Source organism: Streptomyces sp. NBC_01304 (assembly GCF_035975855.1).
GTDB lineage: Bacteria > Actinomycetota > Actinomycetes > Streptomycetales > Streptomycetaceae > Streptomyces.
This window is the reverse complement of record NZ_CP109055.1, coordinates 9,566,783-9,682,125: the sequence shown is the minus strand read 5'-3', so window position 1 is coordinate 9,682,125 and position 115,343 is coordinate 9,566,783. Positions and strand designations below refer to the sequence as shown.

The window sequence follows — 115,343 nt, the reverse complement described above, 5'->3', positions numbered from 1 at the left end:
CGGTTCGACCTGGCGGAGGGGCCGTTGCGGATCTTCGTGCAGCTGCTCTTCGGTGAAGTGGCCACCTATCTGCGGGCCGTCGACGGCAAGGAACGCGTCGCGGCACGCGACGAGGTGGCCGCGCGGATCGTGCGACACCGCCCTCGGGTGGTCGTCGCGCACTCCCTGGGGTCGGTCGTCGCCTACGAAGCGCTGCATGCCACGCCGGACGCCGGCGTCGAGCTGTTCCTGACCCTGGGGTCGCCGCTCGCCATGCCGGGCGTGGTGTTCGAGCGCCTCGACCCGGCTCCGGCCGGTGCGTCGCCGGCGGCCCGGGGAATCCGGCCCGCGGGCGCGGCACGCTGGGTGAACCTCGCCGACCCCGGCGATCCGGTGGCTGTCCCGCCCGGGCTCGCCAACGTCTTCGACGGCGTGCACCTCGACCACACGAGCGTGGTCGGCGCGCTGTTCGGTTTTCACCATGCCAAGAACTATCTGCGCAGCGCCGTGACCGCGGCCACGCTTTCCCCGTACCTGGACGCCCTGCCGCACCGGCACGGCAGGGGCGGAAAGGACGAAAGGGACGGCGAGGAAAGCACGACTCCTTAGCGGACTGCCGCCGACTCATCGGACTGCCCGCCGACGCCGCGCCGTCGCGCCTCGTCCACGCGCCGGCGGCGAGCCGGCTCTAGGGTGCCCCTGCCAGGGGGGATCACTTCCCCGAGGGAGAGCCGTGGAACAGCCTGCGCCGCAGGGCGTGTCCGGTCCGACAGTGCGGAGCACACCGCCGAGCGCCGGGGCCGTGGCCCTGCGTATCGCGCTGGCCTGTGCGGGCGCGCTGCCCGCCGTCGTCCTGCGTCTGACCGGTGCGGAACTGTCCGCCGGCGCCGCCGTGGCGGTGTTCGGGCTGGGGGTGCTGTGCTCGGCGCTCCTGCTGATGTGGGCCGCGGAGACGGCGCGCGCGGACATGGCGGGGGCACTCGCCCTGGCGCTGCTCGCGTTCATCGCGGTGCTGCCGGAGTACGCCGTCGACCTCTACTTCGCGTACGTCTCCGGCAGCCGCCCCGAGTACGCGGCGTATGCGGCGGCCAACATGACCGGCGCGAACCGGCTGCTCGTCGGCGTGGGCTGGCCGCTGGTGGCCCTGGCGACCTGGCTCGCGGTGCGCCGCGGGAAGTCGCCGGGCGGGCAGGCCGTCATCGCCCTCGAACCCCATCGGCGCATCGATGTGGCCTTCCTCGCCGTGGCCGCGGTGTTCGCCTTCGTGATGCCGCTGACCAGGGAGATCGGCTGGTACGTCGCGCTCCTGGTGATCCCCTGGTACGGCTACTACCTCTACCGCATCGGCCGGTGCGGCTCCACCGAGTTGGAGGACCTGGAGGGCGTGCCGGCCCGCCTCGCGGCGCTGCCCAAGGTGCGGCGACGTACCGCCACGGCGCTGCTCTTCGCCGGCGCCATTGCGGTGATCTTCAGTTGCGCGGAGCCGTTCGCCAACGGCCTTGTGGATGCGGGCAGTTCACTCGGCATCGACCGGTTCCTGCTGGTGCAGTGGCTGGCCCCGCTCGCCTCCGAGGCGCCCGAACTCATCGTCGCCGTCGTCTTCGCCTGGCGGCTGCGGGCCAGTGACGGTCTGGGCGCGCTGCTTTCCAGCAAGGTCAACCAGTGGACCCTCCTGGTGGGCTGCCTGCCGCTCGCGCACGCCCTGGGCGGTGGCGCCTCGTCGCTGCCACTGGTGACCCGTCAGGTCGACGAGGTCGCGCTGACCGCCGCGCAGACCGCCCTCGCCGTGGCCGTCCTGCTCGATCTGCGCTTCCGTCCGTGGCAGGCGGTGGGGCTGCTCGCGCTGTTCGCCGTGCAGTTCGCCCTGCCGGACGAGTCGGCCCGCCAGGTCCTGACGTACGTCTACCTCAGCCTTGCCGGCGTTCTCGTCATCACCCGGAGGCGACAACTCCCGTCCACGGCACGGGCGTTGGGCGGCCACATTCCGGGCGATCCGCACCATGCGGTCGGCTCCGGCTGAGCCCTGCCACCCCGCGACCACCCCCCGGTCTCCGCTCGATGACCGCTTGGTAGCCTGCGGTCGGATAGTTCCGATTTATACCCACTGGAGGCGCTGTGTTGCGCAATGGGCTGGAGCCCTGGCATGTGCTGATCGTCGCGCTCGTCGTCATCGTGCTGTTCGGCTCCAAGAAGCTGCCCGAGACGGCCCGCGCACTGGGCAAGTCCATGCGGATCTTCCGGAGCGAGGCCCGGGCCATGAAGCAGGAGTCGGGGACCGAACGCTGACCCTGGCTTCGATGCCCTGGCCGTACGGCCCTGTCGTCCGGTCAGGCCACGTCCACGACGAGGTGGTCCCAGGTGCCGCTCACGTCCATGTAGCCGGAGGTGAAGCAACCGACGACGGCCTCGGCGAGGTTGGTCGACAGCTCCCAGTCGGCCGTGGCGTGGACCTTGCTGCCGTCGTACAGGCCGTCGGTGACGACCCCTTCGAAGACGGCGCCCGTCGCGCCGAGCCGGGCCGTGCCGCGCACCTTGCTGACCGGCTTGGCGTCACCCCGCCCCGGGACGCTCCACCGGATGGAGCCCGTCAGTTCGGCGTTCGGGATGCCGAGGGCGGGCAGGCAGGAACCCTTCCCGTTGCCGGAGAAGGAGATTTCGGCGGCCGACACGCTCTGTCGAGGGTCGGTCGAGGTGCACCCCGTGGTGAGGCCTGAGCCGGTCCACGTCTGCTGCCTGTTGCCGAACATGAGGCCCGGCTTGAGGCTCATCCGCACCACACCTCCGTGGCACGAGACGCCCGGGTCGACCGGGACCGGGTCCGCGGCGTCGGCCGCGGGGGCGGCCGACAGACCGGCCAGCAATGCGGCGGCCAGCGTGCCGGCGGCCTTGCCGAGATGGGTGCGCACGGTGGCGGCTCCTGGTGTGGTGCATCGTGGCGGGCGGTGCGAGGGCGGCGTGCTGCCGGCCTCGTGATCAGTATTCGCAGCGATCCCCGCCTTGTCGCGCCGAGCCCAGCCACCCGCGGGACGGGAGCAGTTCATGTTCCGCCGCGGCTGCGCACATCCGATCCGGTGGCCCCGGGCGCGAGTTCGGGTCCCCGCCGTGCGGTGGACCCTCCGGGCCTGCTCAACGGCCATTGTCAGTGCCACGCGAGAGACTGACCGGTCAAGGACTCGAGGAGGAGATTTCGATGACGGATCTTGAGCGCACGGCCGCCCAGGCATATCTGCGCCTCCTGCAGTGCGCGCGTGCGGCCCTGGCCGACGCCACCCATCCCGAGGCCGCGCTGCCGCTGCTCGCGGTGCCGCTGGCAGAGGCCGACCGGGCGTTGCAGGCCGGCGGTTTCGCGGGCAACGAGTTGGCGCTCTTCCGCATGGTGGGCGAGTTGTGCGTGCCGGCGGACGTGGCGGCCTCGAATTGAGCGGCAGGCCGGCCTTCGTCCGGTGGGCGGCGGTCAGTCCCCGCTGTCGTCGGCGACCTCGGCGACCCAGCCGTAAGGAAGCTCGCCCCCGTCCACCGTGACCGCTTCGACCGTATGGGTCTCCGGGTCGATGTCGGCCTGCACGCCGTCCCCCTCGAAGCGGGGGAAGCCGCTCGCACCGAAGTCGCCCGTGGCGGCGACCGTGGCCGAGCGCAGGGCGCCGCCGTGGTCGGTGTGGCCGTCGGCGTCGGTGAGCTGGGGCTTCAGCAGGACCGTGTAACGGGCGGGCGTCGCGCTCGGACTCATGATCCGAGGCTAGTGCCGGGCGCACCGGGCCGCCTGTCGTCACCGGCCTGGCCGCGCCATGTTCCCGGCACCCGGTGCGCCCGGCCGCCTTTCCTCGCCGAGGCGGGCTTGGCACCGGATGCGCCCGGACCGCCCGTCGTCCGCGACCTGTCCACGACACGACGTGGCCGGCGCCCGGCGTGGCTGTACGCGCACGCGACCAGCACCGGCTCCGCCCAGCCGACCGCCATCCCCGACCCGGCCCGACCCCGCCACGTATCCAGCACCGGCCACGCCCGCCCCGCCCACCTGGCAGGACACCCCCACCCCCATCGGGCCACCATCAGTCGCCACCCCGCCCCACGTATGCCAGCGTCGAGTACACGGCGGAGTCGACTGAGCGGAGAGCCACATGCGCGGCACAGCACGGGATTTCGCCATAGACGTCGGCAGCGCGACCTTGCGGGTCCTTTCGGCCCACGCCGAGTCCGTGGTGCGGATACCGGCGATAGCCGCGGTCGACCCCGACGGCCGCATATGTGCCCGCGGTTCCCGCGCCCTGGCCGTGCAGGACCGCCGCCCCGACGGACTGCGCGTGGTCCGCCCCGTCGCCCACCGGGCGGTGGCCGACACCTCCGTCGCGGCCCAGCTGCTCCGCACCGCCCTGCGTGACGCCGCCCCGCACAGCCGCACCCAGACCGCGGGCGGCACGGTCTGCCTGCCGGACGACGCGGGCAGCGTGCAGGCGCAGGCCCTGCTCGATGTCTGTCACGGCGCCGGACTGCGCCACGTACGCCTGGTGCCGAAGTCCCTCGCCGCGGCCGCCGGAGCCGGCATACCCCTCGACGAACCCGCGGGTGCGCTCCTCGTGGACGTGGGCGCGGACCGGACCTCGGCGGCGATGCTCTCCTTCGGAGACGTGATCTCCACCCGCGGAACCGCGGTGGGCAGCGCGACCGTCGACACCGCCCTGATGCGCTTCCTGCGCCGCCGCCACGGGCTCGTGGTCTGCGCGGCGGAGGCCGAGCGGGCCAAGGTCCGGATCGGCGAGTCCCTGGCGACGACCGGCACCGTCCCCGTGCACGGCCAGGACCTGCAGCGGGGCCTCCCCGACACCCGGAACGTTCCGGCCGCCGAGCTCGCCCGCGTCGCTCGCGACACCTTCGAGGGCATCGCCCGGATCACCCTCTCCCTGCTGGCCGACAGCCCCGCGGAGCTGGTGGACGACGTGGTCGACCGGGGCCTGGTGCTGTGCGGCGAGGGCGCCCGGCTGTACGGCCTGGAGGACCACCTGAGGGAGCGGGTGAACATCCCGGTCCATGTGCCGGATCACCCCGGTGACCTGGGGGTACGCGGCGCCTGGCAGGTGGGGACGATCTGAGCTCGGCCGGCTCGTCTTGGAGGGAAGCCCCAAGCCCCGGCCGCATTTCTCGGAGGATTCGCCCGGTACCGCGAGCCTCGCGATCATGCTCAAATCCCTGTCAGCACCAAAGAACCTGCACCAAAGAACCAGTACCAAGTACTGAGCACCACCGCACAGCACCTACGGACCGGGATGCACGTCAGTCCCGGGGCGGCCCTTCCTTGAAGAACCGGGGCCGGACGGCGGGGGGCGCTTCCCACGAGGGGAGGAGCGCCGGACGCCGGGCGTACGGGATCTGTTCTCACACGGACCCACGTACCCGGAGGCACACCACCATGAGCAAGCACATCCTCGCGCAGAACCAGTACGGCAAGGCCGAGAACCGCATCGTCAAGGTCACCCGCAAGGGCAACGACGGCTCGTGGGCCGAGATCCGTGACCTGAACGTATCGGTGGCCCTGCGCGGCGAGTTCCGCGATGTGCACCTGACCGGTGACAACGCCAACTGCCTGCCGACCGACACCACCAAGAACACGGTGTACGCGTTCGCCAAGGAGCACAGCGTCGAGTCCCCCGAGCAGTTCGCGATCCTGCTCGCCAAGCACTTCGTGAACTCGCAGGACCCGATCCACGAGGCGCAGATCCGCGTCGAGGAGTTCGCCTGGGAGCGGATCTCGGTGCCGACGCGCAAGGAGCAGCACTCCTTCGTCCGCAAGGGCCAGGAAGTGCGCACCGCGCAGGTCACGTTCAGCGAGTACACCGGTCAGCTCCAGGTCATCTCCGGCCTGAAGGACCTCACCGTGATGAACTCGACGAACTCCGAGTTCCACGGCTACATCAAGGACAAGTACACGACGCTGCAGGAGGCGTACGACCGCATCCTGGCGACGAAGGTCACCTCGCGCTGGGCCTACTCGGGTGTGGCCGCGGCCGACGAGTCGACCGACTGGGACGCGCAGTACAACAAGGCCAAGCGCCACCAGCTGGAGGCGTTCTCCGAGACCTACAGCTACTCGCTGCAGCAGACGCTGCACGCGATGGCCGACCGGGTCCTCGACAACTGCCCGAAGGTCAACGAGGTCCGCCTCAACCTGCCCAACAAGCACCACTTCCTGGTGGACCTCGAGCCGTTCGGCCTGAAGAACGACAACGAGGTGTACTTCGCGGCGGACCGCCCGTACGGCCTGATCGAGGGCACGATCCACCGCGACGGGGTCACTCCCGTGATCGCGACCAGCGACTGGATCGTGGCCTGATCGCCCAGCCCGCAGACTGAACCCCGCTGCCCCGACTCCCCTCGGTGCGGCGGGGTTTCTGCTGTCCGCCGACGGGGTGCCGAGGCCGATTCTCCTGCTGACGGGTGCCGATGCCGCTTCTCCCGCTGACGGGTGCCGATGCCGATCCAGCTGCCGACGCGGCGGCGATCCATCAGTAGGGCGACCTGAAGTAGGGCGAGCCGGCCGGTTCCTGGCCCGTGGCCCGGTCCGGCCGCGGGGCGGCCGCGCTCGGCCGGTCCGAAGGCGCGCTCAAGTCGACCAGGGCGCGCAGCCGTTGGACGCCCCGCAGCACCTCGGTGCGATTGCCGGCCGTCTTCATCCAGGCGGGCAGCCGGTCCAGCATGCTCATCGCCGGCCAGCCGGTACGTTCGCGCAGACCGGCGGCGACGTACTCGTCGAGCACGTCGAGGTGGCGTGCGTTGTACGCCCACAGGACCTGGCCGCAGCACGGGACCTGCAGCCACAGCGGGAGACCGAAGAACGGCTCGTCGGGCCCGCCCAGGGTGATCCCGACCAGCGCATTGCCGCGCCGCTCGGCGGTCCACTCGCGCATCGCACCGCACCCCGCGCACACCAGTCGCCTCGGCCGGTACAGCAGCTCCGTGTCGTAGCGCAGCTCGGGGAGCCCGGGCCGGGGCACGACCGAGGCCCGGCCGCCGCAGCGCGGGCAGACCACGAGCAGCAGGTCCGCGTAGTGGGCGAGCCCGCGCCGGGAGTCCTGAAAGCGACCGTCGTGTCCCATGCGGCCTGAGCCTAGACGGCCTCCACCCGGGCCGGCACATGCTTGTGCCACGGCGTCCCCGCCACCGGATCGCGGTGGTGCAGCGACGTCAGCTCGTTCGGCGCCACCCCGACCACGCCGTGCTCCGGGTGGTCCACGCCGAGCCCGTTGGGCAGCGAGATGTGTCCGGAGCGCATGGTGTCCGTGACCTCGACCACCACCCGGGCGCTGCCCCGTTCGGTGACGACCCGCGCAAGGGATCCCGTGGCAAGTCCCAGTGGCGACGCGTCGTCCGGGCTCATCCGCAGCGCGCCCTCGGCGTCGCGGCGGCGCCAGGTCGGGTCGCGGTAGATGGTGTTGGCGGTGAAGGAGCGCCGCTCCCCCGCCGACAGGACCAGCGGGAAGTCCCCGGACTCGGGCCCGGCGGCCTCCGGTTCGCTCAACGATCGCAGCCAGTCGGTGAGTTCGGGAATCCCCACCGTGAAGCGCCCGTCGTCCCGTCGCACGTACGACCACACGTCGTCCCACTCGTCGACGGTGAAGGTCACTCCGGCCGGCGTCGCCAGGATCGCGTCGAACAGCTCGTCCCCGTCCGCGAACCCGGCCCGCCGCACCCCTTCCGGGTACGTCATGGCACACAGCTGGGCGAGGCCCCACACCGGCGCCGCCGCCCGCTGCCCGTCCGGCAGGGCCTGCCCCAGCGTCTCGTACAGCAGATACGGGGCGATCCCGAGCAGCCCCGGCTCGGCGCCGACCGCGTCGAAGAAGGCCTGCCCGAACGCCCCCCGCGAGGTGTGCGCGGCCGACGTGAGCCGCGTCTTCAGCGCCTCGTCCGCAGCCGAGAGCAGGCGCAGCAGCCGTGCGTAGATCTCCGGCTCGGGCAGCGTGCCCGGCAGTGGGTCGAGGACGGGTGGCCTCAACTGGAAGGAGTTTCGCGGAAATTCGGAGTTGAAGAAGGTCGCTTCCCACTTCTCGAACTGGCTGGCCGCGGGCAGCACGTAGTCCGCGTGCCGGGCCGTCTCGGTGAACGCCACATCGACCACGACCACCAGGTCGAGCGCGTCCAGTGCCTCGACGAAGGACTTCGAATCGGCCAGGGAGTGCGCCGGGTTGGCGCTCTCGATCCACATCGCGCGGAGCCGGTCGGGGTGCTCGGTGAGGATCTCCTCGGCGATGGAGTTGCAGGGCACCAGGCCCGCGATGATCTTCGCTCCGGTCACCGGCGTACGGCTCCCCCGCCCGCCCTTGCCCTTGCCTCCGGCCGAGGGCCCGGTGAGCGGGGCGAACGCCGAGTGCAGGTACATGGTGCCGGGGCGGCCGAAGTTGCCGGTCAGGATCCACAGCAGCTTGTTCAGATACGACACCAGGGTGCTGTGCGGGGCCTGTTGGGTGCCCAGGTCCTCGTACGTCGTCACCGACGCGGCCGTCCCGATCCGGCGCGCGGCGGCTCGGATCAGCTCCTCGTCGACGCCGCAGCGGGCCGCATAGTCGGCCACCGGGACCTCGCCGATCGCGCCGACGACGTCCTCCGTCCCGACGGTGTGCTCGTCGATGAAGGCCCGGTCGAGCAGCTTCTCCTCCACCAGGACGGCGAGCATCGCCGCCAGGCACCACGCGTCCGTCCCCGGCCTGACCTGCAGATGGATGTCGGCGAGCTCGGCGGTCTCGCTGCGCCGCGGATCGAGCACGATCATCGTGCGGGCCGGGTCCTTGGCGATCTCGCGCAGCGTCGGCCGGGCGCGCGGGAAGCTGTGGGACTGCCAGGGGTTCTTGCCGAGGAAGACGACGACTTCGGATTCCTCGAAGTCGCCCTTGGTGTGGGCGCCGTACAGCTTGCCGTCGACCCACATCTCGCCGGTCTTCTCCTGGGCGAGGGCGTTGGAGAAGTAGCGGGAGCCGAGCGTCGACTGCAGGGCGCGGGTGTGGAGCCCGCCGAGGTGATTGCCCTGCCCGCCACCGCCGTAGAAGAAGATCCGCTCCCCGCCGTGCAACTCCTTGACCGCGGTGAGGCGTTCGGCGATCTCCGTCAGTGCGGTGTCCCAGTCGATCTCCTCGTACGTGCCGTCGGCGCGCCTGCGCAGCGGGGAGGTGAGGCGGTGTCTGCCGTTCTGGTAGTGGTCGAGGCGCAGCGCCTTCTCGCAGGTGTAACCGGCGGACGCGGGATGGTTCTTGTCGCCGCGGATGCGGGCCAGGCGGCGGCCGTCCAGCTGGATCTCGATGCCGCAGTTGCACTCGCAGAGGATGCAGGCGGACGTACGCCACTGCGTGGAGGAGTTCACTGCGGAGGAATTCGCTGCTTCGGTCATCTGGGCACTCCCGGCCGAGTAAGTCCTGTAGAGCAACTTACTGGACGGTATCGGGGTGGGTCCCGTTGAACAACCCTCTATCGTGGACCGGGTGAAGCGAACTTCCCTTGCGCACTGGCCCTGTTCCATCGCCCGCACCATGGACCTGCTCGGCGACTGGTGGACTCCCCTGGTGCTGCGCGAGGCCTTCTACGGGGTGCGGCGCTTCGACGACTTCCAGCACTCGCTGGGCCTGGCCCGCAACACGCTGACGGTCCGGCTGCAGCGCCTGGTCGAGGAGGGACTGCTCGAGCGGGTGCCGTATCAGCAGCGGCCCGAGCGGTTCGAGTACGTCCTCACCGACAAGGGCCGGGACTTCTACCCCGTGCTGATGGCCCTCACGGCGTGGGGCGACCGCTGGCTGTCCGGTCCACAGGGGCCTCCGGTGACGCTGCGGCACGAGGAGTGCGGGCACACCACGAGTGCGGTGGTGGTGTGCGAGCACTGCGGAGAGCCGCTGAAGGCCGGTGCCGTACGCGGGGAAATGGGGCCGGGGTTCCCGGAGCGGCTGGCCCAACGCCCCGATGTGCGCGAGCGGTTCGGGGCGCGGCCGGACAGCGCCTGAGGTCAGCCGGCCGCGACGCCGAGCCCGTCGAGGACGACGGCTCCCGGAAGCTCCGCGAAGAGCTTGCCGGGCACGATCAGCTTGCCGCGCCGCCGGCCGCTGCCGATCAGGACGTACGGGGAGTCCACGACCGCGGCGTCCACAAGCAGCGGCCACTCGGCGGGCAGGCCGATCGGCGTGATGCCGCCGTACTCCATGCCGGTCTCGCCGGTCGCGAGGTCCATGGGGGCGAACGAGGCCTTGCGGGCGCCGAGTTGGCGACGTACCGCACCGTTGACGTCGACCCGGGTGCGGGAGAGCACCACGCATGCGGCGAGGCCGGTCTCGCCGCCGCGCTTGCCCGCGACGACCACGCAGTTCGCGGACTGGTCGAGCAGTTCGGGGCCGTAGTGCTCGACGAAGACGGCCGTGTCGGCGATCTCCGGATCGGTGTCGACGTACACGATCTGCTCGGCGGGTACGGTGCCGCGCCAGTGGCGGACCGCCTCGGCGACCGGAGGGGTCAGCAGGTCGAGGCAGTCGGGGGCGGGCCGGGCGTCGTCGAAGTTCCCAAGTGGTGCGCGCATGACGGCACGTTAACAACGCCCGCCGCCACGCCGCCCGGGTGTCTCAGCGGGCGAGCGGGGCGCCCGGGGGCGGACGGCTCAGCGGGCGGGCGGGATGGACACGGCCATCGTCATCTCGACCGGGTCCTTGCCGTCGTTGCGGTAGCCGTGCGGCACGTTCGCCTCGAAGGTCGCGGACGTACCGGCCGGCACCGCGTGGTCCACGCCGTCCACCGACAGCGTGAGTTCGCCCGCGGTGACATGGAGCAGCTCGACCGTGCCCGCCGGGTGGGCGTCGGACTGGCTGCCGTCGCCCGGCATCAGGCGCCAGTCCCACAGCTCGAAGGGGCCTCGCGTCTCGGTGCCGACCAGGAGCTTGGTGTAACTGCCCGCGTCCGTGGACCACATCCGGACGGCCTGCTCCTCGGGCACCAGCCTGACCTGGGAGCCCTGCTCGTAGTCGAGGAGCGTGGTGATGCTGACGCCCAGCGCGTCGGCGAGCTTGACCGTGGTGCCCACGCTGGGATTGGTGCGCGCCTGCTCGATCTGGATGATCATTCCCCGGCTGACGCCCGCACGGGCCGCGAGCGCGTCCAGGGTGAAGCCGCGTTCGCCGCGCCAGCGCTTCAGATTGCGCGCGAGCGACTGCGTGAGCTGATCGAGGTCAGACACATCCCGTCCATTCAGTCCAAGATTTTGGATGACACAGTCCACTGCACTGAACTACTGTGTGGTGAACCGGAGCGTACCGAAGCGTTCAACACACTGCACTTTACTGCGAGGTCTCCCGATGACAGCCATCTTCGCCCTGGCCACCAGTCTCCTTTGGGGGCTGGCCGACTTCGGCGGCGGGCTGCTGACGCGACGCATCCCGGCCCTCACGGTGGTCGTGGTCTCGCAGTGCGTCGCGGTCGTGGTGCTCGGCGGAGTCGTCGTGGCGACCGGCGGGTGGAGCGAGTGGGGACCGCAGTTGTGGTTCGCCGTTGCGGCCGGCGCGGTCGGTCCGGTGGCGATGCTCGCCTTCTACAAGGCCCTCGCACTCGGCCCGATGGGCGTCGTCTCGCCGCTCGGCTCGGTGGGTGTCGCGGTCCCCGTGGGCGTGGGGCTGATCCTGGGCGAGCGGCCCGGCCTGCTGCAGTACGGCGGCATCGCGGTGGCCGTGGTCGGCATCGTCCTCGCGGGCGGACCGCAGTTCCGCGGCGCCCCGGTGCAGCGCCAGGCCATCCTGCTCACGCTGCTCGCGGCATTCGGCTTCGGGGCGGTGATGGCGCTGATCGCCGAGGCGTCCACCAACCTGACCGGGCTCTTCCTCGCCCTGTTCATCCAGCGCGTGACCAACGTGGCGGCGGGCGGCGCGGCCCTGTTCGTCTCCGTGAAGCGGGGCGCGAGCGCCCTGCCCGAGGAGGGCGGCATGAAGGTGATCTGGGCCGCGCTGCCCGCACTCGCCTTCGTGGGCCTGGCCGATGTGGCGGCCAACGGCACCTACTCGATGGCCGCGCAGGCCGGTCCGGTCACCGTGGCCGCCGTGCTCTCCTCGCTCTACCCCGTGGTCACCGCACTGGCCGCGCTCGGCCTGCTGAAGGAGCGCCTGAAGGCGGTGCAGGCGGCGGGCGCGGGGCTCGCGCTGGTGGGCACGGTGCTGCTTGCGAGCGGCTGAGCGCGCGTCATCGCCGGGCGGGCGGGCGACGTAGGACCTGAGCCGGCAGCGTACGACCTGAGCGGTCAACGTACGACCTACTGGCCTGCCGCTGACCCGTCCAGGTCCTCCAACTCAGCCAGCGCGAGCAGCTCTTCGGGCGTGATGCCTTCCGGGATCGGCACCGGCGCCGGCGTACGCAGCGGCGGCTGCCAGCCCTGTTCCGCGTCCCAGGTGCGCACGACCCGGGCGGGCGCCCCGGCCACCACCGCGTGGTCGGGGATCTCGCCGCGGACCACCGCGCCCGCCGCGACCACGACATTGCGGCCGAGCCGGGCGCCCGGCAGGATCACCGCGTTCGTCCCGATCCAGCAGCCCGCGCCGATCTCCACCGGCTCCATGCGGGGCCACTGCTTGCCGACGGGCTGATGCGGATCGTCGTAACTGTGGTTCGTGGACGTCACGTAGACATAGGGGCCGAAGTAGCAGTCGTCCCCGATCGTCACCGTCGTATCGGCGATGACATGGCTGCCGCGGCCCAGCACCACGCCGTTGCCGATACGCAGGATCGGCTCGGGCCCGAGGTCCAGATCCGGCATCATCCCCGCGGTCAGCGTGACCTGTTCGGCCACGATGCAGTGCCGGCCCAGCTCGATCCAGGGCTCGCCGAAGACGGTGCCCTGCGGGAAGGCCAGCTTGGTTCCCGCGCCGATCGCGGCGAAGCGCAGCCGGCCGGGGCGGTCGGCCGTCACCGCACCCGCCCGCTGCACCCAGCGCCAGCCGGCCTGGACGGCACGCGTGACCGCACGGCCGCGCCAGGCGGCCAGAGAATCCCGCCGCGCGGCCAGAGATGAGAACGTGTTCCTGTCCTTCGGCACCTGCACACGGTACTCAGCGCGGCCCGCACCCAAGAGTGCGGCGACCTGTGATCTTCACCCCACCGCTCCCCCGGCCGCCTGCGTCGCTTACGGTTCCCTCAGGCGCGACGGAACTCGGAACTTGAGAAGCAGGAGCACGTCATGGCAGAGCAGGCGTTGATCGCGGGGGTCGGCGGCAAGGACCCCGAGGTGGACGGGGAGGCGTTCTGCGCGCCCACCTCCGTCGTGGTCGGCGACGTGACGCTGAAGCCGGGTGCCAGCCTCTGGTACCACGCGGTCCTGCGCGCCGACTGCGGTCCGATCGTGCTCGGCGCCGACAGCAACATCCAGGACAACTGCACCGTGCACGTCGACCCCGGCTACCCGGTGACGATCGGCGAGCGCGTCTCGGTCGGCCACAACGCGACGGTGCACGGCTGCACGGTCGAGGACGACTGCCTGATCGGCATGGGTGCCACGATCCTCAACGGCGCGGTGATCGGCGCCGGTTCACTGGTCGCGGCCCAGGCCCTCGTCCCGCAGGGCATGCAGGTGCCGCCGGGCTCCCTGGTCGCCGGTGTGCCCGCCAAGGTGCGCAGGCCGCTGACCGACGAGGAGCGTGAGGGCATCAAGCTCAACGCGCTGATGTACACCGAGCTGGCCAAGCAGCACCGCGCCGCCCACGAGGGCTGAGACCCCGCCTACTCGGCGGCCACGGGCGGCGGCAGCGTTTCCGCCGCCCGCGCCGCCGAATGCGCCTTCTTCGTGCGGCGCTTGACGTACAGCATCGAGGCCAGGCCGATCGCCACGGCGAGGGCGAGTCCGGCCCAGGAGAACTTCTTCAGCCAGGACTCCGCGACGACCCCGATGTAGTAGATGACGGCCGTGGTGCCGCCCGCCCACAACACCCCGCCGAAGACGTTGGCGACGGCGAACTTCCAGTACGGCATGCGCAGTACGCCCGCGAGCGGGCCCGCGAAGATCCGCAGCAGGGCGACGAACCGGCCGAAGAAGACGGCCCACATGCCCCACTTCTGGAAGGACCGCTCAGCGGTGGCGATGTGCGCCTCGCTGAAGTGTCTGGGGAACTTCTTGCCCAGCCAGGCGAGCAGCGGCCGGCCGCCCTTGCGGCCGATCGCATAGCCGATGGAGTCGCCGACGATGGCTCCCGTGGTGGCGCAGGCGCCCAGGATGAACGGGTCGATCTCGCCGTTCTGCGAGGCCAGCAGCGCGGCGCTGATGAGGATGATCTCGCCCGGCAGCGGAATGCCGAGGCTTTCCACTCCGATGACCACCCCCACCAGGATGTAGATGCTCACCGCGGGTACGGTCTCGAGCCACTCCTGGACGTGCAACGCCGGTCCTCCCTGTGCCTGTGCTTCTGCCCGGCGTGCGCTTCCCCCGGGTCCTGTCGTCACATTCCCGTCCGTCCTGTGAGTGGACGACGGAACAGGACCCCGCGCACGCCGGGCAGCCTACTGGATCACACGGTGTCGGCCGCGTCCCAGAGGTCGCACAGGTGCTCACGGTGCACGGAGGTGCTGATCACGCTGGATCCGGCGGAGGCGGTACGCAGCGACAGAACGCGTCCGCCGGGTCCGTCGGGCATGACCGGCCCGCCCTCGGCGCGCGGCGGTCCGCCCTGGATGAAGGAGCCCCAGTACTGCACCATCTGCCGGGCCAGGACCCGCTGCTCGGCGTTGAGCGGAGTCTCCAGGCCGAAGTGCTTGAAGAGGTACTGCACTTCGTTCACGTGCGTCGCGCCGAAGGCGAACTTCGTGCCCATGTTCCGCAGCGAGGCGAACGGCGGCGAGGTACGGTCCGCGAACTCATAGGCGTACACCTTGCCGCGCCCGGCCAGGGTGCGGTCGAGGCGCAGCGCGGGGCAGGCCATCAAGTGGTCGCCGATGGCGGTGCCGTACGCGAGGCTCGGCGAGGGATACGAGGCCAGCGGATAGCGGGCCAGCGCCTTGCCGCCCTGGACCGGCCCGAACTGCCGGGCCAGCGCCGCCGGATACTCCTGCGCGGTGAGGGGCTTGCCCTGGGCGTCGTACTCGCCGAAGGCGAAGAGAGTGCCTTCGTCCTGGTTGGCCCCGTTCATCACCGGTACCCCGGCCGCCGCGCCGCGCGCGAAGGCCCGCGCCGGCTGCTCGGGCAGGAAGTCGCCGCCGACCACGCCCGCCCAGCGGAATCCGGCCTGTGCGTCGAGGATCTCCTTCGCGGACTTGCCGCGCAGGCAGGCCAGGGAGGCCTTCGCGTCGCCGCCGGGCGCGGGGCAGCCCAGCTTCGCGGCGAAGGCGGCCCCGTCGGCGACTGCCTGCTTCTGCTCGCGGGCCGCGCAGTCGCCGTACGCGCCGCTCTGGATGATGCCCGCCCGGTGGAGGCCGCGTGCGGTGGGCGAGGCGAGCTGGGTGCAGACGGAGCCGCCACCCGCGGACTCGCCCGCGATGGTCACGCGCCCGGGGTCGCCGCCGAAGCGGCCGATGTTGGTACGCACCCAGCGCAGCGCCGCCTGCTGGTCGAGGAAGCCGTAGTTGCCGGAAACCCGGTCGGGCGCCTCGCCGTCGAGGCCCGCGGTGGCGAGGAAGCCCATCGCGCCGAGCCGGTAGTTGACGGTCACCACGACCGCGCCGGTCCGCCGCGCGAAGGTGTCCGGCACGATGTCCTCGCCGGCGCCCGCGACGAGCCCGCCGCCGTGCAGCCACACCATGACCGGGCGCCGCACGGCGCCGTGCCCGTCCGGGCTGTAGACGTTCAGGTCGAGGCAGTCCTCGGTGTGGCTGGGCTGTTCATAGCCGGGGTCCCAACTCCGGGTCTGCACGCACCGGTTGCCGAACCCGGTGGCGTCCCGTACGCCGTGCCAGTCCTTCGCGGGGCGGGGCGCCTTCCAGCGCGACTTCCCCACGGGCTGCTGGGCGTAGGGGATGCCGAGGAACTGTCGGCCCTCGGCGGTCGCCGCGCCGCGGACCAGGCCCGCGTCGGTCGCCACGACCGTCTGGCGGGGCGGCGACGCGGAACCGGCGGCCGCCGCGGGGGCCGGGGCCCCGGCGACGAGCAGCGTGGCCACCGCCAGCGTCGCCGGGCGCCCCCAGGAACGTAGGGCCGTACCGGATATGAGGGAACGTATCCGACCGCTCATGACCGGCCACCCACCTTCGCCTGGGCCGTCAGCCGCAGATCCGTCGACGAGGAGCCGATGCGCACCTCGCGGCGCCCGGTGCCGAGCACCCAGTCGTGCCGCTCGGCGTCCCACGAGGACAGCGAGCGCCTGGTGACATGCACGGTGACCCGGCGCCGCTCCCCCGCCCGCAGCTTGAGCCTGCGGTATCCGGCGAGGGCCGACTCCGGTTGATCGAGGGTGAGTTCGGGCGACGGTGCCAGATAGATCTGGGCGACCTCGATGCCGGTGCGGTGCCCGGTGTTGCGCACGGTGAAGCCGACCGCGAGCCCGTCCCGGGTGGCGTGCACCGTCGGGTCGGCGTACGCGAACGTCGTGTAGGACAAGCCGTGTCCGAACGGGAACAGCGGCTCCACGCCCTCGGCGGCGTACCAGCGGTATCCGACGTGGATGCCCTCCGAGTACTCCTCGCGACCGTCGACGCCGGGATAGCGCCCGGGGTTGCCGGCCGTCGGGTGGCCGGTGTCGTCGGACGGGAACGACTGGGTCAGGCGGCCCCCGGGATCGGCGTCGCCGAAGAGCACCGCGGCGGTCGCGGCGGCGCCCTCCTGGCCGGGGTAGTACATCTGCAGCACCGCGGCGGTCGCATCGAGCCAGGGCATCGAGGTCGCGGACGAGGTGTTGAGGACGACGGTGGTGCGGGGGTTGGCCGCGGTCACCGCCTCGATCAGGGCCTCCTGGTGGCCGGGCAGGGCGACGGTGGTGCGGTCCTGGCCCTCGGTCGCGTCCTCGTAGGCGAAGAGCACCACGCTGTGCGCGGCCCGGGCGTCCGCCACGGCCTCGGCGACGTCCGCGGCGCGGGTGGCCCCGGTGACCCGACGGAGGCGGAAGATCTGCCCCTCGCCGCCGCCCTTCGCGGTGATCTTGAGCGTGTGCTTCCCGGCGGGCAGCTCCAGTGTCTTGCGGCGCACCATGAGCCCGTCGGGTGCGGCGCTGACCAGGCCGCCGCTGAAGTACTCGCCGTATCCGGGCAGTTTGGGGAAGAGTTCCGCGCCGTCGAGCAGCACTTCGGGGCGCTCACCGGAGTAGTGGATGACGAACGTCCACTCGTCCTCCTTCCCGATGTCGATCGTGCCGTCGAAGGTCCACGTCTCGTTCTTGCCTACGCCGTGGCCCTCGGGGTCGAAGCCCCTGGGGCTGAAGGCGCCCTTGGGGATGGGCTTGCCGAACAGGTCCTCGCCGACCGCGTACGAGACGTCGGCGCCGCGGCCCGCCCGCTTGCGCAGCGCCTGGAGCGGGCTCTCGGCGCGGTCGGGGATGACGTGGGCGCTGCCGCCGCCGCTGACGAAGGGGACCTCGCCGGTGGGGCCGATCACGGCGATGCTGCGGGCGGCGCGGCCGGTCAGCGGCAGGGCTCCGCGCTCGTTGCGCAGCAGCGTGGCGCCGGCCTTCGCGATGTCGAGGGCGACCGCGGCGCCCGCCTCGGGGTTGCGGGAGGGACGGTCGGGGGCGCTGCCGTCGAGCAGGCCGAAGCGGTCCATGACGCTCAGGATGCGGCGCACCGAGCGGTCGACGTGGGCCTGCGGGACGCTGCCGTCCTCCACCGCCTTCTGCAGGGCCGGGCCGAAGTGGGAGTCGTCGGGCATCTCCATGTCGAGGCCCGCGGCGATCGCCTGCGCGGTGCTGTGCGCGGCGAACCAGTCGGTCATGACCCAGCCGTCGAAGCCCCAGCGATCCCGCAGGACGTCCGTGAGGAGCGGCTTGCTCTCGCAGGCGAAGGTGCCGTTGACCTTGTTGTACGCGCCCATGACCGAGCCCGCCCCGGCGGCGATGGCGGCCTCGAAGCCGCGTAGCTCGGTCTCGTGCATGGTCTGCTCGCCGACCCGCACGTCGATCGACATGCGGTCCTGCTCCTGATTGTTCATCGCGAAGTGCTTCACCGTCGCGATGAGCCCCTCGCCCTGGATGCCCCTGATCTCCTGGGAGACCAGGTCGGCGGTGAGCAGCGGGTCCTCGCTGAAGGTCTCGAAATTCCGCCCGGCGTACGGGGTGCGGATCAGGTTGCACATGGGCGAGAGCAGCACGTCCTGGCCGAGCGCCCGGCCTTCCCTGCCGATGACCTGGCCGTACGCACGGGCCAGCTCGGGGTCGAAGGCGGAGGCGAGCAGGACGGGTGCGGGCAGTGCGGTGGCGTGCTCCTGGACGCGGACGCCGGCCGGGCCGTCGGCGAGGCGCATGGGCGGGATGTTCAGGCGGGGGACGCCGGGGACGTAGCCGGCCTGGCCGAGGGCCTGGGGGTCCTGGGCGCCGTGCAGCAGGGAGATCTTCTCGACGAGGGAAAGCCTGGCGATGAGCGCCTCGACACGGCGGCCCGCCGCCGGGCCCTGGCCGTGGGCGTGCGCGGCCGCGTGCGAGGGGGTGGACAGGCCTGCGGTGGCCGCGGCGGCGACCGTGATGGCGCCGCCCATCAGACGCAGTGCGGATCTCCGGGACACGGGGTCGGACATGAGCCGTCATCACTCCTTCTAGGCGCGGGCACAGCGGCGTGCCGGCGTTCGGCCTTTGAACGCACTATGCGACAAGACCGACTTGACACACCGTTAGACACCACTTGTTGCGCCGGAAAGCTATGACCGGCATTGACTCGTGTCAACGAGTTGAACAAACAAGTTGAACGGGAAATGACAAATGCGCCGGTCGAGCCTTCAAGGCTCGACCGGCGCATGGGCCGTGGGCGGTGCTGTCGTCCGCGGTGGATCAGCTGTCGCGGTGGATCAGCCGTCGCGGTGGATCAGCTGTTGGGACGCAGGGTCCACACGACGGTCATCTCACCCGTCACGGCGCCGTCCTCGCGCTGGATGGCGATGGCGACGGGGAATTCGGGGCGCTCCCCCGCGTCGAGCTCGGCGACGACATCGGCGATCGGGCGGCCGAGCGTCGCGGTGGCGGTGACCGGCCCCATGGCGAGCTTCTTGTACGCGATGTCGGCGCGCACGGCCAGCGGCACGGCCCGCGACAGCTGCTCCCCGAAGGCGGCGAGCACGATCGCCCCGCTCGCGGACTCGCCCAGGGTGAACATGGCGCCGGCGTGCGGTCCGCCGACGTGGTTGTGGTAGTCCGCCTGGTCCGGCAGCCGTACGACGGCACGCTCGGGGGTGGTCTCGGCGAACTCGAGGTTCAGGGTCCGGGCCATCGGCACGGTGGCGGCGAGCATCTCGCCGATGGACATCTGGTCAGCGCTCATGACACCGGATGTTACCCATGAGTAATCACTCTTGGCCATCCCCGCCGGATTCCGATTCCCGCCACTTCGCCGGCGCCTCCCCGACGCCGCTTCGCCGCTTCGTCCGCGTTCGTACGCAGCTGGGGTGTCCGGGTGGTCACAATCGGGGGCGGCCGTGGCAGCCGATACCGGCCACCTCTATCGTTACTCGCCATGTGGCCAGGACAGCAGCCGCCCGGGGGCGAGCAGAACCCGCAGGACCCGAACCAGAACCCGTACCAGCAGCCGGGGTACCAGCAGCCCAACCCGTATCAACAGCCGGGCTATCAGCAGCAGCCGGGCTACCCGCAGCAGGCCGGCCAGCCGCCTCAGCAGCAGCCCGGCCAGGCACCGCAGTGGAACGTGCCCTCCATGCCCGGCACTCCCGCGCCCCCGCCCGCGCAGGGTGGCGGCGGCGGCCGAAAGAAGACCACGGTCATCGCCGTGGTGGCGGCGGTCGCGGTCGTCATCGCCGCGGGTGTCACCGGATATCTGGTGCTCGGCGGCGACAAGGACAAGAAGGACGACGAGGCAGGCGGGGGCGGCGGCAAGAAGCCCACCTCCTCGGCACCCAAGTCGCCGACCGCCGACCCGACCGAGGAAGAGAACTCGCGCGGCAACAGCCCCGACGTCAAGGCGGTCGTTCCCGGCTGGCAGGTCGTGGTCAACCCGCGCCGCGGCGTCGCGTACGACGTTCCGCCGGGCTGGGTGGTCGCCAACCCCGACGTGAACACGCAGTACAGCGATGACAAGGACCCCGAGAAGGTCCTCATCACGCACTCGGGCACCGCCAAGCTCAAGGACGATTGGTGCACGTACCACGACGACGAGGACGACGAGGAGATCACCACCCACCTCGCGCAGGCAGGCACCAAGGGCGCCAACGGCGCCAAGAACACCGGGGAAGCCGCCGAGAACGTGGTCGGCTGGTGGATCTACGCTCCGTACACGCAGCCGGACGACAAGAACATCGAGATCGGGAAGGCCAAGCCCTTCACGAGCTCCTCCGGTCTCAAAGGCAGTATTTCCTGGGCCAAGTCGACCAAGGTGAAGACGGACATGAAGTCCTGCACCACCAACGGCAAGGCAGTCTCCTTCGCCTTCAAGAACTCCGACAACGACTACACGGTCTGGAGCCTGTACGGCGTCGCGGGTGTTGAGGACGAGCTCGACAAGGCGACGATGGAGAAGATCCTCGGCAGCGTCCGGCTGTCCGGCAAACCGCAGGGCTCCTGACGGGCCGGGCCTGTTGCCGCGCCCCGGCCGGTAAACCGTTTGGCGCGGCCGAAGTGCAGCGGCGATAGTTCTCCGGTGACCGAAGCCCCCTCCCCCCGGCTCCGCCTGCCCTCCTGGGCAGGCCGCAACTACACCCTGCTGACCGCCGCCGCGGTCGTGACGAACCTGGGCAGCCACGGTGCGTTGATCGCGGCGGCGTTCGCGGTGCTCGAGTCGGGCGGCAGCGGCGGTGACGTCGGCCTGGTGGCCATGGCCCGCACGCTGCCCCTGGTGCTGTTCCTGCTGATCGGCGGGGCGGTCGCCGACCGGCTGCCGCGGCATCGGGTGATGGTCGCCGCCAATGCCGTCAACTTCCTTTCGCAGGGCGTCTTCGCGGTCCTTGTCCTGGCCGGCGATCCGCAGCTGTGGCAGATGATGCTGCTCACCGCCCTCGGCGGCGCCGGGCAGGCCTTCTTCAACCCGGCCGCCGAGGGCATGCTCCTGTCCAGCGTCAGCGGTGAACAGGCAAGCCGCGCCTTCGCGTTGTTCCGCATGGCCATGCAGGGTGCCGCCGTCGGCGGTGCCGCGCTCGGCGGGGCGATGATCGCGGCGATCGGGCCGGGCTGGGTGCTCGCGGTGGACGCGGCGGCCTTCGCGGTCGCCGGGGCACTGCGGGCCTTCCTCGTCGTGGCTCCCCTGACCAGGAGCGAGGCGGGCGGCGGCCTGCTCGCCGACCTGCGGGAGGGCTGGCGCGAGGTGATCGGGCGGGCCTGGCTCTGGTCGATCGTGCTGCAGTTCTCGGTCGTGGTCGCGGTCGTCGGGACCGCCGAGGCGGTGTACGGGCCGCTGGTGGCCCGCGATTCGCTGGGCGGCCCGGCCCCTTGGGGGCTTGCCCTCGGCGCCTTCGGCCTCGGCACGGTCGGGGGTGCGCTGCTGATGATGCGCTGGAAGCCGCGGCGGATGCTGCTCGTCGGCACGCTGTGCGTGTTCCCGCTCGCGCTGCCCTCGGCGGCGCTCGCGGTGCCTGCCCCGGTGGGTGTCCTGGTCGCGGTGATGTTCGTCAGCGGCGTCACCATCGAGGTGTTCGGGGTCGCCTGGATGACCGCGCTGCACCAGGAGATCCCGGAGGACAAGTTCTCCCGGGTCTCGGCCTACGACTGGTTCGGCTCGGTGTCCCTCGCACCGCTGGCCATGGCCCTCGCGGGCCCCGCCGAGACCGCGTTCGGGCGGAGCAGCGCCCTGTGGGGGTGCGCCGGGCTCGTCGTCCTGGTGACGGCGGCGGTGCTCCTCGTACCGGACGTGCGCAATCTGACCCGGCGCACGAAGGAAGTCACCAAGGCCGCCCCGTCCCCGGCGGCGCGACCAGCCGACGCGGTGCCGGCCGGTTCAGCCGATGCTGAAGGCGCCGTCGGGCGGCTCGGGTGAGGCCACCGCGTCCTCGTCCTGCACGGGCTTCGCGTCGCCGATGAGGCGGCGCAGCCCGGGTCCGTGCTCGACCCGCGCCGGGAAGGCGTCTGCGGCGCAGCGGCGGCTGAGCGCGGCGATGTCCGGCTCGTGGTGGGCGGCGACGAGCACCGCGTTGCCGAAGCGCCGGCCGCGCAGGACGGCGGGCTCCGCGATCAGCACCAGGTAGGGGAACACCGCCTGGAAGTTGGCCAGTTGGGACCGCAGGAACGCGAACGGCGCGCTGTCCGCGAGGTTCGCCGTATAGACCCCGCCCGGCCGCAGCACCCGCTCGGCCTCGCGCGCGTAGGTCAGCGAGGTCAGATGCGCGGGCACCCGAGAGCCGCCGAAGACATCGGCCACGATCGCGTCGGCGCTGTCGTCGGGCGCGGCCTCCAGCCAGCCGCGCGCGTCGGCGCCGTGCGTACGGATGTCGAGCGCGGGGTCGACCGGCAGCGTCTCGGCGATCAGCGCGAGCAGCCCCCGGTCGGCGTCGACGACGTCCTGCGCGGAGCCGGGCCGGGTGGCGGCGAGATAGCGGGGCAGGGTGAGCGCACCGCCGCCGAGATGGACCACGTCCAGCGCCCGCCCGTCGTCGGCCGCCGTGTCCAGGACATGGGCGAGGCGGCGCGCGTACTCGAATTCGAGGTACGTCGGATCGTCCAGGTCGACATACGACTGCGGCGCCCCGTCCACCGTGAGCAGCCAGGCCCGCGCCCGGTCCACGTCGGGCATCAGCTTGGCGGTGCCGTGGTCCACGGCGCGCGTCACGGGTATCGGTTCGTCCACCGCTCCATTGTGCCGCTCGTACGTTCTCGGGGAGCTCCCGGGGAATTCCCCGGGGGTGCAAAGCCAGGCTCTCAGCCCGTCCAGACCTTGCCGACCTCGTCCACGTGGGCCGGAGCCTGGGCGAGTCCGGCCCGCGCCGCGGGGGCGCGGCGGGCGGGGTCCAGGACGTTGCGGCCGAAGGCGCGGCGGGCCTCGCGGGTCGGGGTGATCAGGGTGACGCGGGCCCCGGCGGCGGCCAGGGCCGCCGCCTGCTTGGCGGGGGTGGGCAGCGGGCCGCCGCCCAGGGCCAGCGGGGCGACGATGACGACCTTGGCGTAGCCGGCGGCGAGGTCGGCGTTGGCGGAGGAGCGGATGCCGCCGTCGATCCAGCGGCGCCCGTCGATGGTGACGGGCGGCCAGACGCCGGCCACGGCGCAGCTGGCGGCGACGGCGTCGACCAGCTTGACGCCGCTGTCGCGGTCGATGGCCCTGAACGCGCCTGTCGCGGCGTCGACGACGGTGATCACGAGGTGCTGCTCCTCGGGCCAGTCGTGCGAGAGCAGCCGCTGGGCGAGAACCGCGAGCCGGGCCGACTCGGGTGCCGTCCGGGTGGCGAGGGCCATCCTGCCCAGGTGCCTGCCGTACGCCTCCGGGGTGCGCGAGCGCAGCGCGTTGAGGGCGTAGCGGGCGAACATCCCGGCGCCCATGGATGCCGCGATCTCGCCCTTGGGGGCGGCCAGTTGGCGCTCGTACAGCGCGTCGAGGCCGAGCCGGCCCGAGGTGATCTGGGCGCCGACGACCGCCCCGGCGGAGGTGCCGATCACGGTGTCGGCCGTGCTGAGGTCGAGGCCCTGGTCGGCCAGGCCGCGCAGGATCCCGATCTCCCAGCCGATGCCGGTGAGCCCGCCGCCTCCGAGAACAAGTGCCGTGTCGCCCATGTCCGCTCCTTCTGCGCGCCCGGTCTGCGTACGTGCTGCGTACGTGCTGCCGAGTATGCAGAGCGGGCGGCGGAACGGAACAGATGGCCTGCCCGTCCCCCGCTCTGGCCGACTGGCGGCCCGGAAGACCGCTGATGGGCCATCATTCTCCGGTAGGCCTTCATCTTTGTTGCCTTACCGGCCGAGGGGGGATGGGCGGCATGGCCGATGAACTGATCGATCCGGTGCTCACCGTGCACCGGTTGTCGCGTTACGGGCCGCCCCGCTTCCCGGCCGCCCGCGCGGACCGCGCCCTGGTCTTCGTCGACTCGCAGGGTGTTTACGACTCGTACATGCCTCCGGAGCGACCGTCGCGCGTGCGGGTCGCGGCGAATCGGTATGTCGCCGTGTACGAGGTGGATGTGGGCCGCCATCGGTTCACGGCGGACCTGCGGCTTCCGTCCGCCGACGGCGCCCTGGAGTTCGACGTCGCGGTCGAGGCGGGTTGGCAGGTGACGGATCCGGTCCGCTTCGTGGCGAGCGGGGAACGTGATGTGCCTGGGCTGCTCCTCCGAGAGTTCCGGTGCGCCGCGCTGCCGGTCACGCGGCGGTTTTCGGTCGATGACAGCGACCGAGTGGAGCGGCAACTGCTGCGTGAGCTCGCCGAGTTGGAGCGAATGGGCACTGACTACGGCCTCGAAGTGATCTGGCACCCGCGGCTCCGGACGGAGCGGGCGACGCCGGCCCGGGAGCGTGACGTGCGGCCCCTTTCCATGGAGGAGGAACGGGAGGTGCCTCCCCGACGGATGGAGGGGCAACGGGAGGTGCGGCGCGACAGCACGCGACGGGAGGCGCAGGACGCAGCGGACGAGCGGCTGCAGCAGGAGCGGATCGCCGCCTACGAACTGCTTCTCGACCAACTCGCGCAGGGCGACGACGCGGGCTCGTTCCTCAAGCACTCGAGGGACGACCGATACATCAGCATCGATGACCTGCTGGAGCGGGACACCGCACCCGACGCACAGCCCGAGCCCCGACGGCTCGTCGCCGAGCTCGCCGAACAGGCGCCACCCGGCCGCGAGGTGCCATTGCAGGTGCAGGTCACCCGCGGAGGCGGCGGCCCCGGCGTGGCGTTGCGCGGGTTCGCCCTGCCCGCTCAGGGGGCCCGGCTGCTGATCACGGTGCATGCCCCGGGACTCCTCGCACTGGGCGATCTGCAGCAGGAGTTGACCGTGAGCGCCGGCAAGGATTCGGACGTGCTGCGGTTCGGTCTGCGTACCACGAGGACGGGGTTGCACACCGTCACGGTGCGGGCGTTCCACGGTGGGTCGTTCCTCGGGGAGATCCGGGTCCAGATCTCCGTCGAGGCCGATGTGCCCGCGCGGGACGGGCCGCCGCGCGGTGCCGCCCTGGACTCGCTCGCCTTCGACCCCGGGGAGGCGACGCTGCAGGTACTCAAGGCTCAAGACGGCACGTACAGCTTCCAGTTGCTCAGCGAGACCAGCTACGCCCCGGAGTCCTTCCGTCTGCTGGCCGGCGACCCGGAGCGTGCCACGAAGAACATCTACCAGGAGCTGCGGGACACCGCTGCCGCCGCGGGCGGTGGCGCCGACGCGCGGCGGGTGCGGGAGCGGCTGCGCAACCTCGGGGTGTCGTTGTGGGGCGACGCGGTGCCCGACGCGGTCCGCCGGCAGTTCTGGGAGGAGGCCCACCGCATTCGCGCCCTCACGGTCCTCGGCGAACACGACGTGGTGCCGTGGGAGTTGCTCTATCCGCTGGACGGCGACCAGGAGGGCGAGGGGTTCCTCGCCGAATGGCTGCCCATCGTCCGCCGCGTCTTCGGCCAGGACCGGGTGCGCGAACTCGCCCTGTCGCGGGCCGCGTTCGTGGTGCCACCGGGGTCGCCGCCCGAGGCGGAGCAGGAAGTCGCCGCGCTGCGCGCCAAGTTCGGCTCCACGATGGCCGACGGCGGCACCCTCAGCCGCCGGTCCGAGGTCCAGGACCTGGTCAACAGCGGGCTGGCCGGGCTGCTGCACTTCGCCTGCCACAACTCCTTCACCGAAAGCGGGTCCCGCGTCGCCATGGCGGACGGCCGGTTCGACCCCATGGACCTCGCGTACGCCCGGCGGGCGGGTGCGCTGCGCGCCACGCGGCCCCTGGTGTTCTTCAACGCCTGCCGCAGTGCGGGCCAGATCAGTTGGTACTCGGCGAACCTGGGGTGGGCGCCGCAGTTCCTCAAGGCGGGCGCGGGCGCGTTCGTCGGCACGCTGTGGCCGGTGCGTTCGGACTCGGCCCTGCAGTTCGCCGATGCCTTCTACGACCACCTGGTCACCGAGCGGCTGCCGCTGGGCGAGGCCTCCATGAAGGCGCGCCAGGCCATCCGCGACCACGCCGGTGACCCGACCTGGCTGGCGTACGCGGTGTACGGAAGCCCGGCGGCGCGGGTCACGGCGGGCTAGGGCCTGTCCGGCGGATCTTCGCGGAAGAGCCCGCGGCGTCTGGTGCGTGCTCTCGGCGTGCGCCCGGATCGCCCTCGTACTGGACGTACTTGGGTGATTCGGGCGTGCGGCGAGCGGGGGCACCCCCGGCCGGAGGCTGGGGGCGCGTGCCAGGCGTCGTGGGCCCGCGAAGATCCGCCGGACAGGCCCTAGGGCCCTGCCGGGCCGCGGGCGGCACGTCACTCCTGGCGCATGACCTTGCCGATGGACGCGGCGACGTCGGGCAGGTCCCAGTAGGCGGAATGGGTCCACATGCCGGTGCTCGCCCGGTGGGCGACGGGGATGTCCACCGGGGTGGTGCCGTCGTGCAGTTGGAAGACCTTGGCGGCGGCGAACGCCAGCACGTCGAGGGGTTCCCAGAGATTGGTCCAGCGCCCGAGCGAGGCCGGCAGTTCCACCGGCGCGCTGCCGCCGTAGGGGCTCAGCTGCCCTCCCCTGGGATCGCACACGTGGAAGAAGGCGGCCTGGGAACCGAAGGTGACCAGGGACTCGGTCCACAGCGGGACGGTGGACGTGGCCATGTCGACGGCGATGACCCCGCCCAGGCTGTGCGCCACGATGCGTACCGGCCGCTCGGGACCGCGCCCGAGGCCGGGGTCCACCTCGTCGATGACTTGCCGGACCCGGGCGTGCACGGCATCTCGGTGGCGCTGGTAGACGAGCACGTCGCCGAGGAAGCGTGTGGTGCCGGGGCCGAATCGGCTGCGTACGGCGTGGTTGAGGCGTGCGCCCACCGCCTGCACGGCCGCGCCCGCCACTCGGTCCAGGTCGCGCAGCCGACGCCGCACCAGGGAGCGGAGGCGGCCCGGGTCGTCGGATGCCGGGCCGCGCAGCCCGTCGTACGGGTCGTCCGTGCCGGTCGCGGTCTCGTCCAGGAGCGCGTGGGCGAGGGAGCGCCCGGTCTCGCGCAGCAGGGCGGCGTCGTCGGTCCGGCACAGCCACTGGGTGCCGGACCATGCTTCCGCCAAGTAGTCGAGGATGTCCTCCGCGTCGAGCCGGGAGCCACCGCTGCCGCTGTCGCGCAGGCCCCCGCCGTCCTCGTCGTCGCCCTCCGCGTCGAGCTGTTCCCGCAGGGCGGCTTCGATCTGCGCCAACTGGCGTTGCCTGTCTACCGGTTCGGGGAAGAGGGACGTGGCGAACGGGTCGTCCAGGGAGACGGGGGCAGGCTCCCCGCCGTCGCGCAGGGTGTCCGCGTCGGCCCGGTACGAGGGCAGCGCGGCGTCGATGAACTGCTCCTGCGCGCCGAGGTCGCCCCAGTGGACGGGCACCATCTCGACCTCCGCCGCCGCGCTCAGCGCGGTGACGGCCGAGGCGAACTCCTCCCGGTCACGGTTGGCGACACCGTGGATGACGAAGACCGGATCCTTCACGTACTTCTCCTTCTACGTAGTGCTGTACGCGGTGCTGTCCGTGGTGGTGTGCGCGGTCGCGGCCGGGCTGCCGTACACGGCGTAGGCCAGCCAGGCCGGATCGCCGCCGTGCAGATCGCGCACCGCTTGCCGGGCCGCGAGCGAGGCCTGGCCGAGCGGCTGCCGGCCGGTGATCAACCGGTCGTAGAAGGCCTCGGCGAACTGCAGCGCGGACCGCGACCGCACGGGCCACAGCGTGCCGACGAAGGCACCGGCCCCTGCGGTCAGGAATTGGGGAGCCCAGCCCAGGCTCTCGCCGAACCAGTCGATCTCGCCGGCGCTTCGGCAGGCGTTGAAGAACACGAGCGGCCGATGGGCGCGCAGGCTGCGCAGTTGCGCGGCCGACGCCAGGTCGATCGGGTCGAACGGACCGTCGGCCATCGTGACGCACGAGCCGTTGCCGGTGAAGGCGTTGTGGCACGCGAAGTGGAGCAGACCGGCGTGCCCGCCCTCGATCAGCGCCGTCAGCGCGGCCCGCTCGGTGAGCACACCGGCGTCCGCCACCGCCGCACCCAACCGGGCCCGGAGCGCCTTCACTTCCTCGCCCGTGTCCTCGGGTGAGCCCGGGGGAACCACGAACGCGACGCCCGGCAGGCTGAGTTCGCGCACCCTGTCCTGCCCGAACACCCGACGCACCACAGGCAGCCATTCGGCCAGGAAGCCCTTGTCCTCGCGCCCTTCGTTCAAGGGGTAGAGCAGCTCCCAGGGGACGATGTCGTGCTCGCCGAGGACGGTGAAGGCCGTGACCCGGTCGGCCTCCTGCCAGAACTGCTGCTGCACGGCCTGTGGGACGGCGGAGGTCCACAGCTGCACCCCGTGATTGCGCAGGCGGTCCCGCAACCGCGCCGCGTCCCCGTCGCCTCCGCCCGCGGCGGCGGCCCTCGCCGCCTTCCGCAACTCGGCGTAGATCTGCTCGGTGGCCTGGCGGGGATCGCCGGCCCGGAAGTGAAAGGTCTCCGGCGCGTAGAACCTCTCGCTGATCAGCTGGAAGCTGAAGGTGCCCGCGGCCTCGTCCTTCAGCACCTGCAGCGTGATCTCGCCCGGGTCGAAGGCCATGGAGGGGAGCGCCGCGTGGCGCTGTGGCCCGTCGCGCGTGACGCTGTCGTGCCCCACCGAGATCTGACAGCGGACCTCCCCCAGGAACGTACCGCCGCGAAAGGCACGCACGGTCACCTGGTGCAGCCCCGGCCTCGGGGCCTTCAGCCGGAACCGCAGGACGTCCGAGTCCTGGCCCGGCAGGACCAGCAGCTCCTGCTGCAGCTCGTCGATGACCACCAGGCCAGGAGCGTGCAGGGTGATCGACACCCGCGCCCCGGCGCGCGGTACGTAGAAGGACCTCAGCTGCACGCCCCGGTCGTCGCCGCGGACGATCTGCACATGGAGGGGCACCTCGCGTCCGGGCGAGGTCTGCTCGGGCAGCTCGGCGACCAGCCGGCGCGGCTCGGTCGAACCGCCTTCGGTGCCCAAGTCCTCTTTGGGAGGGGCTGGTTGGGGCGGCTCGATGACCCAGTCGGCCGTCCGGGTCCGCCTCCAGGAGACGCCTTCGGCGTCGGCGTCGTCCGGGCTGTCCGCGTCGCTCACGTGGCCGGTTGCCCGTTCGGGGGTGCCGCCGGCGGAGGCGACTCGGTCCGGGGCGGCCGCGGGAACGATGCCCGTGTACCAGGCACGTGGCTCGTGGACCATGGCGAACTCGCCCGTGTGCTCCGGCTCTTCCTCCTCCGCCTCTTCCTCCTCCGCATCCGCATCCGCATCCGCCAAGTGACCGGCCGCTGCCTCCGCTTCAGGCAGGTGACGGGTGCGTTCGGCGGTGTCGGGCCGACGCTTCCGCCCGCGGTCGCCCGCCCCCGAAGTTGCCGCTGCGCCATCCCCGCGGCCCTCCTGCGCCTCCTTGATGACCGCGATCAGTTGGCTCTTCCGCAGCCGGGCGACGCCCCTGATCCCGAGCCCCGCCGCGACCTGCTGCAGCTCCGCCAGCGTCAAGCCCTCGATGCCGCCGGAGCGACGTCGCCGCCGGTTGTACGGAGGTACGTCGACGCCCTGGCCGTGCTGGACGCGCGCGATGTCCTCGGCCACCAGCGCCGCGAGGTCGAGGTACGCCTCGCGGGTCTTGGGCCGCATCATGTCGAGATCGACCTCGTCGCCGGCCGCGAGGTGCTCGTCGAACGGCACCACCTGCACGGCACGGCAGCGGGTCGCGAAGTGCGCCACGATGTCGTCGACCTTCAGCATCTTGCCGGTCTCGCGCACCCCGGAGATCACGGTGATCGACCGCTGTACGAGATCCGCGAAGCCGTGCGCCGACAGCTGGTCCAGCAGCGTCGACGCGGAGCTCGCGCCGTCCACGTACGGGGTCGCGATGATGATCAACTGGTCGGCCAGGTCGAGCACTCCGCGCATCGCGCTGTGGAGGAGACCGGCGCCGAAGCCGGTGAGGATGATCGGGTACTGGCGGCCGAGTACATCGAGCGCGCTGCGGTAGTCCTGGTCGTTGAAGGCCGTCGAGACCGCCGGGTCCACCTCATTGGCGATGACCTCGAGCCCGGACGGCGCCTTCGAGGTGAAGCGGCGCGTGTCCGCATAGCTCGTCACCTGAGGGATCGCCTGCACCAGGTCACGGAGGGTGGCACCGGTCTCGCGCCGCACCCGCCGCCCCAAGGTGCCGGCCTCCGGGTCGGCGTCGATCGCGAGGATCCTGTCCGGGCGCTCGGAGGCAAGTGTGGCGCCCAGCGCCAGGGTGGTCGTGGTGATGCCCACGCCGCCCTTGAGGCTGAGCACCGCGATGCGATGGCCGGACATCACCGGCGTACGGATCAGCTCCAGCTTCCGCTGGCGCTCGGCCGCCGCCTGCCCGGCACCGAGCCCGAAGCGCGACGAATCGCGGCTGCCCTCCCGCGTCGCGAGCCGGCTGCGCAGCAACCGGTCGGACGCGAGCTCGACACCGCCGTCCTGATGCGGCGGCCGTCCGGCCGGGGCGACGTAGAGGCCCGAATCACCCCAAGTACCCTCCTGCGATCGGGAGTTGGCCCCGCCACCGTCCCCCGATCCCGCCTCACCTTCGCCCCGGCCGACACCCAGCCCGGCGGCGACCGCCTCTCCCGTACGCCGGTGCGTCAGGTAGTCGACGACGGTCCGGTGAGTCCGGCTGCCTTCGACGGCGCGCACGCGCACCTCGGTCAACGACTCCCCGAAGAGGCGACGGAGGTCCGTCACCGGGACCTGTACGTCAGTGATGTCGACGATGTTCGTCCAGGCGAGCGAGGCATCGCCGGGCCAGGCCCCCGTGGGGTCCGGCGTGGGCTGCAGACGGGTGAAGATCTCGTTCAGGCCGAGCGTAGAGCCCAGCGTGACCAGGGCCCGCACACCCGGAGCGCGTACGGCACACAGGGCTTCGTACGCGGCGATCGAGCCGATGCCGTGGGCCACCACGACCTCGGTGTCGTCATCGATCTCGGCCAGGACCCGCTGCCGGGCGACCTCGCGCAGTTCGGCGCTCCGCAGAAGGCGGAGGCCCTGCTCGATCCGAAGATCGCCGAAGTGAGCCAAAGTGAAGTCGCCCAGCGGCAGTTCGGGCGCTCCAGCCGCCGCCAACCCCACCGACAGGGCGGCGTGCCAGCCCATCAACAGGACGTCCCCGCGCGGGAGATACGAAGGGTGCCCGTCCACGCCGACCACTCTTGCCATGTCGCTCCCCCGATGCGGCCCCACCAGCACCACCCACTCTACGAGCGGCACGACGGCCAAGGGCGTGAACGCCCGAGCCGCCGCTTCGTTGGGTGCCGGACCTGCGTACCCGCAGACCCGGCACCCACCAGGGCCGGACGGTTCAGCCGAGAACCTGTGTCACGGTCCCGGCACCGACCGTCCGCCCGCCCTCACGGATCGCGAAGCCGAGCCCCGCCTCCAGGGGCATGTCGCGGCCGAGCTCGACCGTCATGGTGACGGTGTCGCCGGGCCGGGCGACGGCGGCCTCGCCGAGGTCGACGTCACCGACGACGTCCGCGGTGCGGAGGTAGAACTGCGGCCGGTAGCCGGTGGTGATGGGCGTCGAGCGGCCGCCGTCCCGCGTCGGCAGGACGTACACCTGCGCCCTGAACCGACGCGCCGGCGCGATGCTGCCGGGCGCCGCCACGACGTGCCCGCGGCGCACCCCGTCACGGGGCACCCCGCGCAGGAGCAGCGCGACGTTGTCGCCGGCCTGGGCGCTGTCCATCGGCTTGCCGAAGGTCTCCAGGCCGGTGACGACGGTCTCGGTGTCCGCACCGAGCACCTCGACGCGGTCGCCGACCTTGACGACGCCGCGCTCGACGGCGCCCGAAACCACGGTCCCCCGGCCCGTGATCGTGAAGGTGTTCTCCACGGACAGCAGGAACGGCGCGTCCACATACCGCTCGGGCATGGGCACGTACGTGTCCACGGCGTCCAGCAACGCCTCGATGGAACTGGTCCAACGTGGGTCGCCGTCAAGGGCCTTGAGGCCGGACACCCTGACGACCGGTACGGTGTCGCCGCCGTAGCCGTGCGCGGAGAGCAGGTCGCGGACCTCCAGCTCGACGAGGTCGATGAGCTCGTCGTCCCCCGCGTCGGCCTTGTTGAGAGCGACGACGATGTGGTCGACGCCGACCTGGCGGGCGAGCAGGACGTGCTCGGCGGTCTGCGGCATGATCCCGTCGAGCGCGGAGACGACGAGGATCGCCCCGTCGAGCTGGGCTGCTCCGGTGACCATGTTCTTGATGTAGTCCGCGTGGCCGGGCATGTCGACGTGCGCGTAGTGGCGGGTGTCGGTCTCGTACTCGACGTGGCTGATGTTGATGGTGATGCCGCGCTGGGCCTCCTCGGGGGCCCGGTCGATGCGGTCGAACGGCACGAAGGTGCCGGTGCCGCGGTCGGCGAGGACCTTGGTGATGGCGGCGGTCAGGGTGGTCTTGCCGTGCAGGAAGAACCGCTTAACACACACCCCTCAAGGGACGTGGAAGCCGTCTGCCTGCACAGCTAGGGGTCACCCCGTGGACATTGAGCGCCCATACGACGGATGCGGAAAGTGCCTTGTCGGCGTGCGCCGCCTCTCCCGCAAGACTGACGCCACATCAAGCCCGGAACGCCAGAGGGACCACGTCCTTGCCGTCGTGGAGGCCGTGGGCGGGCACGTGATCGCATGGGCCGACGACTGGGAGGTATCCGGCGCCACGGACCCCATGACGCGCCCCAAGCTCGGTCCCTGGCTGCGGAACGAGATGGGCCCGTACAACGGGATCGCCGGTGCCGCCGTTGACCGCATTGGCCGCAACCTCGTGGACTGCTTGAACACCGGCTACATGATGCGGGATACCAACAAGCTATTGATCACGTACGGGCACGAAGGCCCTTGGGATCTAAACGACCCGAACGACGAAAATCAGTTCATTGCGCAGGCGTGGGGCGCACAAATGGAACTGCGCAGTATCCAGCGCCGGAATCGCGACCAGTCGCAAAAGGCCCGCAACACTGGACGCCCGCACGGGAAGCCGTCATACGGCTTTGAGTACGTCCGTTTGACGCCGAACGGCAAGGTTGACCATGTGCGCCATTCGCCCGAGTCGTACGCGCAAATCACGAACGTTGCACAGCGCATCGCCAAAAACCCCAAGCGAATTACGCCATGGTCCGAGGCCGCACGCCTCACGCGGGAAAAGGTACTGTCCCCCAACGACTACTTGCGCGTTCTGTACGGCAAGGAACCCAAGGGGTCACCGTGGCACGGTTCCACTCTCCGCAAGATGCTCCGCAGCAAGGCAGCGCTGGGCTATCTCATGCACGGCGAAGCGCCTGTTATGGGTGACGACGGAAAGCCGGTACGTCTACCGGGAGCTAACGGTGAGCCATTGGCGGGACTGTGGGACTACCCCATGCACCTTGCCTTGGTCGCGATACTTGACGACAACGCACAAGGTCCCTTGCCCGCTCCTCGCGCCCCGAAGGGTTCCCGTCTCCTATCCGGCCGCATCTTGTGTCCCGGCTGTGGGTATCGCATGCAAGTGAATGCGTCCGGAAGACCTAAAAACGGCGACAAGCGCAAGACCTATGCATGCGTTGCGCGTGTGCGAGGCTTCCCCGGCGCCGAGAACTGCCGACCTGCGCCCACAATTACGGCATCAATCCTGGACGCCTCCGTCACAGGGTGGTTCCTCGCAGAGTGGGGTGAGGCTCAAATCATGGAAACCGTCTACGACCCCGGTAACGGAATTCCTGAGCGAATCGCAGAGGTTAAGGCGGCGCAGGAGCGGCTACGCGCTGACCGTGAGGCAGGGCTCTACGACTCACCGGACGATGCCGAATGGTTCAGGTCTCGGTACGCGCAGATGACGGCCGAACTGTCTGCACTGCGCCAAGAGCCGATACGTGAACCCGGCATGACCAAGCGCCCTACCGGCCGCACCATTGAGGACGACTGGAACAAGGCCGCCGACGATGCAGCACGACGCGAAATCCTGGAAGAGTTCGGAATCATGGTCACGGTGTGGCCCGAGGGTTCGCCCCGCCGTTGGTACGCCGCATCCATTCAGGGGCCCGAAAGGGGAGACGGCACTTTCTAGCGCCACAAGGCGGCAAAGGTCGCGTAGGGCAGACCAGTGGGCCCCGTTCGGAGCGATCCGGGCGGGGCCCTTCGCTTACCCCCAGGAAGCCATAGGCGGGCGTGTGAGCGGCTCTCTGCCCCTCCGTGGGGCGCGAGCACCCGAAAGGCGGCAGACGGGCGCACAGAGGGGATCACGCCAGCGCACCCAATAGCCGGAACTGAGCACTCCGGTTTAGCCGGTAATCCATATCTTACGATGCGTCAGCAATGGAGCCTACGGCCGCCGACCACCACAGCGGGAGGGGTGCCAGCACTCTAGAACGAACCAACATCCCTCTAGCCCCTCTCTGACCAGGACTTATGTTGTGAGTGTTGATTTCAGATAGAGAAGTAGGTCAGCTATAGGCACTTAGAGGGGAAGCCAAACCCACTCCCAGGAACAGCACTTGACACACAGCGCCGCCCCTCCCTCGCTGTCAGGCCGCTTAACCCACTCACCTCGTAGGTAGTGGAGAACTCGCGCGCAATTCATCACCCAGGCGCGCCGATCACCCCTCAATGTTCAGGGGTGGTCGCTCCCGCCTCTTGCGGCGGCATCCGCAATTTCCCCTGAACTTCGGTGAGCTTGGGCCCGCATACGGTGCGGCGCACTTCTCACCAGGAGCCCCCTTGTCTGCTGCGGTCTATGCCGAGACCGAGCGAGCAAGGGGGCTTTTTCATGCCCTGATTGGAATTCTCATGTCCGCTGATCTCCTGAAGGCCGATGCGCGTCACGCCTTCGACCAGTACCGCACGGGCGCTGTTGCTGGCCCGTACACCGCCCTCGATTCTCACCGCCTATTTGCGGTTGAGCTGCTTTGTGATGACCTCGTGACGGCCGACGATGTACGCGAATCGGTTCACGGCCTTATCGCTGTGCTCAACATCGTGACCGATTACCGCAAGGCGCAGCCGACCGACACCGTTCTTTCTGAGGGGGTCTGACAATGGCGAACATTCTTGCCACTACTGATCTGGTAGCCCAGACTGCTGCTTCACTGCTCAAGGCTGAGCTAGTTCTAGGTCGTCTGGTCTTCCGCTCCGTCGAATCCGAGTTTGGTGGTGGCCGGGGTGAGTGGGTCCGTGTGCGAGTGCCGCGTGTGATTGAGGCTCAGCCTTTTACCGGATCGACTTCCGCTGTCACCAAGTCGCTTGATGAGCAGACGGTTCAGGTCAAGCTCACCACTCACGCAATGAACGGCGTTGAGCTGACCGCCAAGGACATGACGCTGAACGTCGAAAGTTTCTCGGCTCAGGTCCTGGCTCCACAGGTCGCCGGTGCGGCCAAGCTCATTGAGAAGACGATTGCCGGTGTGATTCAGCCGACTATCAATGCTGGCACACTGACGATTGATCCGGCGAATCCGCGTGATGCCGTGACCGAGGCAGGCGAAATTCTCGACACTCGGGAGGTTGACGCCAAGTCGCGTGTCCTGGTGGTGGACCCGAAGGTGAAGCGGGCTCTACTCATGGACCCGAACCTTTCGTCGGTTGATTCTGCTGGTTCGCCATCCGCGCTGCGTGACGCAATCGTGGGCCGCCTCCATGGCTTTGATGTCTACATGACCCCGTACATCACGGGCGCCGTCGCTATGACTCGGGAAGCATTCGCCGCTGCCATTGTCGCGCCGCGTAAGCCCGAATCGGCTCAGGGGGCGTCGGCAATGGACGACAACAACCAGGGTTATGCAATGACTTGGTGGATGGGCCTTGACGTTGAAAAGCGCCAGGAGCGCAGCATTGTTGAGGCGTTCGTAGGCGCAACGGCTCTGGATGCTCAGCGCGCGGTTGGCCTCAAGCTTGCGGCCCCGGCGGTGATGAAGACGGGGGCGAAGCGTGGATGAGACTGAGAACGCTTCGGAGGCGCCGCAGGAGCCCGCTGTGAGCCTCCCTGAGGCCCCGGAGGTGGAATCGGTCACCGAGATTGGTTCCGCCCCGGAGGCGGGCATTGAGGGCCCCTCGCTGGATTCCCTCCGGGCCGAGTTGGAGCAAGCCTCTACAGCGCTCCGTACTTCTGAGGATCTACGCCAGCAATTGAACACTCAGTTGGATGACGCCGAGGCCCGTGTAAAGGCCGCCGAGGTGGCGCTAGAACGTGAGCGCGTCGCCCGCCGATTCAGCCTGCCGGATGAACTGGCCGGGTTCCTGCGGGGCGAGACTGCGGAAGACCTTGCGGCGGAAGCCGAGACCCTTTCCAGGTTCGCCCCGGCGAATGGTGGCGTTCTCGGTGCAGGAGGGCTTGACCCGACTGACGGAGCCAAGGGCGGATTCGCTAGCAAGATTGCCGCACGGGTCCAGCGTGATAACCGGGACCGGTTCTCATGAGCCGTGAGACAGACGCTGCCTCACTGGCTTACCAAGAGGCCCAAGTGGAAGTGTCCGCGAGCCTGTTGGAAAGGGTCGCGTCCTGGTGGCGCGGCCTTACTCCGCAGCGTGCGGCCGAGGGTTCTTCCGCTGTGACGCGGGAGTTCCTCGCAATGGTCGATGACTACCGCTCCCGCTCGTACGCCGAAGGGGTCAAGTACCACGAACAGATACGGCAGTTGGCCACAGCCGACCCCGTTTCGGATGACCTTTGGGGAGGCCGGGACCGGGACGCCGAAGCGGCGCAGGCCAAAGCGTCGTACTACGTGCACACTGCACCAGTCCGAAAGGAACTCCAGCGCGGACGGCTCGACGATCCGGCATTCCTCGCTGACCTCAACGAGACGATGACCAAGGCCGGGCGCAACCTCGCATTGGACGCCGGGCGGCTCGCTGAGTCCGGGGGCCGTGACGCGCTGGCCGAGGCCCGAGAGAATGACCCGGATGTGATCGGCTGGTACCGCAAGACCGACGCCGACCCATGCGGATTCTGCGCGATGATCGCAAGCCGGGGTGCGGCCTATTCGGACTACATGGAACCGGATCAGTTCCACCGTGGATGCCACTGCCAGACGCTGCCCCTGTTCGAGGGGGTCGAGATGCCCGCCGAGGACGCAGCCAAGCGGGACGAGTACCTAGTGCGCTGGAATACGACGGACGGCAGTGGAGCCGATCAACTGAGGAACTTTCAGCGGGAGTTCAACGAGGAAAGGCGGCAGCGCCAGGAGGCCGCTGAAGCGGCGCAGTAATTGACGACCGTTCGCTGTAATCATGCTTGCATCTGTGCGCCTGTGCGTGGCCGCCTTGCATTCAATGGTGACTTTCAGCGCTGGAAGGGGTGGCCCGGTACCCCTTTTCGCTACCTTTCCAGACCGCAGGGTCCTGGCACCTGACTCCCGCTACGGGATATGGGGTCGTCCAAAGCCCCTTGGACCGCAGTTGAACACGGATCGTGACGCAATCCCGCTGGGCCACCTTCGGATTTCGGCGCTATTCCGGCCGGCCGCGAGGCTCACCCCAGGCGCCCCAAGGGTTTCGCCGCCTTCGATCCGGTGGCACGGACGACTGTACGATGCATGCGGGCGGCCGTGAGATTCTGCGCGCCGCATCCGCCAACCACCCCTGAACGTCAAGGGGTGCTCCAGACCCCCGATGGCCGCGCGGCTGTCGGGGGCTTCTTGCGTTCCTAGCTTCCGCTCGGGAGGGCTTTCAATCCCTGGTACGCCTCTCGGAGATCCGAGGCTTCCGGGAGTTGTCGAGTCTCAACGGCCTTGACAACTTCTAGCGCGCGCCAGTGATTCGAGGGGACAATGCGGCCGGACAGTATGGCCCGCTGCGCCGAGTTACATGCCTCGTCTATCCGGTCACCACCGAGCAAGGCCAACGCCAAATCAATATTGGCTGACGCGACCCGGCGCGGCCATTTCTCTACGTCGTCAGCGGGGGCAAGTCGCGCAATGACTTCCCGCGCGTATCCTTCCGCCGCCGGATCTCCGACCCAAGCCAGCGTTGTTGCCGTGTACGCCAGCGCCTTACTGGGGTCGTACTGGTAGTGGTGCTCCGTGCCTTTCCGTGGAACGAGCGAGGAAGACATGCGCTGCACACGTTCAATGGCTGCGTAGGTTCCGGGGCCTTCACCGAGGCGCGCGCTCGCCCTACCCTCTTGCGCTGTCGCCTGAATGGCAACCGAACTCCCGACCGGCGCTAGCTCCTGAGCAATCTTCGACAGCTCTAGCGCGCGGCCATACTCGCCATCCGTGAGGACACGCCAAGCGTCCGTCTCGTAACACCACGCCTCAATTTCGCGGTGCTCGGCATGTTGCGCGAGTACTGCCGCTGTCTGCAAACGGGCCGTAGCCGCGTGCTCCTGGTTCAGGTCGATATGCAGCGTGGCTCCCAATAGCTGGAACCATCCGCCGACCACGTAAAGGCGGCGCTGTTCCGCAAGCGTCATGCGCGCATCCATTAGATGCGAGACGTAAGCCGAGTGTTTGCGGACCCGTTCCAACAGTTCCTGTGGCGGGGAGACCGGGTATTTCATAGCCAATTCATCGAACGCCTGTTCTAGGCGATTCAATGTCTCCTTGCCCACGTCGCTTGCCGATACCCGCCGAGCCAGTTCGAGAGCATCGAATTCATCGTCACCACCCACAGGCGCAACAGCAAGCCAACGGCCGGGAGGTTGCGGCGGCGCGTATGCGTCGGGAACTAGCAGCGCGTCAAGTTCATTCGCCGTAACGGCCAACGCCTTAGCGATCTTTGGTCGCTGCCACGGTTGCGGACCGCTGCTTCCTTTCTCCCAACGCTGCACTGTTGAGCGGTCAACGCCAACCGCTTCCGCGAATTCCTCTTGATTGAACCCACACGCTTTCCGGCGCTCCGCCAACCTCCGCCGCCTGCTGGTCATCGTGGCCGGTCCTCCCTAGTGCGCATACGTCTTCCCTGGTCAGCGTAGCCAGTGCTGCCAGGGTGCGGCGGAACTGCGGCCTTTCTGCCGTGGTACTGGCCCAGTCGACGCGCTTCTGTAGGTCAACAGCCCACATCAGTAACGGACTTGATGAATCAAGCGGGATGGTGACCATGGCGAGGCAAACGGCGCAAGAGCGGCCCGTAGATCTTCCGCTCAGACTGGACGGCGACCCACAGCCGGTAGACGGCTGCACCCTGTGCGCCAACCTCGTAGATCAGCGGACGACGGCAAAGGCGAACGGCGACCGGTCCAAGATCTCGGACATCAACGTCAGGATGCGGCGCCACCTCAAGGACGCCCACTGATGACCACACCCGCAAGAGCCCCCAAGCGGCCCGCTGAGAGCCCGTTACCGGCCCCGAAGCTAGTCAGCCTCATAGACGGCCCAGACAGCCCGTACGCGGACTCTCCGGCCGGTTGGTGGGATGAGTACGGCGGGGCCATGGACCGGCGGTCAGGGGTGGTCTACATACCGCCGGGCGGCACAGGGCATGCGTGTCCGTTCCCGTGTGGTGAGTGCCAGATCAGGGGGCGTCAGTGATCACCCCGCTTGACCTCAAGACCCCGCGCCCTGGCCCGATCAACCCGAACACCTGTCATGTGTGCGCGGCGCTACGGGCCTTGGTCGTCAAGGCGGCACGGGAACTGAGCGCGGACGGAGTAAAGATCATGGTTCAGGCCATGCACGTTCACATGATCTACGGGCACCCCACCGACCGGCGCTCAGTGGGGCAACAGTGACGCGATTACGTGACCGCGTGTACGCGCTGGCCGGTCCTCTTCTGATCATCGCCATCAGCGCGTCATGCGGGTTCGTGATCGGCGTAGCCGTCGCAAGACCACACCCATAGACCCCCGCCTCTCAGCGGTGAAGGGCACGCGCAAAACCAACCCCACGTGAGCGCGTGACCCGCTGAGAGGCGGGCTCAACTGAACAGGGAGACACCGTGATTCGTGCACGCAAGGCATTACAGCTCGTGGCGATACCGGCGCTGACCCTCGCGCTACTCGGTGCGGAAGGCGGTTGCGGGTCGGAGGAGTCGACGCCGGACGGCGTGACGATCCGTGGCAACGTGCTCTTGGGACGCTGTAGCCATCGAATATCTGCGCCGTACGTCGATCAGCAAGACGGAAAGATCAGGGGCTATGCCGACGTGAAGTGCCGAGAGGCGGTCATACGGCACACGATGACCATAGGGATACAGCGGCGGAACGCGAACGGCGCATGGATCCAGCAAGGCAACATGACCTATCCGAACGCACCTGCGCTCAACGCCCTCAAGAAGGGCACGGTGGGGATCGCCTGTGTCCCGGGGGTGTACCGGACTACCCTCAAGGCGTTCGCTCAACTGGTGAAAGAGCCGGACGGCAAGGGCGACTCGGGAGAGTCCGAAAGCCCGTCCGTCACGGTCGCCGCTAAGGACTGTGGATGAACGACGAACCCCGCCCCGTTGGAACTCGCCCCGAGCCTGAGTTCGCCTTTGACCTTCACCCCACGCGACCAGCGACCCCCAGCGATCACGTGCGTCGATGGCGCGGGCGGGCCCTGGTCCTCACGGCCGTTACGGTCACCGGGTGGGTCGGGTGGCGCTGGCTCCGCGCAACGTAGAACCCTCACGAATGGCCCCGGTTCGGCGCTCCCTGCGCGCTGGCCGGGGCTGTTTGCTCTCCCCACTTGGTACGTGGCGCCTTAGGATGGGGTTAGCGGGTCTTGCCGTGGTCGACGTGCCCCATCGTGCCGATGTTGACGTGTGGCTTGGTGCGTACGTATGCCGTCTTGGGCATGGCAGTTCGTTCCTTCTGGAACTGGAAGCTGGTGGCCTTCCGCGCCGGGTGTCAGTCGGCTCGCGCGGAGGGCGGGGACCCCTGGGTCTGGCCGACCCTCCCCCTGCGGGGTCCGCCGGAGTGTCCGGGGAGAGTCAGCTTCGGACGCCGTCGAAGGCGTCGGGCAGCGCATCGGCTGCGGCATCGGCTGCGAGGAGACCGGCCGCGGGACCGGCAAGCAGATCAGCGGCCGGGAAGTCCGGGAAATCGGCAGCCTGAGCAGCGTCCGCGACTGCGGACGGAGCTGCGAGGAAGGCGTGCCGGAACATGCGACCGATCATCGCCGATCGGCCGGGGCGGGTCGAATGGTTTTTCCCCGCACGGGAGTTGACCGACGACTGTGAAGTGGTTCACACCGACGGACTGTCACGGTCTGCCGCTGCGAGGTGTCTCCATGGGAGAACAAGAGCGAACGTGGGAGCCGTTTGATGCCTGAGGATGCCGAGAGAGCCGAGGATGCCGAGGTCGCGGAGAACGCGGAGAACGCGGAGAACGCGGAGAACGCGGAGAACGCGGAGGGTGCCTTCACGGAGCACCGGCCCCTGCTGTTCACCATCGCGTACGAGATGCTGGGCAGCGCCGCCGACGCCGAGGACGTGCTGCAGGAGAGCTATCTGCGGTGGAGCGCGGTCGATCCGGCGAAGATCGGGCATCCGCGCGCCTACCTCGTCCGGGTGGTGACCCGGCAGGCCCTCAACCACCTGCGCGCCGTCCGGGCGAGGCGTGAGGACTACATCGGCACCTGGCTGCCCGAACCGATCCGCACCGCTCCCGAGGTGAGCGACGACGCGGTGCTGGCCGAGTCGGTGTCGGTGGCCATGATGCTGGTCCTGGAGACGCTGAGCCCGGCCGAGCGCGCGGTGTTCCTGCTGCACGACGTGTTCGGCTACACGCACGGCGAGATCGCCGCCTCGATCGGCAAGACCGAGATCACCGTCCGGCAGATCGCGCACCGCGCACGCGGGCACGTGCACGCGCGGCGTCGCCGCTTCGAGCCCGACTCCGCCGCCACCCGCGAGATCGTCCGGCGGTTCCTCCTCTCGACCTCGACCGGCGAGGTCCAGGCGCTGATGGACCTGCTGGCGCCGGACGTCGTGCAGATCTCCGACGGCGGCGGGAAGGTGTCCGCCGCCCGGCGTCCGATCACCGGGCAGGGCGACGTCGCCCGGTTCGTCCTCGGCGTGGCCCGCACCGGCATCACGCCGACGACGCGGATCGAGTACGCCACGTACAACGGCATGCCCGCGGCCCGCTGCCTCACGGACGGCGGCCTCGACTGGCTGCTCGCGTTCGAGATCCAGGAGGGGCGGATCACCGCCCTGTACGTCATGCGCAACCCGGACAAGCTGCACCGTGCCCACACCGTGCGCCCGCTCGACAGAGGAGCACACCCACGGGGCTCCCTCTAGTCGCGGGCGCCCTACGACTCCTCGGCCCCTACGTTCTTCAGCGCCTCGCGCACCGACAGCGGGGCCAACCGGTCCCGGTGGGCCGCGACGAAGGAACGTACCGCCTCCGCATCGGTCTTCGCGTACTCGCGCAGACACCAGCCGATGGCCTTGCGGAGGAAGAAGTCGGGGTGGTCGGCCCGGCGCAGGCAGTAGGCGAAGAGACGGTCGGTGTCGGTGGCCGACTTGTAACGGAGCTGGTGGAGGAGTGCGGTGCGGGCGACCCAGAGATCGTCGTCCTCGATCCAGGCATCCATGTCGGCCCTGAGCTTCGGGTCCGCCACGACCAGACCGCCCACGACGTGCGAGGCGAGCGCGTCGACCGTGTCCCACCAGGAGACCGTGGTGATCAGGTGCCGGGCGACCGGCAGGAAGCCGGAGGAGGAGCGCCGGACGTGGCGGCGCAGATAGTCGACGGCGAAGTAGTGGTACTCGCGCTCGGGCAGCTCCCAGCAGCGCAGGGCGATCGCCGTGCAGTCCGCCTCGTCGGGGCGGCCGGTGCCCTCCAGGACCCGTCGGGACAGGGCCCGCCGCTCGGGCGACATGATGCCGAGGAAGGGGGCGACGCCCTTGAGATAGGCCTGCACCTGCACGGCCCGCTCCGGGTCGGCGGCCGTGGGGTACAGCGCGACCAGGCGGTCGAGGACGGTGTCGGCGAGGGCGCTGGGCGGCACGGTGGGGTGCTTGGCGTTCACGCTCCGCACATTACGGCGCCGGGCGTCCGAGCCTCATGTCCCTGGTGCCCGAGCCTTCTGTCCCTGGCGCCTGAGGATCATGTTCCGGGTGCCCGAGGCTTCTGTCCCTGGTGCCCGAGCCCCATGTAACCGTCGGCCGACAACGGTCACGCGTGCGTCACACGTACGACCGCATTACGGCGATCACACACATACGTCGGCTAGTCTCCCCGGATGCTCGAGCAAGCCACCCGACCGGCCCCCGCCCCGGCCCCCGCACCCGCGGGGCTCGGCGTGCGCTGCGGCCGCGCGTTGCTCTCCCCCTGGTCAAGGCTCTCCCTCCTCGTGGTGCTCCTTGCCGGCGCCGGGACGGGCGTGCTGCTCTTCGAGCCGCAGCGGATACTCCAGGACGGCTGGCCCCCGCACATCAACGGCGCGGCGGCGGTCGTGGTCTTCGCGGTGGCGTACGGCCTGTGCACGGCGGCGTTCGTGCCGCGTCCCCTGCTGAATCTGGCCGCCGGCGCGCTGTTCGGTTCGCAGGCGGGGCTCGTGGGGTCGCTGGCCGGGACGGTGCTCGGGGCGGGGATCGCCTTCGGGCTCGGGCGGGTGCTCGGGCAGGACGCGCTGCGGCCGCTGCTGCGGGGGCGCTGGGTGCACGCGCTGGACGGGCAGCTGAGCCGGCACGGCTTCCGCTCGATGCTGGCGGCCCGGCTCTTTCCGGGCGTGCCGTTCGCCGCGGCCAATTACTGCGCGGCCGTCTCCCGCATGCGGTGGGTGCCGTTCCTGGTGGCGACGGGGCTCGGCTCGATTCCGAACACCGCGGCGTACGTCGTCGCCGGCAGCCGCGCCGCGACGCCCACCTCGCCCGCCTTCCTGATCGCGATGGGCTTCATCGCGGTGACGGGCCTGGCCGCGCTGGTGGTCGCCTGGCGCAAACGGGATCGGCTGCGCGGGCGGGTTCCGGGGGCGCCGGAGCGTTCCCGGTGCGGGCGTGACGGATGCTCCGGACATGACGGGTGCTCCGCGTGCTCCGGGCGGCAAGTAGCGTGACGGGCATCGCTGCCGTCCGCCGGCGGTAACGGGTACGCCCCCATCCGGTTCCCGCGGGTCCGTGGGGCGAGCCGGGGCCAGCTGGGGCGAGCCGGGGCGAGTCACGGTGCACGGGATTGCCCCAGGGGGCTTCACAGCGCTGATCGCCGCGGACGGTACGCTGCCCAGCGACGGCCACGGCCGAATGACCACTTCCGCGCTCCGTCGCCCCCGCCACGCGCGGACCGACGAACAATCAGATCCGGGACGGCACAAGCCCCATGAGCTGGTTCGAATCACTAATCCTCGGACTCGTCCAGGGGCTCACCGAGTTCCTCCCCATCTCCTCGAGCGCCCATCTGCGCCTGACAGCCGCGTTCGCCGGGTGGCACGACCCCGGTGCGGCGTTCACGGCGATCACTCAGATCGGCACCGAGACCGCCGTCCTGATCTACTTCCGCAAGGACATCGCACGCATCGTCTCGGCGTGGTTCCGCTCGCTCACGAACAAGGAGATGCGCGGCGACCACGATGCCCAGATGGGGTGGCTGGTGATCGTGGGCTCCATCCCGATCGGTGTCCTCGGCGTCACCTTCAAGGACCAGATCGAGGGCCCCTTCCGCGATCTGCGGCTGATCGCCACGACGCTCATCGTGATGGGCATCGTCCTCGGCGTCGCCGACCGCCTCGCCGCCCGGGACGAGACCGGTGGCCGCCACCGCGCGGTGAAGGACCGCAAGTCCCTGAAGGAACTGGGCGTCAAGGACGGCCTCATCTTCGGCCTCTGCCAGGCCATGGCGCTGATCCCCGGCGTCTCCCGCTCCGGCGCCACGATCTCCGGCGGCCTCCTCATGGGCTACACCCGCGAGTCCGCGGCCCGTTACTCCTTCCTGCTCGCGATTCCGGCCGTACTGGCGTCGGGCGTCTTCGAGTTGAAGGACGCGGGCGAGGGAGGTCATGTGTCGTGGGGGCCGACGATCTTCGCGACGATCATTGCGTTCGTGGTGGGGTACGCGGTCATCGCCTGGTTCATGAAGTTCATCACGACCAAGTCGTTCATGCCGTTCGTGTACTACCGGATCCTGCTCGGCATCGTGTTGTTCGTGCTGGTGGGGACGGATGCGCTGAGCCCGCATGCGGGGGAATCGGCGGGCTGAGGGCGGGCCACACAGGTAGCGCTATCTAGCATTTCCTAGCGCCTGATTGCAGCACCACGCCATGATCATCTCCCACTTGTCTCCCACTCATCTCCCACCGGGGAGGCGAGATACGCTCCCCTAGGGCGTGTGCGTCCGCAAAGCAAGGGATGATGCGAAGGGCCCGCACGGCAAGCTGACGCTGTTGGTTGATTCGGGCCCGGTTGCTTCGCCCCGTCGAGCTTCCTTCGGCTCGCCGGGGCGAAATGCTGCGAAGTGGCTGGTGCGGGTGCGGGCCCGTGGTGTGTCGGTGAGGTGGGCGTCGATGCGGGCGAGGTTGATGGCGGCGCCGGTGAGCTGGTGCTGAAGGCTGGTCTTCGCGAGACCCTTGTAGCGGGATCTGCGCAGGCCGCAGCGCCCGACGCCTTGGGAGATGGTGCCCTTGCACCACGTCCTGCGCCTCGTACTGGTCGCCGAGCATCACGTACAACTGCCCGGTCAGCCTGGCCGCCGTTTGCGCATAGAACTCCTCGGCGGTCAACAACAGCTCCCGGATTGCTTCGTTCACACAGGGCATACGCCCGGGAACTCGCATCCGGACGACACCGCACACAAGGAAACAGCGTGACCGTCATCACAGCGGCCGTATGCGGTCGGCGAACCGGCCTCGTCACCCTCGCGATCGTCCACGGCGACGCAATGGGGTCGGGCCACATGGGAGTTGTGGCCCGGCCCTGTTCGCAGACGATCGGATGTCACCTAACCCACGCCACGCCCGGAGCGCGCGTCCAGCTTGACGACGTACCTTGAGCGACTCTGTCGGGGATCTTGAGATTCCCGGGCGCGGTCGCGTGATCAGCGGGCATGCTCGGGGTGGTCCCGAAGAGTCGTGCAGTAGTCGAGGTGCCCGATGTCCGTCCGTCCCCGCTCCGGTGACCAGATCCCGTCCCTGACCGCGCGGGTCGCGCGGGCCAGCAACCCGAGCGGCACGACGGCGATGTGGGTGAGAGACCGGCTGGACGGGCTCTGGCACGACGAGGACTTCGAAGTCTGGTATCCCCGGGACGGCCGCCCCGGGTTGTCGCCCGCGCAGCTCGCCACCGTCTGCGTGCTACAGTTCGTGCTCAATCTGTCGGACCGGCAGGTTGCGGAGGCGGTGCGCTGCCGCATCGACTTCAAGTACGCGCTTGCCCTGGAGTTGGATGATCCAGGCTTCCACCACAGTGTGCTGTCCGACTTCCGCGATCGGCTCGGCGAGGGAGACCGGGCCGACCGTCTTCTCGACCTGGCAGTGCAATGGTTGAAGGAAGCGGGGCTGGTCAAGGCGCGCGGACGGCAGCGTACCGACTCCACTCATATCCTTTCCGCTGCCCGGGAGTTGACCCGGCTGGAACTGGTGACCGAGGCGGTGCGCGCCGTCCTGGAAGAGCTCGCCCGCACCGCTCCCGAGGTGCTCGACGAGGTGGTCACCGCCGAGTGGGGCGAACGCTATGGACGTCCCGTGCGGATGAGCAGTCAGCCCAGTCACCCCATCGCCCGCCTCACCCAGGTCGGCGCCGATGCACGCACTCTGCTCGAGCGCGTGCGTGCTCGCTTCCCCGGGCGTGACACGGGTCCGAGGGTGGAGGCGCTGCGCCAGATCATGGTGCAGCAGTTCCTCGTGGATGCCCGTGGCCGGTTGCGGCCGCGCACCCCGCGGGACGGCTTGGTGCCGCCGAGGGTGCGGATCGAATCGCCCTACGAGCTCAAGGCCCGCTGGGTGCGGCGCGGCAACACGCGCTGGACGGGCTATCTCGCGCATGTGACCGAGACCTGCGACGAGGCCGGCACCAACGTGATCACAGACGTAGCCACCGTGGTGTCCGCCGCCGACAGCCAGGCTCTGCCCGGCATCCACACCCGTCTCCAGCGCCGACGGAGCTTCCCGCCCAGCACCTGGTCGACGATGGATATCCCTCCGCCGTGCTCATCGCCCAGGCCGCCCGCGAGCATCAGATCGAGCTGGTCGGCCCAGTCAAGTCCGGTAATTCCTGGCAGCGTTCGAAGCAGACCGGTTTCGCCCGGGAGGACTTCGCCATCGACTTCGAAGCCGCCCGCTCTCGCTCCGTATGTCGTGGTCCGGTTTCGTCCCCGCCAATGCGCCCCTGCCCCGACCGGACTTCCTGCACCACCGGCAGCTCGGGCCGCACCGTCAACTTTCTCCCCCAATCCCTCCACGAGCTCCAGGTCCGAAACCGCACAGACCAGCAGGACCCCGTATCGCGACGCCTCTACGCCTCCCGGTCTGGCGTCGAGGGCACCGTGAGCGAATTCGTCAACGGCCACCGCATGCGCCGCTGCCGCTACCTCGGCCTGGCCAAGACTCAATGCCGGGAAGTTTGAGCCCGGGGCGAGTTGTCAACCGGTTCGGCGAAGTTGGTCTGGTGGGGCGGGGCTCCGCGTAGGACGGGAGTCGACCAAGACGCCGTTCTTCGAGGAGCCCCTGTGGTTCAGCCTGGCATGGCCGCGCGTGCGTGTATCGGTGGTGAAGCGGCTTTCGCCGCCGGGCATTTGGGAGAGTTGACGCAGATCATCTCGCCGTCACTGGTGGATGCGGTGCTCGAGAAGACCGGACGGGTGCAGTCCCGGGTGCGGAAGCTCCCCTCGCGGGTGGTGGTGTACTTCGTGCTGGCGATGGCGCTGTTCACCGAGTACGGATATCGGGGCGTGTGGGCCTGCCTGGTTGCCGGGGCGGGCCTGCCGGATGTCGATCCGTCGGCGGCTGCCCTGCGGCAGGCCCGGCGGCGGGTCGGCTCAGCGCCCCTGGCCGCGCTGTTCGACGAGGTCAAAGGAGCCGCCGCGGTTGGAGACACCCCGGGTTCATGGTGGAGAGATCTGCGGGTGGTGGCCTGGGACGGCACCGGCCTCCAAGTCCCCGACAGCCCCGAGAACCTCGCGTTCTGCGGGCGTGCCGCCGGGAAGTTCGGACTGGGCGGGTTCCCGCTGATGCGGCTGACCGCGCTGGTCGAATGCGGGACCCGGACCCTGATCGACGTGATTGTCGGCCCCTGGAAGCAGTCCGAGAAAGACCAGGCACTGTTGCTGTGCCGGGCGCTGGGCCCGGGCATGCTGCTGTTGGCCGACCGCGGCGCCAAGGGGGTCCCACTGGCCTGCGCCGCCGCCGCGACGGGCGCGCACTTATTGTGGCGGACCAGCACCGACCGACTGCCGCCCGTCCTGCATCTGCTGCCCGACGGCAGTTATCTGTCCATGGCCACCAGCCAGAACGAGCGAGCCCGCCTGGCCCGTTGGACCCGCCACCGCCGCGGCATCCCACCACAGGCTCAGGGCCTGGCGCTGCGGGTGATCGAGGCCACCGTCACCGTCCGCACCCCCGGCCGACATCGCCGCACCACCCATCTCCGGCTGATCACCACACTGCTTGACCACGAGCAATACCCCGCCGCCGAACTCGCTGAGCTCTATCACGAACGGTGGCAGGTGGAGATCGCGTACTTCGGTTTGAAGGTCACTCTCCGCGGCGCCGGACGCGTGCTGCGGTCGCAGACCCCCGACGGGGCGCGGCAGGAACTCTTCGGCCTGCTCATCGTCTACCAGGCCGCCCGGCTCATCGCCGCCCAAGCCGCCGACCGTGCCGGCACCGACCCCGACCGCATCTCGCTGACCGTCACTCTGCGAACGGTCCGCCTCACCGTCCTCACCGCAACCGGGACCACCGGTACCCCCGGCACGCCACCAACTCCCCGGATCCGACAGGCTATCCTCCACCCCCGCGAACTGGGGCCGGAACACCGCAGACTCCGCATCCTGCCCCGCCGCGTCAAACGCCCGATCTCCACCTTCGCCTACAACGCAACGCGAAAAGACCCGCCCATCCTCAACCCAGAGATCGTCATCACCATCGGCCTACCCGCCGATCTTCCACGTCGCCCTGTCTAACTTCCCGGCATTGGGCCAAGACTCATGTCCAGCACGTGTTGACCGCAATCGCGGTCAACATCGAACGCCTCAGCGCCCAGGAACCCGAAGCCTCCACCTACCGTCCGCGTCCACCAACGGCGTTCCAGCAGTACCTCGAAATCCACGGCCTGCCCCGGGCGCTCTGGTGGCGCCAGGGTAAGACCTTCGAGCCTCAACATCCCCGACAGAGTCGCTCACTGCGCCTCACCTCGTCACCTTGGTCCGGGCCGGTGCTCGCTTCGAGAACGGCCACCTCGTGGAAAGACCCGAGGGTTCTGCCGCAGCGTGACAAGAGGATGCACTTGTTCACGAGCTTTCAACGCGTTCACGCAACCAGGCGGCACACCCTCTATGGCTCACCGGGAAGCTGCTGATTCCCTTGAAGGCCAGCGTGCTGCAAAGCCAGTCACGTGCTCGCGGAAGCCGTCTTCGAGGAGTCCACATGCTTGCCGAAGTGTCCCTGCCTTTTTCCGGCAGCATCAGCAGCGACTGCGACGCCGCCCGGCAACGTAGCATCGCCTGGGGTCGCCGGCACGGCCTGATTGTCACCCCGGCTGACGAACGGCGATATCGTGCGGCTGATATTCCCGATCTTATGGCCCGCTGGCTTCCCCAGGCGCACGGCACTGCGCTCGACCTCGGCGTTGATGCGCTCACCTTTGCGGCACTTCTCGACGATCAGTTCGATGGCGCTTGCGTCGACGATCCTGCCGTGGCCACTCGTGCGCTCGCACCACTGCAGCAGGTCCTCGACTCGAACCATACGCCCAGGGACGCTAGTCCACTCGTCACAGCCTTTGCCGACGTCTGGCAGCGCCAAGCGGCTGGAAAACCTCACTATTGGCAGCAGCGTGCCGCTGTCCACTGGCGCTGGTTCTTCGAGGCATTCGTCGAAGAGTCCAGCATCCGCAGCGGCGCAATCCCCATGAGCATCGAGGAATACCTGGCCCTGCGCCGCAAATCCGGCGTCGTTGCCATGATGGTTGACCTGATCGAAGCGGCCTACGGGTTTGAAACCACGCCCCGTGTCCGGGACGTCCCTCTCATCCAGGACGTGCTCCGCATCGCGATGGACCTTGTCGACAGCATCAACGATCTCTTCTCCCTGGCGAAGGAAGAATCCCGCGGCGATGTCCACAACCTCGTCCTTGTCATCCAACGCGAGAACGGCCGCACGCGCGAGCAGGCCCTAACCGACGTTCGAGCAAACATCCAGCAGTGGTGCCAGGACTTCACTCAGGGCCAGGAACGCCTCGCCGCTGCCTGTGCCCATCTCTCGTCGAGCGAACAGTCTTGCACGCGCAGCCTCGTGAACGGCATGTGTGACGCCATCGGCGGTTTCCCCCACTGGAGCCGTCGTAGCGGCCGCTATAGCCAGCTCGTCCCTGTCGGCCAACCCGCCTACCGTGCATGCCTGTAGAACCAACTACCTGATCACACCGATCCACAACGCTTGACAGTTGCTCCGGCCACGTCAATCAGCATGGGTACGCGAGCTCCCTCTTCTCGGAGCGGACCCAGGCCGCCTCGGACCCGCTGGGTGCACGACGAACGTCCGCCCAGTGATAGAGGGTGCTGACCCGCATCTCCAGCAGTGTTCCAGCGTTCAATGAGTATGACAGATAGTCAATACGTAGCGGCACTGCCCCGTCGCCTCGAAGAGCACCGCGAGGCTGTGAAGAGAGCGCACGAGGCGTGGGAGCAGGCCCAGGAGTTGGCCTCGAGCATGCCCCGTCTCGTCCAAGCCTGCCTGGCGGCAGGGTCGTCCAGCGACGCGGTGGGCTAGAACACGGCGTTGCCCTCCATATTGCAGGTCTTGAGGTACTGCTTCCGGGCTTCCTCCGTGGGCAGCAGGCCGAATTGGTCCAGCCAGGCCATGTGTGCTGCCTTGACTTGGTTCACGACCGGGTTCTGCCGGTGTGGGAAGGGGATGTCCCACACCGGCCACACCACGGTGTCCAGCAACTTCCGGTCGATTTCTTCTCCTCGGAGGTTCTTCTGCTTGCCTGCCTTGAAAGGGTGGCGTGTACTCGGTGGGCAGCTCACCCCGTCCGTTTCACTGCGGCCTGTCCCCGGTCGCGCAGCGCTGCTACGACCGGCGGCGGGACCGGTGCCGTGTTCAGTGGACGTTAGGTCCGATCTTCCTCGGTTCGTGATCGCTCAATCGTAAATTTGGTGCTTCACCGATCTGATGAGGTGTCGGCCCGGCGATTAGCGGACCCGTCCCTCGTGATCATCGACACCCAGTCCGTCCGCGCGGCTGCCGGTGTCCCGAAGACCACGACGGGACTGGACGCCAACAAGAAGGTCTCGACCGCAAGCGGGGCTGGCCGTCGACGTGTTGGAGCTGATCGTCGGCGTCGTGGTGCTGGCCGCGTCCGCCCACGACAACGCCGTCGGCACAGCCCTGCTCGACCAGGCCGCCGAGCAGGGGTGCTCTTCGTGCTGGTGTTCCCGATCCGCCAGCCCGGCCCGACCGTGTTGACCTGTTCCTGCACCGGGGATCACGATCGCCCCCGTGAGGGGAACGGGTCTTCAGCAGAGGCCTGTCTGGTCTCTGGACTCTGCCACCTGTTCCGGTAGATGGAGCGGAACACGTGACGGCGCAGGAGCTTGGTGGGTGAGGTGGTAAGGCTGATGATGCCCCAGAGCGTGGCTGCGACCCTAGGGTCGGCTGCTGCGGCCTTGAGGACTGCCTCGAGGCAGGTGGCGATTGCACGTTTGGTCAGCCGATGCCCTGTGGGGACTTGGGGCAGAGTGGAGTCCGCGAGCATGGTGATGGCCCAGGGAATCCGTATGGCTTTGCCGGTGGCTCGGTAGTACCTTCGCGGCAGGTCTCCCGTCCCGTAGCGTAGGCAGTCGCGCAGCGCTAGGGCTTCCATGGCCGCCACGGTCATTCCGGTGCCGTAGATCGGGTTGAGGCTGCAGACCGCGTCGCCGATGGATAGCAGTCCGTCGGGCAGTCGACGGAGTTGGTGGTAGCGGCGCCGGATGACTGCCGGGTAGCCGAAGGTGGTGATGGGGCCGACTGGTTGGGCGTTTCGCAGTGCTTCCCAGACGTCGCCGGGCGCCAGTTCCTGTGTGCGGGCGAGGAATTCCTCGGGCGAGGTGGGCGGGTGATGGGCTGTGCCGTACCCGAAGAGGGAAAGCGCCCAGATGCCATTTTCCTGGGCAAAGAAGGCGAGGCCGCGGGGGCGTGCGATGGTGGCGCCGACGGCCACGCCGCGGTCGGTGCCCAGGCAGTCGGGAGGCAGTCGGTAGCGGCAGCTCGCATATCTGACGTCTACGCGCACACGGTCCTCGGTCGGCCTCGTGTAGCCGAGGGCCATCAGCCATGCGGCGCCCCGGCCCGAGCGGCCCAGTGCGTCCACCACGAGATCCGCCTCGATGCTGCGGGCGGTCGCGTCCGGGGCTGTGGATACCACCTGGACACCGTTGACCGTGCCACCGTGCGACAGCAGGCGGGTGGCTTCGTGCCGGTCGAGCAGCGTGACGTGAGGCAGGGCCGAGACCCTGGCGTGAAGACGGTTCTCCAGGAACGGGCGGCTTGCCATCACGAAGTGGGACCCGGTGGGCACTTGCCGAAGAAGATGGCCGAAGAAGATGACGCGCATCTGGGTCAGTGCCTGCGCGGGTGTGGCGCCGGCATCGGTCAGCTCGGTCAGGAGACCGGGGAAGAGTTCCTCGAAGACTTCCGCGCCGCGCAGGGCGAGCCCGTGCAGGTGGGTGCCTTGGGGCACGCCTTTGCGGGTATGGTCGCCCGCGGCAGGCGGGTCGCGTTCGATCACGGTGACGTGCTGGAAGTGATCGGCCAGGACTCGAGCAGCACACAGGCCCGCCACCCCCGCCCCCAGGACTACCGCGTGTTCCCTCTGCGGGCCGTGGTCAGCGCGGGCCGTCGCTGTGGATGACTTGTTCCTGGCGGGCTGTACGGAGGAAGGCATCCCTCTATCTCCTCGTTTCTCCTAGGTTTTGCTCCGAAAATGAGCTGATCGACGATGGGGTCAGAATCCAGCGAGGCCCCTTGGCTGGCATCTTCATCGCGCGCTAAGGAGGCGTCTTGGCATCGGGCGGCCAATGAGCAGCCAGCACCTTCACCACCTCCCTGCCAGCCCTCTGGGATTTCATGGAGGAACGGCAATGCTGCTCGTTACGAGCAGGCAATACCACGTGGTGTAGAGCAGGTACGTCCGGTGATCGCTAGCTGGGTCGCGGTATAGCAGGACGCGTGCCGCCGCGATCCAACTGACTGCGGCCAGCAAGCCCTCGTATGCTCTCAGGCTGAGTGAAATATCTGAAGTTCCGCCGAAGATCCAGTAGTGGACGGCCACCGGAAGGATGGACAAGCCGATCGCTGCGAAGATCCGAGTAGGCCACTGCCCAATAACCATGGGGAGAGTTCGCCGGTTATTCTCGAAATCGCCGGCGATGTCGCGCAAGTCTTGCACCGACATCACCAAGTTGAACAGGAAGATGATGGCTGCGATTACCCTCCATCCACTCTTGGTGAGCGGGCCAGAAATCTCCCACGCGGCTGCAAGCTGGGCGAAGGTAGCGATTGCGATGCAGAGGTTCTTTCCATACCAACGCCTCGCCCATCCCAGATGGTTATAGAGAACGGTCATGGCGGCCCACAGCGCCGTCCACTCGGGGATTCCCAGTAAGACACCTAGGGCCATATACAGAGCGAAAACGCACCACCAGCGCAGGAATGCGCCTCGCAAGGAGATTTTTCCTGTGACCAGAGGGCGGTGAGGTTTGTTCAGACTGTCTTCCGCGATCCCTGTAGTTTGATTGGAAATGCAGAACAGATAGAGGGCCAGCCAGAAATAGCCCAGCGCAGCACCTTCCGATTCCAGCAGATCTTTCCAATCCCCACCGAGACTGCGCCATGCCGCACTGGTGAAGAGCATGGGCGGCAGGAGCATGGAGGAGGCATCCCCGCCGATGAATCGCCAACTCAAACAGATTTCGAACCAGAGACGGCGAACGGGTCGGCGCCATTCGGGTACCACCGGATTGGGTGCTTCCACCGGCCCGGCGGGGCTTCGCGAGTTCGATGATACATGCACCGAATAGGTGTGCGCGTCTCTAAAATCACTCTGCGGCTCCGGTTGTTTACCTACTGACACACGTTTTTCGGTGGCAACTTCTCGCGGTGCCGAAGTATTCGCTTCCCGCGCCCGCGTCAAGAATCCCGCCAGAGGTCCGGTGAGCGGATTCGTCATTAGCGGCTCTTCCTGTTCTGGACGGGATTATCTTCCTCGGCCACCCCCACAGGTTCCTCCGGGATGATCCTGATGGCTTTTCCCTTGTAGGACATGCCGAGGTCGGCTTCGCGGGAGCGGCGGAGGTCCTTGGGAAGCGAGAAGGTGATGGACTCGTCGGCGGTCTTGACCGTCTCCACGTCCTCGTAGCCGCGGGCGGCCAGCCACTGAAGTACGCCGTCCGCCAGGACCTCGGGGACGGATGCGCCAGAGGTGACACCAACGGTGGAGACGTCCTCCAACCCGGCTTCGTCGATTTGGTCGGCGGTATCCACAAGGCGGGCGGCCGGGGCACCGGCACTATGCGCGACCTCGACGAGCCGGACCGAGTTCGAGGAGTTCTTGGAGCCGACCACGATGACCAGGTCGGACTCGGCGCCGATCTGCTTGACGGCGATCTGCCGGTTCTGGGTGGCGTAGCAGATGTCGTCGCTGGGCGGCGAGATGAGCTGCGGGAACTTCTCCTTGAGGGCGTTGACCGTCTCCATTGTCTCGTCGACGGAGAGGGTGGTCTGGGACAGCCAGACGACCTTCGACTCGTCCCTGACCTCGACATTGGCGACGTCACCCGGGCCGTCGACCAGGGTGATGTGGTCCGGCGCCTCACCCGACGTGTCGATGACTTCCTCGTGGCCCTCGTGGCCGATCAGCAGGATGTCGTAGTCCTCGTTTGCCTCGAGGGCGGCCTGGGCCATCGGGCCCACCGGCACCAGGAGGACGTCCAGAGGGCGGCCGGGGCTGCGGTGCAGGATATCGAGGCCGTCGATGCAGGCGACTGCTTCGATGTCGTTTCCGGCGGGGGCTTTGGGCAGGCGCAGCAGGGTGGGCCCGTCGTGTGTGTCCACCGCTGATCGCAGCAGGCTCCGGAGCCGGGCCGGATCGCGCGGGGCGGCGATCCGCAGGCCCGGCACCACGGGGAGCAGGGACAGGTCCCACATGCCGTGATGACACGGCCCGTCGGGGCCGGTGAGGCCCGCCCGGTCCAGGACAAAGGTCACTGGCAGCCGGTGCAGAGCCACGTCCATCAGGACTTGGTCGACGGCCCGGTTGAGGAAGGTGGCGTAGATCGCGACGACGGGGTGGAAGCCGCCCATCGCCAGGCCGGCCGCACTGATGACGGCATGCTGTTCGGCGATGCCGACGTCGAACACCCTCTCCGGGCATTTCTGGGACATGGGGTTGAGGCCGGCGGGCCGCAGCATCGCCGCTGTGATCGCGACGACGTCCTCGATCTCGGCCGCCACCTCCACCAAGGCTTGGCCGAATACGCTCGTCCAGGACTCCGCGCCGGAAGTGGTGACGACCGGGCGGCCTGTGGCGGTGTCGACGGTCCCCACGGCGTGCAGGCAGTCCGCCTCATCCTGCTCGGCCGGGGGGTAGCCCTTGCCCTTGACGGTCATCACATGCACCACCACAGGGCGGCCTATGGCGCGCGCCCGCCGCAGCACGGCTTCGAGTTCGCTGGTGTTGTGCCCGTCGACGGGCCCGAAGTAGGTGAAGCCAAGCTCGGTGAACAGGTTCTGGCACGCCTCAGCGCCCCCGCCCTGTATCAGGGCCGCGAGGTGATGGGCCAGGGCCCCGGCGGTGGGGGCGTAGGAGCGGCCGTTGTCGTTGAGCACCACGATCACCGGCTGCTTGGGCGCACCGCCGATGTTGGTCAGGGCTTCCCACGCCATGCCGCCGGTCATCGCGCCGTCGCCGATGACGGCGACCACCGCCCGCTCCCTCTGGTCGTTCAGGGCGCGTGCCTTGGCCAGGCCGTCGGCGTACGACAGGGCGGTGGAGGCATGCGAGTTCTCCACCAGGTCGTGCACCAACTCGCCCCGCGACGGGTAGCCGGACAGGCCACCTGCTTGCCGCAGCGTGTCGAAATCCTTACCGCGCCCGGTGATCAGCTTGTGTACGTACGCCTGATGGCCGGTATCGAAGACCAGCGCGTCACAGGGCGAGTCGAAGACCCGGTGCAGAGCCAGGGTCAGCTCCACCACGCCCAGATTCGGCCCCAGATGCCCGCCTGCCGCGCACGCCTTCTCAATCAGGAACTCCCTGATCTGCCCGGCCAGAGCAGGGAGTTCTCCGGCCGGTACATCCCGCAGCGCCTCCGGATCAGCCATATCGGCCAGATCGGCTAAGCGGGGCACGGTATCTGGTGGGGCAGTCATCGGGCTCTTCCTTCGCCGGGGTCCAGGGCAGGCGTGGCCGATTGCGAACCCAGCGCCCCCGCCCGTAGTTGCAGGCAGCCGGTCGCCGGGTACAACCAGTGCACCGCCCCGGCCCCGGACCGCACAGGGGGCCGGGGCAGTGAATGCGCTGCAACCGATGCAACATTGCGCGCTTGTGAAAAGCTGGCGGGGACGGTCCGGTTGACCGGAAACCGGGGAGGAGAACACCCGCCTGCGGGCCCTGCTGGCGGAGGCAGACTGGAGCGGCGCCCAACTCGCCGCAGCCCTGGGCAGGTGGCCGCTGAACACGGGCAGCAACTGGCATGCGACCGGTCGATGGTCTCGCGCTGGCTGTCGGGCACCACCCCGCGGCCACCGGTTCCGGCGCTGATGCTGGCAAACAACGTCACAGCCACTCACGACGACGTCCGAGGCTCGGGGACACGGTCCGCTGCGGCGGCGAAGGGCGTGCGCTGCTGGGGCGCCACTTGGTACGCCTCGGAGGAGAGGTAGCTGGTGATCCGGGCGGGCCCGCGCCGAGGATGCACCAGGCTGAAATACGGGATGAGACCGACGCCGTCGGACAGCCGCCGTGTCACCAGGGCCGTCAGTGCCCGGTCCAGGACGCCGTGGCGCATGCCGTAGTCCTGTAACATCTGCACAGCACGATTGCGAACTATCTGGTCGTCGGACAGATAGGCGCGCACCGGCACGTGGACGGTGTAAGCGCTGGGCAGGCGGCTATCGGCTGCCGTGTAGGAGTAGCAGGAAATGACGGGCAGTCGGTCGAACCGGTCCACGCCAGCGGCCTGGTAGCAAAAGGTAGCTATGGCCTCGGGGTGGGGGCCCGGCATGAGCCGCGCGGCATCGATAATATCGTCGAGTGTGGCGTTGGGGTGCCGTTGGTAGACCTTCACTCGCGGATCACCCCATTGGCCCACATCGAGCGCGAAGAAGAGGAAATCTTCCCCCTTGGTAGAGCCGAGTGCCGCATGCTGACGCGCCGTCGGGTAAGCCTCGCTGAACCCCAGCCGGGCCAGCGCATCCTCGACGACCTCGGCCGCTCGCATCGGCCCATGGGCCAAGGGGTTGAGGTAGACCTTAAATCCTGGATGGCCGCTAGGCCGCAGCTCCGCCGCACACCACAATGCGAAGGGCCCCTGCGCCGCTGGCGGAAGAAACAGATCGTTCAGAAGGTCCAACTGGTCCAGCCGTACCCCCCACGCACTGGTTGCCCGTTCCAGCGCACACAGCCCCGCCCGCCCACTGCCCGCCCAGGTAGTCGCCTGACAGCCGGGTTCCACCAGCACCCGCAACAACGGAGCCGCGTCCGGAGAAAACGAGAGCGAGAACTCCACAGGTGTGTGGTCGTCGGAGACGAACGAGCCTGAGGGAGCACCAGAAGATAGCGGCCGCCGGGCCGCCGGGCCCAGCAGTTCCTCCACCATGCGCCGATAGGTATGGCTGTGACCACCGACGTCGGCGATTTGCAGCAGGCGTCGAAGCTGCTGGGAGACATGCCCGCCCAACAGCGACGCATGGTGATTGGCTTGCTGCCTCATCACCGCCTCCCGACCGAAGCCGAGATGGGCGGATCACCGACGATCAGGGCCTCGATCACTGGCCAGACGGCGTCCATCCCCGCAGTCCGGCGCGGTGTGCAACAGCGATGTCGCACCGTCGGTCACTCCTCGTCCGTCATATCCAAGTGCTGCTGACCACCCGGCCCGGGGGGTAATGGGGGGCAGCCACCAGGGGCCTCGCTCGCCCGGTACGTTCCATCGGTGCGACATCGGCTTGTAGTTGCCTTCTCAGTGGCCAAGTGCTGGAGCATCGAGGCAGTATCGGAACAGCACGTCGTCTCGTTGCTGAAGAGCCTCAGCGATGCTCCGAACTGCGGCCGTTGCCCGTTCGGTTGAGGGGCCACCAGCGGGTTCCAGAAGGTTGTATGCCCCGTCAACCGGCCACGCTGAGAGATCGGGAGCACTGAGGAACGGCAGGGACAGCCCTTCGGCGTCTTGCACAGCACGTCCAAGTCCAGCGAGGGCATTGTTGAAGGCAATACTCAATGCGGAAGCCGCGGCAGCGGCCCAGAGCCGAACGTTGATGTCGTCTGCTGTGAAGTGCCGCGTCAGCGTGGCGTGTAGTGCCCTCACCGGCTCTGTACCTGGTTCCAGGAATAGGTAACGCAGGCAGTCCGTCGCGCTCCACTGCAAGTGACCGTCCATGTCGAGGTTCTGCCAGTCAGTGAACAGCGAGGCTGTCGACGGGCCGATAAGCCGAGCCAGCGTGCCGACCCTCCGCTGAGCATGATCCAACGGACGACGGAAGGGCAGCGTGTGGTCATACAGCGTACGCCGGGCGCAGACGTCGAGGGCAAGAGCCGGCATGAACCGACGCAACGCGGCGAAACTTGCGCTGTGGGCGGCTTCGCGCAGATGCAAGGTGAGCGCGGAACGTTCGGCCGACGCCACAAGCTCAGCGAGGGCTTGTGCGGTTGGACCGTGCGACGGGTGGAGCGTAGAACTCTGACACCACGGATGCGCTTTTGTCAGCGTGGCGGCCTTGGAGTCTTTCGGTGACGTGTCGTGGGCGGTCGAGATATCCGGTAGACCAGTCCGCTCAACAGCATCCTGCACCAGCCGCATCATCTCGTACCCCAGGTCATCGAGGATCCTGAAAGTTTCCGTGGCGGCGGTCGTGACTTGGGCGCGGCGCTGCTTGTCCAAGCGTAGTCCGGCAAACGCCTCTTCGTCACTGGTCATTGTGTGGCCGTTCTCCAGCGTCAAATGGTGGTCTCCCCAGAAGACGAGTTCCTTGCCTGTGCGTTTGCGGTACTCGAGGGCCAAGGGTGCCGTGTGCCGGAACAGCCCGTTACCAGATGCTTCGATGGCCTCGACCACAGCGAACCGCGCGGCTGGATCTTGACTGTGGATGACGAGTGAGGTGAGTTCGGCGATCGCTGCACGCAATTGGGCAAGGTCGGGGTGTGTGTAGAGGAAGTCCATCAGTCGCGGAGACGATCCGAAGTGCTGCTCCCATCCCAAGGTCGAAAAATCCTTCACGAACAGCTCGGAGTGAGTCATATCTTCCGCGGCATGCTGGTTGAGTACGGTGCGGTGCCGGTCCCCGGCCGCTTCATCGCCATAACTGATGTGGTAGCGATTCAGGTCGGAGAAGTGCATGACAAAGGGGGCGGAAAAGATACCGAGCCAGAGCTTCCTCTCAACGTCAGATTCGCTCTCCCTGAGCCATTTCAGCAGGGGGTTCTCCTCGAAAGAGCGCCCCATTGAATTCATCAGCATCAAGACGGACTTCATCTCAATCTCCCCGAGGTCGACAATTCCTCTGTCAACTATTTCTTAGCTACCGCGATCAGGCAGCCCGCCTCTATAAATGTGCGGAGGGGGTGGGAACGGGCTCATCCTCCGAGGAATACTCGTCGCCTCCTTCCCAGGGGTCCCGTGCGGGCGGTCCCGCAACGACTAGCTTCCCAACCTTGAGTAGCGGGGTACTTGACCAGTGCACCGCCACTCGAGCGCCCCGCACAGAGGGCCCAGGCGGGCAATGCCATGCACAGCATGCAACCTTGCGCCCTTGTGAACGCCCCGCGATGTCGGAGAGCGTGACGGGCAGGCGTGGCAAGCCGGAAGAGAGGGAGTGCGGCATCGTGGCACGGGCTCCGAACAGCGCATTGCGGCGGCTGATGGGCGAAGCCGCCCTGAGTGAGGTCCAACTGGCTGCGGCGGTGCGCAGGGTGGCCGCCGAGCACGGGCAGCAGCTGGTGTGCGGGCAGTCGTCGATCTCGCGCTGGCTGTCCGGCACCCGCCCCCGCCCACCCGCTCCCGCCTACCTGCTCGAAGCGCTCTCCCGGCGCCTCGGCAGACCGGTCACCCCCGCCGAGGCGGGGCTTTCAGGAGTTCCGGAGGGTGATATTCCGTTTCTGGCTACGGAGTTGGAGCGGTCCTGGGATGCTGATGCGGTGCGTACTCTCTCCGCTCTGGTGCGGGCCGAGTTCGATCCGGCCCGGCGCCGCTTGCTCACGACCGGCGTCTACAGCCTCGCCGCCCTCGCCTTGCCCGGCCTGCCCCCTCTGGCCGGGCAGCCCCGCCCTCGTGCTGATGAGACGGCCCCGATACCGGCCCGGATCGAGCAGATGGACGCGATGGCCCGCCGCTTCGCGGACGCGGCCCAGGCCCACGGCGGCGGCCACGTCCGCACCGCCCTGGCCGCCTACCTCACCCACCCCGTCACCGGATGGCTGCACAGCTCCGCCCCTGAACCCGTCCGCCGCCAACTGCTCGCCAGTACGGCCCGCCTGACCCTGCTGCTTGGCACGATGACCGCGGACGACGGCGCCGACGCGCTGGCCCAGCGCTACCACCACTGTGCGGCTCGCCTGGCCACCGATGCAGGTGATAGGGCCGTCTTCGCGATCACTCTGCGGTCGATGGCCACCCATGCAAGCGACCTGGGCCACCACACCCCTGCCGTCTGGCACCTGTCCGAACGGGCTGCCGAGGCCGCCCGCGGCGGCGCCCCACGCATCGCCCGCGCCTACGCCCAGGCCCACCTCGCGGTCGCCGCCGCCCGCCACGACCGGCACGCCGCACTGACCGCGTTGGCCACCGCCGAGCGTCTCCACGAACAGGCCGACAGCAGCCCCGGCCCGTTCACCGCGTACCCCCTGGCGGCCCTGCACTACCAGCGCGCCCAGACCCTCACCGCCCTCGGCGACCTGCCGGGCGCGATCGGCGCCTACACCGCCTCACTGCGCCTGCGCACCGGAGCCGAACGCCACGCGGTCACCCTCACCCACGCCCGCCTCGCCGAAACCCTCCTGGCCCGCGGCCACCTCGAGGCCGCCCTCACCCACTGGTCGGCCTTCCTCGACCACTACCCCCACCTCGATTCTGCCCGCGCCACCCGCCACCTGCACGCCCTGCGTCAACGTCTCGTCCCCCACTCCCGGCACAAGCCCGCCGCCGCCGTCCTGAACCGGGCCACGGCGCTGCGCTGAAGCGGCCACGACCGCCGCACGGTCGAACGGATCTTCCACGATCAAAAACATGCCCGATGAACTGGCGTCGGTCCCGCAGGCGCGACAGCACCACAGACATGTTCATGCGCACGCCGCAACCCGCGCGGTCTCGCTCCAGAAGCAACTCCGTTGGATTCTCGGCGAGAACTACTGGGACCCCTCGACGAGATCAGCTTCCGACGCGGTGGCCGGGGAAGGCTCTTGAGGGTCCGTCATGACCCCGGATCTTCGCACAACGCATGTCTCGGAACCCTCTCTTCGCCTGTTTGAGTGCGAACAAGTTCTGCGAGCGAATCAGCCCATTGGCGATCTTCGGCCGCCGGTAATTGATCTTGTTCGGGTAAAGGGTCGTTCGTTTGTGAGAATCACCGGAACTTCGCGACGCTGGTGCGCTCCGGCGCCAACTTGAGACGCAGGGTGAGACGACCTGGCTGACCTGTGCCGGGCGCACGACCAGATGGATACGTGTCTTCACGCGCTGATAGCTGCGCCCTTCTCAACGCGGTGCTGCTCGGCTGTCGTGGAGGGTATGCCTGAATCCAGCGCGGCACGCGCGACAGCTGAACCCACATCAGACGTAGGGGCCTACATGCAGCCGGTCGCGGTGATCGGCATGGGGCTCCGTTTTCCCCCGGCTCTCGATTCACCGGAGGGTCTCTGGGAGTTCCTCATGGCGGGCGAGCGCCATGTCGGTGTCGTTCCCCGCAAGCGTTGGGAGCCCTATGTCTCGTCCAGTCCTGAACTGGAGGCGCTGCTCCGCTCGGCGGTGCAGCGTGGATCGTTCCTGGAGGACATCGAGGGATTCGATGCGAACTTCTTCGGGATCTCGCCGCGCGAGGCGCATGTGATGGACCCGCAGCAGCGCCTTCTGCTGGAGGTGGTGTGGGAGGCACTGGAACGCGCGGGTGTGCCGCCGCGCAGCATCGCCGGCAGCGACGCGGGGGTGTTCATCGGGACTGCGGCCAGTGATTACGGGCGGCGCCTGCTGGAGGACCTGCCGAACGTCGAGGCGATGACGATCACCGGGAGCCACCACTACGCGATCCCCAATCGCGTTTCGCACCTGTACGACCTGCACGGGCCGAGCATGGCGGTGGACACCGCCTGCTCCTCCAGCCTGTCCGCGATCCATCTGGCGGTGCAGAGCCTGCGTACCGGCGATGTCCCTCTGGCGCTGGCCGGCGGTACGCATCTGATGACGGGGCCGGCCCCGTTGCTCGGGCTGACCGCGTCCGGGACGACCTCTCCCGACGGGGTGAGCAAGCCGTTCGATGCGCAGGCCGACGGATACGGCCGTGGGGAGGGTGTCGCCGTCGTGGTGCTCAAGCGCCTGGCCGATGCCGTCACGGCGGGCGACTCGGTGCTCGCCGTGATCGCGGGCAGCATCGTCGCCCAGGACGGCTGGACCAACGGCATTATGGCTCCCAGCAGCAGCGCCCAGGCCCGGATGCTGCGCAGGCTCTACCGAGGTGCCGGAGTTGATCCGGCGACGGTCGACTACCTGGAGGCGCACGGCACGGGCACTGCCGTCGGTGATCCGATCGAGGCGACTGCCCTTGCCGAGGTGATCGGCGCGGGACGGGAGGCCGGAAATCCCTGCCTGATCGGGTCGTTGAAGTCCAACATCGGTCACCTGGAGGGCAGTTCCGGTGTGGCCGGCCTGATCAAGGCGGTGCTCTGCCTGCGGGCGGGCCTGATTCCGGCGATGGAGTCCTTCTCCGGTCAGCTCAATCCGGCGGTCGACTGGGACGGCAGCGGTCTGCGAGTGGTGCACGAGGCCACCGAATGGCCGCAGCATGACGGGCCGCGACGTGCCGCGGTCTCCAGCTTCGGCGCGGGCGGCACCATCGGCCACGTACTCCTGGAAGAAGCCCCCGGACAGCACGTGCGGCCGCCGGAGGCGGGGCGGCCACAGTACGCCAGCACCGGTCAGGTGCCGTGGGTGTTCCCGCTCTCCTCGATGTCGGCGCAGGGCGTGCAGGCCAACGCTGTCCGTCTGGCTGACTGGCTCACGCGGACGCCCGATGCCGAACTCGGTGCGGTGGCGCACACCCTGGCCGTGCGCCGCTCGCATCTGCCCTGGCGTGCCGCGGCGGTGGCTGGCACACACGAGGAACTCGACCGACGGTTGCGGGCCATCGCAGCAGGTGAGGGATGCGGCCGTGCCTTGTCCCCGTCGGCACGACTGGTGTGGGTGTTCTCCGGCCAGGGCGCTCAATGGGCGGGCATGGGCCGTGAACTCGACGCCACCGAACCTGCCTTCGCTCAGGTCGTGGACGCGGTGACGCCGGTGTTCGTCGACGAGCTCGGCTTCGCCCCACGCGATGCGCTGGCGCAGCACACGCTGGAGGGCATCGACCGTATCCAGTCGCTGTCGTTCCTCATGCACGTGGCGCTCGCCGCCACGTGGCGTGCGCACGGCATCGAACCGGCCGCGGTCGTCGGCCACTCGCTGGGCGAGATCGCCGCCTCTGTGGCCGCGGGTGTCTTCAGTCTGGAGGACGGAGCACGCCTGGCCTGCCGCCGGGCCCGCCTCATGCGCGCCGCCGAAGGGCACGGCGCCATGGCTCTCGTCGGCGCCCCACCGGACGAGGTGGCACAGCGGCTGGCCGGGCGCGTTGATGTGACGATCGCGGTCTACGCCTCCGCCGAGTCCACCGTCATCAGCGGCGACACCGACGCGGTGAACGAGCTGTGCGCCACCTGGCAAGCCGAGGGACTGTTCGTCCGCCCGGTCAACAGCACCGTCGCCTCGCACAGCTCCCACATGGATCCGCTGCTGCCGGCGATCGCGGACGCGGCAGCAGACCTGACCGTCCACCCGCCGAAGATCCCCCTGTACAGCACGGCCCTTGACGATCCCCGCACGAGCGCCCCGCGGGAAGCCGCCTACTGGCAAGCCAACCTGCGCAACCCCGTCCACTTCACCGACGCGGTACGCGCCTCCGCCCAGGACGGACACCGCGTCTTCCTGGAGATCTCCAGCCACCCCATCGTCAGCCATTCCGTCCTGGAGATCCTCGGCGAGTTCGCGCCGCCCGAGGAGACCGCGGTGGTCTCCACCCTGCGACGCCAGGCCGGAGGACAGCACCAGATCCTCACCTCGCTCGCCGCCCTGCACTGCGCGGGCGCTCTGATCGACTGGGGCCATCCGCGCTATGAGGGCTCTCTCGTCGCGCAGCTGCCCACCACCACCTGGCAGCACCGGCCCTACTGGGCCGACACACCGATCCGTCGCGGAGGCCACGCCCCGGACACGCACAGCCTGCTCGGCACCGCGACACCCGTCGCCGGCTCCGCAACGCAGTGGCTGTGGCAAACCACCCTCGACGCGGACCGCCGCCCCTACCCGAACGAACACCGCGTCCACGGCGTCGATATCGTCCCCGCGGCCGTCCTCGTCAACAGCTTCCTCGCCGCAGCCCGGCACATCGGGCAACCCGCCGTCCTCAGCAGCATCGCGCTGCGCACCCCTCTGCCGGTCGCGCCCCGACGCGACGTGCAGATCGTGCTGCGCGACGACGGCCTGTCCCTGCTTTCGTGCCTGGCGCCCGAGAGCCCCGAGGACACGTCCGGGGCGACACACTCGAGTTGGCTCACGCACACGACCGCGCGGTTCGACGACGCCGACAGCTCCGACGGTTCCACCGCGACGGTCGCCGAGGACGGCGACGGCAGCTGTGACGAGGCCCTCGACGGTACTCAACTCCTGCAGCTGCTCAGCCCATTGGGCGTGGAGGGATTCGGTTTCCCCTGGGACGCCGGTGAGCTGCGCCGCGGACCTGATCGCGTGATGGCGCGCATGAGCGTGCCCCCGCAGAGCGCCGACGCCGCTACCGACTGGGCGCCTGCCCTGGACGCGGCCATGACCGTCACATCGCTGCTGCTATTGGGCGACAGCGCGCATCGCATGCCGACCCGGATCCAGCGGCTCGCGGTCCACGGGGAGCCGCCCACCGACTTCACGGTGCGAGCCCGCATCGACCATCAGGCCAGCACCATCGACATCCATGTCACCGACGCCGCCGGCCAGCCCGCGATCGAGGTCACCGGCCTGTACTTCGGCGTCCTCGAAGCCCACGGACCGGCCGCGCAGCACCCGGCCCAGCCAGAGCGCATCACGCACCGCCTCGCCTGGCGCCCCTGGCAGCAGCCCGACACCCCTACCGCAACCCAGAAGATCGTCGTGCTCGCCCCCGGCAACGGCCACCGGGGCAGCAGCCCTCTCACGGACAGCCTGCGGACCGCGCTCGACGCCCAGGACACGCCGTTCACGGTCGTAGCCGGCATCGACAAACTCCAGGCCCGCCCCGAACTCCTCACCCCCGACACCGCCGTGCTGCTGGTGCCGCAACCCGCCAGCGAGGACGCGGCCGACATCGCCGACCGCGTCGAAGCCAACACCTGGGCCCTGCTGGAGAGCGTGCGCCACCTGGCCGCCCTGCCGCCCCACCAGCAGCCACGGCTGTGGTGCGTCACCGGAAACGTACGTACCGGCTCCGGCGCGACGGCCCTCGCCCAGGCCCCGCTGTGGGGCGCGGGCCGCGCGGCCGCCGGCGAGCACCCTGAAGTGTGGGGCGGAATCCTCGATCTCAACCCGGACGACCCTCCGTTGGGCACCACCTTGCTCTCCGCGCTCGCGCACCCGTACGTGGAAGACGTCTTCGCGCTGGCACGGAACACAGCCGACGTTGCCCGGCTGGCGCCCCTGGAGGGGGGCACAGCCCCGTGGAACGCTTGCCGACCCGACGCCACCTACCTGATCACCGGCGGCCTCGGCGGGGTGGGCAGGGAAGCCGCCCGCTACCTCGCCCAGCGCGGAGCACGACGACTCATCCTGCTCAACCGCACCCCGATGCCGCCACGTTCCCAGTGGGACACCGCCGAGGACGAGGCAGTACGGCAACGGATCACCGCCGTACACGAACTCGAAGCCATGGGTGCCACCGTCCGCCTCCTCACCGCCCACATCGCCGACCGCCAGGCCACCGAACACGCCCTGGCCGACGCACTGAAGGACCTGCCCGCGATCCGCGGCGTCGTGCACCTCGCGGGTGTCAGCGAAAACCACCTCATCTCCCGGCTCAGCCGCTCCTCACTGCGCACCGTGCTGAAACCGAAAGTCGACGGGGCACTCACCCTCCACGAGCTGTTCCCTCCCGGCACCCTGGACTTCTTCGTCCTGTTCTCCTCCACCGGCCAACTGATCCGCAATACCGGCCAGGCCAGCTACGCCGCCGCCAACGCGTTCCTCGACACCTTCGCCGCCTACCGCAACGCAGGTGGGCACCACGACTGCCTCACCATGGCCTGGCCCGGCTGGCGGGGCCTGGGCCTCTACGCCACCGCGACCGGCATGTTCCAGCAGGAAATGGCCGCCAGCGGCACCGGAGACGTCAGCGCACAAGAAGCTTTCCGCTGCTGGGAACTGGCCGCCCAACACCAAGTGTCCTACGCCGCCGTACTGCCCCTGACCGGCAGCCCGACCGGCACCGCCCCACTGCCGCTGCTGTCAGAACTGGCCGCGGCCACAAGCCTCCAGCCGGACGCCGAAACAACCGACCCGGACAACCCCACCGACCTCAGCCAGCTCTCACCCGACGAACTCCATGTCTGGCTCACGGACACGGTCTGCCAGCACGTCTGCCGACCTCTCCAACTGGCACCCGAAGACATCGACCACCGACGCCCCCTGCTCGAAATGGGCCTGGACTCCGTGACAGCGCTCACGATCCGCACCCGCCTCGAACACAGCCTCGGCCTCAGACTCCCCGCCACCCTCCTGTGGAACCACCCCACCGTGACCGCACTCACCAGCCACTTCCAGGACCTCCTTCTCACTGCTCAGGACTGACCTACCAAGACCGCCTGGGTGCGGTGTCCCGCCCCAGGCGGTCCCTACGGCAACAGCACACAGCGACCGCAACCCTCGCCGCGAAACCCGGCCCGCCGCGCATCCCACAGAGCTGCATGGCGCCCGTGAGCGCGGCACCCGTTCTGGAGGTGACCATGACCAACCGGGCGATGATCCAACTTTCCGGCGGACCGCCGACCTTGTCCGACAGCCGCCCCACCCCGTGGTGCAGGACCAGACGCGCATGACGCTGCCGTGGAGGAACGGCTATGAACACTACGCGTTCGACGAGGCCGCCTCACACGCGTCAGGCAGGTCGGTCTACCGCTGGATCTATCACACCGACAGCGCCGAATAGCACCCTGCCCGGGGCAGTGCCGGCCAAGATGGCCACGACTGGAGGGCCGGGAGAACTGCCCCAGAATCTTCTCCTCGCGGTCCTCACTCCGGGGCAGGAGCCACGACCATGGACCGCGTCGTGAACTCCGCGCAGCGAGCGCCCGCCGTTCCCTTGCCTACGGGGCTGCATCTGTCCGGCAATCTCGCAGGCCGCGGCTCTGCTCCGCTCGCTCGGGCGCTCCTCCCGCCTGAGCTTCAGGGGACACGAGAGCGGCCCGACCGTGACGAGCTGACGACCGTGACGCTGCTCTTGGGCCTCGTCATGTGGCGCACCCCGGCGCGGCCCGTCGTGCCAGATCAGCGTGCACCTGGTTGATGTCACCACCAACTCCGCCGCCACCCTCACTCCCGACCAGGGCGGACGGCAGGTCCGCGAGGGCGGGCCGCTGCGGGTGTGGGAGCGCATCGAGCACGTCCTGGACGCCCATGACGCGGCCGGGTAGCCGGGGCTGTGGAACGCCAAGACCCTGCACCTGCTGCAGATGCTCGATCCGGTCGACGACACCTACCGCCGCCAGATGGGCAAGCAGCTGTCCGTCCAGGAGTCCCGCCAAACCCTGGCCCGCGACATCTGCCACGGCAAGAAGGGCACCATCCACCAGGCATACAGGCAGGGGATGGAAGATCAACTAGGGTCACTTAGTCACGTTTTGAACGCAGTTATCCTGTGGACGACGAAGTACATCGACGCCGCCGTCCCCCAGCTCCGCGCCGAGGGCCACGAGATCAAGGACGTGGCCCGCCTGTCCCCGCTCAAGCACAAGAACCTCAATGTCCTGGGTTCTCTCGCTGGTTTGACGGTGTTGCTGATCTTGCTCTCTAGGGTCCCCGAGGGGGTGTTGGAGAAGGCTCAGTTCGGGGCTCTTCGACTGGGGGCCAGAGAGATGGAGTGGACGTTGCCGAGGAGTTCATCTCGTTCTGCGGTGATGCGGTCGAGTTCGGTGGAGAGCTCGTTGACGATGTGTGCGTAGAACTCGGTCAGTGTCTGCCGTTCGGCATCGGCAGCCTTCAGGCGTGTGTTGTCTTCCTCCAGCTCGCTGATCTTCTTCTTCAGGGCCGCGACGGGGGGTGGGTCCTGGGCGAGGAGGCGGACTCGGGCCTGAAACTGCTCGGCGAGGTCGCGGTGCTTGTGGGTGAGGAGCCAGCGTTTGATGCCCGCCTCAGCGGCGAGTTGGACGATCGTGAGTTCGCCCGTGGACCGCAGTGGGGTGCCGTCGAGGAGCCGGTCGACGGCTGCTCGGATCGCGTCGCGCTCGCCGGTCTCGGCCGCCGTCACTGTGTGTCCGGACGAGTGCGGTCGTGGTCCGCAACGAGCGTGATGAGCCGGGCCAGCTCGTGCCGCTCGCGTTCCTGGCGGGGTGCGGGACTCAGTGGATCGTCCACGAGGTCTTCCAGCTCGACGATCTGGCCTTGGAGGACGGTGATGTCGCGGTCGGTGCGGGCGATGTTCTGGCAGCCTGGCTGGCAGTCGGTCAGATCTGGCGTCCGTCGGGAGCTTTCGGTGCCGCCCAGTCGGCACTTGGCCTTCGCCGGGTCGAAGACGCAGGTCATGCCCTTCCCTTCGTGGATCTGCAGTGCCGGATTGTCGAGGAGATCTCGGGCCTGGCGGGTGCTGGTCAGGACCCGTCCGGCGAATTGCCGGGATACTTGGTGGACGCGCTGGTTGTAGGCGGGGGCGGCGGGTCCGCTGACGTGTTCGCCCGCGCGGAGACGGGTCTCGGCGTCGGCGAGCTGTTCCAGGCGTAGTAGCCAGGTCTCGAAGGCGTGCTCGTCGGGGAACCCGGAAGCGTAGGTCCCGCTGTATCCGAGAGTTACTCCGACGTGGAGATGGCCGTACTGAATGGCGCCGGCGACCAGCCCGCGGGGCTTCCTGACGATGTGCCAGGCCAGGGTCCGTCTGAAGCGGACCGGGTAGTACTGACGGCCGCTGGGATCGGGCGGGACGCGTTCGTCCCGGCCGGTGAGCGTGCAGTAGTCGTCGATCCATGCCGTGAACCAGTCGGTGAGCCGGGTGTCGAAGAGCGTGGTGGGGAACAACAGATCCCGGTCGTGCAGCTGTTCCAGTACGGACACCGCGTCGGCGACCTGTCGCACCACCACCCACGGATCGGTGCGTTCCTCGCCTTCGGGCTTCTTCTGTCCGCTCGCGTCGACGGCGCCCTTCCACTTGCGGCCCGTCATCAGCCAGAGGTCGGCGGCGGGGTCGTGACGGATGCAGCCGCGCCGTAGGGAGAGCACTTCCCCGGGTCTGGCCCCCGAGAGGTAGGTGACGATGATCGCGCAGGCTGTGGCCAAGTGACGAATCAGATGTGGGGCCTCGGTGAAGGTGATTGGCCGAGGTCGCCAGGGTCGGCCGTCGAACTGGCCCTGGATCGGGGCACGCAGGTAGGCGGCGTCCGCGAGGGGCAGGCCGCTGACGGCCAGGGCTGTCTTGTTCGCGTTGCGGTTCAGCCAGTGGGTGGGGCAGTTCAGGATCCGGGCGAGGTGCTGACGGTCGAGGACCGGCTGTCCGTCGGGGCCGGGCTTGCCCGGCAGGGCCGTGCCCTCACGGGTCATGCGTCGCAGGAGTGAGTCCAGATCGGTGTGGAAGGCGTCGGGAGTGCGCGGGTCCTGGTGACCGCCGTGGCGGTGCCGGGCAGTGAAACTGCGGGGCACCAAGGCGACGTACTCATCGCGGGCGACGAGGATGTCGTCGGCGAAGTCGTGGACGAACCGCAGGGACCACAGCAGTAGTCGGTCGATGTTCGCCGACGGAATGCGCGGGGTGCGGTTCTCTCCGCCGCGTCGTTTCCGGCCGATCAGTTCATTGGCGTCCGCTCCTTGCCAGGGCGGAGACTCCGGGAGCCGGTCGCCGGGCGGCAGCACTTCACGCCACGCCCACAGCCGCCGGACGGCGATGATCCGTTCACCCAAGGTGTCGCGGGACAGACCGCTCTCCCGCAGATCGGTGAGGTAGGCGTCCAGGTCGGCATGGCTGACGCCGGCCAGCGCGGAGATGCCGTGGACATCCAGCCAGACCAGGAAGGAGGTCAGCGACGGAAACCCGCTCACGACGGTGCGGACGGACAAACGGGTGTTGGAGAACCGCCGCAGAGCCGGCGAGTCCAGGCAGTTCAGGAGCTGCCACACGTAGGTCTTGGCCGTCCGCCGCAGAGGCTCGCGGATCGCGGAGAAGTTCAGGCTGGTCGCCGAGATGTGTTCCTCGAACAGAGCAGGTGTCAGCTCCCAGCGGTCCTCGGCGAGCACCGACAGGATCGCCGTGTCCGTGCCGGGCCTGACTGGCCGATTCAGCAGGACCGGAGTCTCGGGGCGAAGATCCTCGGCGAGGGCCGGCAGCGCGCGTGCGTACTCGGCGGTCATGTGTGATCCAGCTCTCGGGCCAGGAACCGCTCGGCCAGGCGGCGGTTGGTGTCGGTCGCCGCAGCTCGGGCGCGGGTGACGGCGGCGTCCGGATGCCGGGAGATCAGCTCGGTCAGTTGCGTATGCGGGAGCGCGAACCGTTGTGCCCACCGCGCCGGCGGCATCTCAGCGCGATGAGCGTCCAGACCGTCGAGGACGACGATCTGCACCGTCAGATGCTGTGGCGTCGCGCGGGCGCATGGGCAGTCCAGGCAGCGCATGAACGAAGCCCGGCACGGTTGTCCCTGCGGCGCGTGCGGGCCGCCGCGATGGTCGACGCAGGCTCCGAGCACTGTGTCCAGGTCCCCGGCGAGCATCTGCTTCAGGACGGGGATATCCACGCCGTAGCGGGCGGCGACCTTCTCCGGATGCTCGCGGGCGAGCTCCAGATCGGCCGCGTCCAGCACGGGCATCAGCGCGCTGGCCTTGGCCCGTACGACCTGATCGTCGAGAACCCGCGCGACGAGCTGCTGATAGGCGGTGATGTTGCCGCGGTCCCGCCCCAAGTACTCGTTCGCCAGGACCTGGTCGGTGTGCGCGACGGCCTGCTGTCGCTGTTCGAGGACGGTCAGCCGCATCCGCGGCAGGCTGACCTCTCCGTCGCGCGGCAGCGCGGATGAGGACGGCGAGGAGGAGAGGCTGGCGCGGTTGCTCCACTGGGCGATCGCGGTGCCGAGCGTCCCCGCGCCGGGAAGCCGCCCGGCCTGGAACCCCTTGCGGCCGCGGACGGCCAGCAGTCTGTCGCTCCCGGTGATCCGCCGTGCTGGTTCTGTCAGTTCGCGTACCAACAGAAAGACGCCGAGCGGTGTGTGCAGTTCATCGCGGGTGCTGACGGCTTCCTCGGGCGCCCCGTCCTTCTCGCCGGTGCTGAGCCAGTCGGGCAGGTCGGCCAGGACGACCGGCATGTGGCTGCGGTGTCCCCGGCGGGGTTTGACCAACTCGACGATGGCGTTCGGGGTGCCTCCCGCGTCGCCGTCGGGGCGGTGCACCGCTGCCGGGGCGTCGATGATGGTGCCGCCGTTCTGTCCGGTCAAACCGACCAGCAGAACGACGAACGGCATGGCCTCGCGCCAGGTGAGATGGACCATGGCGATCAGATCGTTGATCTTCCAGTACTTGGCCAGATCGTGGGGCAGGTAGCGGTGGCCGTTGCGGCAGAGAAGCCGGGGAACATCCCCACTGGTCTCAACGCCGTCCAGGACCTCTCCGAGCTTCCAGCGTTCCGCTTCACGCTCGCCGTCGACGGCCCCGGACCGCCACTGGTCAAGAAGCTGGCGGTGCTCGCGGATGCGGGCCGCCGTGGCACGGGCCTCGCGGCGAGCCACGGCCATGATCTGCCGGAACTCCTCGGGTGTGTAGCTAAGCACCGTCGGGGTGCGTGTGAGCGATCACGAAATTGGTTCAGGCCGCGATTCCGTGATGACTACGGCACCTGGTGGTCCGATGCTTACGGCACACTCATGGCATGCTCGACAACACCCTTGTACTTGCGACTGGGGTCCTCACCGCAGTGACAGCACTATCGGCAAGCTGGGTGACCAGCCGGGGAGCGATACGGACCGCACGTGTCAAAGCCCAATCCGAAGCCCTCGAAGCGCGTCATGACCGACTCGGAGATTCACGGCGAGCTAGTTACGCGGTCCTCCTCAATTACGTCATCGACATGCGATGGCAGCTCATTGCTGCGATGAACTTCGTTGGGGCCGGCGATGCAGCCGCCGCAGACGCGATCATGCGCACCAGGAACAAGATGGTTGCTGAGCTGCATCGTCACGAGACAGCCGTCCTCCTGGAGGGCCCTCGAAGCCTCAATGCCGTGGCATCTGCTCTGACTCACGCAGCGGTACAGCTCATGCTGGACATGGAAAGAACACTGAACGGCCCTCAGCCATCCGACATGGAAACGCTGCTCGCGCCATCCATGGATCGGCTCAGTCACGCTACAGATCGCTTCATTCAGAGTGCCCAAGACGTCCTTGGCACTGCCTAACCGGAGCGCGATTGGGCTTGATCCGCTTTGACGGACATCCGAGATCAGGGGTTCCGCCCCGGGAGGATGAGGCCCGAATCCGCTGGCCTCCAGCAGCGACCGGCCCGCCGCCGGCGCATTTGTGCCGGCGTCTCAGCGGTGTCGAAGTCTTGCCGGAGGAATCTGGCGAAGGAGCGAATCAAGGGCAGGTCACGCCGCTCGGCCTGGTGATGGCGTATTTTGAAGATTGATTCTGACCGTGATTGCGTTAATTCGGGGTCATGATCGAAGCAGAATGCGGGTGCGCAGGAGGCGGAACGAGGCGCGGCCGTACATGGCCCGCTTGATCGTCTTGATGCGATTGACGTGGCCTTCGACGATGCCCGAGCTCCACGGGAGAGTGAGGCCAGCGGTGACGGCATCGAGGTCGAGGCACAGGCCCTGCGCGAAGGACAGGATGGGGCTCGGGGCGTCGTGTTCAGCCTGGCGTACCCACTCCAGTAGCTGGTGGCCGCGCCGGTGTTGGAGCAGGTCGTGGAAGGCGCGGGCGAGGTCGCAGGCCCGGGTGATGTCGGGGCATGCCAGCCGTACTTTCAGGAGTTGCTCCTCCTCACGGGGCTTCAGAGCGCCGCGAGGCAGCATGATCCATGTGGTGATCTTGCGTGGGCTGGGGACGGCTCCGCGGGCGGGTTCGACGGTCCCGGTCCTGAGGCCGGCCACGTAGCGGCGTACTGGCAGATCGCTGCCCTGGTAGCCGCGTTGGCGGATCTCCCGGAAGAGGTCGGTCGGGCTGGTCACGCCGTCGGTGAACCGTTCGGTCAGGTAGGCGGTGTACGGCTCCAGCACGCCTTTGGGGCGCCCGTGCCGGGCGGACGCCAGCAGCTCGTCGAGGTCGGTGTCGCGGAAGCGGCGGACGGTCTTGCGGTCCAGGTGCAGGCGGCGGGAGATCTCGGAGACGGAGCATCCTTGCCCGAGCAGACGGTGGATGTCGGAGTAACGGTCGACGGTGCGGACAGCGATCTTCGTGGGTGGCAGAGTCGGCGGAGGCAGGGGGTTGATGATCCGCCGGGGCTCTGCATCGCGGTCGGCTTCGGCTTGTTTGCGCAGGCAGGAGCGGTGCTGGTGACATGTCTTCTCGACCGCGGAGGAGAGGTTGTTGAGCAAGTGCCAGCGGTCGGCGATCTCCTGGGCATTTGGCGCTGCTTGGCGCACGGCGCTGGAGTAGGCGCTGGCCCGGTCCCTGCAGATGATCTCCGCGCCGGGGTGTTCGCGCAGCCAGGTGGTGAAAGTCGCCGCGTCCCGGTCGGGCAGGACGTCCACCACCCGGGCCGCCTCAATGTCGACCAGGACAGTGCCGTAACGCCAGCCCTTGCGGAAGGCGAACTCGTCGACTCCCAGCACCCGGGGCGCCTGTTCGGGCACCACCGGGGCCGTGAGCAGCCCCAGCAGGTGGGTACGGCCGGCGGGTAACTGGAGGACCCGGCACAGGCGTTCACCGGGACGGCCGCCCAGGAACGTTGCGATGGTCTCCATCCATCGCCGCAGGCCGACGCTGTTGCGACGGTACCGCTCGCTCAGATCCGGCACCTGCTCGACGAACGTCCGCCGCTGGCACGAGGCCCGCTCACAGAAGAACCGGCGCACGCTGAGCCAGATCGCCAACGTCCGCCCCACCACAGGGCGTTCAGCTACCCGGCGCACGTACCGAGAGTGAACACGACGCCCCCGCCAGCCGCAGTCCGGACAGACTGGCGGGGACCCGCACGACGACGCCTCGACAGCGACTCTCTCCGCGCTGACGTGCACCGCGGTGACACGCACATCGATCCCGGGAAACAGCACATCCTCGATCGCCACGGCCCCCATACCTGGGCAATCCCCACGAGAAACGTTCCCGCAGTCGCACGACGACCAGGGGATTCACGCAATCGCAGCCAGAACCAATTACGTGATCGTTCACAGTGCGGTCTCGGTTGATGCCACCACTGCGAAGGGCCGCGCAGAAGGCATCATCGACCCCGTCCATAGCCCGCAGTGCCCGTTTGACCCCGTTGACGCGCTGGGCGAGCGTGCGTTGCCCCGCATACGTATCCCGGTATCCCTCCAGATGAGCAGGGAGTAACTGGCCCGGGGCCGACGGCGGGACGGGCAGCGTGGACAGATACTCGGCGAAAGTCTTCAGCCCGTAGTAGCAGCCGGCCGCAGTGCCAAGGCTCTTGCAGGTCCCCGACGGACCGGTGCGACGGTCGAAGGCTGTGGCGAACGCGACCTGTATGTCCCGGGCCACAGGCAGGACCGTGAAGTCGAAGTCCTTGCTGCGGCGGCCGTCCTCGCTGGTGACCTGGACCGTGCAACGGCCCTCGTCCAATAGCAGCCGGACTGGCGCGCGGTAACCAGCCGTCGGCAGCGCGGCCGGACGTCCCCTCACCGGTGTCCTTCGCCCTCGGCCAGCGGATCCGCCGCGACCTTGGGATGCTGCCTCCAGACCTGATCCAGCAGGGCGGCGACCGGGACCCCGACCGTCTGTTCCAGCAGCAGCTCGACGTCCAGATACCGGAATGGCTCCAAGTACACGTCCATCGTCGTTGTGACGCTGCGATGACCGAGCATCGTCTGCACGAGCTGCCAGGTATCGCCGAACTGCACCCGGAAGTCCCGCAGTTCCTCGCCGTCCAGGTGGGCGAACCGGGCGTCGTAGAGCAGTTTGCCCACGGAATACCAGCGCAAGACGAAGGAGTGGCGCAGCCGGTGAGCCGAACATCCGAAGCCATCCAGCCCCATGGCCGCGATCCGGGCGTTGGCCTCGGTGAACGTGTGCTGCCAGCCGTGCGGGGCGCGCGGCAGGCCGTCCTCGTTCAACCACACCGCCAGCGGTTCCAGCCCGTACTCACCCTCGCGGAACAGCCGCTGCCGCATCTGCGGATCCAGGGTGTCCAGCGACACCGAGCTGACCGCCCCTGCTCTGTCGCGCATGCTCAGTCGCCGGCCGGCGTGGACTCGCACGACGACGAGCGTGCCGGGTACCTGGACATACCGGCCGTGTAGTTGAGCCCGGCGAACCGCCCTGGCCCGGGCCCCCTCGAGGTAGGACAGCACACCGATCAGGGCGGGCTTCGGCAGCCAATAGCGCCGTCCCAGGCCGCCCTTGGCGCAGGCGTCCGCCAACCACCGCGTGGTGAAGGCCCGGTCCGGGTCGTCGCCCGGCAGCTCGATGTCCAGCACACTGGCCCACTCGCTCAGCCGCAGCCCGGTCTCGAACAGTCCGTCGGCGAACGCGGCGTCCCGTTGTTCGCCCCGCCCCCGCCAACGCGGGTCTTCCAGCCCGTCCAAGCCGAACCCGCGCAGCCCGATGTCGCGCCAGCGCCGGTAGCCGGCCGGGGTGAACCACTTCACGTCCCGGCTGCGGATCCCCACCGGACCGGCCGCGATCTCCTCCACCGAACCGCGAGGTGCGGGCGCCCGCACCTCGCGCATCTCCACCGGGCTGACCGCCCCGTGGTGGCGTGCGGCCCAGTCGTAGAAGACGTTCAGCACCACCAGGTCGCTCTTGAATGTTCCGGCCGCGACCCGTCGTGGGTTCACCGGATCTGCCATCCGCCAGAACTTGAACGCCTCCACGTCGGCGGCTACCGCCTGCCGCCAAGAACGCCCGCGTACGGCCAGGAAGTTCAGCCACAACCCCAGCACGTACGCGTACTTGCGCCAGGTGTCACGGTCCCGTGCTGTCATTGGATACGACGAGAAGAACGCGTTCACCCGCACATCCGGCTTGCCGTCCGGACCCAGGAGGAACGGCTGGCCCGGCCGCCGGCCGTGCGCACGCAACAGCTCGGGCAGTCGCGCCGCGAACTTCCTCGCGAGTGGGTCAGAGAACTCCGGCCAGCGCCGTTCGGGATCGGAGAAGCACACCCGCCACCCCGCAGAAACACCCTCGGTGATCACCGCAGCAACGTAGCGTCAGGCCCCTACGCGATGTGCAACATCACATGCGACAACACCCGAACTGGGTAGAGAACCTGGGCCGGTTCGAGCTGGATATGAACAGCCGTCTCGACCTGGACCTTGCGGCCACCGTGCCCGGCCCGCGCAGTCCACAAGGCGAGTCAGCCGACGCCCCGAGCTGAGCTGACGAGGACACCGTCGACCTCGACGATGGCGAGTGACAGCCCCGGAAGCCAGATCGGCCCCGGCGCTGTCCCACGGGGGAGGGCAGCGCCGGGGGGCCGTGCGGTGGTCGTGGCCGTTTCAGCGCAACTGCATGGCCCGGGCTAGGACGTCTTGGGTGGGCCGGTGGCGGGTGTGGGGGGCGAGGTTGCGGCGCATGGCGGCGAGACGGCGGGCGGTGCGGGCGGAGCCGAGGTGGGGGTAATCGTCGAGGAAGGCCGACCAGTGGGCGAGGGCTTGGTCGAGGTGGCCGAGACGCAGGAGGGTTTCGGCGAGGGCCGCGTGGGTGAGGGTACGGGTCTGGCGTTCGGCTCCGGTACGCAGACGCAGTGAGAGGGTGTAGGCGCTGATTGCGCCGGTGAGGTCGCCGAGGGCGGTGAGTGTCTGGGCGCGCTGGTAGTGCAGGGCCGCCGGGGGGTATGCGGTGAACGGTCCGGGGGTTGTGTCGGCCTGTTCGTGGAGGCGTTCTGCCTGGGCGAGGACACTGAGGGCGGTGCGGGAGTCGTGGTGGGCGGCGGCCGTGGCGAGGTGGGCCAGAGTGTAGGCGCGGGTGATGGCCGGGGCGCAGCGGGCCACCTCGGCGGCACGTTGGGAGAGGTGCCAGACCGCGGGGGTGTGGTGGCCCAGGTCGCTGGCGTGGGCGGCCATGGACCGTAGGGCGATCGTGTAGGCGGCCGTGTCGCCGGCGTCGGCGGCCAGACGCGCGGCACAGCGGTGGTAGTGCTGGGCGAGGGCGTCGGCTCCGTCGTCGGCGGTTATGGTGCCCAGCAGCAGGGTGAGGCGGGCGGTCTGGGCGAGAAGTTGGCGGTGCACCGGCTCCGGGGCGGGGGTGTTCAGCCAGCCGGTGACGGGATGAGTGAGGTAGGCGGCCACGGTAGCGCGTACATGTCCGCCGCCATGGGCTTGGGCGGCCTGCGCGAAGCGGTGGGACATCGCCTCCATCTGCTCGACCCGGGCGGGTAACACCGTCGCCTCATCGCCGTCCGGACGCTCTCGGCCGGGCAGTCCGGCGGCATCGGGCAGGGCGAGGGCGGCGAGGCTGTAGACGCTGGCGGTCAGCAGGCGGCGCCGGGCCGGATCGAGATCGGCCTGGGCCAGGGTGGCAAGAGTACGCACCGCATCAGCGTCCCAGGACAGGTCAAGCCCTGGAGAGGAAACCGGAATATCTGACTCCGACAGGCCTGCTTCGGCTCCGGTGACGGGCCGGCCCAGGCGCCGGGAGAGTGCCTCGAGCAGAAATACCGGTGCGGGCGGGCGGGGGCGGGTGCCGGACAGCCACCGGGAGACAGTGGACTGTCCGCACGCCAACGGTTGCCCGTGCTCGGCCGCCACCACCCTGACCGCCGCGGCCAGTTGGGCCTCGCCCATCCCGGCCTCGTTCACCAGCTCGCGCAATGCCTTGTTCGAACGCTGTGTGACCATCTCGCACCCAGCCTTCCGGCCGACTCTACCCGGACCAGTAAGGCTCCTCGCCGCCGTGGGGCGTTCACAAGGGCGCAAGGTTGCAAGGTGTGCATGGCGTCGACCGCCCCAGTCCTCTGGGCGATGGCCCTCCTACGGCGGTGCACTGGTTTGGCACCCCCCCGCCGGGACCTGTCAGGCCCGGCCGGGGTGCGTGTGCCTAGGGCTGCCCCGGACCCCGGCGAGGGAGACCTCATGACGACTCCGTCCCTGCACGCTCAGACCGTCGACCTCGCGACCCTGCAATCCCGGGTCGACAGGGTGCTGCACGACTTCCTCGCGACCAAGACGCACGGCGCCGAAGACCGGTCCCTGCCCGTGGACGTACCCGTGGTGTTGCGGGACTTCCTGGCCGCAGGCGGAAAGAGGCTGCGTCCGCTGCTCTGTGTGCTGGGCTGGCATGCCGCCGGCGGGCAGGGCGACGACACGGCCGTGGTGCAGACGGCGGCGGCGCTGGAGATGTTCCACGCCTTCTGCCTCATCCACGACGACATCATGGACAACAGCGACACCCGCCGCGGCCGGCCCACCGTGCACCGCCAGGTCGCCCTCCGGCACGGCCACGACCATCTCGGCACCAGCGCGGCCATCTTGATCGGCGACATGGCACTGGCCTGGTCGGACGAACTCCTGCACAGCACAGGCCACCCATCCCACCGTCTGGCCGCCCTGCGCCGGGTCATCGACGTCATGCGCCAAGAGGTCATCTACGGCCAGTACTTGGACCTCATGACCCCGCTCGGGCCGATCACCGACCATGAAGCGGCCCTGCAAGTGATCCGCTTCAAAACCGCGAAATACACCGTTGAGCGTCCCCTGCACTGCGGAGCAACCCTCGCCGACGCCGGCCCGGACCTGCACACCGCCCTGTCGCGCTACGCACTCCCGCTCGGGGAGGCCTTTCAGCTGCGCGACGACCTCCTCGGCGTCTACGGCCGACCCGACGACACCGGCAAGCCCGTCCTGGACGACCTGCGCGAGGGCAAGCACACCGTCCTGCTCGCCCTGGCCGCCCAACGAGCGGACACCACCCAGAGAAAGCTCCTCGACACCTTGGTCGGCACCGAAGACCTGGACCACGACGGCGCCGCCCGCATACGCACGGTCCTGGACGCCACCGGCGCCCGCGCCACGGTCGAAGACATGATCGCCACCCGGTACGCCAGTGCCTTGGCCGCCCTCGACGCCGTCCCCTGCCCGCCACCGGCCACTGCCGCACTGCAGCACATCGCCGACCGACTCGTGGAGCGCACCTCATGACCCGCCGCCCCGCGCGGACGCCATGCAGGGATCGATCGCGCCATCACCACCGTCGAGAGGGCCCCTCAACTGCATGGGCCGAGAAAGCACCGTGACCATCTGTCAATCCTTCTGTGCAGAAAGAAGACGTAAAACGGCGCGACATTAGTTCCACTGAATACACCGGCGAAGAGCATCACTTGTGGAGGCGACGATGACCAGTACATCGGCCTGCGGAGCACATAGGGGATTACCGCCCGGCCCATCCCTCAATGCCGACACTTGGAAGGCAAGCGAACGTGACCTGATGGAGCACCTTCGGGAATTCTGCCGCACCTACGGCCCGGTGTTCACCGTCCATGCCGAAGGCAGGCGGCCACGCGTCTACGTTGCCGACCCTCAGGCCATACAAGACATATTCGTCCGCCATCAGGAAGACCTGGAGGGCCTTGGCCCCAGCATGTTCAAGGCCCTGGTGACCGATCGATCGGTCGCGTACCTGAATGGGCATGTCCATCGAAAGACCCGGCACCTGCTCGGCCATGCGCTCGAAGCCCACGACCCGAGTCTTCGGGCTCGTACCATCGCGCGCATTGTGGCCGACGAATCAGATCGTCTGGAACCGGGTGTCGAGAACCCGCTGGAGCACTTCACCAACCGAGTCACGCGTGGTGTGATCCTGGAAATCACTTTTGGCCGGCTGTCCAGTGACATTCATTTGAGGGTGCTCGACTCGCTCGACCGAGCCATGACCAGTCTGCACGAACAGCAGAACACGCCCTCGGCCTCCTGCCCCGAATCTGGCGAACGCTTGCCCGCCTCGTTCTCTGCGGCACTCGCGGATCTCGACCGGATCCTGCTCCTGGAAATAGTGCGGCGCAGGACTGACGAGACACGACAAGACTGTGTCGTCAGCCGCCTGCTCTCCTCGTCCACCGCCACCGGCAAGCTCACGGACCAGGACATCGCCCTGCACGTGAAAACGCTGCTGGTATCCGGGCATGAGACCACTTCGGCCGCCCTGGCCTGGGCCCTGCTTCACCTTTCCCTCAACCCGGTGGTGCTGGACGCTCTGCGACAAGAGATCACCGCTGAGCTCGCTCCCGAGGATCTCCTGCGGCTTCCCTACTTGAATGCTGTGTGTCTGGAAGTCCTCCGGCACAGCGCTCCCGTACCTAATGGCGGCGCGCGCGAGGTGGTGAGGGAATTTCATGCTCAGGGCTACTTGTTCCCGCCAGGGACTGAAATTGTGCCTGCCATTCATCTGACACATCAGAGGGAGCAGACCTTCGCGAACGCATGCGCCTTCGCCCCCAAGAGGTTCCAAGGGGTGCGCTACGGACACAGCGAATTCCTTCCGTTCGGTATCGGCCCCCGACACTGCTTGGGTGCCACCCTGGCCCTGCAGGAACTCCGTATCGCAGTCGCCGAAATCACCCGCCGGGCCGACCTTCATGTCGTACTGCCGCGCGGCGAGATCATGCCCATCTCCATGGGCCCGACCCAGCGTCTGCCGAAGGACATCGCGATCTACAGGTCACAGCCTTCAACGATCGCTCCACGACGCCGCACCACGGCACTCAACATCGGGAGTCAAGTCCATGAATGACAGCATGACGGACTTCGAGATGCCTGCCCTGTTCTGCCCCATCGAACTGGTACAACACCCTCAGGTCGACCTGATGGAGAAGGGTTTCATCGACTGGATGGACCGACTGTGTCTGGCGCCGACCGCCGAGCGCCGACAAGAGCTGATCGACATCAAGGCCTCCGTGTTCGCCGCCGCCATCACCCCATGGGCGCCCACCGAGCGGCAACAGTGGCTGACCAACTGGCTCTACTGGTACTGGGTTCCGGACCGATCCTCCGATGTCGGAGACAGCAGCCGGCGGACGGCGGACTTCACCCGCCTGTGCTTCGGGATCGACCGCGCGATCAGTTCACCTGGTTCCCTGCGCAATATGACCCCGACCCAGGCTGCCGCTGCCGAGGGATCTGCGGCATTCCAACGGCTCGGTACCACCGCACAGTTCCGTCGCTGGCGAGACGCTCAGCGAGGATTCCTTTTCGGCCTGATCCACCAGGTCGCCAACTCCGAACAAGGGTGCATGCCGGACGTCGACGAGTACCTGCTTCAACGGCAGATCACCGGTGCGACCCTTGCGACGGTCCCCATGCTGGAGATCGTAAGCGTCGAGGAAATCCCGCCCACCGTAATGGAATCCCCAAAGGTTCGGGCCCTGACCGAGATGTCGGCGATGCTCGTCGGCCTGGACAACGACATCTACTCCCACCCGATGGAACAGCAGCCTGAGGGAAACCAGCAGAACATCATCAACGTGCTCGCCTTCCACCAGGGCCTGACCAAATCCGCGGCGATCGCCGATGCGGTCGCACTGCGCGATCGCATCATGCTCCGCTTCCTGCAGCTCAGCGAAACAGTTTCGGCTCGCGAAGGACAGCCGCTGCAGCTGTACGTCACCGCGCTGCGGAACTATGTGCGTGCCAATCTTCATCTCGGCCAAAACCCGCGCTACCACCAGTACTTCGCTGACGGTCCTGAAACCCTCCGCATCACCGAAACCACCGAGACGCCCTCGGGGCCACTGCCGTACCCGAGCATCTCCTGGTGGTGGACCATGTGACGCCTTCGCGCCCGGACAAGTAGGACCTCGGGCTCGTTCGGACAGACCGGGCCGAGCCCGCCAGTGCGACCACGAATTACGCTGATACCTCCGAGGTGCAACCATGACCACAGCAGATTCCTACGACCACGAAGTGGCCGTTATTGGTGCGGGCCCGGGTGGCATTGCAGCCGGGGCGATGCTGCAGCAGGCAGGAATCCGGGACTTCGTCATCCTGGAGCGCGCCGATGAGATGGGCGGCAGCTGGCGGGACAACACCTACCCCGGGATCTGCGTGGACCTCCCGGCACTGGCCTATCAGTACTCCTTCGCCCGGAACGCCAGGTGGACCCGGCTCTATCCCGGAGGCGCCGAGGTCAGGTCCTACCACTTGGCCGTGGCCGAGCGGTTCGGTCTCCGCCGCCATGTGCGATTGAGTACCGATATCGCACGTGAGGTATGGGACGAGGAACGGCATCTGTGGAAGCTGCACACTGCAGACGGCCGGGTGATCACTGCCCGCTTTCTGATCAGCGCGGTAGGGGCATTCCTCAAACCGAGGGAGCACGTCGGCATACCTGACATGGACAAGTACCGAGGGAAAATCCAACGACCGGCGAGTTGGGACCACTCCTTCGACCACACCGGCCTGCGTGTCGCGGTGATCGGAACCGGCGCCAGCTCGGTGCAGATCACTCCCTCCATCGCCCCCGCCGTCCAGTGGCTGCAGGTCTACCAGCGCACCCCGGTCTGGTGCCTGCCCAAGTACAACCCCGAGCTGCCCCCGTGGTTCCGGAGAGCTCTCGCCATACCAGGGGTGGCTGCGGCTCTGCACGGCGGAACCGCTCTCATGGCCGGTGAAATACTCACCAGGCTTCTCAGCAGTGTGCCGCTTGAACGGGCCGGCCCCATTCTCCAGCGTGCCGACGACGCCGCTAAAAGGCGGTACGCCGCGTATGTGCGCCAGGTGGTCAATGACCCTGAGACAGCCCGGCAACTCGCCCCCTGGTACGGCCCCATGGCCAAGCGTCCGACCTTTTCCAGCACCTACCTGCAGGCCTTCAACCGGGACAACGTCCAACTGATCACCGAGCGGATCGAACGCTTCACTGAGAAGGGCCTGCTCACCGCCGATGGCACCGACCATCAACTCGACATGATCGTGCTGGCGACCGGCTACGAAATGTTCTCCGACCCTGAAAGCTATCGGCCGGGGACAATCACCGGTCGCAACGGCTTCGACCTGAGTACGTTCTACAACGAACACCGACTACAGGCATACGAAAGCACTGCCCTTCCCGGTCTGCCCAATCGCTGGATGCTGATCGGCCCCTACTCATGGACCATTGCTGGCTATCACGTCTTCATCGAGACCAATGCCAGGCACGCAGTCCGAGCCATCACAGCGGCCCGCCGCCGCAGAGCGACCGCCATGGAAGTACGCCAGAACGCCCACGACGCCTATGACGCAGAGCTGCGGAGGCGCGGCGAGGTGATCAACTACTACTACACCGTGCTGAACAAGGACGTGCGCACCTACTACGTCAACGCACACGGTGACACCCCCTTCTTCAGGCCTTCCAGCCTCATCGAAGCGCGCTGGCACGCCCGCCACTTTCCCCTTGACGACTACACCTACGGTCGATTGGGATCTCTGTCCTGATTTTGGAAGAGCCGAAATCGGGCGTTCACAAGAGCGCAAGGTTGCATGGCGTGCATGGCACTACTCACCTCGGCCCCTGGAAGGAAGAGCTGCGCAGCAGTGCACTGGTGATACCCCACCGCCCGGGCTACCGAGCCAGGCACTGGGGATCGCCAGCCCCGGACCCCGGCTAAGGAGATACCCCGATGGCCACACCAAGTTCCCTGATTGCCCCGGTGGCTTCCGCCGGACGGCCTGCAGCAGGTGCTCGTATCGCGGGCCTGGGCGTCTACCGGCCCAGCACCGTGATCTCCAATGAAGAGGCGGCCGTCGCCGCGCAGGTGGATGCCGACTGGATCGCGCAGCGGGTGGGCGTGCAGGAGCGCCGCTACGCCACTGCGGGCGAGAGCGTGCTGTCCATGGCCGTGGAGGCCGGCAGTAAAGCCCTCGCGGACGCGGGAGCGACCGCCGAGGACGTCGACGTGGTGATTCTGGCGACCTGTTCGATGCCGTCCTCGATGCCCAACGGGGCGGCCTCCGTCGCGGCGGGCATCGGCTGCCGGTCAGCGGCGGGCTTCGACGTGAACGCCGCGTGTTCCGGGTTCAGTCACGGCCTGGCGGTGGCCGACGCCCTGGTCCGGGCAGGTGTGGCAGGCGGGGTGCTGGTGGTGGGCTCGGAGCGGATGAGCGACTGGGTGGACGCGGGGGATCGCAACACGGGGCCGATCTTCGCCGACGGTGCTGCCGCCGCGCTCGTTCTGCCCAGCGACCAGCCCGCGATCTTTCCCGTGGCCTGGGGCAGCGACGGTGACCAGGCCCACCTGATCGCGATCTCCGCCGTAACCGGCCACATGGAAATGGCGGGCCGCAAAGTCTTCCGCTGGACCACCACATCCCTCAACTCCGTGATCGATGAGGCCTGCCGGCGCGCCGCCATGGCGCCCGCCGATCTGAAGGCCTTCGTGCCGCACCAGGCCAACCTGCGCATCATCGACGCCCTCGCCCAGCACATCGGCTCCCCCGGCCTTGTCACCGCAACTGATCTGACGGACGCCGGGAACACCTGCGGCGCCTCCGTCCCGCTGGCCTTCCACGCGCTACGCCAGTCAGGACGCGTACACAGCGGTGATCCGGTGCTCCTGTTCGGCTTCGGCGCCGGTCTGACCTACGCCGCCCAGGTCGTGCTGTGTCCCTGACCGGCGCGGATCCCCCGTTCAACACCGTTTATCAGCAGGTCACTTCGCAGATTCCTGGAGGAGTCATGAGTACGGACACGAGCACGCTCGCCTGTGTACTGCGCATCGTTGCCGTCGTTGCCGATCGGCCCGTCGAGGCCGTTCAGCCCGAGCAGCGGCTGTTGGAGGATCTGGGCCTGGACTCGCTGCAGATCACCGAAATCGCCCAGAAGATCGAGAACGAAGTGGGTCGCCCCATCGACGACGATCTCCTCAACGCGGACGGGGCCACCGTGGCACGGTGCGCCGAGATCGCTGCTGCGGCTTGATCCAGCCCGCAGAGCACGCGCCGCACGGTTGGCCTCGCGGCGCCCCTCCACGAGCAAGCAAGCAATCGAGTTGGACCTCGGGAAACACCCGACCTCGGAAAGGGAACGCGCCATGACCTGCGCCCCCTACTCCCCGCCCGCTGCCAGAGACTTTGCCGGTCTGCACACGTGTGCCGAAATCATCCGGGACATCTTCCTCGGTGTTCGCTGTGCCGCCAACGCTGCCAACGCTCGCGACGCTGCCGATGTCGCGGTCTCATGCAACGTGCCGTCGCACCCCCATGTTCCTTGCAAAGCGGCGTAGACATGATCCAGCAGCAGTCGGGAGCCTTCAGCGCTGTACAACTGCCTGGCTTCCCTGGGCCGTACGATCCGGGGCTACGCTCCGGAGCCGGGGGAGCTCACGGCAAGGCGATCCTGCTGGGCGAGCACGCTGTCGTCTACGGAGCGCCCGCCGTGGCCGTGCCCTTGCCCGCCTTGACCTGCACCGCCAATGTCACCCTCACCGGCGAACCCATCGCAGGTGAGGCCCGCCGCCACTACACGCCCTTCTCCATACCGGCGGACGGCGCCGCGTTCCCGGCAACCGGCGTGCTGCCGCCCGGCCTGTGCCTGCTGATCGACACCGCTCTGCGCCAGGCCCGCCGGCTCGACGTGCCCGGAGTGGACGTGCTGGTGGAGAGCAACATCCCTTTCGGCAGGGGCCTCGGTTCGAGCGCCGCCTGCGCCCGCGCGCTGATACACGCCCTCGACCATCTGCTGCAACTGCGCCTGACCGCCGCGGAGGTCTTCGACTACGTCCAGATCGCCGAGACCGCGGCGCACGGTCGCGCCTCCGGCATCGACTCCCTTGCCACCGGGAGCACCCGGCCTGTGCTGCTGTCGGACGGGTGCCCCAGCACGCCACCCGTCGGCACTCAGGCCTGGATCGTCGTGGCCGACAGCGGCAGCCCCGGCGACACGAAACAGGCTGTCGGCATGCTGCGTGCGATCTTCAACGAACACCCCCGGTGCCGCGAGGAGTTCCTGGCGCGGTCGACATCTCTGACCAACCAGGCGCTGCGTGCCCTTGAGCAAGGCCAGTTGGAGATGCTCGGCCGGCAGCTCACCGACTGCCACGCCTTGCTGGCGAAGCTCCAGCTGAGCACCGACGGCGTGGATGACCTGGTCGACGCGGCCCTGGCCCACGGTGCCCTTGGCGCCAAGATGACCGGTGGAGGTCTGGGCGGTTGCATCATCGCGCTCGCCGACACCGCAGCCGCGGCCGACGCCCTGGCCGCCAGGCTCGACGAGCGCGACGCGGTGCGGACCTGGACGGCCCGGATCGAGTCGGGGAGGCCCGGATGAGGGCCGCGGCTGCGGTGACGGCTGTCGCCCATCCGAACATCGCCTTGGTCAAGTACTGGGGGAAACGCGATGAGCGCCTCGTCGTGCCGCTGGCCGACAGTCTGTCCCTGACCCTCGACGCGTTCCCCACCACGACAAGCGTCCAGTTGCGCCCAGACGGTTCGCGGGACGTGGTCGTCGTCGACGGACAGCCGGCCACCGGCGAGGTGCTGCGCCGCATCACCGGCTTCCTGGACGTGCTGCGCGCCCATGCGCGCAGGCGCGAGCCGGCCCGCGTCGACACCCGTAACACAGTCCCGGTAGGAGCCGGCCTCGCCTCCTCCGCCGCCGGGTTTGCCGCGCTCGCCCTGGCTGGCGCCGGCGCCTACGAGATCGGCCTGGACGCCACCGGGCTTTCCCGCCTCGCCCGTCGCGGCTCCGGCTCGGCCGCCCGCTCCGTCTTCGGCGGGTTCGTGCTGTGGCACGCGGGCCCTGCCGACGCCGAAGACGCCGACCTCGCCTCGTACGCCGAGCCCCTCCACGATGCCCGCGTGGACCTGGCGATGGTCGCGGTGCTCCTGCAGACCGGTCCCAAGCCCGTCTCCAGCCGGGAAGCCATGCGCCGCACCGTGGCCACCTCCCCGCTGTTTTCCGGTTGGCTCGCCGCAAGCCGCACGGACATCACCGCGATGCGCGCAGCACTGGCTGAAGGTGACCTGGCCACCGTGGGGGAGATCGCCGAACGCAACGCACTCGGTATGCACGCCACCATGGAAACCGCGAGCCCGCCCGTCGCCTACCGCACCCACGCCTCCCACCAAGTCCTCGACCACGTACGCCGGATGCGGGACCGGGGCGAGCAGACGTGGTCGACGATGGACGCCGGCCCCAACGTGAAAGTCCTGTGCACGGCCGTCGACGCACAGCGCATCGCCGCCGAACTCGGCGAGATCACCGGCTGCCTCACGGTCGTCGCCCGCTCAGGGCCCGGCGCCACGGTGACGACGGGGGTAGGCACATGAACCCGCCGGTCACCCGCCGGGCACCGGGCAAACTGCTGATCGTCGGCGAGTACGCCGTCCTTACCCCCGGCCGGCCGGCCCTCATCACAGCCATCGACCGCTACGTGACCGTCACCGCGTGCCCTCCTCTGCATGCTGATGTCGAGCTGGTCACCGACCTCGTGGACCATCCCGTGGCGCTGTACCGCAGCCGTGACGGACTGCGCCCGCACCAGCCGCACGACGCGGTCCATACCGAGGGCACGCTCGCGCATCTGATCTCCGTCATCGAGACAACCGACCGGCTCCGTGCCGAGTCGGGCCTTACACCCGTACCGCTGCGGCTGACCGTACGCTCGACGCTGCACGAGAACGGCACCAAGATCGGCCTGGGCTCCAGCGGTGCGGTCACCGTCGCCGCCGTCCACGCGGTCACCGATTTTACCGGCATGTCCCTGGGTGCCGAGATGCGTTTCCGTCTCGCGCTGCTTACCTCGATCACTCTCGACGTCCGCGCCTCGGGCATGGATGTGGCCGCCGGCACCTGGGGCGGCTGGATCCGCTACAGCCCGCCCGACCGCCAGGTGCTGCACCAACTCATGCACACCGGCGGCATCATCGCGGCCCTGCGCGCCTGCTGGCCCGGCCTGTCGCTGAGAACCTTGACGCCCCCGTCCACCGTGTCGCTGCATTACGGGTGGACGGGCCGGCCCTCCTCCACCACGGCGAAGATCGGCCACCTCCAGCACACCGCGTGGTGGCACAGCGATGCCCACCGCCGCTTCTGCGCCCGCAGCGCCCAGTTGACCGACGTATTGGCCCACGCTCTCGACCGCGACGACCCCGCTGCTGTTCGAGCCGCCGTCGATGCGGCTCGCTGCCTGCTGCGCAGCTTCGACCAGCAGACCGCGCTTGGCGTATTCACCCCCGCACTCACCGCACTGTGCGACGCGGCCCAGGCCGCCGGCGGAGCAGGCAAACCGTCCGGCGCTGGCGGCGGGGACTGCGGCATCGCCTTCCTGCCGCACGCCGCCGGCTCCGAGGAGCTCCACCGCCGCTGGGCCGTTGCCGGCATCACACCGCTGAACCTGCGTACCGCGACGCCACAGTTCGCGAGCCCGCCCTCGCGCATCGGACCGCACCCCGACAGCGCGCTGCCCACCCCTGGCACACGGATCACAAGGACCGCCCCATGACCGCGACACGCAAGGACGACCACGTCCGCCTGGCCGTGGCCCAGCACCAGACATCACCAGCCGGCCAACACGCCCCCGCCCAACAGGTCGGCGGTTTCGATGACGTCCACTTCACGCACCACGCTCTGGCCGGCACCGACCGCGACCGGGTAAGCCTGCGCACCTCGTTCGCCGGCTGGACGTGGCCCGTGCCGCTGTACATCAACGCCATGACCGGCGGCAGCCGCAAGACCGGCGAGATCAACCGCGACCTGGCCATCGCCGCCCGCGAGACAGGCCTGGCCATCGCCACCGGTTCGATGAGCCCCTTCCTCAAAGACCCCGCGTGCGCCGACACCTTCACCCCGGTACGCAAGCAGCACCCGGACGGCTTCGTGATGGCCAACGTCAACGCCAATGCCACGCCCGAGCAGGCCCGCCGCGCCGTCGGACTCCTGGACGCCGACGCCCTGCAGATCCACCTCAATGCCGTCCAGGAGATCGTGATGCCGGAAGGCGACCGGTCTTTCGGGCACTGGCCCGCCGCCATCGAGGCCATCGCGCAGGCCCTGGATGTGCCGGTCATCGTCAAGGAAGTTGGTTTCGGTCTGAGCGGCCGCACCGTCGCCCGGCTCGCCGGTCTCGGTGTGGCTGTCGCCGATGTGGCCGGCCGCGGCGGCACCGACTTCGCCCGCATCGAGAACGGCCGGCGCCCGCACGCCGACTACGCCTACCTCGAAGGCTGGGGCCTGAGCACCCCCGCCGCCCTCCTGGACGCCCACGGCAAAGGGCTCCCGCTGCTGGCCTCCGGCGGTGTACGCCACCCCCTGGACGTGGCCCGCGCCCTCGCCCTCGGCGCTCGTGCGGTCGGCGCCTCGGGCCCCTTCCTCGCCACTCTCGTCAACGACGGGCTCGCCGCACTCGTCGACGAACTGACCACCTGGCTCGAGCAATTGACCGCACTGATGACCATCCTCGGCGCCCACTCCCCCGCCGACCTCGCCGACCTCGCCGACATACAGGTCAGCGGCGCCCTGCGCGAGTTCTGCGACCACCGCGAGATCCCGCTGCCGCAGCCCAAGGAGGACAGCCAGTGACCACCCGGACCGGCCCCACCCACGTCACCGCGGCGGTCACCGCCCCGGATGGCGCCACCCCCGTTCCCACCCGCTGGGTGGGCCCGCTGCGCATCAGCGGCAATGCCGCCACCGGCGAAACCCGCGTACCGCTGGCCACCTACGAATCCCCGCTGTGGCCGTCGGTCGCCCGCGGAGCCCGCATCTCCCGTATGGTCGACGGCGGAATCCGCGCGACCCTCGTCGACGAACGTATGACCCGCTCCGTCCTCCTCGAAGCGACCGACGCCCAAGCCGCACACGCCGCGGCATGTGCCCTGGACGGCCGCCTCGAAGAGCTGCGTGCCCTCACCCGCACCACCAGCCGCTTCGCCGAACTCCTCTCGGTACGCCACGAGATCACCGGACCCCTGCTGTACGTACGCTTCGAGTTCGCCACCGGCGATGCCTCCGGCCACAACATGGCCACCCTCGCCGCCGACGCCCTCCTCACCCACCTGCTGGCCCACCTACCGAACGTCGGCTACGGGTCGATCTCCGCCAACTACTGCACTGACAAGAAGGCCACCGCCGTCAATGGCATCCTCGGCCGCGGCAAGAACGTCACCGCCGAGATCCTCATCCCCGGGCAGATCGTCGCCGACCGGCTGCGCACCACCGCTGCGAAGATCGCCCACCTCAACGTCACCAAGAACCTGGTGGGCACCCTGTTGGCCGGCGGCATCCGCTCGGCCAACGCCCACTACGCCAACATGCTGCTCGCCTTCTACCTGGCCACCGGGCAGGACGCCGCCAACATCGTCGAAGGCTCTCAAGGCATCACCTACGCGGCAGACCGTGACGGGGACCTGTACTTCTCCTGCACCCTGCCGAACCTGATCGTCGGCACGGTCGGCAGCGGGAAAGGCCTCCCCACCGTCGAAGACGCCCTCGCCCGGCTCGGCTGCCGCGCGGAGCGTCCGGTCGGCGACAACGCCCGCCGCCTCGCAGCACTGGCCGCGGCCACCGTCCTGTGCGGCGAGCTCTCCTTGATGGCCGCCCAGACCAACCCCGGCGAACTCATGCACGCCCACACCCGTCTCGAGCGCTTCAACGGAGCACCCCATGCCCACTGACCCCACCGAGGTGATTGTCGGCATCCACGACCTCACCTTCGCCACCACGAGCCTCTGTCTCACCCACGAGGAACTCGCCCGCCACACCGGCGCGCCCGTGGCCAAGTACCACCACGGCATCGGACAGACGGCCATGAGCATCCCCGCCCAGGACGAAGACATCGTCACCATGGCGGCCGACGCGGCCGCACTGCTCATCGAACGCCACGGCAGCGACAGGATCCGTACCATCCTCTTCGCCACCGAGACCGGCATCGACCAGTCCAAGGCCGCCGGCGTATACGTCCACTCCCTGCTCGGCCTGCCCCCACACATCCGCGTCGTCGAACTCAAGCAAGCCTGCTACGGCGCCACCGCCGCCCTCCAACTCGCATGTGCCCTGGTGCGCAGCGACCCCACCCAGCAGGTGCTCGTCCTGGCCAGCGACATCGCCCGCTACGACCTCGACAGCCCCGGCGAAGCCACCCAGGGAGCCGCTGCGGCAGCCATGCTCATCACTGCCGCTCCCGAACTCGTCGAACTTCACGCCCCCTCCGGGTTGTTCACCCGCGACGTCATGGACTTCTGGCGTCCCAACTACCGCGCCACCGCACTCGTCGACGCCAAGTTGTCCCTCGACACCTACCTGGACGCCGTCGACGGCGCCTGGCACGACTACCAGGCGCACGGCGGACTGCCCTTCGAGAAGCTCCGCACGGTCTGCTATCACCAGCCCTTCACGCGCATGGCACACAAAGCCCACCGGCGACTCGAGCGAACCGCAGGCATCGTGGCCCCTCTCCACACCACCGACGAGGCAGTCGCACCCACCACCACCTACAACCAGGTGATCGGCAACAGCTACACCGCGTCCATGTACCTCGCTCTCCTCGCCCTCCTCGACAGCGATACCGAGCTCGGCGGCGACGCCATCGGGTTCTTCAGCTACGGCTCGGGCAGCGTCGCCGAATTCTTCACCGGCACCGTCAGCCCCAACTACCGCACCCACCTGCGCACCGACAGCCACCGCACGCGCATCGCCCGACGCGAGCCGATCAGCTACGACACCTACCGCAACCTGCGCGCCCGCGCCCTGCCCACCGACGGCACGCCCCACGAGGTGATCCGCCAGACACTCGGCCGCTACCGCCTCGCCGGAATCCGGCACCACCAACGGCAGTACCAGAGGGCGCCTCGGATCCCTGCTGTGGTCCCTGCGCTCCAAGCGCTACGGCCTACTGAAGATCCGCCATCTTGAACTTGCTGGTCACGGAGATGGCACCCGCCTGATTGGAGGACACATGAACCCTCATATGGAGATGATTCCAGGTGCCGGCCGGGGTGCCCGGATGCTCGGCCCAATGTTGCGGCGCACGGCACGGCCGGTGCTCAACCGCACCCGGCTCACTCCACGCATGCTGCGCTTCGCGCATCTGTCCGACTATGCCGGACTCGCTCTGCGGCCCCCGCGGGGTACCCGGACGCAATCGGTCCCCTTCGCTCGCTTCGCAGCAGAGCTGGTGCGGGGTCCGCGCGTTTACGCCTCCGGCCGAGTGATCCTCTACTTTCACGGTGGCTGCTTCTTCTGCGGAGGGCTGCGTACATACCGTCAGTTGGTCGCCCGTGTCTCCGTGGCCGTCGACGGGCCGGTCCTCTCCGTCGCCTACCGCAAGCTGCCCGCGGTCGGCCTCGGCACGTCGGTGGAGGACTGCCTGGAGGCCTACCGGATGCTTCTGGACCGCGGGTTCGGCGCCGACCAAGTGGTGTTCGCTGGAGATTCGGCCGGCGGCTGTCTGGCCTTCGCGACGGCACTTGCCGCAGCCCACGAGGACCTACCCGTCCCGGCCGGTATCGCGGTGATGTCACCGTGGGTCGACCTGGAGTGCCTGTACAGCGCGGACCATCCCAATGCGAGCAGCGACCCGTACCTGCCCGTGCAACTGCTGTGGAAAGTGGCCCGGTTGCTGTCCGCCGACCACAGTCCCTTCCTGCGGCTCCTGGAGGCAGACCTGGCGGCGCTACCGCCGACACTCATCCAGGTTGGCTCCCTCGAAGTGCTGCGCAGTGACGCGGAGCTGATGAGTGAGCGTTTGGCCCGGGCGAGTGTCGGCGTTCGGCTGCAGATCTGGCAGGACCAGGTGCACGTTTTCCAGCTCTTCGCCGACGTCGTGGCCGAAGGGCGCCGAGCAATTGAGGAGATCGGTGCGTTCGTCCGCGCTGTCACCGACGGCACGCGAGCCCATGCTTGATCCGGGCTTGGCTGATGTCCGGGAAATGCGCGATCAGCGCCAGGGCGGCGCCATCGTCGTCGTTGCACTATAAGAAAATGGTGTGCTCGACCCAGCACTATATGCTCCCGATTGGAGAGGGTTGTGATGAATCCAGGAAATCTTCGAGGCAAGGTTGCCTTAATCACCGGCGCGGCGTCGGGAATCGGTGCTGCGACGGCTGATGCATTTGTCGCTGCGTGTGCAAAGGTCACTGTCGTCGACATTGACGAAAAGGCCGGGAAGGACTTGGTGTCCTCCCTCACGGGAAAGGGTGGAGAGGCGTTCTTCGCCTGTGCGGACGTCACCTTCCGCGCACGATGTCGAGGCGGCAGTGTCGGCCACAGTTCAGCGGTTCGGCCGACTCGACTGCGCGGTCAACAACGCTGGCATTGATGGGATGGCAGGCCCATTGCATGAGTGCTCCGAAGCGAACTGGGAGCAGGTCATCAACGTGGACCTCAAAGGCGTCTGGCTCTGCCTGAAGCATGAAGTGCGGCAGATGCTCCAACAAGACTCAGGAGCCATCGTCAATATCTCGTCAGCTGCCGGCCTTACCGGATTCTCCGTGGGTTTGGCTGCCTACGTCGCGGCCAAGCACGGGGTCGTAGGACTCACCAAATCCGCGGCGCTCGAGTACGCGACCAGTGGAATTCGTATCAATGCCGTGTGTCCCGGTGTGATTCGGACCGCCATGCTCGACCATGCCATCAGAGAAGGCGCGCTGACCGAGGACGCAGCGGGCAGGATGAACCCTGTGCAACGACTCGGCACCCCGGCCGAAATCGCCGAGTCAGTGATATGGCTCTGCTCCGACGCGGCCTCCTTCATCACCGGTCACGCCATGGCAGTGGACGGAGCCCTGACAGCTGGAATTCCGACCCCGTCGTAATCCGAGCCGAGTGTCAGAATCGTTCGTCACGACGGGCGATGTGAGCCGGATCGACGCGTACTTCGACGCCGTGGACATCGACCCCGACCGCGAGTTCAACCCCGGAATGGCCTCCGTTGCGCGTCGGCAGGTCGAGCGGATGCGGATGCTGGAGTGGGAGCTCACGGGGAAACACCCGAGCGACATCGCCCCCGACACCGAGTGATTCTCGAAAACGTTCCTTTGCCCGAGCAAGATCAAAAAGGAGAGTCCGGAGGTCACTCAGAACCGGATCGGGTCGCAGAATCCGTTGTCGCTCAAAAGTGCCGGGAGGGCAGTTCTGCGACTTGAGTTGTGCGAAAATCCGGACTCATGACGGACCCTCAAGAACCTTCCTCGCCCCCCGGGTCGGAAGCCGATCTAAGGCTTGTCCCGTAACGCAAGCGACTGCTGAGGTGTCAGTTCTGTTCTATGGACTGCGGGTTGCTCGGGATGAATGATCTGGACATGTCCATGGACGAACCACTCTCCGAAGCTGACCTTGATGCGATGACCGAGCGGGCTGATGCCGCGTCGCCGGGACCTTGGGTTCCCTGGCTGGAGACGCGCGGAGCGACAGGTGGCGAGAGCTTCATCCAGGTCGATCCTGACCTTGCAGAGCAAGATGATGAGATCTATGTCCGCCGGATCGTGGGCGCTCGGCAAGTGCTCGGCCCTGATCGTCAGTTGGATGCGGATCTCGACTTCATCGCGGGGGCACGCCACGACGTACCCCGCCTGATCGCCGAGGTGAGGCGCTTGCGGGCCCTGCTCGGGGAGACCGACTCGCAGGACTGACATGCGCCACTGGCACGTGGTGAGATCCTCGCCGCGTGTCTCACGTGATCACCGCAGCGGAACCGTCCTGGATAGGCCCCTTCAGTGGGTTGAGTCCGCGCTCCTTCGGCAAGCTGGTGAGCGCGCTCCGGCGTGAAGGCGTCGACGACGCTCGCACGGGCCGGCCCTGGGGACTTCCCCTGGCCGACCGGGTACTCCTGCTTACCGCGTACTGGCGAACGAACCTGACGCTGAGGCAACTTGCACCGCTGTTCGGCGTTTCGAAATCGTCGGCAGACCGCATCATCGCCCACCTCGGCCCGCTCCTGGCGATACGGCCGCGCCAGCGGTTCCGCAAGGACACCGTGCTGATCGTGGACGGCACCCTGGTGCCCACCCGCGACCACACGGTGGCCGAGCAATCGAAAAACTATCGCTACTCCACGGCTCATCAGGTGGTCATCGACGCCGACACCCGCCTGGTCGTGGTGGTCGGCCGGCCGCTGCCGGGCAACCGTCACGACGCCCGCGGATGGGCCGAGTCCGGCGCCCAGGCCGCCGTCGGCAACACTACGACCATCGCCGACGGCGGCTACCAAGGAACCGGGCTGGTCATCCCGCACCGCCGCCGCAAGGGCGAAGAACTCCCGGCCTGGAAGAACGAACACAATCGCTCTCACAAGCAGGTCCGGGCCCGCGTCGAGCACACCTTCGCCCGCATGAAGGGCTGGAAGATCCTGCGTGACTGCCGACTCAAGGGCAACGGCGTTCATCACGCGATGCTCGGCATCGCCCGTCTACACAACCTCACCCTCGGCGGATAGACGAACAGGCGGCACAGTAGCCGACCTTGCCCCCTCGCGACTCCAAGATCAGTTACGGGACAAGCCTTAGTCGAACGCCATCCGTGCCCCAAGTGCAAGGCGGCTCCCGGCTCGCCGTGCCGCTCGCGCTCCGACGCGGTCGCCAGCGCCTACCACACCGGCCGCTTCACCAAGGTGCCGAAGCTCGCGAAGGAACTGCGGGTGCAGACACCGGCCGACCGCGGGCCCGGCCAGCCCTGGCGGCCCGGGGCTCCGGTGCCCGCGGCCGTCGACCCGGACCTGCCGAGCGCGGACATCCGCATCGGCTACGCGCGTTGCTCCACGCTCGGGCAGGAACTCGACTCACAGCTGGACGCGCTCGCCAAGCACGGCATCGAGCGAGACAAGATCTTCAGCGAGAAGATCAGCACCCGTATCAAGGTCCGCCCCGCCTTCGAGGAGGCCCTCAAGACCGCCCGAGAGATCAAGGCCCACGCGCCGCACTGCCGGGTCCTGTTCACGGTGTACGAGATGAAGAGGCTGGGGCGGGACGCGGCCGAGCTCACCGCGCTGGCCGACCATCTGACCGAGCACGGCCTGGTGCTGGAGATGCTCGCCGGACCGCTGCCCGGCATCTACGACCCCACCGGGCCGGGCAAGCTCCTGTTCGGCTTCTTCGCGGCGATGGCGGAGACCGAGCGGGAGACCATCCGCGAGTCGACGCTGGAAGGGCTCGACACCGCGGCCCGCAAGGGCAAGTACGGCGGCCGGCCCCCGGTCATCACCGACGACATGCTGCACACCGTGCTGCGGCGCAAAGCGCTCGGCGAGTCCGTCGAGCAGATCCAGCCCGACCTGATCATCCCCACCGGCAAACGCAAGGGGCAGAGCCCATCCGTCGCCAGCATCTACCGGGGCCCTCGCCGAACACGAGAAGGCCCGCGCATACCCCGAAGCCATCGAGTCGGCCCGCGACGACTTCGCCGCCCTTCAGCAGCGGGGCCGAAGCCCCGTGTAGCTACTCAGTGTTACTCGCCACTTGGCGGCAGCTATACGAGAACTGGGCCTACATCCGCGACAAGACCCTCGAAGGCCAGGAGACCGCCCGCACCAACGGCAAGGCCATCGGCGGTACGAAGGTCACCGACGAGGACATGCTCGCCACCGCGCTCCGGCTGCGCGACGAGGAACATCTCTCGCTACGCGAGATCGCCTCCCGCCTTGTCATCCGCACCGGAAAGAAACGTGGCCGGCACCCCGCCCCGGCCACCGTCATGCGGATGCTGCGCGAACACGACGAGCAGACAGCCACAGCCACTCTGGAGCCCACGGCCTGACCTGGGGCTCAGTTCTTAGCGTAGTTTTTTCGGCGAGGACTACTGGGACCCCCACCCCTTCACGTCGCCGGTGAGGTAGCGGACGGCGAGGTGACGGGCATGCCCGCCGCCGAGCTCGGAGGCGGCATCGCCGAGCGTGGTGGTCATGGTGAACGACCGCTCACCTGGAGGAAGTTGTGACCCCCACCCTGACCCGGCCGGAGCCCGAACACGACGTCGCCGAGCGAGCCCGTCAGATCCTCGGCACCTGGCAGGCCGACAACGAGATGAAGGCGCCGGCCCATCGAATTCGACCTCTCACAACTGCGCCACCTCGACTACACCTGCCGCACCGCCTTGGAATCCTGGGCAGACCGGCAGGACACCGCCATCGCCGCCCTGACCAGAGTCTGACCGCCCCACCGGGGCAGGCAGTCCCTCCGTTCCAGAACTTGGCGTTGACAGACGGACAGGCCGTCGCCGGGTGTGTGTCGTCTGGTCGCTGTGTGGTACTCAACAGCAGATGTTTTCGGCATGATGCTCATGCGGCCCGGCACCACAGTGAGTCATCAGCACCAGGGGGAAAGCATCGACCAGCATGGATCACCAGGATTCGCGATGGTTCTTCCTGACCAACCACGCCCAGGTGCTGCTGACCATCGCCCAGGTGCCGACCGCGCGGCTGCGGGAGGTCGCAGCCGCCTGCCGGATCACCGAACGCACTGCCCAGCGCATCGTGGCCGACCTCGAACAGGCCGGTTGTCTGAGCCGGAAGGCGTTCATGCAGATAGACGCAGCCCATACCGCAAGCTGGGGCCGATCGTTCGTGTGAGCGATCACGAAATTGGTTCTGGTCGCGATTCCGGATGATGTTGGCGATGCTCACTCGGGGAGGTGAAGCCTGCCGGTTCTGCACCGTTGATCTCCGCATGGTGCTCTATGTGGGTGCGCGACCGACTGGACGAGCTGTTCACAGACGAGGACTTCGCCGACTGGTTCCCGGCCGACGGACGCAAAGGGCTCTCACCAGTCCGATTGGCGATGGTCTCGGTCTGCAGTACGCGGAGAACTTGACCGATCGGCAAGCAGCCGAGGCCGTTCGCTGCCGTCCTGACTGGAACTATTGCCTCGGGATGGATCTCGACGACCCCGGCTTCGACTTCTTGGTGCTCAGTGAGTTCCGTGCTCGGATGGCCCAAGGTGACCGGGCGGATCGGCTGTTGGCCGTGATGGTGGACCACCTGGTGGCGGCCGGCCTAGGCCGTTTCTGATGGCTCTTGGACGGTGTCGTGTAGCCAGATGGCGATGGCGGCGACGGTCAGGGTGCCGTTGAAGATGTAGTCGCGTTTGTCGTACCTGCTGGCGACCGCACGGAACTGCTTCCACTTGCTCACGCATCGCTCGACGGCGCTGCGGTGGCGGTACTGGTCCTTGTCGAAGGCTGGGGGACGGCCGCCCGCCCGGCCTTGCCGGCGGCGACGCTCGCGCTGGTCACGGGGCTGGGCGATGGTCGCCTTGATGTGCCGACGCCGCAGGTAGGCGCGGGTGTCGCGGCTGGAGTACGCCTTGTCACCGCGCAGGCGGTCTGGGCGGATGCGGGGGCGGCCCGGCCCGCTCCGCCTGATGCGCAGGCTCTCCAGCACGGGGACGAGCATGGGGTTGTCGCCCCGCTGGCCGGGCGAGGTCTGCCAGACCAGCGGGCGGGCCCGGTCGTCGGCCAGCAGATGGACCTTGCAGGTCAGTCCGCCCCGCGAGCGCCCCAACGCCTCACGCCCATCTGCCTCCACACGCGCTCCGCCCCTTTTGCGGGAAGTCACGCGGCGGCTGATGCCGGGCCCCCGCCGCATGCTGATGCGCCCGGCACGAGGTGGAGTCGATGTTCACCGCCCACTCAGCGCCCTTCTGCGCGGAGCGGGCCAGCGCCCCATCCGGGCCGGACGCATCGGCCTCGATCTGCAGCTCGGCCAGGATCCGCTGCCAGGTTCCGTCCGCCGACCAGCGGCGATGCCGCTCATACACGGTCTGCCAGGGCCCGTATCGCTCGGGCAGATCGGGCCACGGCACCCCAGTGCGGGCCCGGTACAGCACTCCGTTGACCACCCTGCGGTGATTCGCCCACTGCCCACCAGGGCTGCCGTTCACCGGCAGCAACGGCTCAACCACTCGCCACTGCGCATCAGTCAATTCATGGCGTCGCACCATACGACACGCATGCCCAGCCCCAACGCTGATCCACCCACCCAGCAAGAGCCATCAGAAACGACCTAGTCAATCGGCACCGACGGATTCGGGCCGACTCGACTCACGTCCTCGCAGCGGTGCGGAAGTTGAACCGGGTCGACCTGGTTACGGACGTGGCGAATTCCGAGGAATGAAAGAGCGGGGCCCGGGCGCCCGGCATCGGGAATGGGTCACATTATGCGCCTGGTCATAGTTTTCTGCTCTGATGCGCGCCCTGGCACAAGGTGGAAGCCACCATGCGCTCTATCCGGGGTGTGCCCTATGCACTCAAGCTACACCCAATGGTTGGTGTGCGCTGGACAGCTGATCCACATGCCTGCACTGCTCTCGCTTCTGCGTGGCGAGTGGCCGCCATGCTCGGCGGGCGTTCACGATGCGGCAATGCACACCCTCATCCGTAATCGAAGGCAGCGACAGGCGGTCACGCTGCTGTGCGGGCTGACCGCTCTGCTGGCCACGGCCGCAGCTCCAGCCCGGCTTGACACGGACCCGGCGAAGGTCCGTCTCGAAGAGAACAAGGACTACGTGGGTTCGGGCTTCGCGCTGCCGGGCCAGAAGCTCACCGTGGCGTACAACTTCTTCAACGATGGTCCTGCGACCGCAGATCGGATCGTCGCTGAGGGATGGATGCCCGAGGGCCTGTCCCTGCTCGCCACCAGCGCCGGTCCCTGCTCCGAGCCGGAGCCAGGCCTGCTGCGCTGCGAGCATGCAGGGGTGAAGCCCGGCAAGGGACCGTACGACTATGCGTTGCCCACTTTCCAGGTCAGCAAGGACTACACGGAACCGCAGATCACGTTCGGTATGAACATGACTTCGTACGTCAACGGCGAGGTCTCTGACAGTGCTCATCTGGCCAAGCGGTGGAAGATCGAACAAGCGGCCGCCTACGCGGCCCCGGATGAGACGTCCTTCCCACAGAGCCGGCCCGGACCTGGCAGCCGCTGCCCTCGTCCGAGGCCGAGCGCAATCGGCTTGGCCGCGATCAGGAGTGGCCCGACTACCGACCGACCGGCTTTTATCTCAATCCCAACCAGGACTTGAGGATCGACGTGGCGCCTTACGCTGACGGCACCCCTGCTCCTCAAGTGGTCGTTGGTAACCCTGGTCTCATCGACACCCGCACAGGGAAGGACCTTCCAGCCCCAAGGACATACGACCTCGAGTCCGGTACGAACATCATCAGTGACTACGCTGGCGGCCCCATCAACCTCGGGTACGCCGACGACAGGCCCTCGGCTCACCGACACCCGGTGACGGTGACCTTGGGCGAGGCCGCCCATCCCATTCCGTACTACGTGCTCGGTGAGACCACCAACGAGCAGTGGCGCGCCATGCTGGCGGCCAGCGCGAGCCCGTACGCCCAGTTGGAGAGCGGCCGGGTCTTCCTGACCGTGACCCGGAAGACCGCCCTCAAACATGTCGGGGCCAGCCAGGACGAACTGCTCAAGACCTACGACGCACTCAGTGAGGCAGAGGATGCGATCGGCGGCGTGGGCAACAACGCGGCGGGCGCCGTCCCCTCCAGTCCGTTGCGACAGCAGATCGTGGAGTACCGGGCGAACGGCAGCGCCAACGCCGGTGACCACCGGGTTGCCTGGCCGACCAACTGGAGCAGCGAGGCCTTGCTGACCGCGAAGGGCCTCAATACATCCTGGGGTATGTGGCACGAGATGGGCCACCAGCGGCAGATGGCCAAGTGGAGCTGGGACGCGATGCAAGAGCTCACCGTCAATATCTATGCCCTCGCAGCGGACCGCCGGCTGCCCGGAACTCAAAACGAGCACGCGACCCCAGAGGAGTGGCAGAACGCGCTCGCCTATCTGTCTCTCCCCTACACTCAGCGCGACTGGGACGACGCGGGCGGCGACGAGATGCAAGGCAGCGAATACCACTTCGGCCGGTTCACCATGCTGGAACAGCTGCGCCTGCTGTTCGGTGATGCGTTCTACCACCGTCTGCACGCCGTGTCTCGGCCGACTACCCCGCAGGCGGCAGGTAGTAACGCCGCCCGTAAGCGCCTTTTCATGGTTCAGGCGAGCAAGGCGGCGGGTCGTGACCTCACCGGGTACTTCACAGCCTGGGGGCTTCGTCCCGATTCGGGAACTCGGCAGGGCATTGCCGCACTCAAACTGCCCAAGGCCCCTACAGACTGGTCCCGCATCGCCGTGTACAGCCAGGGCCAGCAGTTGGCCAACGCAGCCACTGGGCAGTGCCTAACGGCCGGCGCTCCGCGTGGCGCCGTCACTCTTGCCCCGTGCAGGACCACCGCTACCCAGCAGTGGAGTTTGACCGCAGCATCAGGCGGCACTCAGCAGTTGGTCAACAGCGCCTCTCGGCAGTGCCTGGCCGTCCCGAACGCCTCCGCCAGGCCTGGTACCGGACTCCTGCAGATGCCCTGCGGCCGTGGGGCTGACCGCCAGTGGCGCCTGGGCACCACCAGCGACGGTCAGTCCCACCACGAGTTATTGTCAAATCCTGTGGATCTGATCAACGCGGTCGTTCCATCGGAGCCTTGTTTTGGTTCCCTCGGGCAAGAGCGGTCGAATCCGGTCTCACAGAGCGGCGTTCGCCTGCTGCCTGGTGAATGAGCTGGTAGCTTCCGCGACATGATCGACCACAGAGACAGCACGGCTCTCCGGACGCTGGTGACCAACGCCGACGCCGAGAGCGGCATCCTGCTGTTCGGCATCACGCCGCCGCGTCTGAGCACCGCTCCCGAGCGGATACGGGAGATCACCGCGGCCACGTTGGCACGGTTGGACTTCCTCGACCTGGACGGTCTGGCGCTCTACGACATCGACGACGAGAGCGACCGCAATCCCGCGGAGCGGCCGTTTCCGTACCTGCCGACCATGGACCCCGCCACCTACCACGCGGAATACCTCGGCGAGTGGAACCGCCCTGCGGTTATCTACCGGTGCGTCGGCAAGTACCCCGAGGCGGAGCTGCGGACTTGGCTGCAGATGGCCGACACGGACCGAGTGCTCAGCGTCTTCGTCGGTGCGGCCTCGAAAGACAAGACGGTGCGGACCCGCCTGTCCGAGGCGCAGGCCCTGCGCCGCGACGTCCGCCCGGAGCTGCTGCTCGGCGGCGTCGCCATCACCGAGCGGCCCGACGAGCATCTGCGGCTGCTCGCCAAGCAGGAGGCGGGATGCGCGTACTTCATCTCGCAGGTCGTCTACAACGCTGACGCGGTGAAGAGCATGGTCTCCGACTACTACTACGCCTGCCGCGAGCGGCGGCTCGCACCCAGGCCCGTCGTGTTCACGCTCTCGGTATGCGGCTCGGTGAAGACGCTGACGTTCCTCAAATGGCTCGGAGTCGACGTGCCACGCTGGATTGAGAACTCGCTGCTCCATGCCGACGACACCCTGGCCGAGTCGTACGAGCACTGCTTGGCCAACGCCCGTGACCTGGTCGCCTTCTGCCGCAGGCTCGGCATGCCGTTCGGCTTCCTCGTAGAGAGCGTCTCGATCCGCAAAGTCGAGATCGATGCCTCGGTCGCCCTCGCCGGCGAGGTGAGCGGACTGCTCGGGCGCGGTCGACCATCCGTATGAGGCCAGCCATGCACGTGCAGGTGTCAAGTCCTCTGATCATGACGTAGCTCAGGCTGCTGAGACTTCCTCGCGCTCGACGAGGACTCCCTTCTCGAAGCGGGCTCCGACACGGACCAGGTAGACCAGGTGAGGCGCGTTGACCGCGCGCCATCGGGCCTGGCCGGACTCGACGAGCTTGAAGACCATCGCGAGGGCAGCGGCCGGGCTGCCGGCCCCGCGGGTGACCTTGGTTCGAAGCTTGACCGTGCTGAAAGTCGATTCAATCGGATTTGTCGTGCGTAGATGGACCCAATGCTCCGCGGGGAAGTCGTAGAACGCCAGCAGTTCGTCGACCTCGCCGGTGATCTTCTTGACGGCTTTGGGCAACTTCGCCCCGTACGCCTTGTCGAACGCCTTGACCGCCTTGTCCGCGTGCGTGCGGTCCTCAGCGTTGTAGATCTCCTGGAGAGCCTTCTTCGCGCCGGGCTGCGCGGACCTCGGCAACGCGTTCATGACATTGCGGGTCCTGTGAACCCAACACCTCTGGTGCCTGGCCTGCGGAAACACCTCCGCCAGTGCCCGCCACAGGCCCATCGCGCCGTCACCGACCATGAGCATCGGGTCGCGCATGCCGCGTCGGCGGGAGTCCCGCAGCAGGTCGGCCCAGGACTCGGTGGACTCGCGCAACCCCTCGGCGATCGCGATCAGTTCCTTGGTGCCGTCGACGCGGACGCCCATCAGGACCAGGAGGCAGGAGTGCGTCTCGGACAGGCGAATCTTGGGGTGGACGCCGTCGGCCCAGACGTAGACGTAGTCGGATTCGGCCAGGTCACGGCGCTGGAACTCGGCGTGGTCAGCGGTCCACTGCTTCGTCAGCCGCGTCACGGTGGCTGGCGACAGGCCGGCCGAAGAACCCAGGAACTGTTCCATTGCGGGCACGAAGTCGCCGGAGGACAGGCCGTGGAGGTAGAGCAGCGGCAGGACCTCGCTGATCTTCGGGGACTTCCGGCACCACGGCGGGAGGATCTTCGAGGAGAACCGCTTGCGCTCACCGGTGGCCTCGTCGACGCGCTTGTCGTTCACACGCGGGGCGGCGACCTCGACGGGCCCAGCGGCTGTGGTCACCGTTCGGGGACGGTGCCGGCCGTTACGGACCATCAGTCGGCGACCGGCCTCGTCCCGCTGCCCGGCGAGCTCGGCTATGCACTGGTCAACTTCCGCCTCCAGTGCGGCGGCTAGCATCCGCCTCGCGCCCTCCCGGACGATCTCGTCAATCAGGGAACCGGCCTCGGTGGTGCCGTCTTCGTTGACTACGCTGAGCACGGGCGTGCCTTCCCGACCCGGGTTCGCAGCGCGGGCCTACTCGGTGACTTGACGATCACTCACTCGGGAAGGTACGCCCTTCGTGCGTCCTCCAGAGGAGCCGATCCACAAGTCCTGAGCATTGCTCGTCCACCACCCTTATCAACGGCAAGAGCCGTCAATGCGCGACCGCCGTCAAGACAGGGTCTGCCGTGACACAGTCGCCCTGCTCAGGCAGCGCAGCACTCCAATTCTGGAGAATCCGGTGAACAGAACTGCACTGCCGGAGGTTGCGGCACGAATGTGGTACTGGCAAAGAGGCAGGATCGGCGAAGCGGGGGCGCGGTGCTGGTACTGCTTGGGCCCAGCGCAGTTTCACGCCTCATCACACGTCGGTGGCGTGGGTGTAGTGCTGAAGGCGCACATGTAGCACCACACCCATATGCAGGAGGTCCCGCGTGGAGCCACATGCTGCTCCGGCCGCCGCGGGGCCGCCCGTGACGTGGCACCGCCGGGCCTCAGGAAGAGGTCCCGGCGGTGCTTTCACGAGGTGTCCGCGGTGTGCGGACTCAGGGTCAGCCCACGTCCACCGTCACGCTGTTCCAGGTGCCGGTGGCGTCCGTGTAACCGCCGAGGAGGCAGTGCGCGGCGCCCGGGATGATGTTCGCGGCGATGTCCCAGTCGGCCGTGGCGTGCACCTTGTTGCCCTTGTACGCGCCGTCGGTCACGACACCCTCGAAGTTCGCGCCGGACAGCGTGAGCTTCGAGGTGCCCTCGACCTTGGAGGTGAGGATCTTGCCGTTGACGTACCAGCGCATGACGCCGGTCATCGTCGCGTTCGGGATACCGAGCGCGGGGACACAGGACCCCTTGCCGATGCCGTTGAACGAGACCTGGACCGAGGCCGGCGCCAGCTTGGAGTCGCTGGACGTACAGCCGGAGCTGGTGCCCGCGCCGGTGAAGGACTGCGTCTTGTCACCGATGCCGAGACCCGGCTTCATGCTGATCCGGGCCATGCCGCCGTAGCAGCTCACCCCGGCGCCCGCGGTGCCGTCGCCGCCGGCCTTGACGTCGACGGAGTCCTTGACGGTCTTGTCGCCGTCCGGGTCGCCCTTGGTGCCCACGCCCGTGGTGCCTTCGACCGTGCCCGACACGTCGTTGCCGACCGCGGTGGTCACCTTGATGGGCGGGTACTGCTTGCCGGGCTGCAGCGCGTCGTCACCGGTGCCGGGGCGGGTGCAGGTGACGGTCTGGCCGTCGATCTTGCAGTCCCAGCCGGCGCCCTGGGCGACCTTCGGCACGACACCCTCGGGGAAGGTACGGACGACCTTGACCGAGTCGTGCGTCGGGCCCGCGTCGGGCGCGTTGCTGACGTCGATGTTGAACTCGGCGGGCTTGCCCGCGACCACATCGCCGACCGGCTTGGTCACCACGGACAGGTCGGGCTCCTTGGCCGAGGCCGGGATCACCGAGACGGTGTCCTTGACCGGCGGCTTGGTGTCCTGGCCCGGCGTGCCGGCCTCGGTGGTGCCGGTCAGGTCGCCCTTGGCGCCCTTGTCGACCTCGGTGTCGACGTTGATCGGCGGGTAGTTCTTGCCGGGCTGCAGCGCGTCGTCGCCGGTGCCGGGGCGGGTGCAGGTGACGGTCTGGCCGTCGATCTTGCAGTCCCAGCCGTCACCGTTGGCGGCCACGGGCTTGACGCCCTCGGGGAAGGTGCGGACGACCTTCACCTCGCCGGTGGTCGGGCCCGCGTCGGGCGCGTTGCCCACGCCGATGGCCCACTTGGCGGGCTTGCCGGCGACCACGTCACCGACCGGCTCGGTGACCACGGACAGGTTCGGGTCCTTGGCGGCCGGGTTGACCTTGGTGGTGTCCTTGACCGGGGTGGTGTTGGGCGCGCTGGGCGTGGTCACCTGGGTGGTGCCGTCCAGGTCGCCGGACGCGTCGTCGTCGACGTCGGTCTTGACGTTGATCGGCGGGTAGTTCTTGCCCGGGTCCAGTACGTCGTCGCCGGTGCCGGGGCGGGTGCAGGTGACGGTCTGGCCGTCGATCTTGCAGTCCCAGCCTTCGCCGGCCGCCTCGGTGGGCTTGATGCCCTCGGGGAAGGTGCGGACGACCTTCACCTCGCCGTCGGTCGGTCCGGCCTCCGGCTTGTTGGCCACGTCGATCTGGTACTCGGCGGGCTCACCGGCGGTCACGTCGCCCTTGGGCTTGGTGGTGACCGTCAGGTCCGGGCCCTTGACCGGGGTGACGCTGACCGGGCTGGTCTCCGGCTTCGGGTCGGACTCGCCCGGGGTGGTCGCCCCGGAGGTGATCTCCTTGTCGCCCTTGGCGTCCTTGGCGACCTCGGTCTTCACCAGGACCGGCGGCTTGGCGTCGCCCGGCTTGAGGGCGTCGGGGCCGGAGCCGGGTCGCTTGCAGGTGACCGTCTGGCCCGCCACGGAGCAGTCCCAGCCGTCGCCGGAGGCGGAGACCGGCTTGATGCCCTCGGGGAAGGTCTGGGTGGTGACGATGTCGCCGTGCGTGGGACCGGCGGCCTTGGCGTTGCTGGTGGTCATCTCGAACTCGGCCGGCTCGCCCGCCTTGACCGGGCCCGTGGGCACGACCTTCGTGACGAGGTTCGGCTCGATCGTCTCGACCTTGCCGTTCCACAGCTCGTGGACCGCGGTGGAGTCGCCGGTCGAGGCCGCGACACCGATCCGGAGGGTGTCGGGGACCTTCGGCTGGCCCTTGATCTCGTCGAGGTCGACGGGCTCGATGACCTCGCGCGGCTCAGTGCCGTCGTGGAAGTCGATGTGGACCGTGACGACGCCCTCGCTGGACAGCTCCACGATGGCGGTACGCCGCGCCTCGGCGCGGTTGGTGGCGCCCGGAGCGGCCAGCTTTCGGCCCGACTTGTACGTCGCGACCATCGGGTTCTTCACGCTGGACGCGCCACGGATCGTGATCGAGTTGCCCGTACGTTCCGACAGGCCACCCACGGCACCCGCGTCGTTGTGGGAGTCCGTGAAGTTGCCGTAGACGTCGAGGCCGATACCGAGATAGCCGCCCTCGATGCCGACGTAGCCGAGACCCGAGCCGTTCTTGCCGGACTTCGTCGGCATTTCGGCAGCGCCGTCGAGCAGCATCAGCGCGATGCCGTCGGCCGGGTCCCCGGGCTCCATCGGGTCGTAGATGCCGAAGTCGATGCTGAACTTCGTGCCGCTCCGGGTCGTGATCGGGTTCTTCGAGATGGCGTAGCCGTTTTGCAGCTTCTTGTTCGACGTCAGCCGCAGTGCGCCCTGCCCCGGCTTGTCGCCGACCTTCTCCTGGCAGCCCTCGAGCGGCTTGGGAGTGGCGGTCGACGCCGTCAGACAGGCCCAACCGGTGGGGTCGCCCTCCTTGTAGGGCCCGCCGTACCACTTGGTCTGGTCGACCGTGGGACCGGTGAAGGGCTCGTTGGCGATCACTTCCGCCGTGGCGGACTGCGCCGTGACGAGGGACAGACCCATGGTCATGGCCGTGACCAGTCCGAGTGCCGCAGTGAGCCGGGGAGGTCGCGACCTCCCCCGGCGCTCGCGACAGTGTCCGATATCCACCATGTACCTCCTCCAGAAACGCGACAGGGTCTGCCACACGTATCCGATTAGTCACGCTACGTACGTACTGAGTTGCAGAACGTAGTGATGCGCGATCATCGGAACACCGCGACGGACTCCCCGCGACCCCTCGAAGCCCAAAGGGGTGAACGCCAGTTACCCGCTCGGTCCGGTCAAGTCCCGTATGGAATGCGCGAGTTGGGGAAGCGCAAAGGCTTGGCACCGACCGTGACGGTCGGCGCCAAGCCTTTGGGGGTGCTGGGGGTGGATCAGGCCACGTCGACCGTCAGGGTGTCCCAGGTGCCGGTCGCGTCGGTGTAGCCGCCGGTGAAGCAGCCCGCGACGGCCTGGACGATGTTGGTCTCGAAGTCCCAGTTGGCCGTGGCGTTGACCTTGTTGCCCTTGAACGGGCCGTCCGTGACGACGCCTTCGAAGGTGGCACCGGACAGCGCCAGCTTGGCCGTGCCGCGGACCTTGCTGACCTGGTTGTCCAGGTCGACGCCGGCCATCGTCCAGCGGATCGCGCCGGTCATCTCGGCGTTCGGGATGCCGAGCGCGGGGAGGCAGGATCCCTTGCCGGTGCCCGTGAAGGACGCGTTGGCCGAGGACACCGACAGCTTGGAGTCGCTCGAGTTGCAGCCCGAGGTCGTGCCCGCGCCGGTCCAGGTCTGCGCCTTGTCGCCGAAGGTGAGGCCCGGCTTGATGCTGATCCGCGCCGCGCCGCCGTGGCAGGTCACGCCGGCGCCGACCGTCGGGTCCGGGGCGGCGGTCGTGACGGCCTGGGCGGAGGCCGGGGCCAGGGCGACGAGCAGGGCAGCGGCCGGTACGGCTCCGGCGACCTTCTTGAGCATTGCGTGCATGGTGATTTCTCCTGCGTCTGTGCAGCTGAGGGCGTGGTACGTACCGACCACGCATTCAGTGTTCGCACAGAGTTACGATGTGCGCACGTTAAGTGGCCTACGGGAGTGGCATAGAACGAGGATCCGGCCGGAAAACGGCACTCCCTGGCGCACCCCGTGGTGATACTTGGTCGTGATCGCGAGCAGAGCGTGCCCCGCCTCACCACTCCAGTAGGGCGACGTCATGGGCCCCCTCGGGGTGGCGTACGGCTCACGCAGGGTCTAGTGAGTCATGCTCAAGCTGCACTAAGGTCCTCACCCGCCTCGCGTGCCGCCTTCCCTGGCGGATGTGGTGGCCGTCGGACATTCACCAACCGGCGGCCACTCTCCCTCTCGTAGCGTCGATCGAGGCGCTGGCTTTGAGATCTCCCAGCCGATTCGCTTCCCAGGCAATCAACCGTTGGTTTAGAGGTCGTTTTCACCTGGTTTGCGTCGGCCCATGCGTCTCTTTACTTGTCCTGGGTCTCACGCCGCCAGTGGCCCTGGTGGAGCGCACCCGCTGCTGGGCATCCGGTCCAGCCGGGGCTCCTATCCGCCGGTCGATGCTCTCCTGGAGCCGTCGAGATTCCTTGGCGTGACGGGCGTCCATCTTGCGCAGGTCGTGGGCGGAGGTCCAGGCGCATTGCCGCCGGGCCTGGAACGGCTCAGTACGCCATTGCAGTGGTCCGCAACCACTATCAGTTACTGAATCTCGCTCTCGGGGAGGTTCTCCTCGTGACCGTGGAAAACGCATCCGCTCCCCCGTCGACCCGGCGCCCATCCGCCGAGCGAGCAGCCGCACTGGCCATCCAGCACCTTCTGTCCCGCCAGGATGCTCAGGGCTGGTGGAAGGGTGACCTCGAGTGCAATGTGACGAGCGACGCAGAAGACCTGCTGCTGCGTCAGTTCCTTGACATCCAGGACAAGAAGACCACCCACGCCGCCGCTCGCTACATCCGTGGCCAGCAACGCGAGGACGCGACCTGGGCCACCTTCCACGGCGGACCGGGTGAGCTCTCCACTACCATCGAGGCGTACGTCGCACTACGGCTCGCCGGAGACGCGCCCGACGATCCGCACATGGCTGGAGCAGCCGCGTGGATCCGCGCGCACGGCGGCATCGCCGCGAGCCGGGTGTTTACCCGGATCTGGCTCGCATTGTTCGGCTGGTGGAAGTGGGACGACCTGCCGGAGCTGCCGCCTGAGGTGATTTTCCTGCCCAAGTGGTTCCCGCTCGACATCTACCACTTCGCCTGCTGGGCCAGGCAGATTATCGTGCCTCTCACGATTGTTTCCGCCAAGCGCCCCGTACGACCCGCGCCCTTCTCCCTTAACGAGCTACATACTGACCCGCGTCTACCCAATCCTTCCAGACGGCTTGCTCCCGTGAACAGTTGGGACGGCTTCTTCCAACGCCTCGACAAGGCTCTACACGCGTATCACAAGGTGGCACCACGCCGACTGCGCAAGGCCGCCATGAGCAGGGCGGCACTCTGGATCATCGAACGGCTAGAGAGCGATGGCTGCTGGGGTGGTATCCAGCCGCAGGCCACGTATTCATTGATCGCCCTCCGTGTGCTCGGTTACCAACTGGAACACCCGGTCATGCGCGCGGGTTTGGCATCGCTGGACACTTTCGCGGTCTGGCGCGAGGACGGCGCCCGCATGATCGAAATCGCTCAATCACCGGTATGGGACACCAGCCTCGCGGTCTGCGCGCTCGCCGACGCGGGAGTCAATCCCGATCATCCGGCACTCGTCAAGGCCACCGACTGGATGCTGGGGAAACAAATCCTGCGGCGCGGCGACTGGGCCGTACGCAGGCCCGGTCTCGATCCGGGCGGCTGGGCATTCGAGTTCCACAACAACAACAATCCCGACCTGGATGACACCGCGGAGGTCATCCTCGCATTGCGCCGCGTCCAGCACCCAGACCCGGTGCGTGTTAGCGCGGCCATCAGGCGCGGCGTGCGCTGGAGCCTCGGCATGCAGTCTGGGAATGGCGCGTGGGGCGCCTTCGACGTCGACAACAACAGCTCATTGCCCGGCAAGCTACCGTTCTGTGATTTCGCCGAGGTCACCGACCCGCCGTCCGCCGATGTCACCGCGCACGTAGTGGAAATGCTCGCCAACGAGGGAAGATCAGCTGACCCGCGCACCCAGCGCGGCATCGAATGGCTTCTCACCGAACAGGAGCCTTCCGGCGCCTGGTTCGGCCGCTGGGGCGTCAATCACGTATACGGAACCGGGGCGGTGGTACCCGCGCTGATCGCTGCGGGGTTGCCCGCAGCACATCCCGCGATCCGCCGCGCCGTCACCTGGCTGAGGTCCGTGCAGAACGACGACGGGGGCTGGGGCGAGGACCCGCGCTCCTACCTCGACGAAGATTGGGTCGGACGGGGCACCTCCACTGCCTCCCAGACCGCCTGGGCGCTGCTCGCCCTCCTGGCGGCCGACGAGCGGGAGAGCGAGGCTGTTGAGCGGGGTATTGGGTGGATCACCCTGGCCCAGCGCGAGGACGGCACATGGGACGAGCCTCACTTCACAGGGACCAGTTTCCCTGGGGACATGTCGCTCAGCTACCACCTCTACCGCCAAGTCTTCCCACTCATGGCACTCGGCCGCTACTTGCGTGCTGTACAGCAGGGACAGTCCGTCTGCGGCACCTCGGATCTGCCTCGATAGCACGACGCTCGTCAGTAATGTCCTTGAGGAGCCTCATGGTTGCCCCTACCCTCCCGCTCCATCCCGTTCCTGGCCCGCGTGGGCTGCCGCTGATCGGGAACCTCCTCGCCTACGGCAGCGACCCCCTGGCTTTCCTCACGCGACTGCGGGACGACTTCGGGGACGCTGTGACCTGGTCGTTTGGACCGTGGCGGAGTCTTCTCATCTCACACCCCACACACATCGGGGAACATTTCGAAGGCATCGGACGGAGTTACCGGACCCTCGCCCCTCCCGAGACCCTCAAACGGGTGATCGGCAAGAGCGTACTCACCAGCCAGGACGACGAATGGCGTCGCAAGCGGTCCCTCGTCCAGCCTGCTGTCCGCCCTCGTCAGGTACGCGGATACGCCACCACGATGGTCGACTGCGCTGAGGCACTCGCCGACAGCTGGAAGGACGGTCAACGGGTCGACGTAGTGCGGGAGATGTACCTGCTCATGCAGCGGATCGTTGCGCAGACCCTTTTCGGCAACGACATCGGCAAGCAGGCTGACACCCTCAGCACTGCGTTGTCCGCCGCTCTGGCAGAGATCGGGAGAGAGGTGCGGAGCATCAGCCTCCTCTTCCCTCCCTGGGTGAGCACTCCGGCGCGACGCCGGATGCGCACCGCGACCGCCACGATCAACACCGAGATCCACCGCCTCATCCAAGACCGGAAGAACGCAGCAGACCGGACCGAACCTCGAGACGACCTCCTGAGCAGACTCCTCGCGGCTCGGGACGAAGACGGCCTGCCGTTGTCCTCCACAGAGGTACGGGACGAGGCAGTGACGCTCTGGTTCGCTGGGCAGGAGACCACTGCCACCACGCTGACCTGGATCTGGCATCTCCTGTCGACACACCCCACAGCACGGGCTGTCCTCACCGAGGAACTGGATCGGGTACTGGCCGGACGCCCTCCGGCCTTCGACGACTACGAACGCCTGACCTGGACCGAGCAGATCGTCAAAGAGGCACTGCGGCTCTACCCACCCGGCTGGGCGCTCGCCGCAAGAGCCCAGGAAGGCGCATCCTTGGGCGGTCTCCCGGTCCGTGCCGGCACGACCGTCTGGTGCAGCCCGTGGTCCCTACACAGAGACCCCCGCTGGTTTCCCGACCCCACGGCCTTCCGTCCCGAACGTTGGGACGTCGATGCCCCGCACATGGTACCCACCCACGCGTGGATTCCATTCGGAGGTGGTCAACGCATCTGCCTCGGCGCCCGGTTCGCCATGGTCGCGGCAGTAATGACAGTCGCGACTCTGGCGCAACGCTTCCACATCGACCTTGATATCGCCCCGGGCGGGGCTGCGCCCGTGGCGGGCCTAACGCTCACGCCGACCGGTCCCCTCCACGCCACCCTGCACGCCGTCAGACCACTGACGGCAGGGCGCTGAACCGGATCATCGGTTCGATAGGCAGATTGCTCGACCACCCATGCGCCCACAGGGTTCGGGCACTCCCGAAGCTTCCCCTTGATCGTGGACACCTGGAGACTGGGACATGAGGTTCCAGAGGAAGTAGTGCCAGGTGGGAAGTAAGAACAACCGCAGCAAGCGGTATCCCGAGGAGTTCACGCGGGATGCGGTCGCGCTGGTGGACTCCACGGGCCGCACCGTCACCGAGGTCGCGCGGGACCTCGGGGTGAGCCCCGAGTCGCTGCGGGGCTGGTACAAGCAGGCCTGCGCCGACCGCGGTGAGGGCCGGCCCGGCGAGCTGGCGAGCGAGGAGCTCAAGCGGCTGCGCAAGCAGAACGCTGAGCAGGCCAAGACCATCGAGGTGCTGCGAAAAGCCGCGGTCTTCTTCGCGAAGGAGAGCGATCGGTGAGCGCGATATACGCGTTCACCGAGGCGGAGAAGACCACCCATGATGTTGCTTTCCTGTGCCGGCTGCTGAACGAGGCCCGCTCTTCGTTCTACGCCTGGCGCTCGGCGGCGAAGGCCCGCGCCGCGAAGAATGCGGCCGACAGCGCCCTCGCGCACGAGATCGCCGTCCTGCACATAGCTTCACGCAGGACCTACGGGGTCCCGCGCATCCATGCCGAACTGCGGCGCCTGGGACGGCGGATCAACCGCAAACGTGTCGAGCGGATCATGCGTGAGCACGGTATTCAGGGTGCCCATCGCCGCCACCGGCGCTCGCTGACCCGGCCGGACAAAAGGGCCCGCCCGGCCCCGGACCTGATCGGCCGCGACTTCCACGCTGACACTCCCGGCACCAAACTGGTCGGTGACATCACCTCCCGACGGTCGAGGGCTGGCTCTCCCTCGCCTGCTGGCTGGACCTGGCCACCCGCGAGGTCGTCGGCTACGCGATGGCCGACCACCACCGCGCGAGTCTGGTCGTCGACACCCTCAAGACGGCCTGCCAGCAGCGTCGCCCCGCCCATGGAGTGTCTTCCATTCGGATCGTGGTTGTCAGTACACCAGTCAGCAATTCGCTGCTCTGGCCGCCGAGTTCGGCATCCGGCTCTCGGTCGGTCGCGCCGGTCAGTGCTGGGACCACGCACTCGCCGAGTCGTTCTTCGCCACCATCAAACGGGAGTTGCAGTTGCTCGACAGCACTGCCTGGCAAAGCCGGGCAGCCGCCCGCACCGCGATCTTCGAATTCATCGAGGGCTGGTACAACCTGCACCGACTGCACAGCAGCCTCGACTACCGCAGCCCCGCCGACTACGAGACCACACTCGCGGCCTGACCACCACACCAATCGTGTCCGTCAAAGCGGAACAAGCTCACGCCATGGCTGGTTCAGTAGTGGGGTCAGTGGGAGGGCCGGGGCCCGGCGGCGCGGCGGAGCCGGTTGGCGATGGCGAGGCCCAGCCCTTGCTCTGGCGGCAGGGAGGCGACGATGAGGTCGCACCCTTGCTGGTCGAGGTCGCGCAGGAACCCGTACAGCTCGCGCGCGTAGGCGGCCATCGAAGAGGGGACCGTCACCACGGCGTGCGCCTTCACCGGGACGTCGGCGAGGGAGGGGGGAAGGAAGACGCCCGTCTGGTGCCCGCGTTCCAGCGCGAGCTCTGCCTCAGCGATGACGTTCTCGGGCTCGACGAGGATAACCCGTGCACGCGGTGCGTAGTGAGAGGGATGCTGGCCCGGCACTCGGACGCGGCTGGTCGAGTCGACTCCCAACGGGCGCCCCAGCACCGCCTCGAGGTCCTCGCACGTCACCCCGCCGGGCCGAAGAATGGTCGGGATCTCGCCTGTGGCATCGACGATGGTCGACTCGACACCGACCTCGCAGGGCCCGCCGTCCAGCACGAAGTCGACCCCGGGACCGAGTTCCGTACGGACATGGTGCGCGGTGGTGGGGCTGACCGAGCCGAAGCGGTTGGCAGATGGGGCCGCGATCCCGCCGCCAAAGCCCGCCAGCAGCGCGAGCGCGATGGGGTGGTCAGGCACGCGCACGGCCACCGTCTGAAGGCCACCCGTCACTTCGAGGGGTACCCGGCGACTGCGCCGCAGGACCAGCGTGAGGGGCCCCGGCCAGAAGTGTTCGGCCAGCAGGCGCGCCG

92 protein-coding genes and 11 pseudogenes (2 of these 103 running past the window's edge) are annotated in these 115,343 nt (G+C 68.4%); 64 read left to right on the top strand and 39 right to left on the bottom strand.

Annotated elements, in window-relative coordinates; genetic code table 11:
• The 3 genes from OG430_RS43135 to tatA form a co-directional block, all read left to right on the top strand.
• Nucleotides 1–588: the 3' portion of a serine peptidase gene (locus tag OG430_RS43135; RefSeq protein WP_327358121.1), read on the top strand. It extends 378 nt beyond the left edge of the window; only the last 588 of its 966 coding nucleotides appear in the window; its start codon lies beyond the left edge, outside the window; its stop codon occupies nucleotides 586–588.
• 124 nt (nucleotides 589–712) lie between these two features.
• Nucleotides 713–1,999 carry a sodium/calcium exchanger protein gene (locus OG430_RS43130; RefSeq protein ID WP_327358120.1) on the top strand — a complete coding sequence of 429 codons (1,287 nt, stop codon included), beginning with the start codon at nucleotides 713–715 and terminating at the stop codon, nucleotides 1,997–1,999.
• Nucleotides 2,000–2,094: 95 nt separating this feature from the next.
• Nucleotides 2,095–2,265 carry a Sec-independent protein translocase subunit TatA gene (gene tatA / locus OG430_RS43125; RefSeq protein ID WP_327358119.1) on the top strand — a complete coding sequence of 57 codons (171 nt, stop codon included), beginning with the start codon at nucleotides 2,095–2,097 and terminating at the stop codon, nucleotides 2,263–2,265.
• Between the two features lie 41 nt (nucleotides 2,266–2,306).
• Here tatA and OG430_RS43120 read toward each other — a convergent pair whose 3' ends face one another.
• Entirely contained in the window at nucleotides 2,307–2,885 is a 579-nt protein-coding gene (locus tag OG430_RS43120) for a hypothetical protein (protein WP_327358118.1), read from the bottom strand.
• A gap of 284 nt (nucleotides 2,886–3,169) precedes the next feature.
• On the opposite strand from OG430_RS43120, the gene OG430_RS43115 reads away from it, so the two are divergent.
• On the top strand, nucleotides 3,170–3,400 hold the full coding sequence (locus OG430_RS43115) for a hypothetical protein (protein WP_327358117.1): 231 nt from the start codon (nucleotides 3,170–3,172) through the stop codon (nucleotides 3,398–3,400).
• A gap of 33 nt (nucleotides 3,401–3,433) precedes the next feature.
• On the opposite strand, the gene OG430_RS43110 is transcribed toward OG430_RS43115, so the two are convergent.
• Nucleotides 3,434–3,706, bottom strand: coding sequence for a hypothetical protein (locus OG430_RS43110; protein ID WP_327358116.1), 273 nt, complete (start codon nucleotides 3,704–3,706; stop codon nucleotides 3,434–3,436).
• Between the two features lie 391 nt (nucleotides 3,707–4,097).
• Between OG430_RS43110 and OG430_RS43105 the strand changes: the two genes are divergently transcribed.
• Both OG430_RS43105 and pucL read left to right on the top strand, forming a co-directional pair.
• On the top strand, nucleotides 4,098–5,066 hold the full coding sequence (locus tag OG430_RS43105; RefSeq protein ID WP_327358115.1) for a rod shape-determining protein: 969 nt from the start codon (nucleotides 4,098–4,100) through the stop codon (nucleotides 5,064–5,066).
• A gap of 317 nt (nucleotides 5,067–5,383) precedes the next feature.
• Nucleotides 5,384–6,304, top strand: coding sequence for a factor-independent urate hydroxylase (gene pucL / locus OG430_RS43100; RefSeq protein WP_327358114.1), 921 nt, complete (start codon nucleotides 5,384–5,386; stop codon nucleotides 6,302–6,304).
• 172 nt (nucleotides 6,305–6,476) lie between these two features.
• Here pucL and OG430_RS43095 read toward each other — a convergent pair whose 3' ends face one another.
• The gene (locus OG430_RS43095) at nucleotides 6,477–7,067 is read right to left on the bottom strand and encodes a hypothetical protein (protein ID WP_327358113.1); all 591 of its coding nucleotides are present in this window, start codon (nucleotides 7,065–7,067) and stop codon (nucleotides 6,477–6,479) included.
• 11 nt (nucleotides 7,068–7,078) lie between these two features.
• Nucleotides 7,079–9,352 carry a molybdopterin-dependent oxidoreductase gene (locus OG430_RS43090; protein WP_327358112.1) on the bottom strand — a complete coding sequence of 758 codons (2,274 nt, stop codon included), beginning with the start codon at nucleotides 9,350–9,352 and terminating at the stop codon, nucleotides 7,079–7,081.
• 91 nt (nucleotides 9,353–9,443) lie between these two features.
• On the opposite strand from OG430_RS43090, the gene OG430_RS43085 reads away from it, so the two are divergent.
• A complete protein-coding gene (locus OG430_RS43085) occupies nucleotides 9,444–9,956 on the top strand; it encodes a winged helix-turn-helix transcriptional regulator (protein ID WP_327358111.1) in 513 nt (170 codons plus the stop codon).
• Nucleotides 9,957–9,958: 2 nt separating this feature from the next.
• Here OG430_RS43085 and OG430_RS43080 read toward each other — a convergent pair whose 3' ends face one another.
• Complete coding sequence (locus OG430_RS43080; RefSeq protein WP_327358110.1) at nucleotides 9,959–10,522, bottom strand: YbaK/EbsC family protein; 564 nt, start codon at nucleotides 10,520–10,522, stop codon at nucleotides 9,959–9,961.
• Nucleotides 10,523–10,600: 78 nt separating this feature from the next.
• Nucleotides 10,601–11,173, bottom strand: a complete 573-nt coding sequence (locus OG430_RS43075; protein WP_327358109.1) for a helix-turn-helix domain-containing protein — start codon at nucleotides 11,171–11,173, stop codon at nucleotides 10,601–10,603.
• Between the two features lie 118 nt (nucleotides 11,174–11,291).
• On the opposite strand from OG430_RS43075, the gene OG430_RS43070 reads away from it, so the two are divergent.
• Entirely contained in the window at nucleotides 11,292–12,158 is an 867-nt protein-coding gene (locus tag OG430_RS43070; RefSeq protein ID WP_327358108.1) for a DMT family transporter, read from the top strand.
• A 77-nt stretch (nucleotides 12,159–12,235) separates the two neighbouring features.
• On the opposite strand, the gene OG430_RS43065 is transcribed toward OG430_RS43070, so the two are convergent.
• Nucleotides 12,236–13,015, bottom strand: coding sequence for an acyltransferase (locus OG430_RS43065; protein ID WP_327358107.1), 780 nt, complete (start codon nucleotides 13,013–13,015; stop codon nucleotides 12,236–12,238).
• 141 nt (nucleotides 13,016–13,156) lie between these two features.
• Here OG430_RS43065 and OG430_RS43060 point away from each other — a divergent pair, with 141 nt between their 5' ends.
• The gene (locus OG430_RS43060; protein ID WP_327358106.1) at nucleotides 13,157–13,687 is read left to right on the top strand and encodes a gamma carbonic anhydrase family protein; all 531 of its coding nucleotides are present in this window, start codon (nucleotides 13,157–13,159) and stop codon (nucleotides 13,685–13,687) included.
• 8 nt (nucleotides 13,688–13,695) lie between these two features.
• On the opposite strand, the gene OG430_RS43055 is transcribed toward OG430_RS43060, so the two are convergent.
• From OG430_RS43055 to OG430_RS43040, 4 genes are all read right to left on the bottom strand, one after another.
• The gene (locus OG430_RS43055) at nucleotides 13,696–14,349 is read right to left on the bottom strand and encodes a DedA family protein (protein ID WP_327358105.1); all 654 of its coding nucleotides are present in this window, start codon (nucleotides 14,347–14,349) and stop codon (nucleotides 13,696–13,698) included.
• 128 nt (nucleotides 14,350–14,477) lie between these two features.
• A complete protein-coding gene (locus OG430_RS43050) occupies nucleotides 14,478–16,133 on the bottom strand; it encodes a carboxylesterase/lipase family protein (RefSeq protein ID WP_327358104.1) in 1,656 nt (551 codons plus the stop codon).
• Nucleotides 16,130–18,619 carry a beta-glucosidase gene (locus tag OG430_RS43045; protein WP_327358103.1) on the bottom strand — a complete coding sequence of 830 codons (2,490 nt, stop codon included), beginning with the start codon at nucleotides 18,617–18,619 and terminating at the stop codon, nucleotides 16,130–16,132. Before OG430_RS43045 ends, OG430_RS43050 begins: the two co-directional genes overlap by 4 nt.
• Before the next feature lie 284 nt (nucleotides 18,620–18,903).
• Entirely contained in the window at nucleotides 18,904–19,356 is a 453-nt protein-coding gene (locus OG430_RS43040) for a DUF4442 domain-containing protein (protein ID WP_327358102.1), read from the bottom strand.
• Nucleotides 19,357–19,548: 192 nt separating this feature from the next.
• Between OG430_RS43040 and OG430_RS43035 the strand changes: the two genes are divergently transcribed.
• Together OG430_RS43035 and OG430_RS43030 are read left to right on the top strand one after the other, a co-directional pair.
• Nucleotides 19,549–20,610 carry a hypothetical protein gene (locus tag OG430_RS43035; protein ID WP_327358101.1) on the top strand — a complete coding sequence of 354 codons (1,062 nt, stop codon included), beginning with the start codon at nucleotides 19,549–19,551 and terminating at the stop codon, nucleotides 20,608–20,610.
• 75 nt (nucleotides 20,611–20,685) lie between these two features.
• Nucleotides 20,686–22,014 (top strand): MFS transporter, encoded by a 1,329-nt coding sequence (locus tag OG430_RS43030; protein ID WP_327358100.1) that lies wholly within the window; start codon nucleotides 20,686–20,688, stop codon nucleotides 22,012–22,014.
• Here the strand turns inward: OG430_RS43030 and OG430_RS43025 are convergent.
• A complete protein-coding gene (locus OG430_RS43025) occupies nucleotides 21,976–22,821 on the bottom strand; it encodes a spermidine synthase (protein ID WP_327358099.1) in 846 nt (281 codons plus the stop codon). The genes OG430_RS43030 and OG430_RS43025 overlap by 39 nt on opposite strands.
• A 71-nt stretch (nucleotides 22,822–22,892) precedes the next feature.
• On the bottom strand, nucleotides 22,893–23,738 hold the full coding sequence (locus tag OG430_RS43020) for a patatin-like phospholipase family protein (protein WP_327358098.1): 846 nt from the start codon (nucleotides 23,736–23,738) through the stop codon (nucleotides 22,893–22,895).
• Between the two features lie 200 nt (nucleotides 23,739–23,938).
• Between OG430_RS43020 and OG430_RS43015 the strand changes: the two genes are divergently transcribed.
• Complete coding sequence (locus OG430_RS43015) at nucleotides 23,939–26,176, top strand: CHAT domain-containing protein (protein ID WP_327358097.1); 2,238 nt, start codon at nucleotides 23,939–23,941, stop codon at nucleotides 26,174–26,176.
• A 218-nt stretch (nucleotides 26,177–26,394) separates the two neighbouring features.
• On the opposite strand, the gene OG430_RS43010 is transcribed toward OG430_RS43015, so the two are convergent.
• The 4 genes and pseudogenes from OG430_RS43010 to tuf all read right to left on the bottom strand — a co-directional run.
• Nucleotides 26,395–27,585 (bottom strand): hypothetical protein, encoded by a 1,191-nt coding sequence (locus OG430_RS43010; protein WP_327358096.1) that lies wholly within the window; start codon nucleotides 27,583–27,585, stop codon nucleotides 26,395–26,397.
• A gap of 12 nt (nucleotides 27,586–27,597) precedes the next feature.
• Nucleotides 27,598–29,604 (bottom strand): CHAT domain-containing protein, encoded by a 2,007-nt coding sequence (locus tag OG430_RS43005; RefSeq protein WP_327359458.1) that lies wholly within the window; start codon nucleotides 29,602–29,604, stop codon nucleotides 27,598–27,600.
• A gap of 51 nt (nucleotides 29,605–29,655) precedes the next feature.
• A pseudogene (locus OG430_RS43000) lies at nucleotides 29,656–30,564 on the bottom strand (MinD/ParA family ATP-binding protein); the annotation flags it as partial.
• Between the two features lie 883 nt (nucleotides 30,565–31,447).
• Nucleotides 31,448–32,554 (bottom strand): annotated as a pseudogene (gene tuf, locus OG430_RS42995) (elongation factor Tu); the annotation flags it as partial.
• Between the two features lie 73 nt (nucleotides 32,555–32,627).
• Between tuf and OG430_RS42990 the strand changes: the two are divergent.
• The 5 genes from OG430_RS42990 (at nucleotide 32,628) to OG430_RS42970 (ending at nucleotide 37,326) form a co-directional block, all read left to right on the top strand.
• Nucleotides 32,628–34,193, top strand: a complete 1,566-nt coding sequence (locus tag OG430_RS42990; protein ID WP_327358095.1) for a recombinase family protein — start codon at nucleotides 32,628–32,630, stop codon at nucleotides 34,191–34,193.
• A 650-nt stretch (nucleotides 34,194–34,843) separates the two neighbouring features.
• Nucleotides 34,844–35,158 (top strand): hypothetical protein, encoded by a 315-nt coding sequence (locus OG430_RS42985; RefSeq protein WP_327358094.1) that lies wholly within the window; start codon nucleotides 34,844–34,846, stop codon nucleotides 35,156–35,158.
• Nucleotides 35,159–35,160: 2 nt separating this feature from the next.
• Nucleotides 35,161–36,057 (top strand): P22 phage major capsid protein family protein, encoded by an 897-nt coding sequence (locus OG430_RS42980; RefSeq protein ID WP_327358093.1) that lies wholly within the window; start codon nucleotides 35,161–35,163, stop codon nucleotides 36,055–36,057.
• Nucleotides 36,058–36,094: 37 nt separating this feature from the next.
• Entirely contained in the window at nucleotides 36,095–36,538 is a 444-nt protein-coding gene (locus tag OG430_RS42975) for a hypothetical protein (RefSeq protein WP_327358092.1), read from the top strand.
• Nucleotides 36,535–37,326: a VG15 protein gene (locus OG430_RS42970; protein WP_442816661.1), complete on the top strand. Its 792-nt coding sequence runs from the start codon at nucleotides 36,535–36,537 to the stop codon at nucleotides 37,324–37,326. The genes OG430_RS42975 and OG430_RS42970 overlap by 4 nt, the downstream gene beginning before the upstream one ends.
• A 437-nt stretch (nucleotides 37,327–37,763) precedes the next feature.
• Here OG430_RS42970 and OG430_RS42965 read toward each other — a convergent pair whose 3' ends face one another.
• Nucleotides 37,764–38,984 (bottom strand): helix-turn-helix transcriptional regulator, encoded by a 1,221-nt coding sequence (locus tag OG430_RS42965; protein WP_327358089.1) that lies wholly within the window; start codon nucleotides 38,982–38,984, stop codon nucleotides 37,764–37,766.
• Nucleotides 38,985–39,157: 173 nt separating this feature from the next.
• Between OG430_RS42965 and OG430_RS42960 the strand changes: the two genes are divergently transcribed.
• Both OG430_RS42960 and OG430_RS42955 read left to right on the top strand, forming a co-directional pair.
• On the top strand, nucleotides 39,158–39,352 hold the full coding sequence (locus OG430_RS42960; protein ID WP_327358088.1) for a hypothetical protein: 195 nt from the start codon (nucleotides 39,158–39,160) through the stop codon (nucleotides 39,350–39,352).
• 642 nt (nucleotides 39,353–39,994) lie between these two features.
• Nucleotides 39,995–40,480 carry a hypothetical protein gene (locus OG430_RS42955; protein WP_327358087.1) on the top strand — a complete coding sequence of 162 codons (486 nt, stop codon included), beginning with the start codon at nucleotides 39,995–39,997 and terminating at the stop codon, nucleotides 40,478–40,480.
• 486 nt (nucleotides 40,481–40,966) lie between these two features.
• Here OG430_RS42955 and OG430_RS42950 read toward each other — a convergent pair whose 3' ends face one another.
• Nucleotides 40,967–41,140: a hypothetical protein gene (locus OG430_RS42950; protein WP_327358086.1), complete on the bottom strand. Its 174-nt coding sequence runs from the start codon at nucleotides 41,138–41,140 to the stop codon at nucleotides 40,967–40,969.
• A gap of 159 nt (nucleotides 41,141–41,299) precedes the next feature.
• Between OG430_RS42950 and OG430_RS42945 the strand changes: the two genes are divergently transcribed.
• Complete coding sequence (locus tag OG430_RS42945) at nucleotides 41,300–42,280, top strand: RNA polymerase sigma-70 factor (protein ID WP_327358085.1); 981 nt, start codon at nucleotides 41,300–41,302, stop codon at nucleotides 42,278–42,280.
• An 11-nt stretch (nucleotides 42,281–42,291) separates the two neighbouring features.
• Here OG430_RS42945 and OG430_RS42940 read toward each other — a convergent pair whose 3' ends face one another.
• A complete protein-coding gene (locus OG430_RS42940) occupies nucleotides 42,292–43,014 on the bottom strand; it encodes a DNA alkylation repair protein (RefSeq protein WP_327358084.1) in 723 nt (240 codons plus the stop codon).
• A 213-nt stretch (nucleotides 43,015–43,227) separates the two neighbouring features.
• Here OG430_RS42940 and OG430_RS42935 point away from each other — a divergent pair, with 213 nt between their 5' ends.
• Nucleotides 43,228–44,043, top strand: a complete 816-nt coding sequence (locus OG430_RS42935) for a TVP38/TMEM64 family protein (protein WP_327358083.1) — start codon at nucleotides 43,228–43,230, stop codon at nucleotides 44,041–44,043.
• 260 nt (nucleotides 44,044–44,303) lie between these two features.
• Nucleotides 44,304–45,179 (top strand): undecaprenyl-diphosphate phosphatase, encoded by an 876-nt coding sequence (locus OG430_RS42930; RefSeq protein WP_327358082.1) that lies wholly within the window; start codon nucleotides 44,304–44,306, stop codon nucleotides 45,177–45,179.
• Between the two features lie 231 nt (nucleotides 45,180–45,410).
• Here OG430_RS42930 and OG430_RS42925 read toward each other — a convergent pair.
• Together OG430_RS42925 and OG430_RS42920 are read right to left on the bottom strand one after the other, a co-directional pair.
• Nucleotides 45,411–45,599: pseudogene (locus tag OG430_RS42925) on the bottom strand (transposase); the annotation flags it as partial.
• 1 nt (nucleotide 45,600) lies between these two features.
• Nucleotides 45,601–45,735 (bottom strand): annotated as a pseudogene (locus OG430_RS42920) (SigE family RNA polymerase sigma factor); the annotation flags it as partial.
• Nucleotides 45,736–46,068: 333 nt separating this feature from the next.
• Here OG430_RS42920 and OG430_RS42915 point away from each other — a divergent pair.
• The 4 genes and pseudogenes from OG430_RS42915 to OG430_RS42900 all read left to right on the top strand — a co-directional run.
• Nucleotides 46,069–46,380, top strand: a pseudogene (locus OG430_RS42915) (transposase); the annotation flags it as partial.
• A 914-nt stretch (nucleotides 46,381–47,294) separates the two neighbouring features.
• Nucleotides 47,295–47,540: a transposase gene (locus OG430_RS42910; protein ID WP_327358081.1), complete on the top strand. Its 246-nt coding sequence runs from the start codon at nucleotides 47,295–47,297 to the stop codon at nucleotides 47,538–47,540.
• A 102-nt stretch (nucleotides 47,541–47,642) separates the two neighbouring features.
• The gene (locus OG430_RS42905; RefSeq protein WP_327358080.1) at nucleotides 47,643–49,097 is read left to right on the top strand and encodes an IS4 family transposase; all 1,455 of its coding nucleotides are present in this window, start codon (nucleotides 47,643–47,645) and stop codon (nucleotides 49,095–49,097) included.
• Nucleotides 49,098–49,560: 463 nt separating this feature from the next.
• Nucleotides 49,561–50,538, top strand: coding sequence for a terpene synthase family protein (locus tag OG430_RS42900; RefSeq protein ID WP_327358079.1), 978 nt, complete (start codon nucleotides 49,561–49,563; stop codon nucleotides 50,536–50,538).
• A gap of 362 nt (nucleotides 50,539–50,900) precedes the next feature.
• Here OG430_RS42900 and OG430_RS42895 read toward each other — a convergent pair whose 3' ends face one another.
• Nucleotides 50,901–51,083: a hypothetical protein gene (locus OG430_RS42895; RefSeq protein ID WP_327358078.1), complete on the bottom strand. Its 183-nt coding sequence runs from the start codon at nucleotides 51,081–51,083 to the stop codon at nucleotides 50,901–50,903.
• A 237-nt stretch (nucleotides 51,084–51,320) separates the two neighbouring features.
• Between OG430_RS42895 and OG430_RS42890 the strand changes: the two are divergent.
• A pseudogene (locus OG430_RS42890) lies at nucleotides 51,321–51,549 on the top strand (IS5/IS1182 family transposase); the annotation flags it as partial.
• 73 nt (nucleotides 51,550–51,622) lie between these two features.
• On the opposite strand, the gene OG430_RS42885 reads toward OG430_RS42890, so the two are convergent.
• From OG430_RS42885 to OG430_RS42865, 5 genes are all read right to left on the bottom strand, one after another.
• Complete coding sequence (locus OG430_RS42885; RefSeq protein ID WP_327358077.1) at nucleotides 51,623–53,062, bottom strand: FAD-dependent oxidoreductase; 1,440 nt, start codon at nucleotides 53,060–53,062, stop codon at nucleotides 51,623–51,625.
• A 180-nt stretch (nucleotides 53,063–53,242) separates the two neighbouring features.
• Nucleotides 53,243–54,346: a UbiA family prenyltransferase gene (locus tag OG430_RS42880; RefSeq protein WP_327358076.1), complete on the bottom strand. Its 1,104-nt coding sequence runs from the start codon at nucleotides 54,344–54,346 to the stop codon at nucleotides 53,243–53,245.
• A complete protein-coding gene (locus OG430_RS42875; protein ID WP_327359457.1) occupies nucleotides 54,346–56,499 on the bottom strand; it encodes a 1-deoxy-D-xylulose-5-phosphate synthase in 2,154 nt (717 codons plus the stop codon). Before OG430_RS42875 ends, OG430_RS42880 begins: the two co-directional genes overlap by 1 nt.
• Nucleotides 56,500–56,963: 464 nt before the next feature.
• Entirely contained in the window at nucleotides 56,964–58,109 is a 1,146-nt protein-coding gene (locus tag OG430_RS42870; protein ID WP_327358075.1) for a tryptophan dimethylallyltransferase family protein, read from the bottom strand.
• Between the two features lie 249 nt (nucleotides 58,110–58,358).
• Nucleotides 58,359–59,867 (bottom strand): hypothetical protein, encoded by a 1,509-nt coding sequence (locus OG430_RS42865; protein WP_327358074.1) that lies wholly within the window; start codon nucleotides 59,865–59,867, stop codon nucleotides 58,359–58,361.
• A gap of 350 nt (nucleotides 59,868–60,217) precedes the next feature.
• On the opposite strand from OG430_RS42865, the gene OG430_RS42860 reads away from it, so the two are divergent.
• From OG430_RS42860 to OG430_RS42845, 5 genes and pseudogenes are all read left to right on the top strand, one after another.
• Nucleotides 60,218–61,567, top strand: coding sequence for a hypothetical protein (locus tag OG430_RS42860; protein WP_327358073.1), 1,350 nt, complete (start codon nucleotides 60,218–60,220; stop codon nucleotides 61,565–61,567).
• Between the two features lie 610 nt (nucleotides 61,568–62,177).
• Complete coding sequence (locus tag OG430_RS42855) at nucleotides 62,178–67,442, top strand: type I polyketide synthase (RefSeq protein WP_327358072.1); 5,265 nt, start codon at nucleotides 62,178–62,180, stop codon at nucleotides 67,440–67,442.
• A gap of 223 nt (nucleotides 67,443–67,665) precedes the next feature.
• Nucleotides 67,666–67,800 (top strand): DUF5988 family protein, encoded by a 135-nt coding sequence (locus tag OG430_RS49640; RefSeq protein WP_442816660.1) that lies wholly within the window; start codon nucleotides 67,666–67,668, stop codon nucleotides 67,798–67,800.
• 343 nt (nucleotides 67,801–68,143) lie between these two features.
• Nucleotides 68,144–68,284 (top strand): hypothetical protein, encoded by a 141-nt coding sequence (locus OG430_RS42850; protein WP_327358071.1) that lies wholly within the window; start codon nucleotides 68,144–68,146, stop codon nucleotides 68,282–68,284.
• 15 nt (nucleotides 68,285–68,299) lie between these two features.
• Nucleotides 68,300–68,623: pseudogene (locus OG430_RS42845) on the top strand (Tn3 family transposase); the annotation flags it as partial.
• 68 nt (nucleotides 68,624–68,691) lie between these two features.
• On the opposite strand, the gene OG430_RS42840 reads toward OG430_RS42845, so the two are convergent.
• The 3 genes from OG430_RS42840 to OG430_RS42830 are packed head-to-tail and all read right to left on the bottom strand — an operon-like array spanning nucleotide 68,692 to nucleotide 72,607.
• Nucleotides 68,692–69,117, bottom strand: coding sequence for a hypothetical protein (locus OG430_RS42840; protein ID WP_327358070.1), 426 nt, complete (start codon nucleotides 69,115–69,117; stop codon nucleotides 68,692–68,694).
• Nucleotides 69,114–71,201, bottom strand: coding sequence for a site-specific integrase (locus tag OG430_RS42835; protein ID WP_327358069.1), 2,088 nt, complete (start codon nucleotides 71,199–71,201; stop codon nucleotides 69,114–69,116). The genes OG430_RS42840 and OG430_RS42835 overlap by 4 nt, the downstream gene beginning before the upstream one ends.
• On the bottom strand, nucleotides 71,198–72,607 hold the full coding sequence (locus OG430_RS42830; protein ID WP_327358068.1) for a hypothetical protein: 1,410 nt from the start codon (nucleotides 72,605–72,607) through the stop codon (nucleotides 71,198–71,200). The genes OG430_RS42835 and OG430_RS42830 overlap by 4 nt, the downstream gene beginning before the upstream one ends.
• A 98-nt stretch (nucleotides 72,608–72,705) precedes the next feature.
• Between OG430_RS42830 and OG430_RS42825 the strand changes: the two genes are divergently transcribed.
• Entirely contained in the window at nucleotides 72,706–73,230 is a 525-nt protein-coding gene (locus tag OG430_RS42825; protein WP_327358067.1) for a hypothetical protein, read from the top strand.
• Between the two features lie 258 nt (nucleotides 73,231–73,488).
• Here the strand turns inward: OG430_RS42825 and OG430_RS42820 are convergent, their stop codons facing one another.
• From OG430_RS42820 to OG430_RS42810, 3 genes are all read right to left on the bottom strand, one after another.
• Nucleotides 73,489–75,075, bottom strand: coding sequence for an ISL3 family transposase (locus tag OG430_RS42820; RefSeq protein WP_327358066.1), 1,587 nt, complete (start codon nucleotides 75,073–75,075; stop codon nucleotides 73,489–73,491).
• A gap of 558 nt (nucleotides 75,076–75,633) precedes the next feature.
• Complete coding sequence (locus OG430_RS42815; RefSeq protein ID WP_327358065.1) at nucleotides 75,634–77,151, bottom strand: integrase; 1,518 nt, start codon at nucleotides 77,149–77,151, stop codon at nucleotides 75,634–75,636.
• Between the two features lie 303 nt (nucleotides 77,152–77,454).
• Complete coding sequence (locus tag OG430_RS42810) at nucleotides 77,455–78,795, bottom strand: tetratricopeptide repeat protein (RefSeq protein ID WP_327358064.1); 1,341 nt, start codon at nucleotides 78,793–78,795, stop codon at nucleotides 77,455–77,457.
• Between the two features lie 234 nt (nucleotides 78,796–79,029).
• Between OG430_RS42810 and OG430_RS42805 the strand changes: the two genes are divergently transcribed.
• From OG430_RS42805 to OG430_RS42700, 22 genes and pseudogenes are all read left to right on the top strand, one after another.
• Nucleotides 79,030–80,094 (top strand): polyprenyl synthetase family protein, encoded by a 1,065-nt coding sequence (locus tag OG430_RS42805; RefSeq protein WP_327358063.1) that lies wholly within the window; start codon nucleotides 79,030–79,032, stop codon nucleotides 80,092–80,094.
• A gap of 193 nt (nucleotides 80,095–80,287) precedes the next feature.
• Nucleotides 80,288–81,682, top strand: a complete 1,395-nt coding sequence (locus OG430_RS42800; RefSeq protein ID WP_327358062.1) for a cytochrome P450 — start codon at nucleotides 80,288–80,290, stop codon at nucleotides 81,680–81,682.
• Nucleotides 81,675–82,718 (top strand): terpene synthase family protein, encoded by a 1,044-nt coding sequence (locus OG430_RS42795; RefSeq protein WP_327358061.1) that lies wholly within the window; start codon nucleotides 81,675–81,677, stop codon nucleotides 82,716–82,718. The genes OG430_RS42800 and OG430_RS42795 overlap by 8 nt, the downstream gene beginning before the upstream one ends.
• A gap of 103 nt (nucleotides 82,719–82,821) precedes the next feature.
• Entirely contained in the window at nucleotides 82,822–84,360 is a 1,539-nt protein-coding gene (locus tag OG430_RS42790; protein ID WP_327358060.1) for a flavin-containing monooxygenase, read from the top strand.
• Between the two features lie 185 nt (nucleotides 84,361–84,545).
• Nucleotides 84,546–85,535, top strand: coding sequence for a beta-ketoacyl-ACP synthase 3 (locus OG430_RS42785; protein WP_327358059.1), 990 nt, complete (start codon nucleotides 84,546–84,548; stop codon nucleotides 85,533–85,535).
• A gap of 65 nt (nucleotides 85,536–85,600) precedes the next feature.
• Entirely contained in the window at nucleotides 85,601–85,843 is a 243-nt protein-coding gene (locus tag OG430_RS42780) for an acyl carrier protein (protein WP_327358058.1), read from the top strand.
• Nucleotides 85,844–86,149: 306 nt separating this feature from the next.
• Nucleotides 86,150–87,190 carry a mevalonate kinase gene (mvk, locus tag OG430_RS42775; RefSeq protein WP_442816659.1) on the top strand — a complete coding sequence of 347 codons (1,041 nt, stop codon included), beginning with the start codon at nucleotides 86,150–86,152 and terminating at the stop codon, nucleotides 87,188–87,190.
• Nucleotides 87,187–88,191 carry a diphosphomevalonate decarboxylase gene (gene mvaD / locus OG430_RS42770; protein WP_327358056.1) on the top strand — a complete coding sequence of 335 codons (1,005 nt, stop codon included), beginning with the start codon at nucleotides 87,187–87,189 and terminating at the stop codon, nucleotides 88,189–88,191. The genes mvk and mvaD overlap by 4 nt, the downstream gene beginning before the upstream one ends.
• A complete protein-coding gene (locus OG430_RS42765) occupies nucleotides 88,188–89,366 on the top strand; it encodes a phosphomevalonate kinase (RefSeq protein ID WP_327358055.1) in 1,179 nt (392 codons plus the stop codon). Before mvaD ends, OG430_RS42765 begins: the two co-directional genes overlap by 4 nt.
• Nucleotides 89,363–90,442 (top strand): type 2 isopentenyl-diphosphate Delta-isomerase, encoded by a 1,080-nt coding sequence (gene fni / locus OG430_RS42760; protein ID WP_327358054.1) that lies wholly within the window; start codon nucleotides 89,363–89,365, stop codon nucleotides 90,440–90,442. The genes OG430_RS42765 and fni overlap by 4 nt, the downstream gene beginning before the upstream one ends.
• Entirely contained in the window at nucleotides 90,439–91,536 is a 1,098-nt protein-coding gene (locus OG430_RS42755; protein WP_327358053.1) for a hydroxymethylglutaryl-CoA reductase, read from the top strand. Before fni ends, OG430_RS42755 begins: the two co-directional genes overlap by 4 nt.
• Entirely contained in the window at nucleotides 91,526–92,773 is a 1,248-nt protein-coding gene (locus tag OG430_RS42750; protein ID WP_327358052.1) for a hydroxymethylglutaryl-CoA synthase, read from the top strand. The genes OG430_RS42755 and OG430_RS42750 overlap by 11 nt, the downstream gene beginning before the upstream one ends.
• 127 nt (nucleotides 92,774–92,900) lie before the next feature.
• The gene (locus tag OG430_RS42745) at nucleotides 92,901–93,764 is read left to right on the top strand and encodes an alpha/beta hydrolase (protein WP_327358051.1); all 864 of its coding nucleotides are present in this window, start codon (nucleotides 92,901–92,903) and stop codon (nucleotides 93,762–93,764) included.
• 126 nt (nucleotides 93,765–93,890) lie between these two features.
• Complete coding sequence (locus tag OG430_RS42740) at nucleotides 93,891–94,178, top strand: SDR family NAD(P)-dependent oxidoreductase (protein WP_327358050.1); 288 nt, start codon at nucleotides 93,891–93,893, stop codon at nucleotides 94,176–94,178.
• Entirely contained in the window at nucleotides 94,117–94,674 is a 558-nt protein-coding gene (locus OG430_RS42735; protein ID WP_327358049.1) for an SDR family oxidoreductase, read from the top strand. The genes OG430_RS42740 and OG430_RS42735 overlap by 62 nt, the downstream gene beginning before the upstream one ends.
• Nucleotides 94,675–94,684: 10 nt before the next feature.
• Nucleotides 94,685–94,879 (top strand): hypothetical protein, encoded by a 195-nt coding sequence (locus OG430_RS42730; RefSeq protein WP_327358048.1) that lies wholly within the window; start codon nucleotides 94,685–94,687, stop codon nucleotides 94,877–94,879.
• Between the two features lie 281 nt (nucleotides 94,880–95,160).
• Entirely contained in the window at nucleotides 95,161–95,490 is a 330-nt protein-coding gene (locus OG430_RS42725) for a hypothetical protein (RefSeq protein WP_327358047.1), read from the top strand.
• Between the two features lie 35 nt (nucleotides 95,491–95,525).
• A complete protein-coding gene (locus tag OG430_RS42720) occupies nucleotides 95,526–96,293 on the top strand; it encodes a transposase (protein ID WP_327358046.1) in 768 nt (255 codons plus the stop codon).
• A gap of 129 nt (nucleotides 96,294–96,422) precedes the next feature.
• Nucleotides 96,423–96,974 (top strand): annotated as a pseudogene (locus OG430_RS42715) (recombinase family protein); the annotation flags it as partial.
• A gap of 323 nt (nucleotides 96,975–97,297) precedes the next feature.
• Nucleotides 97,298–97,609 carry a hypothetical protein gene (locus OG430_RS42710; protein WP_327359505.1) on the top strand — a complete coding sequence of 104 codons (312 nt, stop codon included), beginning with the start codon at nucleotides 97,298–97,300 and terminating at the stop codon, nucleotides 97,607–97,609.
• 577 nt (nucleotides 97,610–98,186) lie between these two features.
• Nucleotides 98,187–98,420 (top strand): MarR family transcriptional regulator, encoded by a 234-nt coding sequence (locus tag OG430_RS42705; RefSeq protein WP_327358045.1) that lies wholly within the window; start codon nucleotides 98,187–98,189, stop codon nucleotides 98,418–98,420.
• 113 nt (nucleotides 98,421–98,533) lie between these two features.
• Nucleotides 98,534–98,841 (top strand): annotated as a pseudogene (locus OG430_RS42700) (transposase); the annotation flags it as partial.
• Between the two features lie 3 nt (nucleotides 98,842–98,844).
• Here OG430_RS42700 and OG430_RS42695 read toward each other — a convergent pair.
• A protein-coding gene (locus OG430_RS42695) for an IS5 family transposase (protein WP_442816658.1) occupies nucleotides 98,845–99,790 on the bottom strand; the annotation gives its coding sequence in 2 pieces (ribosomal slippage) (nucleotides 98,845–99,412 and nucleotides 99,411–99,790; 948 coding nt in all).
• 420 nt (nucleotides 99,791–100,210) lie between these two features.
• Here OG430_RS42695 and OG430_RS42690 point away from each other — a divergent pair.
• From OG430_RS42690 to OG430_RS42680, 4 genes and pseudogenes are all read left to right on the top strand, one after another.
• Complete coding sequence (locus OG430_RS42690; RefSeq protein WP_327358044.1) at nucleotides 100,211–100,870, top strand: hypothetical protein; 660 nt, start codon at nucleotides 100,211–100,213, stop codon at nucleotides 100,868–100,870.
• Nucleotides 100,771–101,031: pseudogene (locus OG430_RS49635) on the top strand (M60 family peptidase N-terminal accessory domain-containing protein); the annotation flags it as partial. The gene OG430_RS42690 and the pseudogene OG430_RS49635, both read left to right, overlap by 100 nt.
• A 48-nt stretch (nucleotides 101,032–101,079) precedes the next feature.
• Nucleotides 101,080–102,417: a M60 family metallopeptidase gene (locus tag OG430_RS42685; RefSeq protein WP_327358043.1), complete on the top strand. Its 1,338-nt coding sequence runs from the start codon at nucleotides 101,080–101,082 to the stop codon at nucleotides 102,415–102,417.
• 18 nt (nucleotides 102,418–102,435) lie between these two features.
• A complete protein-coding gene (locus OG430_RS42680; RefSeq protein ID WP_327358042.1) occupies nucleotides 102,436–103,386 on the top strand; it encodes a methylenetetrahydrofolate reductase in 951 nt (316 codons plus the stop codon).
• A gap of 48 nt (nucleotides 103,387–103,434) precedes the next feature.
• Here OG430_RS42680 and OG430_RS42675 read toward each other — a convergent pair whose 3' ends face one another.
• The 3 genes from OG430_RS42675 to OG430_RS42665 form a co-directional block, all read right to left on the bottom strand.
• Nucleotides 103,435–104,688 carry an IS256 family transposase gene (locus tag OG430_RS42675; protein ID WP_327358041.1) on the bottom strand — a complete coding sequence of 418 codons (1,254 nt, stop codon included), beginning with the start codon at nucleotides 104,686–104,688 and terminating at the stop codon, nucleotides 103,435–103,437.
• A gap of 554 nt (nucleotides 104,689–105,242) precedes the next feature.
• A complete protein-coding gene (locus OG430_RS42670) occupies nucleotides 105,243–108,164 on the bottom strand; it encodes a lectin-like domain-containing protein (RefSeq protein WP_327358040.1) in 2,922 nt (973 codons plus the stop codon).
• Nucleotides 108,165–108,514: 350 nt separating this feature from the next.
• The gene (locus tag OG430_RS42665) at nucleotides 108,515–109,105 is read right to left on the bottom strand and encodes a hypothetical protein (RefSeq protein ID WP_327358039.1); all 591 of its coding nucleotides are present in this window, start codon (nucleotides 109,103–109,105) and stop codon (nucleotides 108,515–108,517) included.
• Between the two features lie 753 nt (nucleotides 109,106–109,858).
• On the opposite strand from OG430_RS42665, the gene shc reads away from it, so the two are divergent.
• From shc to OG430_RS42645, 5 genes and pseudogenes are all read left to right on the top strand, one after another.
• Nucleotides 109,859–111,808, top strand: coding sequence for a squalene--hopene cyclase (gene shc, locus OG430_RS42660; protein ID WP_327359455.1), 1,950 nt, complete (start codon nucleotides 109,859–109,861; stop codon nucleotides 111,806–111,808).
• A gap of 35 nt (nucleotides 111,809–111,843) precedes the next feature.
• On the top strand, nucleotides 111,844–113,226 hold the full coding sequence (locus OG430_RS42655) for a cytochrome P450 (RefSeq protein WP_442816657.1): 1,383 nt from the start codon (nucleotides 111,844–111,846) through the stop codon (nucleotides 113,224–113,226).
• A gap of 133 nt (nucleotides 113,227–113,359) precedes the next feature.
• Nucleotides 113,360–113,656, top strand: a complete 297-nt coding sequence (locus OG430_RS42650) for a transposase (protein ID WP_327358037.1) — start codon at nucleotides 113,360–113,362, stop codon at nucleotides 113,654–113,656.
• Nucleotides 113,653–113,952 (top strand): annotated as a pseudogene (locus tag OG430_RS49630) (IS3 family transposase); the annotation flags it as partial. The gene OG430_RS42650 and the pseudogene OG430_RS49630, both read left to right, overlap by 4 nt.
• Before the next feature lie 106 nt (nucleotides 113,953–114,058).
• Nucleotides 114,059–114,526: an integrase core domain-containing protein gene (locus OG430_RS42645; RefSeq protein WP_327358036.1), complete on the top strand. Its 468-nt coding sequence runs from the start codon at nucleotides 114,059–114,061 to the stop codon at nucleotides 114,524–114,526.
• A gap of 65 nt (nucleotides 114,527–114,591) precedes the next feature.
• On the opposite strand, the gene OG430_RS42640 is transcribed toward OG430_RS42645, so the two are convergent.
• On the bottom strand, nucleotides 114,592–115,343 hold the 3' portion of the coding sequence (locus OG430_RS42640; protein ID WP_327358035.1) for an L-threonylcarbamoyladenylate synthase. Its footprint extends 226 nt past the window's final position; only the last 752 of its 978 coding nucleotides appear in the window; its start codon lies off the right edge, out of view — the gene reads right to left on this strand; it ends in the stop codon at nucleotides 114,592–114,594.

Bases quoted from the DNA above. Each gene is read 5' to 3' on its own strand.
- OG430_RS42855 (WP_327358072.1), top strand. From the start codon at position 62,178: ATGCAGCCGGTCGCGGTGATCGGCATGGGGCTCCGTTTTCCCCCGGCT.
- OG430_RS42800 (WP_327358062.1), top strand. From the start codon at position 80,288: ATGACCAGTACATCGGCCTGCGGAGCACATAGGGGATTACCGCCCGGC.
- pucL (WP_327358114.1), top strand. From the start codon at position 5,384: ATGAGCAAGCACATCCTCGCGCAGAACCAGTACGGCAAGGCCGAGAAC.
- OG430_RS42960 (WP_327358088.1), top strand. From the start codon at position 39,158: ATGGCGAGGCAAACGGCGCAAGAGCGGCCCGTAGATCTTCCGCTCAGA.
- OG430_RS42805 (WP_327358063.1), top strand. From the start codon at position 79,030: ATGACGACTCCGTCCCTGCACGCTCAGACCGTCGACCTCGCGACCCTG.
- OG430_RS43015 (WP_327358097.1), top strand. From the start codon at position 23,939: ATGGCCGATGAACTGATCGATCCGGTGCTCACCGTGCACCGGTTGTCG.
- OG430_RS43080 (WP_327358110.1), bottom strand. From the start codon at position 10,522: ATGCGCGCACCACTTGGGAACTTCGACGACGCCCGGCCCGCCCCCGAC.
- fni (WP_327358054.1), top strand. From the start codon at position 89,363: ATGACCGCGACACGCAAGGACGACCACGTCCGCCTGGCCGTGGCCCAG.
- OG430_RS42690 (WP_327358044.1), top strand. From the start codon at position 100,211: ATGCACACCCTCATCCGTAATCGAAGGCAGCGACAGGCGGTCACGCTG.
- OG430_RS42780 (WP_327358058.1), top strand. From the start codon at position 85,601: ATGAGTACGGACACGAGCACGCTCGCCTGTGTACTGCGCATCGTTGCC.
- OG430_RS42885 (WP_327358077.1), bottom strand. From the start codon at position 53,062: ATGCCTTCCTCCGTACAGCCCGCCAGGAACAAGTCATCCACAGCGACG.
- OG430_RS42930 (WP_327358082.1), top strand. From the start codon at position 44,304: ATGAGCTGGTTCGAATCACTAATCCTCGGACTCGTCCAGGGGCTCACC.
- OG430_RS42810 (WP_327358064.1), bottom strand. From the start codon at position 78,795: ATGGTCACACAGCGTTCGAACAAGGCATTGCGCGAGCTGGTGAACGAG.
- OG430_RS42680 (WP_327358042.1), top strand. From the start codon at position 102,436: ATGATCGACCACAGAGACAGCACGGCTCTCCGGACGCTGGTGACCAAC.
- mvaD (WP_327358056.1), top strand. From the start codon at position 87,187: ATGAGGGCCGCGGCTGCGGTGACGGCTGTCGCCCATCCGAACATCGCC.
- OG430_RS42980 (WP_327358093.1), top strand. From the start codon at position 35,161: ATGGCGAACATTCTTGCCACTACTGATCTGGTAGCCCAGACTGCTGCT.
- OG430_RS42970 (WP_442816661.1), top strand. From the start codon at position 36,535: ATGAGCCGTGAGACAGACGCTGCCTCACTGGCTTACCAAGAGGCCCAA.
- OG430_RS43060 (WP_327358106.1), top strand. From the start codon at position 13,157: ATGGCAGAGCAGGCGTTGATCGCGGGGGTCGGCGGCAAGGACCCCGAG.
- OG430_RS42880 (WP_327358076.1), bottom strand. From the start codon at position 54,346: ATGACGAATCCGCTCACCGGACCTCTGGCGGGATTCTTGACGCGGGCG.
- OG430_RS42665 (WP_327358039.1), bottom strand. From the start codon at position 109,105: ATGCACGCAATGCTCAAGAAGGTCGCCGGAGCCGTACCGGCCGCTGCC.
- OG430_RS43050 (WP_327358104.1), bottom strand. From the start codon at position 16,133: ATGAGCGGTCGGATACGTTCCCTCATATCCGGTACGGCCCTACGTTCC.
- OG430_RS43115 (WP_327358117.1), top strand. From the start codon at position 3,170: ATGACGGATCTTGAGCGCACGGCCGCCCAGGCATATCTGCGCCTCCTG.
- OG430_RS42950 (WP_327358086.1), bottom strand. From the start codon at position 41,140: ATGTTCCGGCACGCCTTCCTCGCAGCTCCGTCCGCAGTCGCGGACGCT.
- OG430_RS42655 (WP_442816657.1), top strand. From the start codon at position 111,844: ATGGTTGCCCCTACCCTCCCGCTCCATCCCGTTCCTGGCCCGCGTGGG.
- OG430_RS42910 (WP_327358081.1), top strand. From the start codon at position 47,295: ATGCGCCCCTGCCCCGACCGGACTTCCTGCACCACCGGCAGCTCGGGC.
- OG430_RS43095 (WP_327358113.1), bottom strand. From the start codon at position 7,067: ATGGGACACGACGGTCGCTTTCAGGACTCCCGGCGCGGGCTCGCCCAC.
- OG430_RS43110 (WP_327358116.1), bottom strand. From the start codon at position 3,706: ATGAGTCCGAGCGCGACGCCCGCCCGTTACACGGTCCTGCTGAAGCCC.
- OG430_RS42670 (WP_327358040.1), bottom strand. From the start codon at position 108,164: ATGACCATGGGTCTGTCCCTCGTCACGGCGCAGTCCGCCACGGCGGAA.
- OG430_RS42825 (WP_327358067.1), top strand. From the start codon at position 72,706: ATGCTCGACAACACCCTTGTACTTGCGACTGGGGTCCTCACCGCAGTG.
- mvk (WP_442816659.1), top strand. From the start codon at position 86,150: ATGATCCAGCAGCAGTCGGGAGCCTTCAGCGCTGTACAACTGCCTGGC.
- OG430_RS43090 (WP_327358112.1), bottom strand. From the start codon at position 9,352: ATGACCGAAGCAGCGAATTCCTCCGCAGTGAACTCCTCCACGCAGTGG.
- OG430_RS43020 (WP_327358098.1), bottom strand. From the start codon at position 23,738: ATGGGCGACACGGCACTTGTTCTCGGAGGCGGCGGGCTCACCGGCATC.
- OG430_RS43040 (WP_327358102.1), bottom strand. From the start codon at position 19,356: ATGAGCGCTGACCAGATGTCCATCGGCGAGATGCTCGCCGCCACCGTG.
- OG430_RS42750 (WP_327358052.1), top strand. From the start codon at position 91,526: ATGCCCACTGACCCCACCGAGGTGATTGTCGGCATCCACGACCTCACC.
- OG430_RS42965 (WP_327358089.1), bottom strand. From the start codon at position 38,984: ATGACCAGCAGGCGGCGGAGGTTGGCGGAGCGCCGGAAAGCGTGTGGG.
- OG430_RS42790 (WP_327358060.1), top strand. From the start codon at position 82,822: ATGACCACAGCAGATTCCTACGACCACGAAGTGGCCGTTATTGGTGCG.
- OG430_RS43105 (WP_327358115.1), top strand. From the start codon at position 4,098: ATGCGCGGCACAGCACGGGATTTCGCCATAGACGTCGGCAGCGCGACC.
- OG430_RS42935 (WP_327358083.1), top strand. From the start codon at position 43,228: ATGCTCGAGCAAGCCACCCGACCGGCCCCCGCCCCGGCCCCCGCACCC.
- OG430_RS42945 (WP_327358085.1), top strand. From the start codon at position 41,300: ATGCCTGAGGATGCCGAGAGAGCCGAGGATGCCGAGGTCGCGGAGAAC.
- OG430_RS42870 (WP_327358075.1), bottom strand. From the start codon at position 58,109: ATGAGGCAGCAAGCCAATCACCATGCGTCGCTGTTGGGCGGGCATGTC.
- OG430_RS42725 (WP_327358047.1), top strand. From the start codon at position 95,161: ATGTCCATGGACGAACCACTCTCCGAAGCTGACCTTGATGCGATGACC.
- OG430_RS42835 (WP_327358069.1), bottom strand. From the start codon at position 71,201: ATGACCGCCGAGTACGCACGCGCGCTGCCGGCCCTCGCCGAGGATCTT.
- OG430_RS42865 (WP_327358074.1), bottom strand. From the start codon at position 59,867: ATGAAGTCCGTCTTGATGCTGATGAATTCAATGGGGCGCTCTTTCGAG.
- OG430_RS43070 (WP_327358108.1), top strand. From the start codon at position 11,292: ATGACAGCCATCTTCGCCCTGGCCACCAGTCTCCTTTGGGGGCTGGCC.
- OG430_RS42795 (WP_327358061.1), top strand. From the start codon at position 81,675: ATGAATGACAGCATGACGGACTTCGAGATGCCTGCCCTGTTCTGCCCC.
- OG430_RS43035 (WP_327358101.1), top strand. From the start codon at position 19,549: ATGTGGCCAGGACAGCAGCCGCCCGGGGGCGAGCAGAACCCGCAGGAC.
- OG430_RS42705 (WP_327358045.1), top strand. From the start codon at position 98,187: ATGGATCACCAGGATTCGCGATGGTTCTTCCTGACCAACCACGCCCAG.
- OG430_RS42765 (WP_327358055.1), top strand. From the start codon at position 88,188: ATGAACCCGCCGGTCACCCGCCGGGCACCGGGCAAACTGCTGATCGTC.
- OG430_RS42875 (WP_327359457.1), bottom strand. From the start codon at position 56,499: ATGGCTGATCCGGAGGCGCTGCGGGATGTACCGGCCGGAGAACTCCCT.
- OG430_RS43045 (WP_327358103.1), bottom strand. From the start codon at position 18,619: ATGTCCGACCCCGTGTCCCGGAGATCCGCACTGCGTCTGATGGGCGGC.
- OG430_RS42900 (WP_327358079.1), top strand. From the start codon at position 49,561: ATGCTTGCCGAAGTGTCCCTGCCTTTTTCCGGCAGCATCAGCAGCGAC.
- OG430_RS42820 (WP_327358066.1), bottom strand. From the start codon at position 75,075: ATGGGGGCCGTGGCGATCGAGGATGTGCTGTTTCCCGGGATCGATGTG.
- OG430_RS42785 (WP_327358059.1), top strand. From the start codon at position 84,546: ATGGCCACACCAAGTTCCCTGATTGCCCCGGTGGCTTCCGCCGGACGG.
- OG430_RS42740 (WP_327358050.1), top strand. From the start codon at position 93,891: ATGAATCCAGGAAATCTTCGAGGCAAGGTTGCCTTAATCACCGGCGCG.